At 65.6% G+C, this 108026-nt stretch carries 123 protein-coding genes and 3 tRNA genes (2 of these 126 running past the window's edge); 66 read left to right on the top strand and 60 right to left on the bottom strand.

The window, feature by feature from the left end; genetic code table 11:
- The 3 genes from D3D02_RS10845 to D3D02_RS10835 form a co-directional block, all read left to right on the top strand.
- A protein-coding gene (locus tag D3D02_RS10845) for a glutathione S-transferase N-terminal domain-containing protein (protein ID WP_121569996.1) crosses the window boundary here: on the top strand, nucleotides 1–117 show its end. It extends 153 nt beyond the left edge of the window; 117 of the gene's 270 nt are visible here — the last part of the coding sequence; its start codon lies off the left edge, out of view; its stop codon occupies nucleotides 115–117.
- Entirely contained in the window at nucleotides 117–626 is a 510-nt protein-coding gene (locus D3D02_RS10840) for a redoxin domain-containing protein (protein ID WP_121569995.1), read from the top strand. The genes D3D02_RS10845 and D3D02_RS10840 overlap by 1 nt, the downstream gene beginning before the upstream one ends.
- Before the next feature lie 83 nt (nucleotides 627–709).
- Complete coding sequence (locus tag D3D02_RS10835) at nucleotides 710–1363, top strand: L-threonylcarbamoyladenylate synthase (RefSeq protein WP_121569994.1); 654 nt, start codon at nucleotides 710–712, stop codon at nucleotides 1361–1363.
- Nucleotides 1364–1389: 26 nt separating this feature from the next.
- Here D3D02_RS10835 and D3D02_RS10830 read toward each other — a convergent pair whose 3' ends face one another.
- On the bottom strand, nucleotides 1390–2088 hold the full coding sequence (locus D3D02_RS10830) for a hypothetical protein (protein WP_121569993.1): 699 nt from the start codon (nucleotides 2086–2088) through the stop codon (nucleotides 1390–1392).
- Nucleotides 2089–2177: 89 nt separating this feature from the next.
- Nucleotides 2178–2660: a peptidylprolyl isomerase gene (locus D3D02_RS10825; protein ID WP_121569992.1), complete on the bottom strand. Its 483-nt coding sequence runs from the start codon at nucleotides 2658–2660 to the stop codon at nucleotides 2178–2180.
- Nucleotides 2661–2751: 91 nt separating this feature from the next.
- Between D3D02_RS10825 and D3D02_RS10820 the strand changes: the two genes are divergently transcribed.
- Nucleotides 2752–3156 (top strand): DoxX family protein, encoded by a 405-nt coding sequence (locus D3D02_RS10820; RefSeq protein WP_121569991.1) that lies wholly within the window; start codon nucleotides 2752–2754, stop codon nucleotides 3154–3156.
- 60 nt (nucleotides 3157–3216) lie between these two features.
- The gene (locus D3D02_RS10815) at nucleotides 3217–5622 is read left to right on the top strand and encodes a hypothetical protein (protein ID WP_121569990.1); all 2406 of its coding nucleotides are present in this window, start codon (nucleotides 3217–3219) and stop codon (nucleotides 5620–5622) included.
- A 100-nt stretch (nucleotides 5623–5722) separates the two neighbouring features.
- Here D3D02_RS10815 and D3D02_RS10810 read toward each other — a convergent pair whose 3' ends face one another.
- Both D3D02_RS10810 and D3D02_RS10805 read right to left on the bottom strand, forming a co-directional pair.
- Nucleotides 5723–6946, bottom strand: a complete 1224-nt coding sequence (locus D3D02_RS10810) for a response regulator (RefSeq protein ID WP_121569989.1) — start codon at nucleotides 6944–6946, stop codon at nucleotides 5723–5725.
- Nucleotides 6947–7112: 166 nt separating this feature from the next.
- On the bottom strand, nucleotides 7113–7409 hold the full coding sequence (locus tag D3D02_RS10805) for a hypothetical protein (protein ID WP_147435603.1): 297 nt from the start codon (nucleotides 7407–7409) through the stop codon (nucleotides 7113–7115).
- A gap of 59 nt (nucleotides 7410–7468) precedes the next feature.
- Here D3D02_RS10805 and D3D02_RS10800 point away from each other — a divergent pair, with 59 nt between their 5' ends.
- Nucleotides 7469–9274, top strand: a complete 1806-nt coding sequence (locus D3D02_RS10800) for a formate/nitrite transporter family protein (protein WP_199723062.1) — start codon at nucleotides 7469–7471, stop codon at nucleotides 9272–9274.
- Between the two features lie 142 nt (nucleotides 9275–9416).
- Here the strand turns inward: D3D02_RS10800 and D3D02_RS10795 are convergent.
- From D3D02_RS10795 to D3D02_RS10785, 3 genes are all read right to left on the bottom strand, one after another.
- Nucleotides 9417–9489: transfer RNA gene (locus tag D3D02_RS10795), tRNA-Pro, on the bottom strand.
- Between the two features lie 56 nt (nucleotides 9490–9545).
- The gene (locus tag D3D02_RS10790; RefSeq protein ID WP_121569986.1) at nucleotides 9546–11396 is read right to left on the bottom strand and encodes an SLC13 family permease; all 1851 of its coding nucleotides are present in this window, start codon (nucleotides 11394–11396) and stop codon (nucleotides 9546–9548) included.
- A gap of 134 nt (nucleotides 11397–11530) precedes the next feature.
- Entirely contained in the window at nucleotides 11531–13588 is a 2058-nt protein-coding gene (locus D3D02_RS10785) for a DEAD/DEAH box helicase (protein WP_121569985.1), read from the bottom strand.
- 111 nt (nucleotides 13589–13699) lie between these two features.
- Here D3D02_RS10785 and D3D02_RS10780 point away from each other — a divergent pair, with 111 nt between their 5' ends.
- The gene (locus D3D02_RS10780; RefSeq protein ID WP_121569984.1) at nucleotides 13700–14875 is read left to right on the top strand and encodes a CBS domain-containing protein; all 1176 of its coding nucleotides are present in this window, start codon (nucleotides 13700–13702) and stop codon (nucleotides 14873–14875) included.
- Between the two features lie 36 nt (nucleotides 14876–14911).
- Here the strand turns inward: D3D02_RS10780 and D3D02_RS10775 are convergent, their stop codons facing one another.
- Nucleotides 14912–15667 carry a molybdopterin-binding protein gene (locus tag D3D02_RS10775; RefSeq protein WP_121569983.1) on the bottom strand — a complete coding sequence of 252 codons (756 nt, stop codon included), beginning with the start codon at nucleotides 15665–15667 and terminating at the stop codon, nucleotides 14912–14914.
- A gap of 223 nt (nucleotides 15668–15890) precedes the next feature.
- On the opposite strand from D3D02_RS10775, the gene D3D02_RS10770 reads away from it, so the two are divergent.
- Complete coding sequence (locus tag D3D02_RS10770) at nucleotides 15891–16079, top strand: hypothetical protein (protein ID WP_121569982.1); 189 nt, start codon at nucleotides 15891–15893, stop codon at nucleotides 16077–16079.
- Nucleotides 16080–16189: 110 nt separating this feature from the next.
- Here D3D02_RS10770 and D3D02_RS10765 read toward each other — a convergent pair whose 3' ends face one another.
- The 3 genes from D3D02_RS10765 to D3D02_RS10755 are packed head-to-tail and all read right to left on the bottom strand — an operon-like array spanning nucleotide 16190 to nucleotide 17505.
- Nucleotides 16190–16627 (bottom strand): type IV pilin, encoded by a 438-nt coding sequence (locus tag D3D02_RS10765; protein WP_121569981.1) that lies wholly within the window; start codon nucleotides 16625–16627, stop codon nucleotides 16190–16192.
- A 4-nt stretch (nucleotides 16628–16631) separates the two neighbouring features.
- Nucleotides 16632–17069, bottom strand: a complete 438-nt coding sequence (locus tag D3D02_RS10760) for a type IV pilin (protein ID WP_121569980.1) — start codon at nucleotides 17067–17069, stop codon at nucleotides 16632–16634.
- A gap of 4 nt (nucleotides 17070–17073) precedes the next feature.
- Complete coding sequence (locus tag D3D02_RS10755) at nucleotides 17074–17505, bottom strand: type IV pilin (RefSeq protein ID WP_121569979.1); 432 nt, start codon at nucleotides 17503–17505, stop codon at nucleotides 17074–17076.
- Nucleotides 17506–17937: 432 nt separating this feature from the next.
- Here D3D02_RS10755 and D3D02_RS10750 point away from each other — a divergent pair, with 432 nt between their 5' ends.
- Nucleotides 17938–21126, top strand: coding sequence for a BGTF surface domain-containing protein (locus D3D02_RS10750; protein ID WP_121569978.1), 3189 nt, complete (start codon nucleotides 17938–17940; stop codon nucleotides 21124–21126).
- A gap of 56 nt (nucleotides 21127–21182) precedes the next feature.
- Here D3D02_RS10750 and D3D02_RS10745 read toward each other — a convergent pair whose 3' ends face one another.
- From D3D02_RS10745 to D3D02_RS10730, 4 genes are all read right to left on the bottom strand, one after another.
- Nucleotides 21183–21497 (bottom strand): MTH1187 family thiamine-binding protein, encoded by a 315-nt coding sequence (locus D3D02_RS10745; protein ID WP_121569977.1) that lies wholly within the window; start codon nucleotides 21495–21497, stop codon nucleotides 21183–21185.
- Between the two features lie 78 nt (nucleotides 21498–21575).
- Nucleotides 21576–21995 carry a CBS domain-containing protein gene (locus D3D02_RS10740; protein WP_121569976.1) on the bottom strand — a complete coding sequence of 140 codons (420 nt, stop codon included), beginning with the start codon at nucleotides 21993–21995 and terminating at the stop codon, nucleotides 21576–21578.
- A gap of 131 nt (nucleotides 21996–22126) precedes the next feature.
- Nucleotides 22127–22306: a hypothetical protein gene (locus D3D02_RS10735; protein WP_121569975.1), complete on the bottom strand. Its 180-nt coding sequence runs from the start codon at nucleotides 22304–22306 to the stop codon at nucleotides 22127–22129.
- A 142-nt stretch (nucleotides 22307–22448) separates the two neighbouring features.
- Nucleotides 22449–22519, bottom strand: a tRNA-Gly gene (locus D3D02_RS10730).
- A gap of 231 nt (nucleotides 22520–22750) precedes the next feature.
- Here D3D02_RS10730 and D3D02_RS10725 point away from each other — a divergent pair.
- From D3D02_RS10725 to D3D02_RS10580, 30 genes are all read left to right on the top strand, one after another.
- On the top strand, nucleotides 22751–23584 hold the full coding sequence (locus D3D02_RS10725) for a putative RNA uridine N3 methyltransferase (RefSeq protein WP_121569974.1): 834 nt from the start codon (nucleotides 22751–22753) through the stop codon (nucleotides 23582–23584).
- A gap of 4 nt (nucleotides 23585–23588) precedes the next feature.
- Entirely contained in the window at nucleotides 23589–24605 is a 1017-nt protein-coding gene (locus D3D02_RS10720) for a 50S ribosomal protein L3 (protein WP_121569973.1), read from the top strand.
- Nucleotides 24606–24608: 3 nt separating this feature from the next.
- On the top strand, nucleotides 24609–25355 hold the full coding sequence (gene rpl4p / locus D3D02_RS10715; protein ID WP_121569972.1) for a 50S ribosomal protein L4: 747 nt from the start codon (nucleotides 24609–24611) through the stop codon (nucleotides 25353–25355).
- Nucleotides 25352–25606, top strand: a complete 255-nt coding sequence (locus D3D02_RS10710; RefSeq protein WP_121569971.1) for a 50S ribosomal protein L23 — start codon at nucleotides 25352–25354, stop codon at nucleotides 25604–25606. Before rpl4p ends, D3D02_RS10710 begins: the two co-directional genes overlap by 4 nt.
- Nucleotides 25607–25608: 2 nt before the next feature.
- Nucleotides 25609–26340 carry a 50S ribosomal protein L2 gene (locus D3D02_RS10705; RefSeq protein ID WP_121569970.1) on the top strand — a complete coding sequence of 244 codons (732 nt, stop codon included), beginning with the start codon at nucleotides 25609–25611 and terminating at the stop codon, nucleotides 26338–26340.
- Between the two features lie 2 nt (nucleotides 26341–26342).
- Nucleotides 26343–26765, top strand: coding sequence for a 30S ribosomal protein S19 (locus D3D02_RS10700; RefSeq protein WP_121569969.1), 423 nt, complete (start codon nucleotides 26343–26345; stop codon nucleotides 26763–26765).
- A 2-nt stretch (nucleotides 26766–26767) separates the two neighbouring features.
- Nucleotides 26768–27238, top strand: a complete 471-nt coding sequence (locus D3D02_RS10695; protein WP_121569968.1) for a 50S ribosomal protein L22 — start codon at nucleotides 26768–26770, stop codon at nucleotides 27236–27238.
- Nucleotides 27238–28173 (top strand): 30S ribosomal protein S3, encoded by a 936-nt coding sequence (locus D3D02_RS10690; RefSeq protein WP_121569967.1) that lies wholly within the window; start codon nucleotides 27238–27240, stop codon nucleotides 28171–28173. Before D3D02_RS10695 ends, D3D02_RS10690 begins: the two co-directional genes overlap by 1 nt.
- Nucleotides 28174–28176: 3 nt before the next feature.
- Entirely contained in the window at nucleotides 28177–28383 is a 207-nt protein-coding gene (rpmC, locus tag D3D02_RS10685; protein ID WP_121569966.1) for a 50S ribosomal protein L29, read from the top strand.
- A 3-nt stretch (nucleotides 28384–28386) separates the two neighbouring features.
- On the top strand, nucleotides 28387–28890 hold the full coding sequence (locus D3D02_RS10680) for a ribonuclease P protein subunit (protein WP_121569965.1): 504 nt from the start codon (nucleotides 28387–28389) through the stop codon (nucleotides 28888–28890).
- Entirely contained in the window at nucleotides 28881–29207 is a 327-nt protein-coding gene (locus D3D02_RS10675; protein ID WP_121569964.1) for a 30S ribosomal protein S17, read from the top strand. Before D3D02_RS10680 ends, D3D02_RS10675 begins: the two co-directional genes overlap by 10 nt.
- Nucleotides 29207–29605 carry a 50S ribosomal protein L14 gene (locus D3D02_RS10670; protein ID WP_121569963.1) on the top strand — a complete coding sequence of 133 codons (399 nt, stop codon included), beginning with the start codon at nucleotides 29207–29209 and terminating at the stop codon, nucleotides 29603–29605. Before D3D02_RS10675 ends, D3D02_RS10670 begins: the two co-directional genes overlap by 1 nt.
- A gap of 12 nt (nucleotides 29606–29617) precedes the next feature.
- Nucleotides 29618–29983 carry a 50S ribosomal protein L24 gene (gene rplX / locus D3D02_RS10665; protein WP_121569962.1) on the top strand — a complete coding sequence of 122 codons (366 nt, stop codon included), beginning with the start codon at nucleotides 29618–29620 and terminating at the stop codon, nucleotides 29981–29983.
- Nucleotides 29980–30705 carry a 30S ribosomal protein S4e gene (locus tag D3D02_RS10660; RefSeq protein WP_121569961.1) on the top strand — a complete coding sequence of 242 codons (726 nt, stop codon included), beginning with the start codon at nucleotides 29980–29982 and terminating at the stop codon, nucleotides 30703–30705. The genes rplX and D3D02_RS10660 overlap by 4 nt, the downstream gene beginning before the upstream one ends.
- Complete coding sequence (locus D3D02_RS10655; protein WP_121569960.1) at nucleotides 30702–31223, top strand: 50S ribosomal protein L5; 522 nt, start codon at nucleotides 30702–30704, stop codon at nucleotides 31221–31223. The genes D3D02_RS10660 and D3D02_RS10655 overlap by 4 nt, the downstream gene beginning before the upstream one ends.
- Entirely contained in the window at nucleotides 31220–31396 is a 177-nt protein-coding gene (locus tag D3D02_RS10650; RefSeq protein WP_049985035.1) for a 30S ribosomal protein S14, read from the top strand. The genes D3D02_RS10655 and D3D02_RS10650 overlap by 4 nt, the downstream gene beginning before the upstream one ends.
- Nucleotides 31397–31398: 2 nt before the next feature.
- Complete coding sequence (locus tag D3D02_RS10645; protein WP_121569959.1) at nucleotides 31399–31791, top strand: 30S ribosomal protein S8; 393 nt, start codon at nucleotides 31399–31401, stop codon at nucleotides 31789–31791.
- Nucleotides 31792–31795: 4 nt separating this feature from the next.
- On the top strand, nucleotides 31796–32332 hold the full coding sequence (locus D3D02_RS10640) for a 50S ribosomal protein L6 (protein WP_121569958.1): 537 nt from the start codon (nucleotides 31796–31798) through the stop codon (nucleotides 32330–32332).
- Between the two features lie 3 nt (nucleotides 32333–32335).
- The gene (locus tag D3D02_RS10635; protein WP_121569957.1) at nucleotides 32336–33040 is read left to right on the top strand and encodes a 50S ribosomal protein L32e; all 705 of its coding nucleotides are present in this window, start codon (nucleotides 32336–32338) and stop codon (nucleotides 33038–33040) included.
- Nucleotides 33040–33495, top strand: coding sequence for a 50S ribosomal protein L19e (locus D3D02_RS10630; RefSeq protein WP_121569956.1), 456 nt, complete (start codon nucleotides 33040–33042; stop codon nucleotides 33493–33495). Before D3D02_RS10635 ends, D3D02_RS10630 begins: the two co-directional genes overlap by 1 nt.
- Nucleotides 33495–34049 carry a 50S ribosomal protein L18 gene (locus tag D3D02_RS10625; RefSeq protein ID WP_121569955.1) on the top strand — a complete coding sequence of 185 codons (555 nt, stop codon included), beginning with the start codon at nucleotides 33495–33497 and terminating at the stop codon, nucleotides 34047–34049. Before D3D02_RS10630 ends, D3D02_RS10625 begins: the two co-directional genes overlap by 1 nt.
- Nucleotides 34046–34699: a 30S ribosomal protein S5 gene (locus tag D3D02_RS10620; RefSeq protein WP_121569954.1), complete on the top strand. Its 654-nt coding sequence runs from the start codon at nucleotides 34046–34048 to the stop codon at nucleotides 34697–34699. The genes D3D02_RS10625 and D3D02_RS10620 overlap by 4 nt, the downstream gene beginning before the upstream one ends.
- Entirely contained in the window at nucleotides 34699–35163 is a 465-nt protein-coding gene (locus tag D3D02_RS10615) for a 50S ribosomal protein L30 (RefSeq protein ID WP_121569953.1), read from the top strand. The genes D3D02_RS10620 and D3D02_RS10615 overlap by 1 nt, the downstream gene beginning before the upstream one ends.
- Nucleotides 35160–35660 (top strand): uL15m family ribosomal protein, encoded by a 501-nt coding sequence (locus D3D02_RS10610; RefSeq protein WP_121569952.1) that lies wholly within the window; start codon nucleotides 35160–35162, stop codon nucleotides 35658–35660. The genes D3D02_RS10615 and D3D02_RS10610 overlap by 4 nt, the downstream gene beginning before the upstream one ends.
- Nucleotides 35661–35663: 3 nt before the next feature.
- Nucleotides 35664–37133, top strand: coding sequence for a preprotein translocase subunit SecY (gene secY / locus D3D02_RS10605; RefSeq protein ID WP_121569951.1), 1470 nt, complete (start codon nucleotides 35664–35666; stop codon nucleotides 37131–37133).
- 168 nt (nucleotides 37134–37301) lie between these two features.
- A complete protein-coding gene (locus D3D02_RS10600) occupies nucleotides 37302–38483 on the top strand; it encodes a hypothetical protein (RefSeq protein ID WP_121569950.1) in 1182 nt (393 codons plus the stop codon).
- The gene (locus D3D02_RS10595) at nucleotides 38480–39145 is read left to right on the top strand and encodes an ABC transporter ATP-binding protein (RefSeq protein WP_121569949.1); all 666 of its coding nucleotides are present in this window, start codon (nucleotides 38480–38482) and stop codon (nucleotides 39143–39145) included. The genes D3D02_RS10600 and D3D02_RS10595 overlap by 4 nt, the downstream gene beginning before the upstream one ends.
- Nucleotides 39142–40287 carry an ABC transporter permease gene (locus D3D02_RS10590; protein WP_199723061.1) on the top strand — a complete coding sequence of 382 codons (1146 nt, stop codon included), beginning with the start codon at nucleotides 39142–39144 and terminating at the stop codon, nucleotides 40285–40287. Before D3D02_RS10595 ends, D3D02_RS10590 begins: the two co-directional genes overlap by 4 nt.
- Before the next feature lie 69 nt (nucleotides 40288–40356).
- A complete protein-coding gene (locus D3D02_RS10585; RefSeq protein ID WP_121569948.1) occupies nucleotides 40357–41610 on the top strand; it encodes a tRNA (N(6)-L-threonylcarbamoyladenosine(37)-C(2))-methylthiotransferase in 1254 nt (417 codons plus the stop codon).
- 169 nt (nucleotides 41611–41779) lie between these two features.
- Nucleotides 41780–42361: a S26 family signal peptidase gene (locus tag D3D02_RS10580; RefSeq protein WP_121569947.1), complete on the top strand. Its 582-nt coding sequence runs from the start codon at nucleotides 41780–41782 to the stop codon at nucleotides 42359–42361.
- A gap of 99 nt (nucleotides 42362–42460) precedes the next feature.
- Here D3D02_RS10580 and D3D02_RS10575 read toward each other — a convergent pair whose 3' ends face one another.
- The 3 genes from D3D02_RS10575 to map are packed head-to-tail and all read right to left on the bottom strand — an operon-like array spanning nucleotide 42461 to nucleotide 44979.
- The gene (locus D3D02_RS10575; protein ID WP_121569946.1) at nucleotides 42461–43441 is read right to left on the bottom strand and encodes a cation diffusion facilitator family transporter; all 981 of its coding nucleotides are present in this window, start codon (nucleotides 43439–43441) and stop codon (nucleotides 42461–42463) included.
- Between the two features lie 24 nt (nucleotides 43442–43465).
- Nucleotides 43466–44083: an HIT domain-containing protein gene (locus D3D02_RS10570; RefSeq protein WP_121569945.1), complete on the bottom strand. Its 618-nt coding sequence runs from the start codon at nucleotides 44081–44083 to the stop codon at nucleotides 43466–43468.
- Between the two features lie 5 nt (nucleotides 44084–44088).
- A complete protein-coding gene (gene map, locus D3D02_RS10565) occupies nucleotides 44089–44979 on the bottom strand; it encodes a type II methionyl aminopeptidase (RefSeq protein WP_121569944.1) in 891 nt (296 codons plus the stop codon).
- Nucleotides 44980–45141: 162 nt separating this feature from the next.
- Between map and D3D02_RS10560 the strand changes: the two genes are divergently transcribed.
- Nucleotides 45142–45837: a metallophosphoesterase family protein gene (locus D3D02_RS10560; protein ID WP_121569943.1), complete on the top strand. Its 696-nt coding sequence runs from the start codon at nucleotides 45142–45144 to the stop codon at nucleotides 45835–45837.
- Between the two features lie 31 nt (nucleotides 45838–45868).
- Here the strand turns inward: D3D02_RS10560 and D3D02_RS10555 are convergent, their stop codons facing one another.
- The gene (locus D3D02_RS10555; protein ID WP_121569942.1) at nucleotides 45869–46525 is read right to left on the bottom strand and encodes an alpha/beta hydrolase; all 657 of its coding nucleotides are present in this window, start codon (nucleotides 46523–46525) and stop codon (nucleotides 45869–45871) included.
- Nucleotides 46522–47574 (bottom strand): ring-cleaving dioxygenase, encoded by a 1053-nt coding sequence (locus D3D02_RS10550; protein ID WP_121569941.1) that lies wholly within the window; start codon nucleotides 47572–47574, stop codon nucleotides 46522–46524. The genes D3D02_RS10555 and D3D02_RS10550 overlap by 4 nt, the downstream gene beginning before the upstream one ends.
- Nucleotides 47575–47694: 120 nt before the next feature.
- Between D3D02_RS10550 and D3D02_RS10545 the strand changes: the two genes are divergently transcribed.
- The gene (locus tag D3D02_RS10545; protein WP_199723060.1) at nucleotides 47695–48084 is read left to right on the top strand and encodes a helix-turn-helix domain-containing protein; all 390 of its coding nucleotides are present in this window, start codon (nucleotides 47695–47697) and stop codon (nucleotides 48082–48084) included.
- A 60-nt stretch (nucleotides 48085–48144) separates the two neighbouring features.
- Here D3D02_RS10545 and D3D02_RS10540 read toward each other — a convergent pair whose 3' ends face one another.
- Nucleotides 48145–48825: a DsbA family protein gene (locus D3D02_RS10540; protein WP_121569939.1), complete on the bottom strand. Its 681-nt coding sequence runs from the start codon at nucleotides 48823–48825 to the stop codon at nucleotides 48145–48147.
- 208 nt (nucleotides 48826–49033) lie between these two features.
- Between D3D02_RS10540 and D3D02_RS10535 the strand changes: the two genes are divergently transcribed.
- The 4 genes from D3D02_RS10535 (at nucleotide 49034) to D3D02_RS10520 (ending at nucleotide 52325) form a co-directional block, all read left to right on the top strand.
- The gene (locus D3D02_RS10535) at nucleotides 49034–49897 is read left to right on the top strand and encodes a hypothetical protein (protein WP_121569938.1); all 864 of its coding nucleotides are present in this window, start codon (nucleotides 49034–49036) and stop codon (nucleotides 49895–49897) included.
- A gap of 168 nt (nucleotides 49898–50065) precedes the next feature.
- Nucleotides 50066–51328, top strand: a complete 1263-nt coding sequence (gene icd, locus D3D02_RS10530) for an isocitrate dehydrogenase (NADP(+)) (RefSeq protein WP_121570010.1) — start codon at nucleotides 50066–50068, stop codon at nucleotides 51326–51328.
- A gap of 97 nt (nucleotides 51329–51425) precedes the next feature.
- Complete coding sequence (locus D3D02_RS10525) at nucleotides 51426–51962, top strand: DUF5817 domain-containing protein (RefSeq protein ID WP_121569937.1); 537 nt, start codon at nucleotides 51426–51428, stop codon at nucleotides 51960–51962.
- 3 nt (nucleotides 51963–51965) lie between these two features.
- Nucleotides 51966–52325 (top strand): hypothetical protein, encoded by a 360-nt coding sequence (locus tag D3D02_RS10520; protein ID WP_121569936.1) that lies wholly within the window; start codon nucleotides 51966–51968, stop codon nucleotides 52323–52325.
- A 16-nt stretch (nucleotides 52326–52341) separates the two neighbouring features.
- On the opposite strand, the gene hmgA is transcribed toward D3D02_RS10520, so the two are convergent.
- The gene (gene hmgA, locus D3D02_RS10515; protein ID WP_121569935.1) at nucleotides 52342–53553 is read right to left on the bottom strand and encodes a hydroxymethylglutaryl-CoA reductase (NADPH); all 1212 of its coding nucleotides are present in this window, start codon (nucleotides 53551–53553) and stop codon (nucleotides 52342–52344) included.
- 175 nt (nucleotides 53554–53728) lie between these two features.
- Here hmgA and pyrF point away from each other — a divergent pair, with 175 nt between their 5' ends.
- Nucleotides 53729–54541 carry an orotidine-5'-phosphate decarboxylase gene (gene pyrF / locus D3D02_RS10510; RefSeq protein WP_121569934.1) on the top strand — a complete coding sequence of 271 codons (813 nt, stop codon included), beginning with the start codon at nucleotides 53729–53731 and terminating at the stop codon, nucleotides 54539–54541.
- A gap of 54 nt (nucleotides 54542–54595) precedes the next feature.
- Here the strand turns inward: pyrF and D3D02_RS10505 are convergent, their stop codons facing one another.
- A complete protein-coding gene (locus D3D02_RS10505) occupies nucleotides 54596–54790 on the bottom strand; it encodes a zinc finger HIT domain-containing protein (protein WP_121569933.1) in 195 nt (64 codons plus the stop codon).
- A gap of 84 nt (nucleotides 54791–54874) precedes the next feature.
- On the opposite strand from D3D02_RS10505, the gene D3D02_RS10500 reads away from it, so the two are divergent.
- The 3 genes from D3D02_RS10500 to D3D02_RS10490 all read left to right on the top strand — a co-directional run bounded on the left by D3D02_RS10500 (nucleotide 54875) and on the right by D3D02_RS10490 (nucleotide 55812).
- Complete coding sequence (locus D3D02_RS10500; RefSeq protein WP_121569932.1) at nucleotides 54875–55123, top strand: glutaredoxin; 249 nt, start codon at nucleotides 54875–54877, stop codon at nucleotides 55121–55123.
- A complete protein-coding gene (locus D3D02_RS10495; protein ID WP_121569931.1) occupies nucleotides 55120–55653 on the top strand; it encodes a cob(I)yrinic acid a,c-diamide adenosyltransferase in 534 nt (177 codons plus the stop codon). The genes D3D02_RS10500 and D3D02_RS10495 overlap by 4 nt, the downstream gene beginning before the upstream one ends.
- 84 nt (nucleotides 55654–55737) lie before the next feature.
- Nucleotides 55738–55812 (top strand) — tRNA-Val (locus D3D02_RS10490).
- 348 nt (nucleotides 55813–56160) lie between these two features.
- Here the strand turns inward: D3D02_RS10490 and D3D02_RS10485 are convergent.
- Both D3D02_RS10485 and D3D02_RS10480 read right to left on the bottom strand, forming a co-directional pair.
- Nucleotides 56161–58836, bottom strand: a complete 2676-nt coding sequence (locus D3D02_RS10485) for a hypothetical protein (RefSeq protein ID WP_121569930.1) — start codon at nucleotides 58834–58836, stop codon at nucleotides 56161–56163.
- Nucleotides 58837–59030: 194 nt separating this feature from the next.
- Complete coding sequence (locus D3D02_RS10480; protein ID WP_121569929.1) at nucleotides 59031–60581, bottom strand: ATP-binding protein; 1551 nt, start codon at nucleotides 60579–60581, stop codon at nucleotides 59031–59033.
- Nucleotides 60582–60703: 122 nt separating this feature from the next.
- On the opposite strand from D3D02_RS10480, the gene D3D02_RS10475 reads away from it, so the two are divergent.
- Complete coding sequence (locus tag D3D02_RS10475; RefSeq protein ID WP_121569928.1) at nucleotides 60704–61546, top strand: ion transporter; 843 nt, start codon at nucleotides 60704–60706, stop codon at nucleotides 61544–61546.
- Between the two features lie 46 nt (nucleotides 61547–61592).
- Here D3D02_RS10475 and D3D02_RS10470 read toward each other — a convergent pair whose 3' ends face one another.
- Both D3D02_RS10470 and D3D02_RS10465 read right to left on the bottom strand, forming a co-directional pair.
- Nucleotides 61593–62222, bottom strand: coding sequence for a class I SAM-dependent methyltransferase (locus D3D02_RS10470; RefSeq protein ID WP_121569927.1), 630 nt, complete (start codon nucleotides 62220–62222; stop codon nucleotides 61593–61595).
- A 126-nt stretch (nucleotides 62223–62348) separates the two neighbouring features.
- Complete coding sequence (locus tag D3D02_RS10465) at nucleotides 62349–63494, bottom strand: cobalamin-independent methionine synthase II family protein (protein WP_121569926.1); 1146 nt, start codon at nucleotides 63492–63494, stop codon at nucleotides 62349–62351.
- Between the two features lie 159 nt (nucleotides 63495–63653).
- Between D3D02_RS10465 and D3D02_RS10460 the strand changes: the two genes are divergently transcribed.
- Nucleotides 63654–64085 (top strand): universal stress protein, encoded by a 432-nt coding sequence (locus D3D02_RS10460; protein WP_121569925.1) that lies wholly within the window; start codon nucleotides 63654–63656, stop codon nucleotides 64083–64085.
- On the opposite strand, the gene D3D02_RS10455 is transcribed toward D3D02_RS10460, so the two are convergent.
- The 7 genes from D3D02_RS10455 to D3D02_RS10425 form a co-directional block, all read right to left on the bottom strand.
- Nucleotides 64086–65297, bottom strand: coding sequence for an inorganic phosphate transporter (locus tag D3D02_RS10455; RefSeq protein ID WP_121570009.1), 1212 nt, complete (start codon nucleotides 65295–65297; stop codon nucleotides 64086–64088).
- A gap of 376 nt (nucleotides 65298–65673) precedes the next feature.
- A complete protein-coding gene (locus D3D02_RS10450; protein WP_121569924.1) occupies nucleotides 65674–66282 on the bottom strand; it encodes a translation initiation factor IF-2 subunit beta in 609 nt (202 codons plus the stop codon).
- Between the two features lie 101 nt (nucleotides 66283–66383).
- Nucleotides 66384–66686 (bottom strand): hypothetical protein, encoded by a 303-nt coding sequence (locus D3D02_RS10445; RefSeq protein WP_121569923.1) that lies wholly within the window; start codon nucleotides 66684–66686, stop codon nucleotides 66384–66386.
- 302 nt (nucleotides 66687–66988) lie between these two features.
- Nucleotides 66989–68092 (bottom strand): deoxyhypusine synthase, encoded by a 1104-nt coding sequence (locus D3D02_RS10440; protein ID WP_121569922.1) that lies wholly within the window; start codon nucleotides 68090–68092, stop codon nucleotides 66989–66991.
- 74 nt (nucleotides 68093–68166) lie between these two features.
- Complete coding sequence (locus D3D02_RS10435) at nucleotides 68167–68862, bottom strand: bacteriorhodopsin (protein ID WP_158599353.1); 696 nt, start codon at nucleotides 68860–68862, stop codon at nucleotides 68167–68169.
- A 1-nt stretch (nucleotide 68863) separates the two neighbouring features.
- A complete protein-coding gene (locus tag D3D02_RS10430; protein ID WP_121569920.1) occupies nucleotides 68864–71179 on the bottom strand; it encodes a methyl-accepting chemotaxis protein in 2316 nt (771 codons plus the stop codon).
- Nucleotides 71180–71255: 76 nt separating this feature from the next.
- A complete protein-coding gene (locus D3D02_RS10425; protein ID WP_121569919.1) occupies nucleotides 71256–72020 on the bottom strand; it encodes a Nif3-like dinuclear metal center hexameric protein in 765 nt (254 codons plus the stop codon).
- Nucleotides 72021–72107: 87 nt separating this feature from the next.
- Between D3D02_RS10425 and D3D02_RS10420 the strand changes: the two genes are divergently transcribed.
- A complete protein-coding gene (locus D3D02_RS10420; protein WP_121569918.1) occupies nucleotides 72108–72554 on the top strand; it encodes a pyridoxamine 5'-phosphate oxidase family protein in 447 nt (148 codons plus the stop codon).
- Between the two features lie 63 nt (nucleotides 72555–72617).
- On the opposite strand, the gene D3D02_RS10415 is transcribed toward D3D02_RS10420, so the two are convergent.
- The 5 genes from D3D02_RS10415 to D3D02_RS10395 all read right to left on the bottom strand — a co-directional run bounded on the left by D3D02_RS10415 (nucleotide 72618) and on the right by D3D02_RS10395 (nucleotide 76602).
- Nucleotides 72618–73448, bottom strand: a complete 831-nt coding sequence (locus D3D02_RS10415; protein WP_121569917.1) for an agmatinase family protein — start codon at nucleotides 73446–73448, stop codon at nucleotides 72618–72620.
- A gap of 6 nt (nucleotides 73449–73454) precedes the next feature.
- Nucleotides 73455–73829 (bottom strand): translation initiation factor IF-5A, encoded by a 375-nt coding sequence (locus D3D02_RS10410; protein WP_121569916.1) that lies wholly within the window; start codon nucleotides 73827–73829, stop codon nucleotides 73455–73457.
- Between the two features lie 90 nt (nucleotides 73830–73919).
- Nucleotides 73920–74360 (bottom strand): DUF5518 domain-containing protein, encoded by a 441-nt coding sequence (locus D3D02_RS10405; RefSeq protein ID WP_158599352.1) that lies wholly within the window; start codon nucleotides 74358–74360, stop codon nucleotides 73920–73922.
- A 189-nt stretch (nucleotides 74361–74549) separates the two neighbouring features.
- Nucleotides 74550–76226 (bottom strand): AarF/ABC1/UbiB kinase family protein, encoded by a 1677-nt coding sequence (locus D3D02_RS10400; protein ID WP_121569915.1) that lies wholly within the window; start codon nucleotides 76224–76226, stop codon nucleotides 74550–74552.
- Nucleotides 76227–76233: 7 nt separating this feature from the next.
- Nucleotides 76234–76602 (bottom strand): Hsp20/alpha crystallin family protein, encoded by a 369-nt coding sequence (locus D3D02_RS10395; RefSeq protein WP_121569914.1) that lies wholly within the window; start codon nucleotides 76600–76602, stop codon nucleotides 76234–76236.
- 213 nt (nucleotides 76603–76815) lie between these two features.
- Between D3D02_RS10395 and glp the strand changes: the two genes are divergently transcribed.
- A complete protein-coding gene (glp, locus tag D3D02_RS10390) occupies nucleotides 76816–78126 on the top strand; it encodes a gephyrin-like molybdotransferase Glp (RefSeq protein ID WP_121569913.1) in 1311 nt (436 codons plus the stop codon).
- Nucleotides 78123–80036 (top strand): molybdopterin biosynthesis protein, encoded by a 1914-nt coding sequence (locus D3D02_RS10385; protein ID WP_233560635.1) that lies wholly within the window; start codon nucleotides 78123–78125, stop codon nucleotides 80034–80036. Before glp ends, D3D02_RS10385 begins: the two co-directional genes overlap by 4 nt.
- 40 nt (nucleotides 80037–80076) lie before the next feature.
- Here the strand turns inward: D3D02_RS10385 and D3D02_RS10380 are convergent, their stop codons facing one another.
- The 7 genes from D3D02_RS10380 to D3D02_RS10350 form a co-directional block, all read right to left on the bottom strand.
- Entirely contained in the window at nucleotides 80077–80784 is a 708-nt protein-coding gene (locus tag D3D02_RS10380; protein ID WP_121569911.1) for an HAD family hydrolase, read from the bottom strand.
- A 120-nt stretch (nucleotides 80785–80904) separates the two neighbouring features.
- A complete protein-coding gene (lwrS, locus tag D3D02_RS10375) occupies nucleotides 80905–81276 on the bottom strand; it encodes an LWR-salt protein (RefSeq protein WP_121569910.1) in 372 nt (123 codons plus the stop codon).
- Between the two features lies 1 nt (nucleotide 81277).
- Nucleotides 81278–81553: a 4a-hydroxytetrahydrobiopterin dehydratase gene (locus tag D3D02_RS10370; protein WP_121569909.1), complete on the bottom strand. Its 276-nt coding sequence runs from the start codon at nucleotides 81551–81553 to the stop codon at nucleotides 81278–81280.
- A 117-nt stretch (nucleotides 81554–81670) separates the two neighbouring features.
- Nucleotides 81671–83071 carry a glutamyl-tRNA reductase gene (gene hemA / locus D3D02_RS10365; RefSeq protein WP_121569908.1) on the bottom strand — a complete coding sequence of 467 codons (1401 nt, stop codon included), beginning with the start codon at nucleotides 83069–83071 and terminating at the stop codon, nucleotides 81671–81673.
- Nucleotides 83056–83838 (bottom strand): bifunctional precorrin-2 dehydrogenase/sirohydrochlorin ferrochelatase, encoded by a 783-nt coding sequence (locus tag D3D02_RS10360; protein ID WP_121569907.1) that lies wholly within the window; start codon nucleotides 83836–83838, stop codon nucleotides 83056–83058. The genes hemA and D3D02_RS10360 overlap by 16 nt, the downstream gene beginning before the upstream one ends.
- A 32-nt stretch (nucleotides 83839–83870) precedes the next feature.
- On the bottom strand, nucleotides 83871–84941 hold the full coding sequence (locus D3D02_RS10355) for an Lrp/AsnC family transcriptional regulator (protein ID WP_121569906.1): 1071 nt from the start codon (nucleotides 84939–84941) through the stop codon (nucleotides 83871–83873).
- Between the two features lie 69 nt (nucleotides 84942–85010).
- Nucleotides 85011–85409 (bottom strand): DUF5778 family protein, encoded by a 399-nt coding sequence (locus D3D02_RS10350; protein ID WP_121569905.1) that lies wholly within the window; start codon nucleotides 85407–85409, stop codon nucleotides 85011–85013.
- Nucleotides 85410–85524: 115 nt separating this feature from the next.
- On the opposite strand from D3D02_RS10350, the gene D3D02_RS10345 reads away from it, so the two are divergent.
- Complete coding sequence (locus D3D02_RS10345; RefSeq protein ID WP_121569904.1) at nucleotides 85525–86439, top strand: MBL fold metallo-hydrolase; 915 nt, start codon at nucleotides 85525–85527, stop codon at nucleotides 86437–86439.
- A 243-nt stretch (nucleotides 86440–86682) separates the two neighbouring features.
- On the opposite strand, the gene D3D02_RS10340 is transcribed toward D3D02_RS10345, so the two are convergent.
- Nucleotides 86683–88620, bottom strand: coding sequence for an aldehyde ferredoxin oxidoreductase family protein (locus tag D3D02_RS10340; protein ID WP_121569903.1), 1938 nt, complete (start codon nucleotides 88618–88620; stop codon nucleotides 86683–86685).
- Nucleotides 88621–88789: 169 nt separating this feature from the next.
- On the opposite strand from D3D02_RS10340, the gene D3D02_RS10335 reads away from it, so the two are divergent.
- Nucleotides 88790–89887 (top strand): archaeosine biosynthesis radical SAM protein RaSEA, encoded by a 1098-nt coding sequence (locus tag D3D02_RS10335; protein WP_121569902.1) that lies wholly within the window; start codon nucleotides 88790–88792, stop codon nucleotides 89885–89887.
- A gap of 82 nt (nucleotides 89888–89969) precedes the next feature.
- On the opposite strand, the gene D3D02_RS10330 is transcribed toward D3D02_RS10335, so the two are convergent.
- From D3D02_RS10330 to purS, 3 genes are all read right to left on the bottom strand, one after another.
- On the bottom strand, nucleotides 89970–90479 hold the full coding sequence (locus D3D02_RS10330; RefSeq protein ID WP_115821717.1) for a TspO/MBR family protein: 510 nt from the start codon (nucleotides 90477–90479) through the stop codon (nucleotides 89970–89972).
- A gap of 135 nt (nucleotides 90480–90614) precedes the next feature.
- Complete coding sequence (gene purQ / locus D3D02_RS10325) at nucleotides 90615–91292, bottom strand: phosphoribosylformylglycinamidine synthase I (RefSeq protein ID WP_121569901.1); 678 nt, start codon at nucleotides 91290–91292, stop codon at nucleotides 90615–90617.
- Nucleotides 91293–91347: 55 nt separating this feature from the next.
- A complete protein-coding gene (gene purS / locus D3D02_RS10320) occupies nucleotides 91348–91599 on the bottom strand; it encodes a phosphoribosylformylglycinamidine synthase subunit PurS (protein WP_121569900.1) in 252 nt (83 codons plus the stop codon).
- A gap of 188 nt (nucleotides 91600–91787) precedes the next feature.
- Here purS and D3D02_RS10315 point away from each other — a divergent pair, with 188 nt between their 5' ends.
- Nucleotides 91788–92777 (top strand): formyltetrahydrofolate deformylase, encoded by a 990-nt coding sequence (locus D3D02_RS10315; RefSeq protein WP_121569899.1) that lies wholly within the window; start codon nucleotides 91788–91790, stop codon nucleotides 92775–92777.
- Between the two features lie 117 nt (nucleotides 92778–92894).
- Nucleotides 92895–93038: a hypothetical protein gene (locus D3D02_RS20635; RefSeq protein ID WP_158599351.1), complete on the top strand. Its 144-nt coding sequence runs from the start codon at nucleotides 92895–92897 to the stop codon at nucleotides 93036–93038.
- 7 nt (nucleotides 93039–93045) lie between these two features.
- Here D3D02_RS20635 and D3D02_RS10310 read toward each other — a convergent pair whose 3' ends face one another.
- Nucleotides 93046–94083, bottom strand: a complete 1038-nt coding sequence (locus tag D3D02_RS10310) for a phosphoribosylaminoimidazolesuccinocarboxamide synthase (RefSeq protein ID WP_121569898.1) — start codon at nucleotides 94081–94083, stop codon at nucleotides 93046–93048.
- Nucleotides 94084–94233: 150 nt separating this feature from the next.
- Here D3D02_RS10310 and cofH point away from each other — a divergent pair, with 150 nt between their 5' ends.
- The 3 genes from cofH to D3D02_RS10295 all read left to right on the top strand — a co-directional run bounded on the left by cofH (nucleotide 94234) and on the right by D3D02_RS10295 (nucleotide 97555).
- Nucleotides 94234–95643: a 7,8-didemethyl-8-hydroxy-5-deazariboflavin synthase subunit CofH gene (cofH, locus tag D3D02_RS10305; protein ID WP_121569897.1), complete on the top strand. Its 1410-nt coding sequence runs from the start codon at nucleotides 94234–94236 to the stop codon at nucleotides 95641–95643.
- 147 nt (nucleotides 95644–95790) lie between these two features.
- The gene (locus D3D02_RS10300; protein WP_121569896.1) at nucleotides 95791–96948 is read left to right on the top strand and encodes a tubulin/FtsZ family protein; all 1158 of its coding nucleotides are present in this window, start codon (nucleotides 95791–95793) and stop codon (nucleotides 96946–96948) included.
- Nucleotides 96949–97006: 58 nt separating this feature from the next.
- Nucleotides 97007–97555 (top strand): metal-dependent hydrolase, encoded by a 549-nt coding sequence (locus D3D02_RS10295; protein ID WP_121569895.1) that lies wholly within the window; start codon nucleotides 97007–97009, stop codon nucleotides 97553–97555.
- Between the two features lie 25 nt (nucleotides 97556–97580).
- Here D3D02_RS10295 and cofG read toward each other — a convergent pair whose 3' ends face one another.
- From cofG to D3D02_RS10270, 5 genes are all read right to left on the bottom strand, one after another.
- Entirely contained in the window at nucleotides 97581–98759 is a 1179-nt protein-coding gene (gene cofG, locus D3D02_RS10290; protein WP_121570008.1) for a 7,8-didemethyl-8-hydroxy-5-deazariboflavin synthase subunit CofG, read from the bottom strand.
- Nucleotides 98760–98823: 64 nt separating this feature from the next.
- Nucleotides 98824–99534 carry a 2-phospho-L-lactate guanylyltransferase gene (cofC, locus tag D3D02_RS10285; protein ID WP_121569894.1) on the bottom strand — a complete coding sequence of 237 codons (711 nt, stop codon included), beginning with the start codon at nucleotides 99532–99534 and terminating at the stop codon, nucleotides 98824–98826.
- A 17-nt stretch (nucleotides 99535–99551) separates the two neighbouring features.
- Nucleotides 99552–100337 carry a hypothetical protein gene (locus tag D3D02_RS10280; RefSeq protein WP_121569893.1) on the bottom strand — a complete coding sequence of 262 codons (786 nt, stop codon included), beginning with the start codon at nucleotides 100335–100337 and terminating at the stop codon, nucleotides 99552–99554.
- Nucleotides 100306–101487 carry a tubulin/FtsZ family protein gene (locus tag D3D02_RS10275; protein WP_121569892.1) on the bottom strand — a complete coding sequence of 394 codons (1182 nt, stop codon included), beginning with the start codon at nucleotides 101485–101487 and terminating at the stop codon, nucleotides 100306–100308. The genes D3D02_RS10280 and D3D02_RS10275 overlap by 32 nt, the downstream gene beginning before the upstream one ends.
- A gap of 219 nt (nucleotides 101488–101706) precedes the next feature.
- Nucleotides 101707–102633 carry a complex I NDUFA9 subunit family protein gene (locus D3D02_RS10270; RefSeq protein ID WP_121569891.1) on the bottom strand — a complete coding sequence of 309 codons (927 nt, stop codon included), beginning with the start codon at nucleotides 102631–102633 and terminating at the stop codon, nucleotides 101707–101709.
- 122 nt (nucleotides 102634–102755) lie between these two features.
- Here D3D02_RS10270 and tmk point away from each other — a divergent pair, with 122 nt between their 5' ends.
- Nucleotides 102756–103355, top strand: a complete 600-nt coding sequence (gene tmk, locus D3D02_RS10265; protein WP_121569890.1) for a dTMP kinase — start codon at nucleotides 102756–102758, stop codon at nucleotides 103353–103355.
- A gap of 38 nt (nucleotides 103356–103393) precedes the next feature.
- Here the strand turns inward: tmk and D3D02_RS10260 are convergent, their stop codons facing one another.
- Both D3D02_RS10260 and D3D02_RS10255 read right to left on the bottom strand, forming a co-directional pair.
- Nucleotides 103394–103714 carry a hypothetical protein gene (locus D3D02_RS10260; protein ID WP_121569889.1) on the bottom strand — a complete coding sequence of 107 codons (321 nt, stop codon included), beginning with the start codon at nucleotides 103712–103714 and terminating at the stop codon, nucleotides 103394–103396.
- Nucleotides 103715–103867: 153 nt separating this feature from the next.
- Nucleotides 103868–104101 carry an Lrp/AsnC family transcriptional regulator gene (locus D3D02_RS10255; RefSeq protein WP_121569888.1) on the bottom strand — a complete coding sequence of 78 codons (234 nt, stop codon included), beginning with the start codon at nucleotides 104099–104101 and terminating at the stop codon, nucleotides 103868–103870.
- 156 nt (nucleotides 104102–104257) lie between these two features.
- On the opposite strand from D3D02_RS10255, the gene D3D02_RS10250 reads away from it, so the two are divergent.
- Both D3D02_RS10250 and D3D02_RS10245 read left to right on the top strand, forming a co-directional pair.
- Nucleotides 104258–104941 carry a TrkA family potassium uptake protein gene (locus D3D02_RS10250; RefSeq protein WP_121569887.1) on the top strand — a complete coding sequence of 228 codons (684 nt, stop codon included), beginning with the start codon at nucleotides 104258–104260 and terminating at the stop codon, nucleotides 104939–104941.
- Nucleotides 104941–105171, top strand: coding sequence for an Lrp/AsnC ligand binding domain-containing protein (locus D3D02_RS10245; protein ID WP_121569886.1), 231 nt, complete (start codon nucleotides 104941–104943; stop codon nucleotides 105169–105171). The genes D3D02_RS10250 and D3D02_RS10245 overlap by 1 nt, the downstream gene beginning before the upstream one ends.
- 23 nt (nucleotides 105172–105194) lie before the next feature.
- Here the strand turns inward: D3D02_RS10245 and D3D02_RS10240 are convergent, their stop codons facing one another.
- Nucleotides 105195–105707 (bottom strand): DUF5813 family protein, encoded by a 513-nt coding sequence (locus D3D02_RS10240; protein ID WP_121569885.1) that lies wholly within the window; start codon nucleotides 105705–105707, stop codon nucleotides 105195–105197.
- A gap of 327 nt (nucleotides 105708–106034) precedes the next feature.
- On the opposite strand from D3D02_RS10240, the gene D3D02_RS10235 reads away from it, so the two are divergent.
- Nucleotides 106035–106412 (top strand): 30S ribosomal protein S8e, encoded by a 378-nt coding sequence (locus D3D02_RS10235; RefSeq protein ID WP_121569884.1) that lies wholly within the window; start codon nucleotides 106035–106037, stop codon nucleotides 106410–106412.
- Nucleotides 106413–106437: 25 nt separating this feature from the next.
- Here D3D02_RS10235 and D3D02_RS10230 read toward each other — a convergent pair whose 3' ends face one another.
- On the bottom strand, nucleotides 106438–107439 hold the full coding sequence (locus D3D02_RS10230; RefSeq protein WP_121569883.1) for a phosphate uptake regulator PhoU: 1002 nt from the start codon (nucleotides 107437–107439) through the stop codon (nucleotides 106438–106440).
- Between the two features lie 365 nt (nucleotides 107440–107804).
- Between D3D02_RS10230 and D3D02_RS10225 the strand changes: the two genes are divergently transcribed.
- Nucleotides 107805–108026, top strand: the 5' end (the start) of a protein-coding gene (locus tag D3D02_RS10225; RefSeq protein WP_121569882.1) for a PstS family phosphate ABC transporter substrate-binding protein. The gene runs 831 nt beyond the window's last position; only the first 222 of its 1053 coding nucleotides appear in the window; the start codon lies at nucleotides 107805–107807; its stop codon lies off the right edge, out of view.

The raw sequence follows: 108026 nt of genomic DNA, 5'->3' as shown, positions 1-108026 counted from the left end.
TCGGGCAAGCGGAGCGTCCCGGCGATCGTCGACGAGAACACCGGCGCGGCGATGTCCGAATCGGCCAACATCGTGGAGTATCTGACGAAGACCTACGGTGACGGAGGTGTCGCCTGATGGTCGACTTCGAGGTCGTCTCGCTCCCCGAGACGGACCACCCGACTGTCGGTGAGATCGCCCCGGACTTCACGCGCCCCCTCGTGAACGAAGAGTACTGGGAGGACGCGTCGCTGTCGTCGGTCGTCGCCGACGGACCGACGCTGCTCGTCTTCCACCCGATGGACGGTGCATTCCCGACGACGTACATCTGGAAAGAGATCGACGAGCGCGGATTCGCGGCCGACGTGCAGGTCGTCGGCGTCTCGATCTCCTCGCCGTACGAGCACAAGGAACTCCTGAAAGAGCGCGCCGCGGACGCGCGACTCTTCTCGGATCCCACGGCCGAGGTCGCCGCCGCCTACGACGTCGAGCACGACCTCGACGGGATGGCCGGCGTCACGGAGCACCGACCGGCGGTCTTCCTGCTCGACGAAGAACGGACGATCCTGTACGCGTGGGTCGCCGGGGAGTGGCCCGAGTTCCCCGCGTACGACGAGATCGCGGCGGCGATCGACGACCACGTCTGAGCTGTTTTCGGTCTCGCGGAATGACCCCTCCGGCCCGCCGCATCCGCCACGCTCTTGCTGGCTCGCCACGACGGGTTCACTAGATGACGGGGTTCGACGAGACGTTCACGGACCAACTCGACACCGCTCTCGACGAGGCGGCCGAGGCGATCGAGAACGGCGAGACGGTCGTCTACCCGACCGAGACGGTCTACGGCCTCGGGGCGGACGCGACCGACCCCGAAGCGGTCGAACGCGTCTTCGAGACGAAAGGCCGCGACCGGGCGAAGCCACTCTCGATGGGCGCGCCGACGATCTCGGTCGCACAACGATACACCAAGCCCAGCGAGCGCGCGCTCGAATTTATGCGGGCGTTCCTCCCTGGGCCGGTCACCGTCGTCGTCGAGCGCGACCCGTCGCTCCCGGAGCTGCTCACTGCCGGCCGCGACCGGGTCGGAGTCCGGATCCCGGATCACGAGGTCGCGCTCGCGCTGTTCGAGCGGGTCGCACCGACACCCGTGACGGCGACGAGCGCGAACGTCAGCGGCGCTCCGAGCGTGACGGAAATCTCGGAGCTGGACCCGGATCTCCGGGCGTCGGTCGGGGCGATCATCGACGCCGGCCCCACGCCCGGTACCGAGAGCACGGTCGTCGATCCCCAACGAAACGTGATCCACCGACGCGGCGCGATGGCCGACGCTATCGTGGCCTGGCTCACCGACGAGACCGGGTCCGAACCGGCCGTCGAAGACGGCTAACGCGACGCCGACCGACCCAACCCGGCTCAGCCGAGTCCGAGCATCGTCTTCAGCGACCGCGTCTTCGTCCCACACGCCGTCCGGTAGTCGCAGGCGTCGCACTTCGCTTCGTCGCGGATGCGACTCGGTACCCCCTGCATCGACCGGACCGTCCACAGCGTCCGCCGGTAGGCGCTCTTGTTCCGCGTCGTCAGCCGGACCGTTCGGACGACGCCGTGCGACGGATACTCGACGAGCGCACGCGGAATCTCCCGCCCGCGCTCCCACGCCAGCGCTTTCGCGACGGCGACGGCGCGGACGCGCTGGGGCTCCCAGACGCCCCGCGGCGGCGGATCGCCCGGTGACACGACCGTCGGCGTCGGTGGCGGAGCGTCCTGGTCGTCTCCTGCGGATTCGAGAACCTTGTGTGCGACGCCGTGGCAGTCACGGCCGTAGAGAACGACGTTTCGGAGCGCGGGGTCGACGAGCCGACCGTAGTCGTCTCGCTCGGCGAGCGCCGCCAGGTTCGATCGGTAGGTCGCCGGGGAGACCGCGAGCGACCGCTCCCGAAGCCGTCTGTCCGCCGCTGTCCGGAGGGCATCGTACTCGAACGCGAGTTCGCGCACGGCGTCGACCTCCGGCGGCGGCGCGTGGTCGTCGTCGCGGCGGGCGTAGTAGAGCTGGCGCGGGCAGTAGGCCGCGCGGGCGAGGTGCGAAATCGGGATCGTCTCGGGCGGGGAAGACACGCGGGCAGTTGGTCTCCTTCTCGTATTTGAACGCTCGGCCAATCCCCGTCTCTGAGCGGAGCTGGCCTGTTTCGCGAGAGCGGTGGTGACTACCCGTCCCGCTGGTGATCGACGATCTCGACCTCGAACACGAGCGTTTTCCCCGCGAGTTCGTGGTTGAAATCGACTTCGACCGCGTCCTCGTGGACGGTGACGACGTCCCCGTGCAGTCCGTTCTGCGCGTGGACGTGGAGGCCGACCGCAGGCGACTCGCCGACCATCCCCTCGAACGTTTCGGGGTCGTACTCGCGGACGCGGTCGGATCGGACCTCACCGTACGCCGCGTCCGGTGGCACGTGGATCGTCTCTTCGTCGCCGGCGCGCATTCCGCGGACGGCCTCGTCGAGCCCCTCGATCACGTCGCCCCCGCCGACGGTGAACGCGAGTGGCTCGTAGTCGCTCGGGTCGCGATCTTCCGCGTCTGCGAGGCCGTGCTCGACCGCGACGGCGTACTTCGAGGTCCCGAAGACGGTCCCGTCCTCCAACCGGCCAACGTACTCCACAGCGATCCGATCGCCCGCCTCGATCTTCATACACGGGTATGACGAACCGATCGGCAATACGCTGTCGGCTCCCCCCGATACCGACAGAACGCTTATCAGCGCCCGCGAACGATCCGCGGGTATGGTTGAGGACACCGAAAGCGCCGATTCCGACGGCAGCCCTGCCGCCCCTTCCAGGCTCGGCCGGCTACTGTTCGGGTTCGGCCTCGCGCTCCAGGCGTCGGAGGACTTCCGCGATATGGAAGACACGATCGAATACGCGGAATCCGCGGGCGTACCGCTCCCCCGACTCGCCGCGCCGTTCGCCTCGGGGATGATGGTCGTCGCCGGTCTCGGCGTCGCGTTCTGGCGGCTCCCCAAAGTCGCGACCGGCGCGGCCGTCACCTTCCTCGCGGTCGTGACCACGACGATGCACGACTTCTGGAACGCCGACGAAGACTCCCGAAGCGGCGAACGGCTCGCCTTCTTCGGCAACCTGGCGATGTTCGGCGCGGCGCTGGTGTTCCTGCGCGAGGCGTACAAATAACGACACTGCGACGGCGCTGTGTCGCCCGCTTTTGCGACGAATCCACGACTCACTCAAACTGTGACCTCTACCGACACGACTGACCTCAGCCGTCGGACGCTCCTCGCCGCCCTCGGCGGCGTCGGCACGAGCGCGCTCGCCGGGTGTTCGTTCACCGACCGCGAGCCCGACGGCGAAACGACCGCGACGGATCCCGACGCCGCTCGACGACTCGCAGAGCGGTTCGCACCGACGCTGTACTTCGACCGCGCGGAACCGTGGCTGCCGACGGACCCACGCCCGTACGCGAGCGAGCAGGACGGCGAGTCGATCGTCGACGGCTTCGACGCGCTCGACGGCTATCACGAGCAGTATGCGGCGTCCGGCGAGCCACCGAACCCGACGGTGTTCTACAACGCCGTCGAGTACGAGGACTCCCCGCTGGCCGTCGTCCAGTTCTGGATGTACTCGGCGTTCGATCAGTTCTCGACGAACTTCCACTGGCACGATTGGGAGGTCCTGCACGTCTTCGTCGACACCGACACCGGCCGACCGCAACTGTACGTCGCGAGTTCGCATTCCCGCAAAGTCCCGAACAACGAGTTTCTAGACCCCGAACCAGAGATGGTGCCACGGCTCCTCTCGGAACTCGGCTCACACTCCAGTGCGCTGTCTGTCAACGACGAACCCGACGGGTTCCAGCGGCTTCCGGGGGCGGACCTCCTCGCCGACATCACCAACTCCGCGATCACGAGCATCGAGGCGCTCTCGGAGTTGCCCCTGGCGTACGGGCTGCCGCGCGACGAAGGAGCGCGACTTCCCTACGTCGTCCCCGAGTACGAGGGTGCGCCCGTGTACGAGCACGAGCGGCTACCGAACGTCGACAGGGACGCGCTCGTGCCGGACGAACTGACGGTCCGGTCCTTCGATGCCCTCGCGTCACCGCCGACGGACCTCCCCGAGCGGTCGACCGGCGTCGTCTTCCGCTACAGCGGACGCGAGGGCGCAGCGGGGAACGCCTCGACGACCACGAGTTCCGAAGGCGCGAACCCGGATCTGGAGTCAGCGACTGACGAGACGTACGATCTCGTCCCGACGAGCGAGATCGAACACCTCACCGATTTCACCGGTCCGCAACTGAGCTTCGAGTTCGCGGTCCCACAGGCCGCCGAGGACGCCATCGCGGGCCACATCTCGACGACCGGCGCGCCGTGGGGACAACCCCGATACGAGAACCCCGCGGCGGACATCACCGACTCCAATCACCGGGCGGCGCTGGCAGAGCGCTACGACGCCATCGGGGCTGCGGCGCCGATCAACACCGTCGTCGCCCGCGTCACAGAAGCCGTCACGACGGACGACGCCCCCGATCAGGAGGGGCTGACGACCGCGGACGCGACCGTCGAAGCCGTCGCGCTCCTGGAAAGCGATCCGGTGGCCGTACCGACGTTCGAGGGCGTCGCGGTCGTCCGCGACATCCCGGCGGGCGACCACCGCTTCACCGTCAACGCCCCGGGTCAGGCGCCGCACAGCGAGCGACTGTCTGTCGGCGACAGCGAGTCAGACGCGACAGCGACGAGTGGCGGATCGGAAACCGCGTCGGAGGCGACGGCGACGGACACGAGCATATCAGAGGAGTCGCCGACGACGGTTGACGAGCAGACCGCTCCGGTCTCGTCGACGACAGCCGAGTCGACGACAGCCGAGTCGACGACAGCCGAGTCGACGACAGCCGAGTCGACGACAGCCGAGTCGACCACCCCTAGTGAGACCGCATCGTCGTCCACCTCCGGCGCGCCCACGTCGTCGGCAGACCAACGCGTCGCGACCGCTGGCGTCGACGGAGAGATCCCACTCGTCGCCCGCGAGGACGCCCGAAAGCTCGAAGTCGACGCCTCGGGGACCGACGCCGACCTGACGGGTCTGGCGGTCGAAGACGACTTCGCCGGCCGGCTCTACGACGCCCCGCTGGACGGTTCCGACGCGGTCTACGTCCACCGCGGCGGTGCGTACACGACCGAAGTCCGAGACGCCGATGGGGCTCTCGGGGCCTTCAGAGTGAACCCAGATCCCGACGCGTCCGGTGTCCTTCGAATCGACCGGCCGGAGACGGGGAAAGCGTCGCTCGCCGCGTTCCTCGCGTCGATCGCCGCCGAGACGCGCGACGAACTCGCGGCGCTGCTCGACGGCGAACTGAGCACCTCGATCGACGGTGGAGGCGTCCAGAACGCCCTCGGCGGACTGCTCCGTGCGTTCGATGCGATCGTCGAGGCGGCCTCGCGTGCAGCGGAGCGCGCCCGTGCCGGCGAGCGCGGCAACGCCGATCGGCAACTTCAGGCGGTCGAAACCGGACTGGAGCGGGTCCTCGAACGGATTGAAGCCGCGGGCGATACCGTTCCGGAACCGCTCACGAACGCCGCGCGAAAGCGAATTGCGCAGGCGAACCGGCGGGTCACGCAGGCGCAGCAGTCCGAGAAGCTATCGTAGCAGTTGCGTCTTCACGCGTCTGAGCGCGCGACAGCGTGCGGTCTGGTGCGCAAACAGTTGCAACTGCCACGAGATAGTGCTCCCGTTTCGAGTTTTCGAGTCAGTTGATTGGCTGCTGCTGCTCGCGGGAGGCGTCTGCCTTTCGATCGGTGATGTCGACCAGTGCACCGGGAAATCGGCGTGCCTTCCCGTTTCCGTCACACTTGACGCGGCCACTCGCGAGCACCCACCGACGTTCCCCGTCGGGGTCGTGAACGCGGAATTCCTCCTGGAACTCGCCGCAGGCATCCAAGGCTGTCTCGGCCGCACGCTCGATCCGCTCTCGGTCAACGTCGGCGACCGCGGAGACGTAGGCTTCGAGTGGGAGGCCGTCGTCTGCGGCATCTGGCGGGACGCCGAACAGCCGCGCGAATCGAGCGTCGACGACGAGTTCGTCGGCATCGACGTCCCACTCCCAGGTGCCGACGGCTCCGGTGTCGATTGCGGCCTCCAGTTGCGTTTTCGCCTTCTTGATCTCCTGTTCGCGGGTCTTGCGCTCGGTGATGTCTTGGACGATGCCGAGCGCTTCGAGTGGCTCGCCGTCGTCGTACTCGACCTCGGCCCGCTGGCGGACCCAGCGCGTCTCTCCGCAGTCCGTCACGATTCGGTGTTCGATGTCGTACGCTGCACCGTCGAGTGCGGCACGCCACTTCTCGTCGACGAAGCCTCGGTCCTGGGGATGGACGTAGGTGAGAAACTCCCGGTGGTCGAGCGGTCGCTCGGCCGACCGGTCGGTCTCGGAGTGCTCGCCATCGATTCCGAAGATCCCGTATATCTCCTCGGACCACCAGATCTCGTCGTCGCGGATGTCTTTGTGCCAACTCCCGAGATCCGCCATCTCTTGGGCCTGCCGCAGGTGCGATTCGTGTTCTGCGGCCTTGCGCTGCGCACGCGTGCGCTCGACGTGGCTTCGGATGCGCTTTGCGAGCAACTGGTACTGTTCGGTCCCCCTCCGCTTCTGGAGATAGTCGCTCACGCCGGCGGAGATGGCCTCGCTCGCCACCTCCTCGCTCCCCTTCCCAGTAAAGAGGATGAACGGCAGTCTCGGATGGTCCTCACGGACGCGTTCGAGGAGCTCGATCCCGTTCTGTCGCGGCATATCGTAATCGGAGACGACGCAGTCGAACGTGGCCTCGTCGAGCCGTGCGAGACCCTCGCTCGCGCTCGTCGCCGTGTCGACCTCGAACTGATCGTCCGCTCGCTCCAGGAACGTCGCTGTCAGCTCCGTGAGCGATGGCTCATCGTCGATGTGGAGAACGCGAATCGGACTCGATGAGACGCCCATTACGGATCTGTATCACGAGCATCGTTATAACCCTCCCCGTGGCAGTATCAATTTTGAGACCGCAGATTCGCCCCGGCAGCAGCGATAGCGTCCGACAGCAGACTGGCCGCCTCCGCTACTATACACCTCTCGCCGCCGGCCCTGCAGTCCCGATCGTAGTACCTACTCAATCCGAGGACTCGTCGTCTACAGGACGTTCCTCGGTTTCTGTCTCCGTTAGCGGAGCGGGGAGTTGCTCGCCGACGACGTATTTCGTTATCTGATAGACGGCAACAACGAAGAGCACCAGCAGCGCGAGGTCGAGCAAGTACAACTCGATGAACTCGAGCGCAGAGATGTCCGTCAGCGTGATCTCTCCCAGTAAAAACAGGGCTTCGAGGGTTGCCACCAGTATCAGTGCCGGGGTGAATATGACCAACAGGGCGATGAGGGCGATACTTAGGCGACGCTGCATCCGACTCATAGTCTTGTATCGTCCGGAATTATTAAAAGACCTCGGACGGAAGCGGAGCCAGTAGCATCGTGACATCCGAAAGAGACCCCGATACGCCTTCCGAGAGCGAAACCGTCCGCGAAGCGGTCGAACAGTCCCGGAGCGGCGCCCCGGCCGTCGGGTCGGTCGTTCGAGACCGATTCACTTCCGACGAAATCTTCCAGCGGATCGTCGCAGCGGCGGATGAAGAGATCACGTCCGGGAGCCGTGAACTGTTCTTCAGCGCGCTCGCGGCCGGCTTCGCCATCTCGATTACGTTCCTGTTGTACGCGTCGCTGACGGCCTCGACTGACGGTCACGAGGTTCTGAGCGCGATGCTCTACCCGCTCGGGTTCATCTACATCATCATCGGTGGCTACCAGCTCTACACCGAGAACACGCTCCCGCCGGTGGCGCTGACGCTGGAACGGCTCGCGAGCGTTCCGGCCCTGCTTCGCAACTGGGTCGTGGTCCTCACCGGCAACTTCGCCGGCGGTGCCGTTGGCGCGGCCACGCTGGCGTACGGCGGCGTCCTCTCCCCGGAGGGCGCCACGGCAGCGCTGAACCTCGCGCAGAAGGGGATCGAGACGGAAGCCGGAACGCTGTTCGTCAAGGCGGCGTTCGCCGGCCTGATCGTGGCCGGGGTCGTCTGGGTGGAGTACGCCTCGCGGGACACCATCTCCCGGATCGCGGTGGTCTATCTGGCGTTTCTCGCCATTCCGATGGGGAACCTCTTCCACGTCGTCGTCTCCTTCACCGAGATGCTCTATCTGGTCTTTCAGAACGACCTCGCGCTGTGGCTCGGGCTCACCGATTTCGTCCTCCCGGTTCTCGTCGGCAACACCGTCGGCGGCGTCGTGCTCGTGACGGTCGTCAACTACTTTCAGACGACCGAGTCACGCCTCGAATCGGCCCGGTTCGAGGGAGCCGCCCGACAGCTCTCGACCCGCGAGTGGCTCTTCGGTGGCTTCGTCGGCCGGTCGTACGTTCCCCTCATCGACACGACCAGCGAAGCCGACGAGCCGGTCGACTACCGGATCGTCGTGCCGATCGCGAATCCGCGAACGGAGTCGCCGCTGCTCGAACTCGCCTGTCAGATCGCCAGTACGCACGACAACGCCACCGTTCACACGGTCCACGTCGTTCAGGTTCCCTCCCGTTCGTACGGTCCGGCACAGCGACAACGGATCGTCGCCGAGTCCGACGCCCTCTTCGAGGACATCCGCGAGCACGTCAACTCCTACGACGTCGGCTACGAGTGCTCGACAGTCGTCTCCCACCGCTCGTTCGAGGAGATCTTCGACATCGCCCGGCGGAAGGACGCCGACCTCACGCTCCTGAACTGGGGCGACGACAGGATCTGGAGCGCCGTTCGAACCGAACGGCCGCTGACCGAACTGACGCACCGACTCCCGTCTGATTTCCTCGTGTTGCGGGACCGGGACCTGGACGAATCGGAGATCCTGCTGCCAGTCACGGACAACGCGCACGCCGACCTGAGCGCGGAGGTCGCGGCCGGCCTTCGAACGGCCGCCGGATCCTCAGTCACGCTTTTGCACGTCGTCGACAGCCCTGAGGAACGCGAGCGCGGAGAGCAGTTCCTGGCGGACTGGGCGACAGAGCGAGGCCTGGGCGACGCCAAATTCGTCGTCGACGACTCCGGCGACGTCGAGCGCGCGATCGAACGCGAAGCGCGAGACCACACGCTGCTCGTTGTGGGCGCGACCGAACGTGGTCTGCTGACGCGACTCGTCACGGGCACGCTGCACTTCAAAATCGTCGAGGACGTCGAGTGCTCCGTCTTGCTCGCAGAGCGATCGAGCGGCCGTAGCTTCCTCCGGCGACTGTTCGGGTGAGCTCGGTCTCTATGCTCGGCGCTCGCTATCGATCGGACCGGGTGGCTTCGAACTGAATCGAGTCCTCACACGCTCGGCCTTGACGAATTCGGACCGGTAACTGTCCGGTTCTGATTTCTCACGTGCGTTCGTCGCACAGAAATGGGACCGCCCGGATTCGAACCGGGGTCACGGGCACCCAAGGCCCGAAGTATACCAGGCTAACCCACGGTCCCGCGTCTGTACGTGGCGGCGTCACCGAGTAAAGGATTTCGTTCGGCGTCGACGGGAATCAGAGTCCCCAGATCGCGGCGATTCCGACGGTCGTCACCGCCGCGAACACCAACTGAAGCGGGCCGCCGACCCGGAGGTAGTCGCTGAAACGGTAGCCGCCAGGACCGTAGACGAACAGGTTCGTCTGGTAGCCGACAGGCGTCATAAACGCCGTCGACGCCGCGAACGTCACTGCCAGGATGAACGAGAAGGCGTTCGCGCCGAGCGTCTGGGCGGCCTCGACTGCGACTGGGATCATCAACACGACGCTCGCGTTGTTCGAGATGACGTTCGTCAGGATCGCGGTGATGAGATAAAACACCGCCAGCACTCCGACGAGCGGCAACAGATCGCCCACGGCGACGACGAGTCCGGCTAGCAGCGCCGCGCCACCGGACGATTCCAGTGCGATGCCCAGCGGAATGACGCCTGCGAGCAGGAAGACGACGTCCCACTGAACCGCGTCGTAGAGTTCGCCCGGACGGAGACATCGCGTCGCGACCATCGCGAGCGACCCCGCGAGCGCGGAGACGACGATCGGGAGGATGTCGAGCCCGGCGAGGCCGACGACGGCGACGACGATGCCCACGGCGATCGGCGTCTTCTCCCCGCGGAAGTCGTGCTGTTCGATCTCCTGGGCGACGATGAAGTCCCGGTTCGCATCGAGGCGCTCGATGCTGTCGGCCGTCGCCTGCACGAGGAGCGTGTCGCCGACGCGGAGCGTGACGTTGTCCATCCGCCGGCGGAAGAGTTCCTGCCCGCGCCGCAGCGCGAGCACCGTCGCGTTGTACCGCTGCCGAAAGCTCGCAGACGCGAGCGACTCGCCGACGAGTGACGACCCCGGACCGATGACGACCTCGACGAGGTTCTGCCGGGCTTCGCCGGCTTCGAGCTCCGATTCGTCGACGGCCGTCGGCACGACGTCCAGCCCTTCGACGTCGAGTAGTTCGACGAGCGTGCCGCGGTCGGTCCGAATCGCGAACACGTCGCCCGGTTGGATCTGCTTCGGCCCGAGCGGTTCGAGGAAGACCTCGCCGCCGCGGATCAACTGAATCAGGTCGATGTCGAAGTCTGTCTCCTCCAGCGCGCGCCGGACCTGCTGGCCGACGAGCGGCGAGTCCTCGCGGACGACGACCTCCGTCAGGTACTCGCCCATCTCGAACTCCTCGGTCAGATCCTGTCGGGGCTTGATTCGCTCGGGGGTCAGCCACCGCCCGACCGTCAGCAGGTACGCCGTTCCCACGATGGAGACGACGATACCGAGTTGCGTGAACTCGAACATCGTGAACGTCCGGCCGATGAGCCGTCCCGAGAGTTCGGAGGCGAGGATGTTCGTCGACGTCCCGATCAGCGTGAGCATCCCGCCGAACATCGACGCGTACGAGAGCGGCAAGAGCAGTTTCGACGGCGACGTCCCGCCGCGTTCGGCGAGGTCTGTCACCATCGGCAGCAAGATGGCGACCGCCGCGGTGTTGTTGATGAATCCGGAAATGGGCGCGACGACGCCGATCGTCGCCCCGAGCTGTCGGTCCATACTGTCCTCCGTGAAGGAGGCGATCCGCGCGCCCAGCCGCTGGACCACGCCGGTTCGCTGGACACCGTCGCTGAGGATGAACATCGCAAGCACCGTCAGCGTCGCCTCGCTCGAAAAGCCCGAGAGTGCGTCCGCGGGGTAGTCCGCAAAGAGCACGATCGGGTCGCCCAAGAGCCCGATCGTTGCCAGCGCCGCTGACGCCGGCTGGATCAACAGCAGCGCCACCATCACCCCGATCGCAGTGACGTCGACCGGAACTGGCTCGGTGACGAACAGCGCGAGCGCGACGAGGACGACGAGGAAAACAGCGAGGACGCCTGGCGGTATCGGTGCCACATTGTTCGGTCGACTCGCCAGTGCAAAATACTGTGGGATTTCTCTCACGTCCGGCGGTGGAGCCTATTTCAGTCACCCGATTCGGGCTCCGCCACCCGAGTGTGAGACGCCGAGTCGACAACCGCCGGCGACGTTCAGAACTCGTCTTGGAGTTCCATCTCGGCGACGAGGCCGTACGGCTCCGTACCCGAGCGGATGCAATCGAGGATGCGGAACGCGTCTTTCGGCGAGAGGAAGTGCCGACAGACCGCCCGTCCCAGCGGCGTCGGGTCGAAGCCGTCGATGAACTCCCACTGGAGCAGTTTCCCGATCGCGTGTTTGGTCGGGACGTCACCGACCATTCGGTCGTTCAGCCGTTTGGCACGCTTTCCGGCGACGACGACGTTCGCGAGCGTCTCCTCGGCGGCCGCGGTCTCGTCGTAGTGCGTCAGGACGTCCTCCATCTCGCCTTTCAGGAGTTTGAACGCGACCTCGTCTTCGGTCATCTCCATCGTGTTGTGGTAGGTGCAGTCCGGTTCGACGAGGAGATACACCGTCCCCTGATCGTGGTAGTCCGGGCGTCCAGCGCGCCCGAGCATCTGCTCGAACTCCTGGACGGAGAGCCACTCGATGCCCATCGCCAGCGAGTCGAAGATGACCTGTGAGGCGGGGAAGTCGACGCCGGCGGCGAGCGCGGCGGTCGTGACCACCGCGGCGAGGTCCTGATCGCCGAACTGCCGCTCGACGCGCTTCCGCCGGCCGTAATCGAGGCCGGCGTGATACGGCGCGGAGGCGTACTCCAGTTTCCGCGAGATTTCGTGACACCGCCGCCGCGAGTTCGTGAAGACGATGGTCTGCCCGCGGTAGCCCTTCGAGGACTTTGAGTCGAACTCGCGTCTCACGAGTTTGTTGATGATGTCCGGCTTCTCTCTGCCGTCGGCGAACGTCACGTGCCGTTCGATCGGCACCGGCCGCTCCTCGAACTCGATGAGCGTCGCGCGGAGGCGCTCGGCCAGCGATTCGGGGTTGCCGACCGTCGCGGAGAGATAGACGTACTGCGCGCCACCGTAGCTCTCGCGGGCCGCCTCGCGGTCTTCACAGTAGTACTTCAAGCGGCTGATGAGGCCGTCGAGGCGGTGGCCGCGCTCTTCTTCTTTGAGCGTGTGGACCTCGTCGATGACGACGGTGCCGATGTCGCCGAGGTCTTTCCCCGTCCGCAACGCGTGGTCGATGCCCTCGTAGGTCCCCACGACGACGTCCGCGTTCGGATTAAAGCGGTTGCCGTCGTCGTTGATCCGGGACGCGCCGACGCGGATCGTCACCTCGAGGAGGTCGCCGTAGCGCTCCTCGAAGTCCTCGTGCTTCTGGTTCGCCAGGGCGACGAGCGGGACCAAAAAGAGCAGTTTGCCCTCGCCCTTCAGCGCCCGGTCGAGCCCCGCGAGTTCACCGACGAGCGTCTTCCCGGTCGCGGTCGCGCTCACGACGAGTTGGTCACGGCCCTCGAACAGCCCGTTGTCGACCGACAGCGACTGCACTGGAAGCAGCGTGTCGAATCGGTCTTCGACCCGCCGCTGGAGTTCGGGGTGGAGATCGAGCGTCGACGTCTCGACGAGGTCGACTTCGTCGGTCGTCGCGCTGACGGTATCGAACTTCGTGAGGTCGGGATCGAGCCCCCCGGTGAGGAGGTTCGAGATCCGATCGAGGTCCTGCGTTTCCAAGAGGAGGTCTTCGAGCCGGTCCTGCGCCGCCCCGGTGAGCCGCCCCGACGCCGAGAAGTCGAGCTCGCGCTCCAGTTCCCGCTTTGCACAGTCGGGGCAGATGTGCTCGCGGTCGGTCTTGATCGCCGTGTCCTCCGTGATCGGCGAGTACCGGCCATCGGAAGCGCAGTAGCGACACGTCCGAACGACGAGCGCTTCGAGTTGGTAGCCGTCGAGCATCTCGCGAAGTTCGTCGCGACGCTGCTTCGAGGTCTGTTCCGAAATACGGATTCGCGACGCACGGCGCGCAAGCTCGATGAACTGGCTCGGATCGCGGGGCTCTTCCGTCGATCCGCGCTTGATGCGGAACTTCGCGGGACGGGGGCCTGCGTCCGTCTCCTTTAGTTCGAGGACTCCGCGAAAGACACGCTCCCCGTCCCGTTCGACGACCACGAGGAAGTCGTCGCCGGTCTCGTGGAGAAAGAGCGTGTCGACGCGGCCGACCTGTTGAGACACGCCCGACGGTACGTGGACGAGGTATTTCAGCGGTTCGTCTGCCGGTCGGATCTGTCAGCGAATCGCGTCGCCGCGGCTGGACTTAAGTCCCGTGCCCGACAACGTCTCGCTATGCGCGGAATCCGTATTGGTAGCGCGTTCGGTATCCCGATCAAACTCGACCTCACGTTCCTCATCGTTCTCCCCCTGTTCGCGTGGCTCATCGGGAACGACGTCGGGCAACTCGTGGGCGTCCTGAACGACCTGTTCGGCTCGGCCATCGACGTCGGCCCGCTGACGGCCGGGTCGATGCAGTGGGTACTGGGCGCGGCCGCGGCGGTCGGCCTCTTCTTCTGCGTCTTACTCCACGAGTTCGGCCACTCGCTCGTCGCGATGCGCTACGGCTACGAGATCGACTCGATCACGCTGTGGCTCTTCGGCGGCGTCGCGAGCTTCGCCGAGATGCCCGAAGACTGGAAGCAAGAGCTCTCGATCGCCGTCGCCGGACCGATCGTCAGCATCGCCCTTGGCGTGCTGTCGTATGCGGCTTTCACCGTCCTCCCGTCCGCACTCGACCCCGTGAAGTTCGTTGTCGGCTACCTCGCGCTGACGAACATCGTACTCGCAGTGTTCAATATGCTTCCCGGGTTCCCGATGGACGGCGGCCGCGTCCTTCGTGCCCTCCTCGCGCGAACGCGACCGCACGCCCGCGCAACACAAATCGCCGCAGAGGTCGGGAAAGTGTTCGCCTTCCTCCTCGGACTCTTCGGACTGTTCGCGAACCTGTTCTTGGTCGCTTTGGCCTTCTTCATCTACATCGGGGCGTCCTCGGAAGCCCAACAGACCGTGATGAAGGCCGCCTTCCAGGACGTGACCGTCAGAGACGTGATGACGCCCCGTCAGGATCTCGACGTTGTGAGCGAGCACACGAGCGTCGCCGAACTCCTCGAGCGGATGTTCACCGAACGCCACACGGGCTATCCGGTGATGGACGGCGACCGCCTCGTCGGGATGGTGACGCTCAGCGACGCCCGCTCGATCAAGGAAGTCGAACGCGACGCCTACCGCGTCGGCGACGTGATGGCGAACGATCTGGCGACGATCTCACCCGACGCGGACGCGATGGCGGCTATCGAACAGATGCAGAAGAACGACGTCGGCCGCCTCCCCGTCGTCGACGACGAGGGCGAGGTCGTCGGCCTCATCTCCCGGTCGGATCTCGTGACGGCGTTCAACATCATCCAATCCCGCGGGTCGCTCGCGTCGCTCTCACCGCGAGACACCACGAACCTCCCGAACCCACGCTAACTCTGCGCCGCACGCGACGCGTCCACTGCACCACGCTCACTCGTTGGCTTCAGTACCGTCTCCGTCGGCCACGCTGAGTTCGACGCGCGAATGCGCTCTGAGCCACGCGACGGCTGTCGAGAGCACTGCTTCGTCGTCGCCGGTGAGCTTGATTCGGGTCTCGCCCGCTTCCCGGTTCGGGTAGCTCCCGACGCGGATCCCGAAGCGCTCCGCGACGTCGCCCAGAATCGACGCGAGGGCACCTTCGGGCTCGGGAGAGTACAGCGTCTGTGTCGCCACGTCGCCGCCGAACTCCCCGGCGACGTTCGCGAAGACGGCTTCCATCTCCTCGGGGATCCCGGGCAGGACGTACACGTTCTCGGCGACACACCCCGGTGCGAGCCCCTCGGGGTTCGGAATCGGCGTCGCATCCGACGGCATCGAGGCGTACCACTCCGGCCGGAGCTCGAACTCCAGATCGGGATTCTCCTCGTAGATCCGATCGATCGTCTCCTGTACGTCTGCGTCGGCGACGGGATTGACCACGAGTTCCCGATCCAACCCGGCGGCGACGGCGGGCATCGTCACGTCGTCGGGCGTCCCGCCGAGGCCGCCGGTGACGATCACGGCGTCGAACTCGGCAGCCCACTCGCGGATCGTTCCGGCGACGACGCCCTCGTCGTCGGGGACGACGATGATCCGCGCGACGTCGGCGCCACGGGCAGCGAGCTCCTTCGCCAGCCACGTGGCGTTCGTGTTCTCGATGTCGCCCGCGAGCAGTTCGTTTCCCACGGTGACGATCGCTACGTCCATACGCCCTCCGTCGGGCGGCGGCTGCTTATATTGTCGGCCACAACTGTGTCAAGAGATTCCTCTCCCTAGGGTGACGAACTGCGTTTCAGACGCGTCCGGTGGTATAACGCGCCGGGGCGCAACCCCGTGCTCGATATCGTCCATCGGTGAGGCGCCGCTTTGGTCCGGCGGTGACGACGTCCAGAAGCGGAAAGTCCATATTCCACGGGCCGTAGTGCCACCTATGGGATTGTTCGATAGCACACGCGTGCTTGCCGGTGTCGCTCTCATAGTCGTCGGATCGCTGCTGCTGCTCCCGGGGGCCCTCCCGGACGCGTCGCAACTGTTCACCTACGCGCTCATCCCGGCCGCCGCGCTCGTCACGTACGGAACGTGGCTCGTCGGCACCTCCGAAGGGGCGCCCGCGGTCTGAAACGCGCGAAATCGACTTCTGCGGCTCGTAATGTGGCTGCGTGATGCTCCCTCTCGCTAGTCAGCTACAGGCAAATAAAATGAGAACCGAACGGGTCGCCGTTGGGCCGATCAGGACTCGTCGGGTGCGGTGGACTGACTCAGCGTCGCGGAAGTCTCACCATTCGTTGACTGCCAGACGACGCGGATCGTCTCACCGTTCCAGTCGGCGGTGTTATTGAATGTCGCGCTCGTCCCCGCAGAAACCGTACTACTCACGTGATCTGTCCAAGCTACACTGGCCGAACCATTTTGAAATCCAGTCGCATTCAGCCGTGCGGCGTCAATCGAATCACCCGTTTCGTGAGTGATCGTCACGTTCCCGTTATCGGTCGTGTCATAGTCGAAGCCGAAACTCGCCTGGGGTGCCGTCTGCTGGACGCCCTGGCCGAGGTTCAGCACGAACGAGCCGATGACGGCCGCGAGGATGACCGTGATCGCAACCATCAGGATGACGCCGATGACCGGCGACACGGCGGAATCGTCGGTGAAGAGTTGTTTGAGTTTCATTGATTTATGATTCGTTTGGTGCGGTCGATTGGCTCAGCGTGGCGGACGTTTCACCGTTCTCGGACGTCCAGACGACACGAAGCGTCTCGCCGGCCCAGTCTGTAGTTTTATTGTACTGAGCTGTATCGCCTGCGGATATTTCTCCGCCTACGTCCTCGAACGTCGTCGAATTAACGAAGTCCAACGATGCCGTCGACGTCACGTTCAGTCTACTTGCGGTTATCGAGTCGCCCGTTTCGTGGGTAATCGTCGTATTGTTCGTCGCTTCGTCGTACTCGAAGTTGAAACTCGCCTGCGGCGCGCTCTGCTGGATGCTTCCACCGAGGTTGAGGACGAACGAGCCGATGACGGCCGCGAGAATCACCGTGATCGCGACCATCAGGATGACGCCGATGACCGGCGACACGGCGGAATCGTCGGTGAAGAGTTGCTTAAGATTCATCGAGTTATGCGCCTCCCGGTGCGGTGGATTGGCTCAGCGTCGCGGAGGTCTCGCCGTTCTGGGAGGTCCAGACGACGCGGATCGTCTCGCCGTTGAATCCACTCGCTGTGGTATTCTTAACGATAGAATCTCCCGCGCTGATGCTGTTAGAGTACTTGTTTTCCCACGTTTCTCCGTTTCCTGACCAGCTTGCACCGGTCGTGTTCAGCTGAGAACCAGAGATGGAGTCCCCGCTCTGGTGTGTGACAGTAACGTTTCCACCGTTGTAGTCGAAACTGAAGCTCGCCTGGGGTGCCGTCTGCTGGACGCCCTGGCCGAGGTTCAGCACGAACGAGCCGATGACGGCCGCGAGGATGACCGTGACCGCAACCATCAGGATGACGCCGATGACCGGCGACACGGCGGAATCGTCGGTGAAGAGTTGTTTGAGTTTCATTGGTAGTGTTGGTACCGTCCCACGACGGCGGTGTGTCGTTCGGTTTTCGGCTGCCTGTTGCCCGGCTGCAGGCTCGTCGTGAGAGGCGTATTTCCCCGTACAAACTACCCTAAATTAAATCTAGTGTTCCAGTTATCAAAATAGATAACGAAATCGGGGTTTCGCACCCTTCACGCGGCCGTGAAGGCCGAAAGACGGTCGCCGCGAACGACCGCTGCACACAAAACATATGTTTCCGTACCGTGACGTTATCAGTGGACTGTCGTTTGCGACGGAATTCGGCGCTGTGCAGTGTTTCATCGTCGAAGCGTCGGCATCCTCCCCGAGTCCCAGGTTCCCGGCCCTGCCAGTCCCGAACCGCAAACGGCACTGCTCCCCGCTCGGCGGTTGCCGCCGCCGTGTAACCGCCCACGATACCGTCTACCCCCCACTATGACACGAACCACGTTCCGAGTCGGTGCGGTTCCGATCGCGGTGCTCGTGGTACTGTCGGTCCTCGCCGGCAGTGTCACGTTCGCCGGGTCGGTCGCCGCCGTCGACGGAGTTTCAGCCGAAACGCAGTTCGACCCGCTCACGGTCGACGAAGAGACCGAGACGCAACATACGTTCAACTACTCGTTTACCGGCGTCAACACGTCTGACAACGTCACGCTCTCGCTCTCTGTTCCGGGCGAGTTCTCGATAGAGAGTGCAGATGTCGAGATGAAAAACGCGACCGGGACCGTCCTCAACACGACGACGACAGTCGGCAATACGCTGGAAGCAACAGCCAACTCGTCGACGTCGACGGTGTATCTCGCCGGGAACGTGACGGTGACGTCACCTGCCGTCGATACCGACACCGACTACCAGGTCAAGATCAACGCGACGGACGTCGACGGGACCGTTTCGGAGAGTGAGACGCTCACTGTCGAAAACGTCGCTACGCTCGCCATCGATGTCGAAGACGAGTTCGACCCGACGACAGTAACGCAGGAGACCGAAAATAGGCACACGTTCAATTACTCGGTTACCGGCATCGACACCGGCGAAGACACGACGTTTTCGCTCGCGATCCCCAGCGAGTTCACGATCGAATCGTCGGACGTAGTCGTCAAAGACGCCACCGGATCCGAGGTGGGCTCGCTGAGCGCCTCCGGCAACACGCTCTCGTACACTGACAATCTCTCCACCACGACGGCGTACCTCGCGGGCAGCGTGAATCTGACGAGCCCCGCCGTCCCCGAAGGACAGGAGACGGCGAGCTATTCCCCGGCGATCGAGGTTGACGACACCGCCGACCGCTCGGCGACCAGAGACGAAGAGATAACTGTCCAGTACGCCGGCGGCGTCCCCGGCTCTCCGGAGTACCTGAGCGCGATTCAGTACGTCCAGCCCGACGGCACGCCCGCTATCGAGGTGGCATTCTCCGAGGACGTACAGAACTTCGAGTCGAACTACGCCCTCCTCGTCGACGACGAAGAGGAAGTGACGGGAGAGATCGTCGCAGACGTCACCGAGGCGCAGGGCCGCGTGATCATCGAACTCGACGAAACCGACAGCCGAGAGCTGACGCTCCGGCTCGAAGACGGGATCACCGACCCCGACGGCAACGCGCTCGACAACCCAGACGACTACACGGTGACGTTCGCTCCGACGACCGTGACCGCCGGCGAGAGTATCAGCGCCTACAAGGGATCGACCGTCGCCGTCGCCGCCTCGTCGACGAACACGGACGTCACGATGGAAGGGACCGACGACGACACGGACACCTACTTCTTCGAGGGCGCGACCGGGACCAACAGCCGGGTCTTTCTCTTCGCGACAGACGACCGAACCCTCGGTGACTACGAGGCGACTATCGAGGGAGAAGGTGTCGCGAACATCACGGTTCGTGACCTCGATCTCGCGATTTCGATCGACGATCAGAACGTGACGAACCTCGAGCCGATCGAGGGCACGGTCTCGGCCCGAGCGAGCAACCGGGAGGTCCGACTCGAACTGCTCGACGACGACGAGGTCGTCGAGAACACCGAACGGTACGCCGACCTCTCCGGGCAGGGCGAGTACGACTTCAGCTACGATCTCGAAGCGCTCGAGATCGAAACGGGCGAGTACACTGTTCGCGCGACGGACACGACGTCGGGAATCTCCGTCGAGTCGTCGACGATCAACGTCACCGAAGCGGGCGACACCGAGGCGACGTTCCCCGATCGCACGCCCACAGACAACCGCGGTGACGTCGTCGCGATCCCGGTCGAACTGTCGAACACGCGCGAGGCGACAGTGACGATCGGTGAGGAGGACGTCGGCTTCCGCGCGAACGTGACCGTCCGCGACGGCGACGACGACGACCGCGACAACCGCGTCACTATCTACTTCGACAGCTACGCGGCGTCGACCTACGGGACCGGCTCTTTCGACGGTGAAAACGAGATCTTCAGCGTCAGCGAGGACGACGAGGTCGTCGAGGGCGACGTCAGCATCGGCGTCTCGAACCTCCTCGACGCCGAGAGTTACCCGGTGTCGGCCGCGACCGCAGGTCGCGAGACCGACGTCGCGACGCTCGTTCTCGAACCCCGCGAGACGATCGCGATCCGGACCTGGACCGCCCCGGAGGACCGATACGGCGACCTCGATACCGCCGAAGACCTCCGCGACGCGAACGGTGACTGGGTGACCCGCGACACCGACATCGCGACTGGCGACACCGTCGTCTACGAACTCCGCGCCTCCGGTCTCGAAGGCGCACTCGACGCCTTCGAGGAGGATACCGTCACCGCCGAGTTCTTCGACTTCGCGAGCGGGACGGGCGATTCGCCGCCCGCCGTGTTCACCGTCGAGCAACAGGACCCCGGTCCGAACCGCGATCCGCTCGTCCTCCAGTTGAACAGCTCCAACTCGCGTGTCGTCGCGGACTCGGACAACGACACCTACTACGTGATCTCCCGGACGGGTGACGACGGCCCCACGGGTGTCCGTGACACCGACGAGGACGGTGCGATCGACGACGACGAGGACGAGACCGGCTCTCTGGGCACTGACGAACGGCTCCGCGCTTCGTTCACCGTCTTCGGCGACGACGAGAACGACCTCGACCTGACGGAATCGGGTGACGACGAGACCGTCGAGACGACGTACTCGACGACCGAAGCCGAGTTCTCGATGAACGAGCCGTTCAACGTCACCGAGACGAGCGGCCAGGAGATCTTCGGCGAGGCGACCGTCGCCCCCGGCACGGAAATCAACATCCGGGTTCGCAGCGGCGACGACGTCCGGCCCGCGTTCCTGAAAACCACGACGGCGACGGTCGACGCCGACGGACAGTTCCTCGCGACGTTCTCGTTCAACGACACGACCCCCGGCGACGTCTACACGATCGAAGTCAACGGCGGCCCGGCGCCCGAACTTACTGTCGACGGCACCGTCCAGCCGGTCATCCCGACGGCGACGACGCAGACGCCCGCCGAGACGACGACCACGACGACAACCACGACAACCACGACGACGACTGAACCGCCGACCACGACGGTGACGGAGATTCCGACAGTCCAGACGCCGACGACGACGCCCGGATTCGGTGTCCTCGCGGCTCTCGTCGCGCTCGCTGGGGCCGCGCTGCTCGCACTCCGTCGAGAATAACGTCCGTCTCTCAGCCCGCCGGTTCTTCACCGCCTTTTCGTCTCCTTCTCGCTCCGCTACTCGCTATCGCTGCGCGCCGGCCGACCGAGCTGGTCCTCGACGACATCTACTTTCTCGCGTGCGCGCTCATCGCTCGTTCGCTTGTCGTCGATCTTTAACACCGTACTCACGCGGTCCGCGTCGACGGCCCGGTGGGCGGCCTCCGCGGCGGCAAAGAGCGTGCCGACGTCGTCGGCTTCGATCACGGTCCCCATCGGGTTCGTCTCGTACTCGACGTCGAAGTCCTCCAAGGCGTCGACGGCTTTCGCGACCTCTGCGGCCATACTGTCTTCGATCACGGGCGCGACGCTCAATAGCGCGACAACGGTCATACGCGTCGATTTCGCACCGAGCTGCAAAACGTTTTCTCGCAGAATGGGGGACGCGGCGGGCCGGTTCAGCACCCGAGTTCAGTACTCCGGGCGCTGGGCGCGGATGACTTCTGCGACCCGCTGTTCCTCGTCGGCGAGCAGTTCGGTCAGGTCGTCGGCCGTGATGATCCCGACGAGCGCGTCGCCCTCACAGATCGGCACTCGCCGGATGCTGTTATCGCGCATCATCGTCGCCGCCTCGTAGAACCCCGCCTTCCGGTCGAGCGTGTGGGGGTCTTCGGTCATCACGTCCGCCGCCGTCTGCTCGGTCGGATCGGCTCCGTTCCCGAGCACGCGGACGGTCAGATCTCGATCGGTCACGATACCCACCGGAGCGTCACCGTTCGTGATGACGACGCTGCCGACGTTCTCGTCGTCCATCGTGGCCGCGAGTTCGGTGACGGGTGTGTCCGGATCAGCTGTTACGACGTCGCTTCGAGCAAGGTCGTCGATTGGCATACTCTCTCACCCACTATCGGTTGCCGCCCCGGCGAGTAATTGCTACCTGTTCTTGTTATCGACTGGGAAGTGTCCCCGTGCTTATTGTAGTATGTTAACAATAGGTGACAGCGAACTCGCCAATCGCCGACTCAGTCGCTCCCTGCCCACGCGAAGAGTCGCTCGAAGACGACGAGATAGACGAGAAATGCGGCCGCAAAGACCGCCCACGCAACGACGTTGAACTGTCCCGTGAACGCGAGAACGACGAAGATGTACGCAAGTGAGGCGGCGACGAAACTGGCGGCGTAGCGCGTCCGTCGGGAATCCATAGTGACTCATTGGCGAACAGACACAATAAACGCACTTGGCCTGTAGCGCGAATAATCGTACCTCGTCTCTGGAGTCGATACTCCGATTACTCGAACCCCGAGGTGAAGAACCGCTCCGCTCGTCGGTTAGTATCGAGAGAAGTGCGCTGGCTGGGATTTGAACCCAGGTTGTGACCATGGCAAGGTCACGTGATACCACTACACTACCAGCGCGTGTCGTGGTCTGCGTCTGCATTCCAGAAAATGCGAGATTAATAAATAAGACTTGCGAATCGGAGAGCAAATCGGCCGATGGCGTGGGGGAAAATACCACGGGGGGATTCCCCACGAAACCGCCGTAGGGCGGAGTGAGACGGCCTCTCACCCCCGAACGCTTTCGCTAGTCTTTTAGGCTCCCCTACGGTACGAGGGATACAGTCTAGACGTGACGCTGAAGGGACCGGTATGACGCTGACCGTACTCGTGCCGTCCTCTCTCGTCCGAGAGGCCGAAGACAAACGCGAGGCAACTCGCAAACTCGGCTACGTCGCCCGCGCGGCGACGGTGTTTCGGGCGGATCGGCTCGCCGTCTTCCCAGACAGGGAAGGCGAGCGGCGCTGGGGAGGTGAGTTCGTCGAAACGGTGCTGCGATACGCTGCCACGCCGCCGCACCTCCGAAAGGAGGTCTGGGGGCGACGCGACGAACTCGAGTACGTCGGCGTTCTACCGCCCCTCCGTGTCCCGTCTATGACCGGCTCCGAATCAGACGGTTCGGGGTCGTTAACACAGGGAATCGTGACCGAGGTCGGACCTGACGGCCGCGTTCGGGTCAATTGCGGACTGCAACACCCGGTCTCTCTCCACACGCCTCCGTCGATGGAGGTCGAGGAGGGGACGCGCGTCGCCATCAGGATCTCTTCGCGAGAACCGGTCCGTGCGCGGATCGTCGACGAGCCCGTTCCGGGCTTCGACGTGTCCCGTACGGACCTCGAGGAAGCGCTCGGCCGCGCCGACGCGGGCGTCACAATTGCGACGTCCCGCTTCGGCCAACCGTTGACCACGTCGTGGCTGCCGGACCTCTCCGCTCGTATCGAGCGGGAGGGGGCGACAGTCGCGTTCGGGTCACCCGGCCGTGGGCTTCCGGCCATCCTCGACGTCGACGTCGAGGATGCGGTCGAACCCGTTGACGGTCCGGGGTTCGATCTCTGGCTGAATACGATTCCGCGACAGGGCAGCGAGGTGGTGCGAACTGAAGAAGCGATGTTCGCGTCGCTCGCGTCCCTGACACTCACGGAGTGATCATATGCCACAACCAAGCAGACCACGAAAAGGTTCGATGGGCTTCAGCCCGCGCAAGCGTGCGGCCAAGGAAGTCCCACGCATCCGGTCGTGGCCCGACGACGACGGGTCCCCGGGTATCCAGGGCTTCGCCGGCTACAAGGCCGGGATGACCCAGGTGATGATGGTCAACGACGAGGCCAACTCCCCCCGCGAAGGGATGGAGGAGGCCGTTCCGGTGACCGTCGTCGAGACGCCGCCAATGCGCGCCGTCGCCCTTCGAGCCTACGAAGACACGCCGTACGGTGCAAAGCCCCTGACTGAGGTGTGGGGCAACGAGTTCGACGAGAACCTCGACCGCGTCCTCGACCTTCCGAACGAGGACTCCTTCGAGGACGACGCCGAGGACCTTCGCGCGGCCGTCGAGGCCGGCGAGGTCGACGACGTCCGACTCATCACCCACACCGTCCCAGGCGAGATGCAGAACGTCCCCAAGAAGAAGCCCGACGTGATGGAGACCCGAGTCGGCGGTGGCTCGGTCGACGAGCGCATCGACTTCGCGCTCGAACTCGTCGGCGACGGCGGCGAGCACGAACTCTCCGACGTCTTCCGCGCTGGCGAGTACCTCGACGTCGCCGGCGTCACGAAAGGCAAGGGGACGCAGGGTCCCGTCAAGCGGTGGGGCGTCCAGAAGCGGAAGGGCAAACACGCCCGCCAGGGATGGCGGCGCCGGATCGGTAACCTCGGTCCGTGGAACCCCTCCCGCGTGCGCTCGACCGTTCCCCAGCAGGGGCAGACGGGCTACCACCAGCGAACCGAACTGAACAAGCGCCTCATCGACATCGGTGAGGGCAGCGAACCGACCGTAGACGGCGGCTTCGTCGGCTACGGCGAGGTCGACGGACCGTACGCGCTCGTCAAAGGCTCGCTTCCGGGCCCCGACAAGCGTCTCCTTCGGTTCCGTCCGGCCGTCCGACCGAACGACCAACCGCGCCTCGATCCCGAGGTGCGCTACGTGTCGACCGAATCGAATCAGGGCTAAACAATGCAGGCAACAATTCGCGACCTGAACGGCGACGACGCCGGCACGCTCGACCTCCCCGAGGTCTTCGAGACGCCGTATCGTCCGGACCTCATCGAGCGCGCCGTCGTCGCCGCGCAGGCGAACCGAAAACAGGCGTACGGTGCCGACCCCTACGCGGGGCTGCGAACTCCGGCCGAGTCGTTCGGCAGCGGTCGCGGGATGTCTCACGACCCCCGCGAAAACGGACGCGCCCGCCGCGTGCCCCACGCGGTCAAGGGTCGCAAGGCGCACCCGCCGAAAGCTGAGAAAGACCAGGGCAAGGACATCAACGACAAAGAGCGGAAACTCGCCGTCCGATCGGCGATCGCCGCCACGACGGACGAAGCGGTCGTCCGCGAACGCGGCCACCAGTTCGGCGACGATGTCGAACTCCCGCTCGTCGTTTCCGACGACTTCGAGGACCTCGTGAAGACCCGCGAAGTCGTCGATCTGCTCGAGACTCTCGGCGTCCACGCCGACATCGAGCGCTCCGACGAGAACAAGAAGGTGAAGGCCGGACGCGGGAAGACCCGTGGCCGGAAGTACACCCGCCCGAAGTCGATCCTCTTCGTCACGAGCGAAGAGCCCTCGAAGGCGGCGCGGAACCTCGCCGGCGCCGACGTGGTCACCGCGGCCAACGTCAGCGCGGAGGACCTCGCCCCCGGGACGCAGGCCGGTCGGCTCACGGTCTTCACCGAGAGCGCCGTCGAGGAGGTGGCGGACCGATGAGTTCGCTCATCGAGCATCCGCTCGTCACCGAGAAGGCGATGGACGAGATGGACTTCGACAACAAGCTCCAGTTCATCGTCGATCTCGACGCCACGAAGGCGGAGATCGAAGACGAGATCGAATCGCGCTACGAGGTGGCCGTCGTGAACGTGAACACGCAGGTCACACCGCGCGGCAAGAAGAAGGCGACCGTCCGACTCGGCGAAGACGACGACGCACAGGAAGTCGCCTCGCGAATCGGGGTGTTCTGAAAATGGGACGTCGAATTCAGGGCCAACGTCGCGGTCGCGGTACGTCCACGTTCCGGGCGCCGTCGCACCGTTACAAGGCCGAACTCTCGCACAAGAAGGCCGAATCGGACGACACCGTCTCCGGGACGGTCGTCGACATCGAACACGACCCCGCACGCAGCGCGCCGGTCGTCGCCGTCGAATTCGAAGACGGCGACCAGCGACTCATCCTCGCACCCGAGGGCGTCGCCGTCGGCGACACGATCCAGGTCGGGGTCAGCGCAGAGATCAAGCCCGGCAACACGCTCCCGCTCGCGGAGATTCCCGAGGGGGTTCCGGTGTGTAACGTCGAGCGCCAGCCCGGCGACGGCGGGAAGTTCGCCCGCGCGTCCGGGACGAGCGCCCAGCTGCTCACCCACGACCGCCACGTCGCGGTCGTGAAGCTCCCCTCCGGGGAGGTCAAGCGGCTGAACCCGCAGTGTCGCGCCACCATCGGCGTCGTCGCTGGCGGGGGCCGCACCGAGAAGCCGTTCGTGAAGGCCGGCAAGAAGCACCACAAGATGAAAGCGCGCGGCATCAAGTGGCCGCGCGTTCGCGGGGTCGCGATGAACGCCGTCGACCACCCGTTCGGTGGCGGTGGCCGCCAGCACCCCGGTCAGCCGAAGTCCGTCTCGCGGGACGCCCCGCCGGGACGGAAGGTCGGTGACATCGCCTCGAAGCGCACCGGTCGCGGTGGCAAGGGAGGCAACGAATAACAATGAGTTCGGAATACCGTACCGGCCGCGAGGGTGAGTTCACCTACCGCGGCCACACGCTCGACGAGCTGCAGGAGATGTCGCTCGACGAGGTCGCGGAACTGCTGCCCGCACGACAGCGGCGAACCATCAACCGAGGACTCACGGTCCAACAGGAGAAGCTGCTGGAGGCGGCCAGCGAGGCCGACCCCCAGGAGACCGCCAACGACCCGATCCGGACCCACCTCCGGGACATGCCCATTCTGCCTTCGTTCGTCGAGAAGACGTTCGAGGTCTACACCGGGCAGTCCTTCGAGCGCGTCCGCGTCGAGCCCGAGATGATCGGGCACTATCTGGGCGAGTTCCAGCTGACCCGGACGTCGGTCGAACACGGTCAGGCCGGAATCGGCGCGACCCGGTCCTCGAAGTTCGTGCCGCTCAAATAACCATGGGTATCAACTACAGCGTCGAGGCCGACCCGGAGACCACCGCCAAGGGGATGCTCCGCGATCGGCCCATCAGCCTGAAGCACAGCAAGGCCATCTCGCGTGAGATCAAGGGGATGCCCGTCGAGGGCGCGGAGGAGTACCTCCAGGACGTCATCGACGAGAAGCGTTCCGTTCCGTTCAAACAGCACAACACCGGCGTCGGACACCGTTCCGACATCGACGGCTGGGACGCGGGGCGCTACCCCGAGAAGGCCTCGAAGGCGTTCCTCGAACTCCTGCAGAACGTGGCGTCGAACGCCGACGAGCAGGGATTCGACGGACGTTCGATGACGATCAAACACGTCGCCGCCCACAAGGTCGGCGAACGGCAGGGTCGCAAGCCCCGTGCGTTCGGGAGCGCCGACCCGTGGAACACGCCGATCTGTGACGTCGAACTCATCGTCGAAGAACCCGAGGAGGTCGAAGCCTAATGGCTGACGAACACCAGTTCATCGAAGACGGACTGCAGCGCTCGCAGATCGACGAGTTCTTCGCCGAAGAACTCGGCCGCGCCGGCTACGGCGGGATGGACGTCGCGAAGACCCCGATGGGGACCCAGATCGTCCTGAAGGCCGAAAAGCCCGGTATGGTCATCGGCAAGGGCGGGAAGAACATCCGCAAGGTCACCCGCGAACTCGAAGAGCGGTTCAACCTCGACGACCCCCAGATCGACGTCCAGGAGGTCGACGAGCCTGACCTGAACGCTCGCATCGTCGCGGACCGCCTCGCGAACGCGCTCGAACGCGGCTGGTACTTCCGGAAGGCGGGCCACACCACGATCGACCGCATTATGGAGTCCGGCGCACTGGGCGCCGAGATCGTCCTCAGCGGGAAGGTCACCGGTGCACGCTCGCGCGTCGAGAAGTTCAACCGTGGCTACATCAAGCACAACGGCGAACCGGCCCAGGAGATCGTCGACGAGGGCCAGGGCGTCGCCGTGATGAAGCTCGGTACCATCGGCGTGACCGTCAAGATCATCCCGCCGGGAGCAGAGCTCCCCGACGACTTCGAGATCCACGAGGACGTCGACGTCGAGCCCGTCGAGCAGGTCGCAGAGAGCGAGGGCGTCGAAGCCCTCCTCGAAGAGGAACCCGAAGAGATCCCCGACGTCGGCGAGGCCGACGAGGAGGTCGAGGTTCCCGACGAGGCTCCCGAGGACGTCATCGACGAGGAAGTCGTCGAAGAAGTCATCGAGGAAGAAGCCGAGTCCGAGTCTGAGGATGTCGACGAAGACGTCGAGGCCCCCGACGAGTCGGACGTCGAAGAGGAACTCGACGAACTCGACGAGGAGGTCGAAGCGGAAGCCGAAGAGCTCCTCGACGAGATGGAAGACGCCGAGGAAGACGAAGACGAGGAGGAGGAATAACCGATGGCGATCCTCTACCCCGAAGAGATCCGTGATATGACGGCCGCAGAGCGCGACGCCGAGCTCGAAGAGCTCGAGACCGAGCTGCTCAACACGCGCGCAGTCCAGGCTGCCGGTGGCGCACCGGAGAACCCGGGCCGCGTCAGCGAGCTGAAGCGGACGATCGCGCGGATCAAGACGATCCAGCAGGAAGAAGGCGACCTCGAATAACAGATGGCACTGACACCCGAGACGCTGACGCGACACGAGCTCAACGGCCTCCGCGTGGCCGTCGTCGACGCGCCCAACCCCGACCTCGTCGGGATCGAGGGCCGTATCGTCGTCGAGACGATGCAGACGCTGCACGTCGACGTCAGCGACAGCGACGCCGCGACCGACGACGCCGACGCGACTCGCGACGGTCGCACTCGGGTGAAACAGGTGCCGAAGCAGGGCTCCACGCTGGAGTTCGCGCTTCCCTCCCCGGAAGGAACATCCGGACGCACAGATGAAGCCGCCGACGCCGAGAAGGCGTCGGGGACCACGTCCAAACTTCGGTCGGATACTGCCGGCGCATTCGCCGGTCAGTCTGATCGGCCGGCTGCGGAGCCCGCAGCGGCTTCTCGGCGAGACGCCGAGAATTGCGAGGGCGTGGCCTACGTTACGGTGGATGGCACACGTCTGCTCTCACGACCCGCCTTGCGGACCGAGAAGGCAGGTGACTCACTATGGCGATAGGACTGAACGTAGAAGAACCGGAGGAGCCGTGCTCCGACGAGAACTGTCCGTTCCACGGAACGCTTTCCGTGCGCGGTCAGACGCTCGAAGGCACGGTCGCCTCCACCGACATGGAGAAAACCGTCATCGTGGAGCGCGAATACGACGTTCGCGTTCCCAAGTACGACCGCTTTATGAAGCGGCGTAGTCGCATTCCCGCTCACGCACCCCCGTGCGTGGACATCGAGGAGGGCGACACGGTGCGTATCGCAGAGACCCGACCGCTGTCGAAGACCAAATCGCACGTCGTCGTCGACGTGCTCGGAGGTGAGGAGTGATGGAGGCGCTGAAAGCCGACGTCACGAAGGGCCTCGAACGAGGCTCCCTCATCACGTGCGCCGACAACACCGGCGCGCGAGAGCTGAAGGTCATCAGCGTGAAGGGCTACTCAGGAACCAAGAACCGACACCCCAAGGCGGGCATCGGCGACCAGGTCACCGTTTCGGTGACGAAAGGGACGCCGGAGATGCGCCGCCAGGTGCTCGAAGCCGTGATCGTCCGCCAGCGGAAACCGATCCGCCGGCCGGACGGCACGCGCGTGAAGTTCGAGGACAACGCCGCCGTCATCATCGACGAGATGGAAGAGCCTCGCGGGACCGAGATCAAGGGTCCCATCGCGCGTGAAGTGGCCGAGCGCTTCGGGAGCATCGCTTCGACGGCGACGATGATCGTCTGAACACTGAACAGTATGACAAAACAACCACGCAAACAGCGAACTCGGAAGCAGAACGCGCCCCTGCACGAGCGGCAGAACCAGGTCCGCGCGACGCTGTCTGACGACCTCCGCGAGGAGTACGGACAGCGCAACGTTCGCGTCAACGCGGGCGACACCGTCGAGGTCCTCCGCGGCGACTACGCCGGCACGGAAGCCGAAGTCGTCGAGGTCGACCTCACGGACGCGGTCGTACACGTCGAAGACGTGACGGTCGAGAAGGCCGACGGCGAGGAAGTGCCTCGTCCCCTCGACGCCTCGAACCTCCGCGTGACCGAACTGGACCTCGAAGACGACCGCCGTGAGGCGCGGCTGCAGGCCGACACGGAGGACGAACAATGACTCGACATCAGAAGCGACTCTCGGCACCGAACGCCTGGCCCGTCGAACGGAAGACCCAGACGTTCACCGTCAAAGCCGGCGCGGGTCCGCACGGAGAGGCGGGGGTTCCCCTGCTCATCCTCCTGCGCGACGTGCTCGGTTACGTCGACTCGAAGAAAGAGGCGCGCTACGCGCTGAACGAGGGCGCGGTCCTCGTCAACGGCGACGCCGTCTCCGACGAACAGCGCCCGGTGGGGATGTTCGACATCCTCGCGTTCACCGAGCGCGAAGAGTACTACCGCGTCTTCCCCGAGGAGGGTGGACGCCTGGCGCTGACCCCGATCGACGCCGACGCCGCAGACAGCCGGCTCGGCAAGATCGTCCGCAAGCAGGACGTCAGCGGCGGCGCGACGCAGCTCACGCTCCACGACGGCGCGAACGTCCGCCTCGAGGAGGGTGCAGACGAGTACAGCACGAAAGACTCCCTCGTCGTCGACAACGAGACGAAGGAGATCGTCGCGCACTTCCCCTACGAGGAGGGCGCACTCGTCACTGCCGTCGACGGCAGCCACTCGGGTGAGATCGGCGAGATCGACGAGATCACCGTCACCGCCGGCAGCGGCGACAACACCGTCATCGTCGAGACCGACGACGGCGCCTTCGAGACGATCGAAGACTACGTCGTCGTCATCGACGAGAATTTCGTCGCCGACGAGGACGAAGACGGAGGTGACGACGAATGAGCGAGTCGTTCCACGAGATGCGCGAGCCACAGATCGAGAAGGTCGTCGTCCACATGGGCGTCGGCGAAGGTGGCCGCGAACTCGCGAACGCAGAGGAGATCCTCGAAGAGATCGCCGGACAGGAAGCCGTCCGCACGACGGCGACGCGCGCCGCGACGCAGTTCGGTGCGCGCACCGGCGACCCGGTCGGCGCGAAGGTCACCCTTCGCAACGAGCGGGCCAACGAGTTCCTGGAGACGGCGCTGCCGATCGCCGACCTGTCGGACAAGCAGTTCGACGACACGGGGAACTTCAGCTTCGGTGTCGAAGAGCACACCGAGTTCCCCTCCCAGGAGTACGACCCCCAGATCGGGATCTACGGACTGGACGTGACGGTCAACCTCGTCCGTCCCGGCTACCGTGTCAAAAAGCGCGACAAGGTGTCGCGCTCGATCCCCAAGGCGCACCGACTGACGCCTGAAGACGCGATCGCCTTCCTCGAAGACGCATTCGACGTCGACGTGGAGGTCACAGAATGAGCGAATCAGAGACAGAACAGACGGGCGAGCACGCGAGCCGTCGCACGGGTCAGAGCCACGAGTGCCGACGTTGCGGACGCAACCAGGGACTCGTCGGTAAGTACGAGATCTACCTGTGCCGTCAGTGCTTCCGCGAGGTCGCCCGCGAGATGGGATTCAAGAAGTACCGATAATTATGGCAGGAAACGATCCACTCGCCAACGCGCTCGCCGGCGTGAACAACGCCGAGAGCGTCGGGCACCTGTCGCACGAGATACAGCCCGCCTCGAACGTCATCGGCTCCGTCCTCGAGGTCTTCTACGACCGCGGGTACATCGACGGCTTCGAGTTCGTCGACGACGGCAAGGCTGGACAGTTCGAGGTCGAACTGAGCGGCGCGATCAACGAATGTGGTGCCGTCAAGCCCCGCTACTCCGCGGGTGCAGACGAGTTCGAGAAGTGGGAGAAGCGATACCTCCCCGCCCGAGACTACGGGACGCTCATCGTCACGACGAGCCACGGCGTCATGAGCCACTACGAGGCCCGCGACCAGGGCATCGGTGGTCAGGTAATCGCCTACGTGTACTGAGACAATGACCAGAGTAGAAATCGAAATTCCGGACGAGGTCTCCGCCGAGGTGTCGAACCTCGATCTGACAGTCGAGGGGCCGAACGGCAGCGTCACCCGGACGCTGTGGTTCCCCTCCGTTAGCGTCAGCGTCGAGGACGACCAGGTCGTCATCGAATCCGACGAGACCGACGCCAAGACGAACGCGACTGTCGGGACCTTCGAGAGCCACGTGTCGAATATGATCCACGGGGTCACCGAAGGCTGGGAGTACAAGATGGAAGTCTACTACGCCCACTTCCCGATGCAGGTCGACGTCGACGGCGACGAGGTCGTCATCGAGAACTTCCTCGGAGAGAAGTCCTCGCGACGGACACCGATCCGCGGAGACACGGACGTACAGGTCGACGGCGAAGAGGTCACCCTGATGGGACCCTCGAAAGAGGACGTCGGGCAGACCGCCGCCGACATCGAACAGCTCACTCGCGTGACGGACAAGGACACGCGCGTCTTCCAGGACGGCGTCTACATCACGCAGAAGCCGCAGACGGGAGGTGCCTAACATATGTCCGACGACGACATCGAGACACTCGAAGACATCAGCGGCGTCGGCCCCTCGAAGGCCGACGCGCTCCGTGAGGCAGGCTACGAGTCGGTCGACGACGTGAAGGCCGCAAGCCAATCGGAACTCGCAGAGGTCGACGGCATCGGGAACGCGCTCGCGGCCCGTATCAAGGCCGACGTGGGCGGACTCGAAGTCACCGAGGAGACCGAGGCAGAAGTCGAAGAGGAGACCGAAGAGGAAGCCGAGCCCGAGGAGGAGGTCGAGACCGAACTCCGTCCCCGTGGCCACGCTGACAAGACGCCGACCCTCGACGACGATACCGCGCGAGCGCTGGGCCAGAAGCACCGCGAGGGCAAGCCCGCGTTCCGTCGGCAGCAGTACCACAAGAAGAAACGGACGCCCGAATCGTGGCGGAAGCCCCGCGGCAACCTCTCGAAGCAGCGCCGCGGCATCAAGGGCAAGGGCGATATGGTCGAGGCGGGCTACCGCACGCCGAAGGCCGCCCGCGGTCTGCACCCCTCGGGATTCGAGGAAGTGCGCGTCCACAACGTCGACGACCTCGAAGGCGTCGACGGGGACACCCAGGCCGTCCGAATCGCCTCGAAAGTCGGCGCGCGCAAGCGCGAACGCATCGAGGAAGTGGCTGAGGACCGCGAGATCCGCGTCCTCAACCCGACCTACGTCGAAGTGGAGGTCGAAGAGTAATGACGGATCTGAAAGCACAGAAGCGTATGGCCGCCGACGTCCTCGACGTCGGAAAGGACCGCGTGTGGTTCGATCCAGACGAACAGTCCGAGATTGCGGAGGCCATCACTCGCGACGACATCCGTGACCTGGTCGATCAGGGGACCATTCGCGCCAAGGACGCGAAGGGCAACTCCAAGGGTCGCGCTCGCGAGCGCGCATCGAAGCGCGCCTACGGTCACCGCAAGGGTCCCGGCTCCCGCAAAGGGAAAGCCGGCGGTCGGAAGAACTCGAAAGACGAATGGGTCAGCCGCATCCGCGCACAGCGTCGTCGCCTGAAGGAACTGCGCGACGACGGCCCGCTCAATCCGACGCAGTACCGCGAAGTGTACAACAAGGCGTCGGGTGGCGAGTTCGAAGACGTGGCGCGGCTCGAAGCACACATCCGGAACAACTACGACGTGGAGATAGAATAATGGCAACAGGACCACGCTACAAGGTGCCGATGCGGCGTCGCCGCGAGGTCCGGACGGACTACCACCAGAGGTTGCGCCTGCTGAAATCGGGCAAGCCCCGCCTCGTTGCTCGCGTGAGCAACAAGCACGTCAGGGCGCAGCTGATCACCCCCGGTCCGGACGGAGACGAAACGCACGCGGCCGCGTCCTCGGAGGACCTCGGCGAGTACGGCTGGGAGGCTCCCACTGGGAACCTGCCGAGCGCGTACCTCACCGGGTTCCTCGCTGGGACGCGAGCCATCGAAGCCGGCCTCGAAGAGGCCGTACTCGACATCGGACTGAACACTGCGACGCCCGGTAACAAGGTGTTCGCGGTGCAGGAAGGAGCAATAGACGCTGGCCTCGAGATCCCGCACAACGACGCGGTTCTCGCAGACTGGTCGCGTAACCGCGGCGAGCACATCGCCGAGTACGCCGAGCAGCTCGACGAGGACCTCTACTCCGGGGACTTCGACGCCACGAAACTCCCTGAGCACTTCGACGAAGTGCTCGAGCGACTACAGGAGGACGCATGAGCCAACGCAACGACAACGGCTGGACGCCGCGCACGCGGCTCGGCCGAATGGTACAGGAAGGCGACGTCACCTCGATGGAGCAGGCCCTCAACACGGGCCTGCCCCTGAAAGAGCCGGAACTCGTCGATCAGCTCCTGCCGGGGCTCGACGACGAGGTTCTCGACATCAATATGGTCCAGCGGATGACCGACTCCGGGCGCCGGGTCAAATTCCGCTGCGTCGTCGCGATCGGTAACCGCGACGGCTACCTCGGCTACGCCGAGGCGCGAGACGACCAGGTCGGATCGGCCATCCAGAAGGCGATCGACGTCGCGAAGCTCAACATCATCTCGGTGGACCGCGGTTCGGGGTCCTGGGAGGACTCCGCCGGTGGCCTCAACTCCCTGACGCGGAAGGCAGAAGGGAAAGCAGGCTCGGTGACCGTCGAAGTGATGCCCGCGCCGCAGGGCCTCGGCCTCGCGGCTGCAGAGACTGTCCGCAACATCCTCGAACTGGCGGGCGTCCAGGACGCCTGGACCCGCTCGAACGGGAACACGCGGACCACGGTCAACCTCGCGAAAGCGACGTACAACGCGCTGAAGAACGCCTCGCAGTCGCGGACGCCCCGACGCGCCGCGGCCAAGCAGCGTGAACAAGAGGTGAACGAGTGATGCAGGCAGTCGTTCAGATCCGCGGCGATGTTAATATGAGCACGGGCGTTCACGACACGCTCAAGATGCTCAACATCCATCACGTGAACCACTGCGCGCTCGTCCCGGAGACGGAGACGTACCGCGGAATGATCACGAAGGTCAACGACTACGTCGCACACGGCGAGCCGAGCGCGGACGCCGTCGAGACGGTGCTCCGCACCCGAGCCGAGCCCGAGGAGGGCGAGGCTGACGTCGACGAGGAGTGGCTCTCAGAGCACACCGACTACGACGACTTCGGCGCGCTCGCAGAGGCGCTGGTCGACGAGGAGACGACGCTGCGCGAGCAGGGTCTCTCGCCGGTCCTTCGACTGCACCCGCCGCGCGGCGGACACCGCGGGCAGAAGCACCCGACCATCGAAGGCGGTCAGCTCGGAAAGCACCAGACCGAGGAGATCGACGAACTCCTGGAGGCAATGCGATGACGTCGAAGAAACGACGCCAGCGCGGGTCGCGCACGCACGGCGGCGGCACCCACAAGAACCGGCGCGGTGCCGGCCACCGTGGCGGCCGCGGTCGCGCCGGTCGCGACAAGCACGAGTTCCACAACTACGAGCCGATCGGCAAACACGGGTTCAAGCGACCCGAGGACTCCCAGCGAACGATCGCTGAGGTCAACGTCCAAGAGATCGACGAGGACGCGGCCCTGCTGGCCGCCGACGGTCTCGCAGAGAAGGACGGCGACGCGTACCACGTCGACGCTCGCGACGTCGCAGACGATGCCGAAGACGCCGACGTCGTGAAGGTGCTCGGTGGCGGGCAGGTCCGACAGGAACTGCACCTCGTCGCCGACGCGTTCTCTGACGGTGCGGTCGAACTCGTCGAGGACGCCGGCGGCAGCGTCGAACTCACCGAACGCGGCGAGGAACTCGCCGCCGAGGACGAAGCAGAAGAATCTAACACAGACGACGCCGAGGAGTAATCCATGGGTTGGAAGGAGGCCGCCGAACCGGTGCTGACGCGGATGCCGTCAGTCGCGCGTCCGGAGGGACACGTCCCGTTCCGCCGGAAGCTTGGCTGGACTGCCGGGATCCTCGTGCTGTATTTCTTCCTGACGAACGTGACGCTGTTCGGACTGCAGACCAGCGGCGCGGGCGGGGACTTCTACGGACAGTTCCGTAGTATCCTCGCCGGCTCGCAGGGGTCGATCCTGCAGCTGGGTATCGGTCCGATCGTCACGGCGAGCATCGTTCTCCAGTTGCTCGGCGGAGCCGATCTGCTGGGGCTGGACACCAACGACCCCCGAGATCAGATACTCTATCAGGGTCTCCAGAAGCTTCTGGTGGTCGTGATGATCTGTCTGACCGGGCTCCCGATGGTGTTCGCCGGCAACTTCCTGCCGGCGAGCGAACCGCTCGCGCAGTCGCTCGGTATCGGCACCGTCGGCGTGAAGGGTATCATCTTCGCGCAGATGTTCGTCGGCGGCGTCCTCATCCTGTTCATGGACGAGATCGTGAGCAAGTGGGGCGTCGGCTCCGGTGTCGGCCTGTTCATTATCGCTGGCGTCAGCCAGCAACTCGTCGCGGGTCTGTTCAGTTGGCAGAGCCTCGGCGGGCAAAGCGGGTTCTTCCCGACGTGGATCGGGATCCTCACCGGTGCAGCCGAGATCGGCTCGCCGCTGACGCCGGGTGGTCTCTCCGACATCTTCCTCGGACAGGGACAGATCCTCGCGCTCATCACGACGCTGCTCATCTTCGGCATCGTCGTCTACGCGGAGAGCGTCCGGGTCGAGATCCCGCTCTCGCACGCCAACGTCAAGGGCGCGCGCGGGCGCTTCCCGGTGAAGCTCATCTACGCGAGCGTTCTGCCGATGATCCTCGTTCGCGCGCTGCAGGCGAACCTCCAGTTCCTCGGGCAGATCCTGAACAACTGGTGGACGGGGATGCCCGCGTGGCTCGGTCAGTACACGCAGGGACAGGTCACCGGTGGCCTGTTCTGGTATCTCGCGCCGATCCAGTCCCGTCAGGACTGGATGTGGTTCCTCGGATTCACCTCCCAGGAGCCCCTCGCGATCGTCGCCCGCGTGCTCATCGACCTGATCTTCATGATCGTCGGTGGCGCGATCTTCGCCATCTTCTGGGTCGAGACGACCGGGATGGGTCCCGAAGCGACCGCCCGTCAGATCCAGAACTCCGGGATGCAGATCCCCGGCTTCCGGCGGAACCCGCAGGTCATCGAGAAGGTTATGGAGCGCTACATCCCGCAGGTGACCGTCATCGGCGGTGCGCTCGTCGGCCTGCTGGCCGTGCTCGCGAATATGCTGGGCACGATCGGCGGCGTCTCCGGAACGGGGCTGCTGCTTACGGTCTCCATCACGTACAAACTGTACGAGGAGATCGCCGAGGAGCAGTTGATGGAGATGCACCCGATGATGCGCGAGATGTTCAACAACTAGCTGCGACATAGCTCCGTTCTCCTTCTTTCTCTCACGGCCGAGTGGCGTCGCTCCCGGTGCCTTGTTCGTCGGACGAACAGGGAAAGACTTGCAAGCACCGCGCTCCCAGAGCGACGTGTTCGTGTCGATCGACCTACAGCCACGGGTCACGACGCCACGATACGCACTATGAATTGGTCCACATCCCTCCGCGTGCTCGTCGTACTGTCCCTCCTGCTCGGTAGCTCGGGCGCTGTCGCAACGACCGCCTCGGCCGCCGGTCCGGCCGTCCAGATGTCTGTTGTCACTATTAGTCCCGAGGACCCGAACACGGGCGAAACAGTAACTATCGAGACGACGATCTCGAACCTCGAAAACAGTCCGTCGACAGTCAACGTGCGGGACGTCTTCGTTCGCGTGCCCGGAACCACCAGAGAGTACGCGCGAGTCGAAGAACTCGGGTCGATCGCCCCCGGCGGCTCGGTCACGGTACCCGTGCGGACGAGCTTTGAGAGCCCCGGCCAAAAACGGCTGACGCTCAAGGTGGTCGTTCAGGACGACGCGGGCGAGTACTATTCGTACACGTACCCGGTGTACGTCGAAGTGTCCGACCCGACGGTTAGAGCGAGCCTGTCGGCCGGCACGCCCGAAAGCGGGTCTGGAACTGAGCTCACGCTCACGAACTTCGGAAACACGAACCTCACCGACGTCGAGATCGCGGCCACCGCCGATGGGGAGCCGATCGAACGCAACTTCCTGTTCGACGTCGGCCCCGGATCGAGCCAATCGACCGTCTTCGACACCGACGACCTCGAAACAGATACGGTTACGTTCACCGCAACCTACTCCGCCGGCGGAGGTTCCCACACGACGTCGCTCGACGTCGACCTCGACGACCAGACCCCAGTGACGGGCGAAATCCGCCTCACCGGCGTGGAGGTCACCCGGTCCGGCACGGGCATTACTATTCAGGGCGACGCCGCGAACCTCGGGACCACCGACACGCAGTCGGTCCTCGTGCGCGTCCCCGACGCTGACGGTGTGAGCCCTGCGCCCCCGTCGGGTGAGTACTTCATCGGCGCGATCGAGGGCAGCGAGTTCGCTCGGTTCGAGCTAACGGCGCACGCTGAGTCGGACGTGTCGTCGGTCCCCGTCGAAATCTCGTACATCGTCGACAACGAGCGCGTGACGACGACACAGCAGGTGAGTCTCGACGCGGCGGTCGTGTCCGCGCCCGACGGCGAAGCCGACAGCGGCGGACAGCAGTCGCCGGGTGGCTCTGGTGCTGGTGGCCTCCCGCTGATCGCGATCGGCGGCGGCATCGTCGTGCTCGCACTCGTCGCGTTCGGCGTCTACCGCTGGCGACAATGAGCGTCATCGAACTCGAAGGCGTCGTCAAGCGCTACCAGAGTGGCGAGGAGGTGATCGAGGCGCTGAAAGGCGTCGACTTCCACGCCGACCGCGGCGAGATGGTGACGGTGATCGGTCCCTCGGGGTCGGGTAAGAGCACGATGCTGAATATGATCGGCCTGCTCGATACGCCGACAGAGGGAACGGTTCGGCTCGACGGCCGTGACGTCACTAACTTCACGGAAGACGAACTCACCGAGGAGCGACGCTCGACGATCGGGTTCGTGTTTCAGGCGTTCCACCTGCTGCCGATGCTGACCGCGACGGAGAACGTCGAACTGCCGTCGATGTGGGACACGAAACGCGACCGGCACGACCGGGCGGTGGATCTCCTGCAGCGCGTCGGGTTGGGAGACCGGCTTAGCCACACGCCGAGTCAACTCTCGGGCGGCCAGCAACAACGCGTCGCGATCGCCCGCGCCCTGATCAACGAACCCGAGATTCTGCTGGCCGACGAGCCGACCGGGAATCTGGATCAGGACACCGGGCGGACGATCCTCGAGGAACTGACGCGGCTCAAAGAGGAGGAGAACATCGCTATCGTCGCCGTGACGCACGACGAGCAGTTCGTCGAGTACACCGACCGCGTCGTTCGCCTCGTCGACGGGGAGGTGCAGTCGTGAGCATCACCAGCGCGCTGTGGCGGTTCCCGAGCGTCCAGATGGCGTGGCGGAATCTCGGCCGGAACCGGATCCGGACGGCGCTGGCGACGCTCGGAATCGTCATCGGCGTCGTCGCCATCGCGTCCCTCGGAATCGCCGGTGTCGCCCTCCAACAGCAGGCGACCGCGAATCTCGGCACGCTCGCCGACGAAGTGACCGTCACCGCCGGCGAGGACAGCACGACCGAGGGCGTGACCGAAGAGCAAGTCGAGGAGATCCGAAGCCTCGCCGGCGACGCTGCGGTCGTCCCGAAGAAGTCGAACCGGACGACGCTCACCTCGCGTGACGGTGGGGAAGCCCGCGTCAGCGTGACTGCCCTGACGGAGGCGAGCGCGCTCTATGACGTCTCGACGGGCGATAACCCCGATCGGCTCCAGTCGGGGGCGTTGCTCACCAATAGCACCGCGACCCAACTCGGCTTCGAACTCGGGGACCCGGTAGAGTACGACGGACGGCTCTACCGGATTCGGGGGCTGATCGAATCGCAGAGCGGCTTCGGTGGCGGCGGCAACGAACTCGTGTTGCCCCTGTCGGCGCTCGCCGATCAACAGTACTACGACTCGGTGACGATCGTGGCCGCGAACGGTCGGGAGGCCCAGCGAATCGCCGACGCCATCGAAGCGCGGTTCAACGAGGGCGACGAGGAGGTACTGAGCGTCACCAGTTTCGCGAGCGTACAAGAGAACATCGACGCGTTCCTGAACACGCTCAACCTCGCGCTGATCGGGATCGGCTCGATCTCGCTGGTCGTCGCGAGCGTCGCCATCCTCAACGTGATGCTGATGAGCACGATCGAGCGCCGCGGCGAGATCGGCGTGCTCAGAGCCGTCGGAATCCGCCGCGGCGAAGTGCTCCGGATGATCCTCGCTGAAGCCGCGTTCCTGGGGGTGATCGGGGGCGTCGTCGGCGCCGCTGTCTCGTTCGCGGTGGGGCTCGTAGTGTTTCAGGTCCTGGCCGGTGATCCGACGCTCGTCTTCGGCTGGGAGAGCATCCGCTATCTGTTGATCGGGTTCGGATTCGCCGTCTTCGCGAGCGTGCTGAGCGGGCTGTACCCCGCGTGGAAGGCCGCGAACGATCCGCCGGTCGAGGCGCTTCGCGGCTGATCTCGCCCAGCGGACTGTCCCCGAACCGTCGCGCTTTTGACCGCTCGTCGGGTATCTCGCACCGATCGGATGGCCCGATATCACATCGAGACGTACGGCTGTACCTCCAACCGCGGCGAGAGCCGGCAGATCGAGAGCGCGCTCCGCGACGCCGGCCACTACCCCGTCGACGGTCCGGAGGCGGCCGACGTCGCCATTATGAACACCTGCACGGTGGTCGAGAAGACGGAGCGCAATATGCTCCGTCGGGCCAAAGAACTGGAGTCTGAAACGGCGGATCTCATCATCACCGGCTGTATGGCGCTGGCACAGGGCGAGGAGTTCCGCGAGGAGGACGTCGACGCCCAGATCCTCCACTGGGACGACGTCCCCGCCGCGGTCACGAACGGCGAGTGCCCGACGCCCGGCCCGGGGACCGAACCCGTGCTGGACGGCGTCGTCGGCATCCTCCCGATCGCTCGCGGCTGCCTCTCGAACTGCTCGTACTGCATCACGAAGTTCGCGACCGGCCGCGTCGATTCGCCGCCGGTCGAGGAGAACGTCGAGAAGGCCCGCGCACTCGTCCACGCCGGTGCGAAGGAGTTGCGGATCACCGGCCAGGACACCGGCGTCTACGGCTGGGATACGGGCGACCGAAAACTCCCGGAACTGCTCGACCGGATCTGCACCGAGATCGACGGCGACTTCCGGGTTCGGCTGGGGATGGCCAACCCCGGTGGCGTCCACGGCATCCGCGAGGAACTGGCCGAGGTCTTCGCGCGCCACGACGAACTGTACAACTTCATTCACCTCCCCGTTCAGTCGGGTTCCGACACCGTTCTCGAAGCGATGCGGCGACAACACCGCGTCGAGAAGTTCACCGAAATCGTCGAGACGTTCGACGAGACGCTGGACTACTGGACGCTCTCGACGGACTTCATCGTCGGGTTCCCGACCGAGACCGACGAGGACCACGCACAGAGCATGGCGCTGTTCCGGGAAGTCCGGCCCGAAAAGGTGAACATCACGCGCTTCTCGAAGCGCCCCGGCACCGACGCCGCCGAGATGAAGGGCCTCGGCGGGACGGTGAAAAAAGAGCGTTCGAAGGAGATGTCCGAACTGAAGATGGACGTCGTCGCCGAGGCCTACGAGTCGATGGTCGGCGAGACTCACCGGGTGATGGCCGTCCGCGAGGGGACGGGCGACTCGCTGAAGTGCCGCGACGAAGCCTATCGGCAGATCATCGTCCAGAACGCCTCCGAGCACGGGATCGAACCCGGCGACGTGCTCGACGTCGAGGTGACGAGCCACCAGACGGTGTACGCGTTCGGCGACCCGGTGTGATAATGATTACCCTCGTCTCTTACCGCCGACCATCGCCACTGGGAGTGGCGCTCGGCGGTAAACAGTGAGAGTAATCACTATGAGTCGTCGCGTTCGACGAGCGCCTCCGACGCTGCCGCGTCGGCGCTGACCGCGGTCTTTTTTCCGCCTCGTCACGCACGGACTGTTGATGGATCGGTCCGCCGCCTTCCTCCACCTCCGCGACGCCGCCACGACGGTCGCGGTGGTCCTCGCCCTCGGCGTCGTGCTCTTCGGCGTCGCGGGCGTGTGGCCGCCGATGGTGGCCATCGAGAGCCCGAGTATGGTGCCGCACGTCGAAACCGGCGACCTCGTCGTCGTCTCCGACACCGGCCGGTTCGCCGGGGCATCCGCGGACGCGCGCGGCGTCGTTACCGCTGCGACCGCCGGGAACTACTCGCGCCTCGGGGACTCCGGCGACGTCATCGTCTTCGATCCGCCCTCCCGGGCGGGATCGCCGATCATCCACCGCGCGCAGTTCAGGGTCGACGCTGGTGAGAACTGGTACGACGAGGCCGACCCGGCGTATCTTCGCGGCGCGGACGACTGCGCGGAACTGGCCGCCTGTCCCGCACCGCACGCGGGCTACATCACGAAGGGCGACAACAACCGCGCGTACGATCAGGCCGCGGGCATCGCGCCGGTAGTCAAGCCCGCCTGGGTCAGAGCGAAAGCGCAGTTCCACATCCCCGAACTCGGGTGGGTCCGGCTCACGATCGCTGGAAAGGCGTGAGCACCGCGGGACGAGTCGAGAGTCGGGGGATGCGAGTGCTCGCGTCCGCTCCGTCCGCGTGTCTCGTCGCTCTATGCGCCGTGTCGCGCCTGTTCGCTATCAGCGCGCTTGCTCTCTCCGTTCGGCGCGGTCGCCGTCGTTACCGTCGTCGCCGTCCTCTGCCACGGTTTCGAGGAGCTGATCGGCCTCTGCGTCTTCCTTCCACTCGCCGAGTTCTTTCGGATCGACGTGGACGAATACGTCGTCGACCTCGGGCATCGCGCGGATCGAGTCGACGACGGCCGACTCGATGTCGTGGGCCTCGAACAGCGTCATATCCCCTTCTACTTCGATGTGGATGCTCACGTCGACTTCGGGGCCGACGTAGTGGGCGACGACGTCGTGGGCGCCGCGGACTTCTGGGTGTTCGAGCGCGCGTTCGATGATTTCCCAGCGGAGTTCTTCGGGAGGTGCCGCGCCGACGAGGTAGTTCACGTTGTCGCGGACGATCTCATAGCCCGTGTAGAAGATGCCGAGCGAGACGACGCCCGCGGCGATCGGATCGAGGATCGGCGCGCCGAAGGACGCCCCGAGCACGCCGACGAGCGCCGCGCCCGCGGTCAGAATGTCGTTTCGATTGTCGAGCGCGGCCGCGACGAGTGCAGGCGAGTGGCGGCGTTCACCGATTCGGAGACAGTACCGGTAGAGTCCGTATTTCGTGATGGCAGTCCCGACGAGGACCGCGACCGCCGTCGTTCCGGCCTCGACGCCGTACGTCCCGTTCAGCACCGCCGTCGTGGCGTTCCAGAGCACGGCCGCGCCCGCCGCGAACACGCCCAGCGCGACGAACAGCGAGACGAACGGTTCGATTCGCTCGTGGCCGTGCGGGTGCTCGAAGTCGGGCGGCTGCGTCGTCAGGTACAGGCCGGCGAGAATGACGAGACTGTAGACGCTGTCGGCGACGCTGTTGACCGCTTCGGAGCCGACCGCGAGGCTCCCGGTGAGCCACCAGACGCCCCCTTTCGCCAGCGCGAGGCCGAGATTGACCGCGAGTACGATCGCCCCGACGCGGCGGACGACCCGTTTCCGGTCGTCGCTCATCGTTCGTGCCTACCGCTCGGAGGGCTAAGTCGCTTCGGTCGCCAGATCGAAGTCGAGCCTGACGGCCCGCGTCGGCTCGTCGCTGTCACCTGACTCGCCCGCGCCTGCGGCCGTCCCGTCCGCCGCGTCAGCGTCGGCTGTCGCCGCCGGCAGCGACGCGAACGCCTCGTGCAGGCGGTCGTAGGTGTCTTCGAGCGCCTCGACGATCACCTTCGTGTCGCCGACGACGGGCATGAAGTTCGTGTCGCCGCTCCACCGGGGGACGAGGTGCGTGTGGACGTGATCGCCGATCGACCCGCCGGCGGCCTTTCCGCCGAGGTTCTCGCCGGCGTTCACGCCGTCGGGGTTGAACGCGGCGTCGAGGGCGTCGATCGCGGCCACTTTCAGCCGTGCGTGATCGAGCAGTTCCGCGTCGCGCAGGTCGCTCCACTCGCCCGTGTGGCGGTACGGGATGATCATCAGGTGCCCCGGGTTGTACGGGTAGTTGTTCAGGATCACGAAGGCGTGTTCGCTGCGGGCGACGATCCGGCTCTCCCGGTCGTCGTGACGCTCGGGCAGGACGCAGAACGGGCAGCCGTCGATGTCCTCGTTGCCGTTGCGCTCGACCCACTCGATCCGCCACGGTGCGAACACCTGGTCCATCTCGCTCACGCCGTCAGGTTCTCGTACCCGTCCTCGGTGACGACGACGGTGTGTTCGGCCTGGCTGACGAGTTCGCCGTCGTCCTCCTTCAGCACGGGATAGCCGTGGAGGACGCCCTGCTGTTCGAGCCGCGTGATGGCCATCTCGGCGCGCGGCTCGTCTAGCCAGCGTGCGGCGAACGGGAGGGTCCGGTACTCCTCTTTCACCTGTTCGAGGACCTTCCGCGCCGAGCGGTTCCGCACCGAGCGGTCGCGTTCGAGGCTGTAGATCTCCTCTTTCGAGCCCTCGGTGACCTTGCCGCGCCCGGTCGTCGCGAACGGTTCGATGGCGACGACGTCGCCGACTTCGAGTTCCACACCGCGGTCAGTGCCCCGGTTCGGGATCGTCGGGCCCGTGTGAGCGTCCCACTGGGCGACGCCGTGACCCGAGAGGTTCAGGACGGGCGTGTAGCCGTAGCCGCGAATCACGTCCTCGATCTCGCCGCCGATCACGCCGGTCTCGACGCCGGGTGCGACGGCGTCGAGTGCGGCGTCGAGCGCCTCCTCGGCGGCCTCGACGAGTTCGGGGTTCCCGGAGAGATCGACGGTCACCGCCGCGTCGGCGATGTAGCCGTCGACGTGGACGCCGCAGTCCAGACAGACCATTCCGTCGTCGAATTCGGTCTCGTCGTCGCGGCCGGGCGTAGCGTGTGAGGCCTCCTCGTCGATGCTGATGTTCACCGGGAAGGCGCACCCGTCTGCGAGTTCCTCGATACGCGCCTCGGCGAACTCGGCGACTTCGAGGTGGGTGACGCCCGGTTCGACCTTTTCTGCGGCCTCGTCGAGGACCTGCCGGAGGACCGATCCGGCCTCCCTGTACTTCGCTAGCGTCTCCTCGTCGAGAGGTCCGTCGCTCATACCCGAACAGTTGGTCGAACGTCTCAAAGAGGTTCCGGACCCGCCGATCCGACCGGCGAAAGGCGTCCCACAGTAGCGCCAAGACCCACGCGTGACTATATAGCTCACACCGAGAATACTAGCAACCGTTTACAGGCCTCCCGACAGTTCACGGCACGAACGATGACCGAGCCACAGTTCGCCGCGGCCGTCGAGCACGAACACCTGGACGTCAGCGAGTGGGACGACGTCTACGTCGTCGGCGACGTCCACGGCTGCCGAGCGGACCTGGAACGACTGCTCAGAAAACTCGAAGTGACCGACGACGACCTCGTCGCGTTCGTCGGCGACCTCGTCCGGAAAGGCCCCGACAGCAAGGGCGTACTCGACCTCGTCCGCGAGTCGGCGAATATGGTGACCGTCCGCGGCAACAACGAGGAGAAACTCCTCCGCGGCTCGAAGTCGGTCGCGTCGCTCACCGACGATGACCTCGACTGGATCGCCGACCGGCCGGTCGCCCTCTCGTGGGAGGACACGCTCGTCGTCCACGGCGGCGTCGACCCCCGGAAGTCGCTCGCCGACCACGACGTCGACGACCTCCAGAACTTCCGCTCGCTGTCGTCGGGCTACGAGCGGCCGTTCTGGTGGGAGGTCTACGAGGGCCCCGACCGCGTCTTCTTCGGGCACACGCCGCTCGCCGCGCCCGTCGTCCGCGAGCACGCCGTCGGCCTCGACACCGGCTGTGTCTACGGCAACGAACTCACCGCCTACGACTGGCGGAACGACGAGTTCGTCACGGTCTGCCCCGAGGAGACGGTCCAGTCCCGAAAGGAGTCGAAGTGGGTCCGACCGCAGCAGACCACGATCGCCGCCGACTGATCGACGGTCGATCGCCGTCCTCTACGCTATCTCACCCGACGACGTCCGCGACGAGTCCGTCGAGGTACTCGATCTCCTCCTCGAAGATCCCGTGGCCACGACCCTCGTAGCGGTCGAACCGGACGTCGGCGCCCAGACGCTCGAACACCTCGACGGTCTCCTCCGCGCGCGACATCGGAATGTGGGGATCGTCGTCGCTGACGCCGAGGAAGAACGGCATTCCGTCGACGTCGCCCTCGTGGTCGAAGTCGATCCCCTCCTGGCCGATCAGTCCGCCGGAGAGCAGTACGAGCCCGCCGTACCGTCGGGGCGTGCGCGCCACGAACTCCGAGACGAGACACGCGCCCTGTGAGAATCCGACCAGAATCACCTTTTCAGCCGGGAGCCCGCCCGACCGGGCTTCTTCGACGGCGCGTTCGAGGTGCGACAGCGCCGAGTCGAGGTGGGGCTGATTCCGCTCGATCGGCGCGACGAACCGGTTCGGATACCAGGTGCCGCGCTGGGCCTGCGGCGCGGCGTAGTGAACGCCGTCGTGGTGGAACTCCTGGGCGAACTGGAGCATCCCGTCGGCTCGCGCGCCCCGACCGTGGACGAGGACGACGGCGGCGTCGGCTTCCGTAGGCGATGCACCGGCGGTCTGAATCGGTTGCCCCGCGTGCGGGTCCTCGGAATCGGCGGGCCGGCTCATCGGCGCTCACCACCGTCGGCCGCTGTGGCTTCGCCCTCCTCGTCAGTCGTCGGTGCCCCGCTCCCACCGTCGCTCACCGTTTCACTCCCCTCGTCGGCCGCCGCCGTTTCATCGGCGTCCCCGAGCGACGGCAGCGCCGCTTCGATCCGCTCGCGCTCGTCTTCCAGCCACGACGGGAGTTTGAGTTCCGAGCCGAGTTCCGCGACCGACTCGTCGGCCGTGAACCCCGGGCCGTCGGTCGCGATCTCGAAGAGGATGCCACCGGGTTCGCGGAAGTAGATCGACCGAAAGTACTGCCGGTCCTTCTGCGGCGTCACGAACTGGCCAGCATCGGAGAGGCGCTCGCGCCAGGCCATCTGTTCGTCCTCGTCGGCCGCGCGGAACGCGACGTGGTGGACGGTGCCGACGCCGGGGCGGCCCCGTGGGGGTCCGCGGTGAAGCACGTCGACGACGGTCGCGCGATCCCCAGCAGCGGCGTAGCGGACCCGCTCTGCACCGTCGTCTGGGTCGGCCTCAGAGTCGACGCGGTCGAACCCGAGCACGTCGAGGACGTTCGCCGTCGCGTCCGGCTCCTCGGAGTGCAGCGTCACGCCGAAGAAGCCGCGAATCGCGCGGTCGGCCGGAACGGGACCGTCCGCCCACGGTTCGATCGGTGACTCGGCCTCGACGAGTTCGAGGGGTTGCCCGTGCGGGTCCTCGACGGGGAGCACGCCCGCGCCGAAGCGCGTCTGCCGGTCGTGGACAGTCGCGTCGCTGGCGTCGAGCCGATCGGCCCAGTAGTCGAGGCTCCCCTCGGGTACGGCGAACGCCGTCGCGACCGCCTGCCCGCGGCCGGGACGGCCCTGCCGCGCGCCCTCGAAGGGGAAGAACGTCAGCGCCGTGCCCGGGCTGCCCGTCTCGTCGCCGTAGTAGAGGTGATACGTCGCGGTGTCGTCGAAGTTGACCGTTCGCTTGACGAGGCGGAGTCCGAGAACCTCGGTGTAGAAGTCGAGGTTCTGCTGCGGATCGCCGGCGACGGCCGTGACGTGGTGAATGCCTGTGGTTTTCATAGTGAATGGTGCAGCGTACTGCCGAACGGATGTCGCTCTCGGCAGGTATCGCTCTGTTACCTACTATAGAGGCGAAACCATTTGTACCTTCGCGGACGAAAGTGTCACCAGGTGACGCCTGTGTCCCCAGAGCCCGACGAGAAATACGACGAGGAGGCCTGCTCGGTGATCGACTCGCTCGAACAGATCGGTTCGCAGTGGCGACTCATCGTCCTGCACGATCTTCAGGACGGCGAGAAGCGCTTCAACGAACTCAAGCGCTCGACGGACGCCAGTTCGCGGACGCTCTCGCGCGTCCTCGACGACCTCCAGGAACTGGGATTCGTGAATCGACGGCTCGAAGAGGACGCGCCGGTCGCGACGTACTACTCGCTGACGCCGAAGGGGCGCTCGCTGTGTCCGGTCTTCGACGAGATCGAGTCGTGGGCCGACGAGTGGCTGCACGCGACGCCGACCGGCGAGGACCCCGCTGCCGTCGCCCCCGACGGTGGCGCTGCCGCGGACGAGTAGGGGACGGAGTCACGGCAGCAACGCTTCTGTTCTCGCTTCTCTCGATTCTTCACCACCTGCTTACGCGCCCTCGACGAGCCGTCGGAGTTGCTCGGGCGGGACGGCACCGCGGGCGGCGTAATCGTCGTACACGAACGCCGGAACGCCCGTAATCCCGGCTTGTTGCGCGTCGCGGAAGCGTTCGCGAAGCCGGTCCCGCCGCTCCTCGTCGGCAAGCGCGTCGCGGACGAATTGGGCTTCGACACCGACCTCGTCTGCGAGGTCGAGCAGCACGTCCTCCTCGCCGATGTCGCGCCCCTCGTGCCAGAGCGCGGCGAAGACCGCCTCGTCGAACGCGAGCCACGTCTCGTAGTCGTACGTCTCCCGGACGGCGACCGAGACCAACTGTGCGGGCAGCGAGTCCACGTCGGTCGCGATGTCGAGTTCCATCTCCTCGGCCCCGTACTGATCGCGGAGCCTCCGCACGTTCTCTTTCGCCTGCTCGTAGTACTCGTCGTCTTTGCCGTCGTCGGCGTCGTAGTCGATCGTGCCGTCGGGCCGCCGCTTGCTCGACCGGAGGTCGAACGGCTGCCAGTCGATCCGAAGCCGCTCCTCGCGCTCGGTCTGATACTGTGAGAGGGACTGCCGACCGAGATAACAGAACGGGCAGACGTAATCGGAGTAAATCGTGATCTCCGCGGGCGCGTCCGTCTCGGAATCTGCGTCGCTGTTGGCACTGTCGTCGGTATCGGAATCGGCCATCTCGTTCGCGTCGTGGAGGCGCGCGCACAAGAAGCGTCTGATAGCGGGATCGGCGACGCGACACGGCTCCGCGGGGTTCGTGGTGGATTGTACGTGCTCGTGAGGGATGTACGTGCTCGTGAGAGGTGTCCCGCACGTTCGCACGCCGTGAGAAAGGTGTCGTGAAACAGTACAAATACGGTGCCCGAGATGAAATCCCCGGTCGGTGATGAGAGACCAGGACTTTCTGGCATCCGACTGGGATTACTGTCTGGTGTTGGATGCGTGCCGCTACGACGTCTTCTCTGCGGTCTACGAGGAGTATCTCGACGGGACGGTCGAAAAGCGCTGGAGCGTGGGCTCGTCGACGCCCGAGTGGGCCTACCGGACGTTCACCGACCACCACGACATCGCGTACTTCTCCGGGAATCCGTTCATCAACGACCTCGGCATCCCGCTGAACGAACTCAAGTGGGGGGCCAGTTGCGACTACGAGTGGACCGCCAACGAACACATCAGCGACATCGTCGACGTCTGGAAGCACGGGTGGGACGAGAGCCTCGGGACGGTCCCGCCAGAGAGTCTCGAAGCGTCGCTCGAAGAACGACGCGACCTCGTCGCCCGCAACGAGCGCACCGTCCTCCACTATATGCAGCCGCACGCGCCGTATCTCTCCCGCGGCGCGGGGCAGAAACTCAAGCAGATCCAGAAGGGAATCCGTCGACAGGAGGAGGCGGTCGAAAACGGTGACGACGCCGAGAGCGGGCCTATCGAGTCGCTCGGCCAGACGATCCGCCCGCGGATCGAGAGCGTTCTCGAAGGCAGCGAACTCGCACAGAAAGCCGGCCTCTGGCTCGAACTCGATCCCACCGAACTCGTCCAGAACGGGACGCGGGAGGCCGCCCTCGAACTCTACGAGGAGAATCTCCGCATCGCGCTCGAAGTCATCGCAGACCTGGTTCCGAAACTCGACGGGACTGTCGTCGTCACCGCCGACCACGGCGAGGCCTTCGGCGAGGAAGGCGTCTGGGAACACCACATCGAGACGCACATCCCGCCGCTGATGGAAGTCCCCTGGCTCGTCGTCGAGTAACGAAGACAGACGCGGAAGTGCGCACGAGAACTGAAGCGGAACCGGTGGACTGACGCTGACGATGGGGAATATCCCGTTTTTGCGTGTATGATTGCTGCTGGCAAGTTCTGCTTCTGGAAAGCGATAACGGCAGTAATTTACGACAGGTGCGGAAAGTAGCTGATGTTTATGAGCTACGACCAGATCGAAGCCCCCGAGACGGGCGAGAAGATCACGCTTGCCGACGAGGAGACCGGCGAGCTGAACGTCCCCGACACCCCGATCATTCCGATCATCCACGGCGACGGGATCGGAACCGACGTTGGTCCCGCCGCCCAGAAGGTACTCGACGCCGCCGCAGAGGCGACCGGTCGCTCTGTAGAGTGGATGCGCGTCTACGCCGGCGAGTCCGCCCGCGAGAAGTACGGTGAGAACCTCCCCGACGACACCGTGAACGCGATTCGCGAGCACCGCGTCGCGATCAAAGGCCCGCTCACGACGCCTGTCGGCGCCGGCTTCCGCTCGCTGAACGTCGCGCTCCGCAAAAAGCTCGACCTCTACGCGAACGTCCGCCCGACCTACCACATCGACGGCGTCCCCTCGCCCGTCAAAGACCCCGCGGCGATGGATATGGTCACGTTCCGTGAGAACACAGAAGACGTCTACGCCGGCATCGAGTGGGAAGCGGGCACCGACGAGGTAGAACAGGTAAAGGCGTTCGTCGAAGACGAGATGGGCGAAGACGACGTGATCCACGACGGCCCCGTCGGGATCGGCGTCAAACCCATCACGGAGTTCGGGACGAAGCGACTCGTCCGCGAGGCCATCGACTACGCACTCGAGAACGACCGCGACACCGTCACGCTCGTCCACAAGGGGAACATTATGAAGTTCACCGAGGGCGCGTTCCGTGACTGGGGCTACGAGGTCGCCGAAGAGGAGTACGACGACGGCGTCATCACCGAGGACGAACTCTGGGAGGAGTACGACGGCGAGGCACCCGCGGACACGCTGGTCGTCAACGACCGCATCGCGGACAACATGCTCCAGCAGCTCCTGACCCGGACCAGCGAGTACGACGTCATCGCGACGATGAACCTCAACGGCGACTATATGTCCGACGCGGCCGGCGCACAGATCGGCGGCCTGGGCATCGCGCCGGGCGCGAACTTCGGTGAGGGCCTCTGTCTGGCAGAGCCGGTCCACGGCTCCGCACCCAAGTACGCCGGCGAAGACAAGGTGAACCCGACGGCGATGATCCTCTCGGGTCGCCTGATGTTCGAGTACATCGGCTGGAAGGACGCCGGCGAACTCATCCGCGACGCCGTCGAGAAGACGATCTCCGAGGGCGACGTCACCTACGACCTCCACCGGCAGATCGAGGGCGGCACGAAGCTCGCGACCTCCGAGTTCGCCGAGAAGGTCGTCGAGAACATCGAAGAGCTGGCGTAAGCGCCGCTCGACGCACCGTTTCGGACGCTATTCTGTATTTTTCACCCCGACGCCGCCGAGCCGAAGGTTCAAATCCGATCACGAGGAACTCCGGAGTATGTACGCCGTCGTCGGCTGCACCGACTGCGAGCACCTCTGGCTCCTGAAGGACGCACGAGCCGCCGAGACGGCCACGTGTCCGCGGTGCGGGCGGACTCATCAGACGAAGAAGCTCCGCCGGTTCGTCGAGGAGGACGACCGCGAGGCGGCCCGACAGGCGCGGGCGGCCCTGCTCGCGAAGCAGGGCGGCAACAGCGAGGCGTTCGCCGAGACCGCACACGTCGCCGAGATGGAGCGCGAGATCGACGACAGCGGCGTCGACGACGCCGAGTACCTCGAAGGGTCCGGTCTCGACGCCGACGAAGTCGAAGCCGCCGGCGAGCGCGCCTCACAGGGGACACACGCCGGCTCGTCCGGGAGTCAGATCGGCGTCGTCCGCGACGCGCTCCGCGAATGCGACGCCCCGACCGCGGACGACGTCGCGGCGTACGCGGACGAACGGGGCGTCCCGAGCGAGAAGGCCCGCGAACTACTGAGCAAACTGACCCGACGCGGCGAGGCCTCCGAGTCGCGGGGGACGTACCGCCTCCTCTGAACGATGGGTGGAACACGCTCGGGTCTCGTCGGTACGATCGCTCGCGCGGTCGTCGTGGGCTGCTTCGTCGCCGGCGGTGTCTTCGCGCTCGTCAGCCGCCAACTCGTGTTCGCCGGCGTCGCCTTCCTCGCCGGGCACACGATTCTGGCGGCCGCGGCGGTGATCCAGGGACAGCGTCGTCGGGGCGTCGGGCTGTCGCTCTCGGGCGTCGGCTGGCTCCTCCTCTCGATCGGACTCGGCGCCGGCAGCGGGACAGCGGCCGGTGCGGAGACCGCGCTCCCGGAGACGCCGCTCGTCGCCGTTGGATTCGGACTCGTGGCCGTCGGGATGCTGCTCCTCCTCGGGCCGTTCGGCAGCGACTGACCGAGAGCGGACGTCGTTACCGGCCCAGTTCGGCGTGGGCACTGGAGAGATGCCGCGATGCGAGCGCCGAGAGCAGCGAGAGTTCGCCGGCGAGCGCGCCGACTGCGATGTACTCCGCGAGCGCGTCGGCGTTCGAGCCCGCCGGGTCGCCGCCGCCGCGGACGCCCAGCACGTCGAGTGCTTCGGCTTGGGTCGGGAGCTTCGTCCCGCCGCCCACCGTGCCGACTTCCAGCGACGCCAGCGACACCGAGAGATAGAGGTCGCCGTCGCGTTCCTCGGCAGTCGTGATGGCGTTCGCCCCCTCGACGACCTGGGCTTCGTCCTGGCCAGTCGCGAGGAACATCGCGGCGACGACGTTCGCGACGTGGGCGTTGAAGCCGAGACTGCCGGCCTTCGCCGAGCCGACGAGGTTCTTTCGCGTGTTCAGCTCCGCGATAGCCCCGGGCGTCGTGTGGAGGCGGTCTTCGACGACGTCGCGCGGGATCGTCACGTCGGCCGTGACGCTCCGGCCGCGCCCTTCGACGGCGTTGATCGCGGCGGGCTTCTTGTCGGTGCAGAGATTCCCCGACAGGGCGACGAGGTCCGCGCCGGTCTCGGATTCGACGACCTCGCAGGCGGCCTCGGTGGCGATCGTGGCCATATTCATCCCCATCGCGTCTTTCGTGTCGTAGCGGAAGCGGAGATAGACGGAGTTGCCGACGACGTACGGTGTCACGTCCAGGAGTTCGCCGTGGTTCGTCGTCGACTCGGCCGCCTCGACGAGCGCGTCGGTGTGGTCGCGGACCCACGAGACGAGCGCTTCGGCCTCGACGACGTCAGCGACGCGGAAGACGGGTGCGCGCGTCATCCCTGACTTGAGGACGCGCGCGTTCGCGCCGCCCGCCTGCGAGAGCACCGAACAGCCGCGGTTGACGCTCGCCAGCAGCGCGCCCTCGGTCGTCGCCAGCGGGAGGTACGTCTCGCCGCCGGCCGCGCCGCCGTCGACCGACACGGGGCCGGCGACGCCGATCGGGACCTGCACGGTCCCGAGCATATTCTCGATGTTCGACTCCGCGCGCTCGGCCGGGAAGCCGTAGTTCCCGACGGCGTCGAGCGAGGCGTCGGTGTCCGATTCGACGACGAGTCGACGTGCCTCGGTGGCGGTGTCGGCGTCGGCGTACTCGTCCAGTTCGTGGAGTCGAAGCTCCCCCTCGCGGACCCGCGCGGCGAGGTCAGCGGCGTCAGTCATACGCGCTCATTCCGCGGGGGCTCCCTAACGGTTTCCGATTCACCGATCCCGGAGAAGGGGTCGGGTTCACCCGTGACTCCATCCTACGGATTCGCCGTATCGCTCGCCCGCCTCCGCTGACGACAGGCCGCACCCGAAGGGAAACCTACTCGTCCCCCGCAAGACAGCATCAGATATGACCGCGCCGTTCTTCGAGCGACTCGCAGACCGCATCGAGCGGGTCGACAGCGTCGTTTCCGTCGGTCTCGACGCCGACCGCTCGCGACTCCCCGACCATCTCCTCGAGAAGGACCTCCCACAGTGGGCGTTCAACCGTCGCATCATCGACGAGACGCACGAGTACGCCGCCTGTTACAAGCCGAACGCGGCGTTCTACGAGAGCGCGGACGGCTGGCGCGCGCTCCGCGAGACGATCGCCTACGCGAAGGGCAAGGACGTCCCGGTTCTCCTAGACGCAAAGCGCGCCGACATCGGCAACACGACGCGCCAGTACGCGCAGTTGCTCGACGAGGTCGACGCGATCACGGTCAATCCGTATATGGGCCGGGACTCGCTGCAGCCGTTCCTCGACCGCGAGGATAAAGGCGTGTTCGTCCTCTGTCGCACCTCGAACCCTGGCGGGGCCGACCTCCAGGACCTCGAACTCGCCTCCGGAGAGGCGGTCTACGAGCGGGTCGCCGCGCTCGCGGACCTGTGGAACGAACACGGGAACGTCGGCCTCGTCGTCGGCGCGACCGCGCCCGAGGAACTGGAGTCGATCCGCGAACAGGTCCCCGACCTCCCCTTCCTCGTGCCCGGTATCGGCGCACAGGGCGGCGACGCCGAGGCGGCCGTCGAACACGGCTTAGCCGACGGCGTCGGCCTCGTGAACTCCTCGCGCGGCATCATCTTCGCCGGTGAGGATCAGGGCGAGGCGTTCGCGAAGGCGGCGGGAGACGCCGCTCGTCGCCTCCAGCGACGGCTGAACCAGTACCGCGGCAGCGACTGACGGTGCCGCGCTGAATCGGCGACTGGTGCTGCTGCGCGGTACGGCTGTGGGACGCTACCGGAACCCCGGAACGTCGCCGGAGGCGTCGCCCTCGGCGAACACGTCCTCTCGGCCTTCCGGATCCGCGCAGTGAACGCACACGCCGCGATCCTGGTCGAAGTGCACTGCACAGACGGCCGCGCCGCACCGGTGGCAGGTGTACTCCGCCTCCCGCTGTTCGCACACCTGACAGACACCCGTCACGCTCATACGTGCGCGTACGCGGCGCACCCACTTCACTCGGGGGTGTGGTCACGAGCAAATCTCTTTGGTCCAGCGCTCGCAAGGGATCGTATGAGCATCACGCTGTACGCGCTCGACGGCTGTCCCTTCTGTGAGGCAGTCCACGACGCGCTGCAGGAACACGACGTCGCGTACGAGACCGAGTGGGTCGACGCGCTGCACTCACAGCGCAACGAGGTCAAGCGCGTGAGCGGACAGCGCGTCGTGCCCGTCCTCGTCGACGACGAGCGCGGCGTCACGATGAACGAGAGCCAGAACATCAAAACCTACATCGAGCGGACGCTCGCCTCGAACCAATGAAGATCTACACCGGCCGCGGCGACGACGGGATGACCGACTTGCGGGATATGTCGCGCGTCGCGAAGACGAGTCCGCGAATCGAGGCTTACGGCACCGTCGACGAGGCCAACGCGCTCATCGGGACCGCCCGCCCGACTGGCTACGACGACGTCGACGAGACGCTCGAACGAATCCAGAACCATCTCCACATCGTGCAGGCGGACTTCGCGAACCCGAACCCCGACGAGGACGACCCCGTCGTGACCGAGGCGCACGTCGACGAACTGGAGGACGCGATCGACGAGGCCGACGCGGAGCTCGACCCACTGGAGTCGTTCATCCTCCCGGGCGGGAGCGACGCCGGCGCGACGCTCCACCACGCGCGCGCCGTCGCGCGCCGGGCGGAACGGCGCTCGGTCGCGCTCGCCGCCGACGACCCCGTCAACAGCGAGGCGATCCGGTATCTCAATCGGCTCTCGGACGCGCTGTTCGTCCTCGGACGCCTCGTCAACGCCCGCGACGGCGTTCCAGAGGAGTCGCCCACGTACTGACGGGTCGACGCGGCCGCGGCCGGTTCGCTGGCGACGCCGCGAAGAAGAACGCTTAAGTCCAGCCACGCGGAAGAATCGAGGCGCGGGTCGGTGGTCTAGTCCGGTTATGACGGCTCCTTCACACGGAGCAGGCCGGCGGTTCGAATCCGCCCCGACCCATACGCTTTCCTGACGGTGACGAAGGAGTCGGAGCAGGCCGGCGTTCCCACCGAACGACGCGAGGTGGGAAGCAGCGGATGACCGAAGGGAGTCCGCCAGCGTTCGAATCCGCCCCGACCCACTGTCTGATTCCTCACAACGACGAACGGTAGCGAGGAGTCCGTTCGTCGAAGCTGAAGGAGACGAGGTGAGACAGCGCTCCCACCGCGTGGAGCGACCACACTTGGCTCCGGTTCGTGGTTTGCATCGACACGACAGTTCCTCGGTAGCTACATCGAAAAAAAAGTCCCGCGGCAGATTCCGCCGACCGCGGGTGCGCACGTCACGGTACTGGTCTTTGCGTGGGCGTTAGCCCTGGGTGGACGTGGCGTTCTGCGTCACGCTCTGACTCTGGTCTTGGTCGCTGTCCTCGCCGGACTGCGTCTGGCTCTGCGACTGGTCGATCAACTGACTCGCCGACTGGTCGTTCTCGTCGCCGCCCTGCTCCTGCGTCAGGTTCTGGTCCGTCGACTGGTCCTGATCCTGGTTGCTGGATTCGGCGTCCTGCTCTTGCTCTTGATCCTGCTCACTGTCCTGCTCTCCGGTCTGCTCGTTCTCCTCTCCGGTCTGGGTCAGATCCTGCGTCTGGCCTGCATCCTGCGACTGGCCCTGTATGTTGCCTTCGCCTTCCTGGTCCGCCTGAGCGTTCTGGTCGGTCGTCTGACTTCCCGTCTGCTCGGAGTCGTCGGCGTCCTGATCCTGCTCTAGGTTCTGCTCGGTGTCTTGCTCGCCGCTCTGTTCGTTGTTTTCGCTCTGGCCGCCCTTCTGGTGGAGGTTCTCCCGCTGGCTGGTGTCCTGACTCGCAGTCTGCTCGGATTCCTCACCGATCTGCTCGTTGGACAGTTCCTGCAGGGAGTCCTGGCTCACCGTCTGTTCGTTGTCCTCTTGCTGGCCGCCAGTCTGTTTCACGTCGGACCGCTGGTCCGCGGACTGACTCTCAGTCTGGTCGTTGTCCTCGCCAAACTGATCTTGACCCTGCTCTTGTTCGGCGTCCTGGGTCGTGTCTTGCTCGTTGTCTTCTTGACTACTGCCGGACTGGTGGGACGTCGAATCCTGCTCGACGTCCTGGGTCTGGTCCTGCTCGTTTTCCTCGCCAAATTGATTCTGGAACTGTTCTTGCTGTTGTCCAACGTCTTGCGCCGAGTCTTGTTTGTTGTCCTCTTGTTGACCGCCGGATTGTTGTGACTCTGCGCCCTGTTCGACGTCCTGAATCTGGTTTTGACTGTTATCCTCGCCAGTCTGGCCCTCAGACTGTTCCTGCGAGGACGTCTGACTCACGTCTTGGTCGTTGTCCTCCTGCTGACCGCCCGTCTGTCGCGTGTCGGAGTTCTGGTCGGCTGTTTGACTCTCGATCTGTTCGTTTTCCTCGCCGAACTGGTACTGGCCCTGCTGCTGTTTAGTGTCCTGAGCCGTGTCCTGATCGTTATCTTCCTGCTGACCGCCAGCCTGCCGAGATCTCTCTTCTTGACTGACACCTTGGGCCTGTTCTTGGACACTTTCCCCACCGTCCTGGAATTCGTACTGATCTTGTACGGACGTCTGACTCACGTCTTGGTTATTGTCCTCTTGGTGGCCGCCTGTCTGTTGCGTGTCCGAGGTCTGATCGACCGACTGAGTCTCTATCTGCTCGTTGTCCCCGCCATACTGGATTTGGTGCTGCTGTTCCTGTATGGACTCTTGGCTCACAGACTGGTCGTTATTGTCCATATGCCGTCCAGTCTGCTGTGCATTGAGGTCGTTTACGCTGATCTGTTCCTGTGACTGCTCGTTGTTCTCACCGTACTGTTCTTGACTTTCTCGCTGATCGGTGTCCTGGGTCGTGTCCTGGTCGAGGCCCGAACTATCCCGACCGCCGGATTTCGCCCACGAGTCTTGGGTATTGTCTTGGAGTTGTTCTTGGTCGTTTTCTTCGCCGAACTGGTCCTGGTCTTGCGACTGCGTGGTGTCCTGCGTGGAGTCCTGATCATTGTTCCCACTGTTCCGGCCGGCCTGCTTCACCCAGTTGCGCTGATCGCTGACTTGGCCTTGTCCCTGATTGGATTCTTCGGCGTCCTGATACTGGATCTGTTCCTGCAGAGAATCCTGATAGACGTCTTGGTCGTTGTTTTCACCCCGCTGGTAGACGTTTTCTAGGACCTGTTTGTGAAGCTGGTTCTGAGCTTGGGCGTGCTCTTCGCCTGTTTGCAATTGGTTTTGTTGTTGCGTAATTGCCTGTGAGCTGCTCTGGCTGCTGTCTGTCGCGTTCTGGAACCCATTATCGTTCTGTTGAGTGGCGTCCTGGACCTGGTCTTGGACGTTTTCCTCACCGATCTGCGCCTGCTCTTGCGACTGGGAACGCGACTGCTCTTGGGCCTGGTTGTTATCGTCGCCCACCTGGCGCTGCTGGTTCGTCTGCTCGCCCATCTGGCTCTGTTCTTGGTAGCTTTCTATCGCGGACTGGATTTGTGACTCGAACTGATCGGCCAGTTGATCCTGCAACTGATCGTTCTCGGTCCCGTCCTGACTCTGAGTCTGGTCCTGGAGGCTTTCCTGATACTCGCTTTGGATGTTGTCCTCGCCGGTCTGTTCTTGACTCTGCTCCTGACCGGTGCTCTGATTCTGCTCTTGGACGTTCTCCGCACCATCCTGGGACTGGATCTGTTCCTCTGTGCCGTCCTGAGCTTGGTACTGATCAGAGTCCTCGGCGTCCTGTGACTGGAACTGGTACTGCGAGCCCGCTTGGTTCTGATCTTGATCGTTTTCCATACCGCACTGGGTCTGGCTTTCGATCAGGGCGAAAAGCTGCTCTTGCAGCTGTGTGTTCCCCGGCCCCGCCTGTGTCTGATCTTGAGCCTGGTCGATCGTCTGTGTGTCGTCTGACGTACTGTCCTCCACCATACATCCGCCGTGGTTGTTTGCGACGGCGGTCCCGCTCGCTCCGATCACGACTGACGTGGCGACGATCACCACGAACAGCGCGTGAAGTATCCTGTGGCTGTCTGGCATTGGTGCTACCCACCGGATGGCACCACCCCACCGAGGATTGTTATAAAGCCTAAAGTGGGGCGGCTGGCCCCGTTTGTGCTGTCGGTTGGTTGTCTTTTCGAGCGAGAAAGCTCACCTTACAGAGTATGTCGGTGGCGACGACGCGAGGTGAAGCTCAGTGCATACGACGCCGTCTGCCGGCCAGTACCCAACAATTACCGCGTCGTGTGGATCTCGAAGCGCGCGCCGCCGCCTTCGCCGTCGGCAACGTCGATGTCCCACCCGTGGGCCTCGGCGATCTCTTTGACGATCGCGAGCCCGTACCCTGTTCCGTCGCTCTCGGTGCTGTAGCCGAACTCGAAGACGTCACTCCGGTCCGCTTTGGGGATCCCGGGTCCGTCGTCTTCGATCGCGAAGCCGTCGTCGAGTTCGCCGACCGTGATCGTCACCGCCGAGCCGCCGTGCTCTACGGCGTTCCGGAAGAGATTCTCGAAGAGTTGCTTGAGGCGGCTCGGTTCGGCCCGGATCGAGCGCTCGGTCTCGACGCGGAGTGTCGCGTCCGCGGTTGCGACGTTCCGCCAGCACTGCTCGGCGATCGCGCCGGGATCGACCCACTCGGGAGACGTCACTGCCTGGCCTTCACGAGCCAGCGCCAGCACGTCGTCGATCAGCGATTTCATCCGCTCGATCGCTCCGGCCACGTGGTCGAGCTGGTCGCTCTCACACTCCGTTTGTGCGAGTTCCAGCCGCCCCGATGCGACGTTCAGCGGATTTCGGAGGTCGTGTGCGACCACGCTCGCGAAGCCTTCGAGCCGTTCGTTCTGCCGTTCGAGTTCGCTCGTCACCTGCGCGTGCTCCAGTTCGTAACTGGCCCACTTGCTCATCAGCCTGATCAGCGTCCGTTCGGCGTCGGTAAAGGGCTCACCGCGCGGGTCCGTCGACGCGAAGCAGAGCGTCCCGTAGAGTTCCCCGTCGACCAGTACTTTTCCCCCGATGTAACTCCCGAGCTCGAATACGTCGTACGCCGGGTCGCTTTCCCAGCCCTCCCCTGCGGCATCGGCGACCGCGAGGAGGTCGTCCGTTTCGATGGTCTTCCGACAGTACGCCTTCGAAAGCGGACACGTCTGCCCCTCCTGCAGTCGCTCGTGGTCCCCGTACGAGTGGACGATTCGCTGCATCCCGTTAGCGCTCGATTCTCGCTCGTCGTACTCGATCCGCGAGAGGAACCCGTAGGCGAGGTCGAACCGATCACAACCGGATTCTAACAACCGCGCGATTTTCTCGTCGAACCGCAGTTCGGTGTCGGTCGTCACCGCGTAGAGATCGTGCAACAGGCCGACGGTTGTATCGCGCTTTCGCTCGCGACGGTCCTGCGCTCGATACGCCGCGACGTCCCGTTCGATCCGGTCGCCGAGCACCTCGTACTGTCTCTCGGTCCCCGTCTTGGGGAGGTACTCGGTCACGCCCGCAGCGACCGCCTCGCTCGCGACCGTCTCGGAGCCGTTCGACGTGAACAGGACGAACGGGAGGTCCGGATCTGTCTCCCGAACCGCGTCGAGAAACTCGATGCCGTCGCATCCGGGCAGGTCGTACTCGCTGACGATGCAGTCGACGTCGGTGTGGTCACCGACGAGCAGGTCCAGACCCGTTGCCGGGGCGGCAGTCCGTACGGTGATCCGGTCGCGTTCGCACTCGAAATACTCCGAGACGTCCGTTCCGTCTCCGGGATCCGCAGCGACGTGCAGCGTCCGGATCGAACTCTCCATACTCCGTACAGTCAGATGGGGAATAAAAAGCTGTGTGCCGAATTTTTTCTGTAAGGAAGTATATATTTTTACCCGGGTCGGGGACGGCCGCCCATTATTATGGGGTACCGACTATACACCCTATGGACAGCGACGCGTCGGTGCCGGGTGAGGGGCGCCCCCGGCAGTTGGTACGGTTCTATCTCCTGGATCACGAAACTGCGCCGGGAAAGGCCATCGACATCGCGCTGCTGGGGCTGAATCTGGTGTTCGTCGCCATCTTCATCGTCGAGACGTACCCGATCTCTGCAGGATACCGTCCACTGCTGTGGAATCTCGAAATCGGGATCGCGCTGGTGTTCGGGGTCGAGTACGTCCTCCGACTCTACGGCGCGCGCGACCGCGTCGCGGAGTTCTTCAACGGCTATACGATGGTTGACCTGATCGCCATTCTGCCGACGCTCTCGGTCGTGCTCCTGCCGGTGTCGCTCGGGGCGTTGAACATCGGCTTCCTGCGCGTGCTTCGGGTGATTCGCGTGCTCCGGTTCTACCGGTTCACGCAGGACGCGGAGTTCTTCTTCGGGACGGTCTCGGACAACACGCTGCGCGCGATAAAACTTCTTCTGACGATTCTCGTCCTGCTTTTCGCCTCCGCAGGTCTGTTCTACAGCGCCGAGAGCGGCGCGAATCCGAACGTCGAGACGTTCGGCGACGCCTTCTACTACACCGTCGTCACCCTCTCGACGGTCGGCTTCGGCGACATCGTCCCGGTGACACAGCCGGGACGCTGGGTGACGGTCGGATCGATCCTGGCTGCCATCATCGTCATCCCGCGGCAGGCCAGCAAGATTCTCAAAGAGTGGACTTCGAGAGAGAAGGTCAACGTCACGTGTCCGAACTGCGGGCTGGAGTATCACGACCCCGACGCCTCACACTGCAAGGCGTGCGGACACGTCATCTACCAGGAAGCGGACTCGCGGGAGTGACGTCCGGCCGTCGTCTCCTGACTGCGCCGACGGCCTGCGACGTCGCCTACCGCGTCGCCTTGATACCGACGAACGAGCCGTTGCCGTACCCCTCCTCGACCGGTTCGGGACCGTCGATCTCCTCGATCCACTGGTAGATCGTCTGCACGAACTCGAAGTCGGTGAACCCCGCTGCGTCCAGCGCGTCGATGACTTCCGCAGTCGAGACGAACGTGGCGTCGCGGTAGAATGGATTCTGTTCTTTCGTCTCCTGATAGATCTCGCCGACCGGACTGTTCTTGTCGATGAAGCCGATCACGAGCGAGCCATCGGCGTCGAGAACGCGCTCGGCTTCCGACAGCGTCTGCGGGATGTCGTCGACAAAGCAGATCGTCGTCACGAGCAGCGCGGTGTCGAACGCATCAGTCTTGAACGGGAGTGCCTCGGCGACGCCGCGAACCACGCTGATACCGCGGTCGCGGGCATACTCGAGCATCTCGCCGGCGGGATCGATCCCGACGTCAATTCCCAACGGAGCGGCGAATCGCGCGCTTCCGACGCCGATTTCGAGGCCGTAGCCGTCGGTGGGAACGAGCCGTCCCAGCGCCTCCAGTTCGGAGCGATAGACGTCCGGGTGCTCGTCGAACCATCCCTCGTACCGCTCGGTGTGCGTCTCGAACGGTTCCGATGTGGGCATACGAGACGGTACGGAGCGTGCCGATATAAGAGCGGATGGACGGAGCGACGAGGCGTGATGGGTCCGTCGAGGTCGACCTGCGGACGAGTCGCCCGCGACGGTCTTAGCAGAGCCGGTCGGACGGTCTTAGAACAGTCGGTCGGTGGCGACCGCAGCGCCCTCGACGAGGGCTTCGAGCTTCTTCCAGGCAATGTCGGGGTGGACCATCGCGAGACCGGCTTGGGTGTCGAAGCCGCAGTCCGGCGCGGCGACGATCCGCGTGGGGTCGTCGACGGCGGTAGCGACCCGCTCGATCCGGTCGGCGACGACTTCGGGGTGTTCGACGACGTTCGTCTTCACGTCGATCACGCCCGGGATGAGCGTCCAGTCGTCGGGCAGGGGGTGCTCGCGGAATACCCGATACTCGTGCTGGTGGCGGGGGTTGGCCTCCTCGATGGAGAGCCCGCCGATGTCGAGGTCGTAGAGGATCGGGATGAGCTCTTCGAGCGGCTTGTCGCGGTGGTGGGGCCCCTCGTAGCTCCCCCAGCAGGTGTGGACGCGGAGCTGTTCGTCCGGGATGTCTTTCGTGGCTTCGTTCAGCGCCTCGACGTGCATCCGAACGATCGGTTTGAGCTTCTCCACTGGTCGGTCGCCGAAGCCGCGGTGGCCCGTCGTCAGCAGGTCGGGGGCGTCGAGTTGGAGGGTCGCGCCCGTCTCGGCGATGAGCTCGTACTCTTTTTTCAGGGCGTCGCCGACCACAGAGAGGAACTCCTCGTGGGAGTCGTAGTAGTCGTTGACGAGGGTGGCGGCCGCGACGCCCGGTGAGGCCGCCGTCAGGAACGTTCCCTCGAAGTCGTACTCGCCGGCGTCGAGCAGTTCGAAGAACGTATCGATCTCCTCGTGTGCGGCCTCCTCGCCGATGTATTCGACGGGGCCAGTGACCGACGGCTGCTTGGTGAGGTCGATCCCCTCGGCGTGGAACGCGTCCTCGGCGTACTCGGGGAAGTCCGCGAGGTCGTCCCACAGCGGGGCGTCGCGGGTGTCGCCGATGCCCGAGAGCCGGTTCGCGACGTACCAGTTGAACGAGACCCGAGGTTGCTCGCCGTTGTTGACGATGTCGAGGCCGACGTCGGCCTGCCGCTGGATGACCGTCTCGGTCGCATCGACGACGGTCTGGTGCCACTCCTCCTCGTCGACGGCGTCACCATCCTGGCGCTTCTTCAGGAGTTCGAGGAGCTTCGGCGTTCGAGGCAGGCTTCCGATGTGGGTCGTCAGGATGCGGTCGACGGTCATTCGTTGTCGAAACACACTATCCCGGACGTAATATGATTTATGCTATTATAATCTCAAAAAGTATGCTCAAAAGTTATATCTAGCCACGAACGGCCACCAGATGTGTGCTGCCCGCAGGCGGATGTCAAACGACTTGACGGTCGGTCACAGAGTAGCCGTATGGCTCCATCGCACGTGCTGGTTCCGCTGGACGGCTCGCCACTGGCCGACGACGCACTCGTCCACGCACTCGAGACGTTCGACTGTACCGTGACCGTACTCAACGTTGTCACGCCGCTGGACAGTTCGATGAGCGAGAGTGGCATCGTGGACGCTGGAGACGAACGGGAAGAAAGCGCCCGCGAGCGCGCCCAAACTCTCATCGACCGCGCGAAGCGACGAGCCGAACAGGCCGGCTACGATGTCGACACGGCCATCGAGACGGGCAAGCCCGCCGACACGATCCTCCAGTTCGCTGAAAACCACGCGGTCGACCACATCGTGATGGGTGGTCACGGCGGTGATCGACACAAACTCACCCGCCGGCTCCTCGGTACTGTCGCGACTGATGTCGTCGGGGGCGCACCTGTGACAGTCACCGTCGTCCGATGACTACACTCCGAGAACGGTGGCGAATGCCCGATAGAGCCCGAACCCGATAGCTGTCGACGAGGCCAGCGTGATGAACCAAAACACCACTGTGACGCCGATTTTCCGGCGGGAGACGCCTGCCTTCCCACCCGCGAGGCCAGCACCGATGACGCCGCTGATGATGATGTTGTTGAACGAAATCGGGATGCCCAGCGTGATCGCCACCTGCGCGATGATGAACCCGGGTACCAGCGCCGCAATCGAGCGGCGCGTGCCCAACTGGGCGTACTCACGGGACGTTGCCTGCAGGAGTCGCGGTGCGCCCATCCACGCACCGCCGAGAATGCCGACCGCGCCGAGCGCGAGCAGCGCGATTCCGGGGACGCCCAGCTCTACCGAGTAGAGGTTCTCGAGCGGGCCAGTGGCGAGCCCGACCTGACTGCCACCACTGGAGAAGGCGACGACGCTTCCGAGAAGCACGAGAAACGTCTTGATACCGCGATCCACCGAGTCCTGTGTCCGCCGCCGGATGAACCGAAAGCTCACTGCTGCGACCAAGAGCGTCACGAGGAGCCCCCCGGCCGTCTGCAGCACTGCGGAGTCGACGAGTAGTCGCACTATCCCGGCGATCGTGCCCTGCTGGTCACCGGCGGGTGCGGGGATGACACTGAGCGGAATGTTCGCCACGATCGCTCCGACGACGGCTGCCAGGAGCGGGACCCCGAGCGTCTCTGGGATGTCGTCGCGCCGGAGAACCTTCGCGGTCAGGTAGGCCAATCCGCCGGAGATCGGCGGAACGAGCACCCAAAAGAGGGCGATGCGCTGATAGGTGCTGTAGACGGGATCCCCACCCAGCGAGAGCCCGACGCCGATCATCGCGCCCGTCGTCGCGAACGCGGCCGGGACCGGGTATCCCGAATACACGCCGAACGCCATGAAGCCAGTCGCCGTCAACAGGCCAGCTATCGCGCCGAGAGAGGTAATCTGTGCGTTAGCTACCAGTCCCGAGCCGACCGTCGCAGAGATGCTTCCCCCCTGCGTCAGCGCCCCCAGTGCGGCGAGGATTCCGATGAGGAACGCGGCTTTCATCGTCGAGATGGCTTGCGCACCAATCGCGGGCGCAAACGGTGGCGAGTTGCTGTTCGCGCCGAGGGTCCACGCCGTCACCAGGCTGGTGACCGTTGCGAGTGCGACGAGAATCCAAAACACCAGTCCGGCGACTGCGGTCGCCATCTCAGTGCCACCCTGCACGTTCGCACCGACGCTCGTCGCCAGCGTGACGGGGCACGGTGGCACATCCTCGGGCGTTGTCCATACCTACACTCCGTATTGGCTGCAGTATAAACGTTCAGCGCTCTTGGCACGACAACCCCATCGGAACTACCGCCGAGAGACGTTACCTTCTCACAGGATCAAACAGACGTGATTCGCTTACGCCCGTCCGCGCCACGTGGCAACTATACAGATCGAAAGCTGGCCTCGGTACTCATAGGGCTCGTCGTCGCCGAGCGCCACCCCGGCTCGGAGCGGTGCCGTCGTCATCGGCCGGTCGGCTATAGCGAGAGGAGTTCAAAGAGCGTTGCGAGGCCGCGACGAAACGTACCGTCTCTCAGACCACACGCGCGAACGCGAGGGTTCCGCTGGTCCGCTCGACGAGTGCGCGGACGGTCTGGCCCTCGCGCGCGCCGGAAACGAAGATCGTGAACTTGCCTTTCTCGGCGACGCCGTCGCCCTTGCGGCCGGTACCGGTGATCTCCAGCTCGTAGGTCGTGCCCTCCTCGACGGCCGGGCCGGACTGCGATTGCGTCTTCGCGGCACCCTTTTGGACGGGGCGGAACGCACCACAGGCCTCACAGCGGAGCATATCGACGCCGTCCTCGGTGACGAGTCGGGTGTCCGGCAGGCCACACTCCGTACAGGTGACGTACTCGGCGACGTACTCGTCGATGGCGGCCTCGAAGTCCGCGACGCTGAACGAACCGTTGTACCGCGCGCGGTCGTCGTCGAGCTGGCCGTTGGTACCGAGTTCGCGCTGGACGTTCCGGTGGACGTGCTCGACGTCGCGGCCGAGCGCGTCGGCGATCTCGCCGAGGTTCGTCAGGCGTGTGAACGCGCCGTCTGTCTCGCCTTCGGGGTCCGGTACTCGAAGTCGGGACTGCTCTTGGTTTCGCTCCGGGAGTTCATCGAGCGCCCGGTCGAGAGAATCAGCGTAGTCCATACGCCTCCAAATGGACGGGGCCGTATAGCCGTTCCGTGTGTCGGATTCGCGAACGAGGGCGATTCTCGGTCGGGTGACCGTGTGGGTTCCGCTGTCTGTCGCTACGCCTCGCCGGGAGCGATGACGACTTGGTTCTCCTCGTCGACGAGGTTCGCCAGGCGTGCCGTCGCGCCTGCGTCGAACTGCCGCTGGCAGCGCTCGACCCACGCGCCGTCTGTCGCGCGGAACGCCGTTGTGCTGTCGGTTTTCGCAGTCGCCGCGTCGCGCTCGCCGGGTCGCGGCCGCCCTGCTGTCGGACGGTTTTCGGTGGCCGCTCCGGCCGCGCTCGTGCTCTCGGTCGTCGCGGATCGGTCGGTCTGTCGGTCTGTGCGCTTCGTGCGTGTGGGTTGGGCGTGTGTGCTCACTGTTTCGGGTCGGATTCGGCGGTCGATCGTACGGCGATACGCGGGTCGAGAGAAAGTCAGTCACGTACGCGTACGACGGGCATACGAACACCGTTGGCCCTGATCATAATAAACGTTAATGTATGATCGAATGCTGCGGCGATCACGCCGATGGACTGAGCGGGGATTCGATCCGGGCAGGTCATCTCCGACTGTGTTCGTTCACTCGTCCTGCGGTGACACCTCGTCCCGTCTGCGGCACCCTCGGGGGCCCTTCACCGCCCGCGGTACCGGGAACGTCCCGACCCCTCTGTCCGACCGTATCAGAAGTCGCGCTCGGCCGCCCGCTCGCGGGCCGCAGCGACGACGAGCGGGAGCGTGATCGTCGCGTCGCCGACGACAGTCGCGTTCCGTGCCGACTTCTCCAGTTTCCCCCACGAGCGCGCCTCGTCGAGGGTCGCACCCGAGAGCCCGCCGGTGTGGTCGGGGTCCATCGTCAACTGGACCGCGTAGTCGTAGGCGTCCGGAATCGTCAGCATCGTCTGGAGGACGTAGTTCTTCGGGACGCCGCCGCCGACGACCATCGCGCCGGCCCGTTCGGCCTCGAACGCCAGATCCGAGAGGTGCGTCATATCGCCGAGCGCGTCCAGCCCGAAATCGGAGGTCTGCGAGTAGATCCACGCCTGGATTCCTAACACGGAGTCCTGGATGGCCGGGCAGTAGACCGGCACGTCGTTCTCGTAGGCTGCGGCGGCGATGCCGGCGTCCTCGTCGACGTCGCGTTCAGCGTTCTGCTCGGCGTTCGCGCGCCCGAGTTCGGCGGTGAACTCCTGGATCGACACCTGCCGTTCGACCGCCGGGAAGACGTTGTCGCGGAGGTGCGACTCGAACAGCGCGAAGTGCTCTTGCGGCAGGTAGACGTTGTAGATCCGGTCGACGCCCTCGTCGCGGAGGTGTTCGTCGTGCTCGCGTGGGGTCTCGCCCGTCGGCTCGGCGTCGGCCGCGGCCGGGTGCGGGTCGTGCGGTTCCGCCCGCCCGTGGTGATGCTTGCCGCCGATCGCCTCGATGGCGTCGTGCGTGAGGTTCGCACCGGTCGTCACCAGCGCGTCGATGTGGCCGTCGCGGATCAGATCGACGACGATCTGGCGCATCCCGGCGGGAACCATCGCGCCGGCGAGCCCGAAGAAGTTCGTCACCTCCTCGCGGCCGAGCATCTCCGCGTAGACGTCGACCGCGCGGTCGACAGTCGCCGCGCCGATGCCGGCCTTCCCGTACTCGGTGGCGAGGTCGCCGACGGTCATCCCGCCGCGGACCTGCGCGTGTCCGATCGGCGCTTCGTGGAACTCCTCGCGGTGTGGTGTGTGGGCGTCTTCGCCGTCGGATCCCGCCTCCGACTCGTCTGTGCCGTGCTCGTGCTCGTCGCTCATACCGAGTCGTGTGCGATCCGATCGGTTATGCTTCGCGATCCGGCCGAGCGCGGTAACAAAGCGTTCGCGCCGCGTCAGTCCGCGTTCACGCTCATGTCGGTCGCCGAGCCCGTGAGCGCCGACATCCCGCGGACCGCGACGGCGACGAAGCCGACCTTCGAGACGAGGTCGAGATACGTCAACACGAGCACCTGCGTGTCGGGGAGCAGCAGTCCGACGCCCGTCGGCGCGAGGAGCCACACGACGGGATAGAGCGTCCAGACGACGACCGTGAGGTTCCGCAGCGTCGTGAACGACGCGGCCTGTCGGGGCGTATCGAACGACGCCCGCCGCGGGAGCGTCCACACGAGGAGCGCGACCAAGACGAGGTACGCCACCGAGCCGACGCCGAAGAACGCGTAGCCGACGACCCCTCCGAGTGCGGTCGCAGCGACGCCCGCGAGGACGACGACCGCGTCGACGACGACCAGCGTCCCGAGGACGCGGCTGCCCGGCTGCGAGAGCAAGCCGAGATACAGCACCATCAGCGGCGTCGTCAGGAGCCAGTCGCCGTAGCGGACGACCTCGATGGCCGTTCCGCCCACCTCGACGATCCCGTAGCCGAGCGCCATTGCCAGATAGGCGAGCGCCGCGATGCCGGTCACGCCGAACAGGACCGCCGAGAGGTGTCGGTTCTCGTCGTTGGTCAGCAACTGGTACGCCGTCGGGATCGTTCCCGCGGTCATCCCCGCGAGACCGAGCCACAGCCACACCGCCGTGTCGATCTCCATCTCAGTCACCCCCTCCGCTGGTCCAGGACTCCGGGTCGTCGGAGCCATCGGTCCGCAGGGTCGTTCCAGTGGCAGCGTTGGACCTCGCTGTACCCGCGCCGCGTCCGGCGCCACCTCCGAACTGTCCCGCCTCGTGTTCGTTCGCGACGGTAAAGTCTTCGAGTGCGGTCCGGAGTTCGCGTGCCTGTTCTGTGAGTCGGTTGGCGGCGTCGTTAACGCTCTGCATCGTACTCGTCTGTTGTTGGGCTGCTGCTGCTGCGGCGGTCGCCTCCTCGGCGGTCTGATCGCCGATCGCCGCCACGTCGTCGACGCGGTCGACGACGGCGGTCGCGGAGGACGCTTGCTGGGCCGTCGCATCGCGGATCTCCTGGATCGAGTCGTCGGTCTCCTCGACGGCCGACGCGACGTTGTCGAGCGCGTCGATCGCGGACTCGACGGTGCCGACGCCGCTCTCGATCCGCTCTTGGGTCTCCATCATCGCCGTCGTGGTCTCGTCGGCGCGGGCCTGGATCTGTTCGATGTGCTCTTCGATTTCGGCGGCCGACGTCGCCGTCTCCTCTGCGAGCTGCTTCACCTCGTCGGCGACGACAGCGAATCCGTCGCCTGCTTCGCCCGTTCGCGCGGCCTCGATCGAGGCGTTCAGCGCGAGCAGGTTCGTCTCCGCGGCGATGTCAGTGATCACTTCGACGACCTCCCCGACGGCATCGAGTTCCTCGGCCAGCGCGGTCACTTCTGCGGCGGTCTCTGCGGTGGTCTGCTCGACCGCGTCCATCTCGTCGATGGCGCGTTCGGCGTGGGCCTGTCCCTCTTCGCCGACGTCCGCGGCGCGCTCTGAGGCCTGTGCGACCTCGTCGACGGTCGCGGCGATCTCCTCTGCGGAGGACGACAACGCGTCCATCTCCGTCGAGACCTCGTGTAGCGCCTCCGTCTGTCGCTCGGCCCCGTCGGAGATCTCCGTCGTCGCCGTCGTCACCTGCGCAGACGCCTCACGAACCTCGTCGGCGCCGTCGTCGACGCGCTCTGCGGCGGTGACGACGTGCTCGGAGAAGGCTTTGACTTCCGCCATCGTCTCCGAGACCGCATCGAGCATCTCGTTGAACGAGACGGCGATGTCCGCAAGCGCCTCGTTTTCGGTGTCGGGGTCGAGTCGCCGCGTCAGATCGCCGTCCGCGACGGCGTCCATCACGTTACCGTACTCCGCGGCGGTCGTCTCCAGCGCCTCGTTCTTCCGTTCGATCGCCTCGTTTTTCTGCTCGGTTGCGCGGATCTGTGAGCGCAACTCTCCGCGCATCTCGTCGAAGGCGCGATAGAGCGTGCCGAACTCGTCGGTCCGGCTCGTCGAGAGGTCGATGTCTAGATCGCCCTCTGCCATCGCGTTCGCGCGTCGAGCGAGATATCGCGCCGACACGATCGTGTTCGATCCGACGACGACGCCGACGAAAGCCAAACTCACCAGCGTGAGCAGGATGAGGCCCAGAATCGACGACGTGACCTGCGAGCCCAGCGCGTAGGCTTCGGCCCGCTCGGTGCGGACGAGGACCGTCCAGTCTACCGCTTCCATTCCCGAGCCGGCGACGAGCTGCTCGTCACCCTGAATGAAGCCGCCGTCTGTGAGCTCCGAGACGTCGCGACTGTAGGAACTCAGGAGTTGCTTGCTGTCGGGGTGGGCGACGATCCGGCCCTGGCTGTCGACGACGACAGTCGATCCCTGGCCCGCGGCGTCGGCGAACGCCCGCGTGTGCGCTTCGAGGTTGATCATATAGACGAGCGCCTTGCCGTTCGTCCCCTCTATCGGAGAGATGACCGAGACGACCGGGAAGTCGACGACCGGCACGGTGAACGGCGACGTGACGGCCACGTCGTTCGTACCGCTGAACTCCGGCGGGTCCGTCGCGAACGCCGCCCCCTGTTCGGCGGTGTCGACGCCTTCCATCTTGGCCATCGAGCTCGCGAGTATCGTTTTCGACTCTCTGTCGTAGTAGTGCACCGCGACGACGCCCTCGGGGACGGCCTCGCGATCGACCGTCTCGGTCAAATGCGCCGATATCTCGCCGCGGTCACCAGACTTGAGAACCTGGTTCGTCGAGTGCAACCGCGTCTGTCGTTCGATGCCGCTGATCCACGTATCGAGTTCCGCAGCCCGAGCCGCCGCTGACGTGCTCAACTCGCCTTTGACCTCCTCTTGGAGTGTCGCCGAGGTCTCCTCTTGGACGACGACGCCGAACCCGACGACGAGTGCGACGACAGCGAGTAACGCGACGCCGAGCTTTGCCCCATAGCTCGACCGGATGGATTCGAAGAGTCCTGACCGTTGCATCTACACTTTTTAACGACACATCGGATAAAAAGCCGACCCGCCGATTATCTCGGGTGATAACGATTGGCCGTAACGGTTACAAGCCGGTCGGATGCGAAAGCACCGTCGTCTCGACACCCCACTCGGAGACGAGATCGGCGAGGCGTTCGACGCCGAAGGTCTCGGTCGCGTAGTGACCGCCGAGGAAGACGTGGATGCCCGCTTCGCGCGCCTCGTGGTACACCTGCTGTTTCCCTTCGCCGGTGACGAGCGCGTCGACGCCCGCGTCGGCCGCCTCGCCGAGCCAGTCAGCGCCCGAGCCGGTGACGATCGCTACCTCGCTGATCTCGTCGGGACCGAAGTCGAGCACCTGTGGCTCCTGGCCGCCCGTATCGAGCCCCGAGAGCTGATCGCGCAGTTCCGCGACGGTGTAAGACTCTGCGGCACGGCCCTGCTGGCCGATCGTTACCGGACCCAGGGTTCCGAACGGCTCCTGCTCGTCGAGGTCGAGGTAGTCGGCGAGCCCTGCGGCGTTCCCCAGCGTGTCGTGACCGTCGAGCGGGAGATGCGAGACGTACAGCGCGATGTCGTTCTCGACGAGCGCGCTGATGGTGTCGTACTCGCGGTCGGTGACGCGGTCGAGACCGCCCCAGATCAGGCCGTGGTGCGTCACGAGCACGTCCGCGCCCGCGTCGGCGGCGTCTTCGATCGTCGCTGCGGCGGCGTCGACCGCGAACGCGGCGTGCTCTACGGTCCCCTCGTCGGGGCCGATCTGCAGGCCATTCGCGCTGGCGTCGACGTCGGCGTAGGCGTCCGTGTCGAGTTGATCGTCCAGGTCGTCGGCGAGCGTCGCAAGCTGCATACGAGAGCCATCACACGCCGTCGGATAGAGCCTATCGTTCCACACCGGGGCTTATTAGGGATCCTGTCGAATCGAAGACACAGAACAATGCCCCTCGAAGAGTACGGCGTCGCGATGGACGACGATGCGCTAACGGAGTTTCTGGAGGCCCAGGGGCTCGGGACGCTGGCGCTGGGAAGCGAGCGCGGCGGGTACGCGTTTCCGGTCTCGTACGGTTACGACCGCTCGCGTGACCGCTGCATCTTCCAGTTCGCGTTCGGCGCGGACAGCACCAAGGCCTCGTTCATCGAGGCCGACAACCCCGTCTCGCTGTCGGTGTACGAGTGGGAATCGATCACCGAGTGGCGCAGCGCGGTCGTCCGCGGCACGCTGCATCAGATCCCCGATTCCCAGACGGCCACCGCTGCGGGGATCTTCGCTGCGCACGCGAAGATCGCATCGCTCGACGTGTTCCAACAGCCGCTCGAAGAACTCGACTTGGAGTGGTACGAACTCCGGATCGACGACAGGCAGGGTAGACAGAGCGCCCCATAGCGGCTCGCGAGCACCGGATCTCGTTCGGTGACGACACGAAGTGGTCAACTGCGGCAGCAGACGCTATCGCGACGCCGCGTGCGAGTACACGAACTCCCGACTCAGTTTCGCCGCCAGCGACGCCGCTTGGCCGTCGTCGCGATCGTTGACCTCGACGACGTCGAAGCCCGCGGCGTGCGGAGCCACAGCGCGGACGACCTCGCGCATCTCCCGCGGACCGAGTCCGAACGGCTCCGGCGTGCCGGTGCCCGGTGCAAATCCGGGGTCGGCGGCGTCGACGTCGACGCTCAGGTACGCCGTGCGGCCGTCGAGGTGCGATTCGAGGTCGAACGCGGGGACGTCTTCGGGTGGGACGACGGTCACGTCCTCGCTGTCGGCCCGGTCCCACTCCTCGGGCGAGCCGGTTCTGGCACCGAGCACGATCGCCTCGTCGACGCCGGTGTCGAGTGCGCCGTGATCGTCCAGAATCCGCCGGGTGACGGTCGCGTGGCTGTACTCGTTGCCGTCGTACGCCTCGCGGAGGTCGAGATGTGCGTCCAGACAGACGAACACGTCCGGCGAGACGGCGTCGACGCCGGCCGCCGTGACGGTGTGTTCACCGCCGAGGAGAAGCGGGACGGCGTCCTCGGAGACGACGTCGCGGAGTTCGCCCGTCAGCCACGCTAGGTACTCTGCAGCGTCGTCCCACGCGCGGACGTCGCCCTGATCGTGAACGGCACAGTCGGAAAAGCGCAGGTCGGTTCGCCGGTCGTAGTCGTCGAACGGCCGGGCGAACCGCCGGATTCTCTCGGGACCGAAGCGAGTCCCGGGTCGGAACGAAGTCGAGATATCCAGCGGGGCGCCCACGACGACGTACGCGGCATTGCCACGCGATGCGGTCGCCCCTGGGAACATCTCCGATCAGACGATCTTCCGCTGGCCCTCGTACTCGAGGTACTCGATCTCGTCGTCGGGCGAGAGGTTCTCGTCTTCGGGGATGCGCATCGTGAACGTCTCGTAGGTGTCGAGGTCCATGATCTGCGCGTCGTTGTCGGTCACGGAGACGACCTGGCCCTGCTTGCGCTCGATGATCGGGACCCAGACCTTCGCGTCGACCGGCTGGCTCAGCGAGCGTTTCTTGTCGTCGAAGACGCCACGGCCCTCGATTCGAGCCTTCGCGCTGCCGTGCTTGCCGGGCTTTGCGGTGCTGTAAGCGTTGATCTTACAGGGGGAGTCTTCCATCATCACGTAGCTGCCTTCCTGCAGTTCGCGGACCTGCTTTTGCTCTTTCGGCATACGTCGGGATTGTCGTGTGCTCGGTATAAACGGTTTGGAAACGCCCCGAGACTTCGGCTACGCGACGAAATCGCACACGGGCGAGCGCGGTCAAATCTCGTCGGGGTCCCCATCGGACGGTCGCTGCTGGGACCGATCGTCGCGGCTCCGGGTGCGGTCGTCTTGTCGCCGTGCGACGCTTCCCAGCGCGCCGGTCGCGACGTTCGGAAGGCTCGCCGTCAGCAGGATCATCGTCGTCGCCTCACCGGCCGTGTTCAGAAACGGGAGGAGGAACTCCATCGGGAACGGAAGCGGCACGTCGGAGACAACAGAGAGCACGACCAGCCCAGGGATGAGAACGATTCCCCAGGCCATCGCCGTCAAGAGCCCGTGCCACGCCCCGTCCGCGGAGTCGCCGCCGGCAAGATAGCCAGCGAGCGCGCTCCCCGCCAGGCCGCCGACGAGCGTCACACGTCCGGTGGCCCCGAACACGAGGGCCTCGCTACAGGCCGCGAGCGCAAACCCAGCTGCGACGGACCGCCACCGCGTCATATCTCTCGGTTTGGCGCTACTCCGAATAAAGGTACGTGTCAAATCATCAACTGTGATAACGGCGAGAGAGAGCGGACACCACCCGGGTCGGCCCGCCGTCCCGCTGCGATCTCATAGGTATCGTAACTGTTCGAAGATTCTCGCCGTATCGTCCGGCGAGGAGTCTATGGAGACTTCCGAGAATCCCTCTCAGTCCTCGCGGCGCTCGCGCATACTCTGCCGGGTGAACTGTGGCTTCGCGCGGATGCCGCGCTTGCTCCGGAACGACCGGTAGAGGGCAAACAGCGGCGGCAGCGTCAGCACGGCAGCGACCGCGGCCGGAACGACGCTGGTCGCATCGAAGGTGTAGAGAATCGCCGTCGAGAGGGCACCGACAGCGACGAACAGGCCGTAGACGATGCGGCGCGCCAGCCGGTCGAGAACGTCGTTCTCGTCCTCGAGCCGGACGTTGACAGTGAGGTTGTCGTTGTCGATCCGATCGAGCGTCCGGTTCATCTTCGGCGGCACCTCGAAGAGCGCTCGCGTCGTCTGCTGGACCTGCCGGCCGCCCTGCTCGATCAGTTGACGCGCCGTCTCCTCGTAGTAGCCCTCGTCTTCGAGGTAGTCGGTCGCGACCGAGATGAAGTCGAAATCGGGGTCGAGCGTGACACAGACGCCCTCGACGACGGTCGCGACCCGGAGGATCAACGCGAGGTCCCGCGGCAACCGCAGCGGGAACTCGTAGATCGTCGATTCGACCTGTTCGATGATCTGCTGGACTCGGTACTGCTCGATGTCCTCACCCCGTGCGTCCGCAATCGCGAGTTCCATCACGTCGCCCATTACCTGGCGGTTGGCGTCCGGCGAGAGCGTCCCCATCTCGATGAGGGTGTCGAGGATGGCGTCGATGTCCTGGTTCGCCACGGCGACGTAGAAATCGACGATCTTGTTCTGGATGAAGGAGTCGACCGTTCCCGACATCCCGAAGTCGTAGAAGATGATCTTGCCCTCGTCGGTCACCGCGAGGTTCCCCGGGTGGGGGTCGGCGTGGAAGACGCCGTCCGCGACGATCATCTGCAGGTAGACGCGCTGGAGCGTCGTCGCCAGTTCCGTGCGGTCGATGCCCTTCGCATCGAGCGTCTCGATGTCGTTGATCTTCGTCCCCGGCAGGTACTCCATCGTGAGCACGCGCGGCCCCGAGCGCGCGGCGATCGGCCGCGGGATCAGGATCTCGGGGCTGTCCGCGAAGTTCCCGCGGATCTCTTCGAGGATCCGCTTTTCCCTGCTGTAGTCCATTTCCTGGCGGATCGTCTTCGCGAACTCGTCGGAGAGGTTCTCCAGCGAGAACGCCCGCCCCTGCCCGATGAACCGCCGGATGAGCGGCAGCGACCAGCGGATGACGCGCAGGTCGGCCTCGACGAGTTCTTCGATCCCCGGGCGTCGAATCTTCACCGCGACTGGCTCGCCCTGGTACGTCGCGGTGTACACCTGTCCCAGACTCGCGCCGCTGATCGGGTCGCGGTCGAAGTCCTCGAAGACGTCGTCGACGGGCCCGAGTTCGGCTTCGATGACTTTCTTCGACTCCTCCCACGGGGCCGGCGGCACGTCGTCCTGCAAACTGGAGAGGACGTCGATGTACTCCGCCGGGAGGATGTCGGGCCGCGTCGAGAGCAGTTGCCCGAGTTTGATGAACGTCGGGCCGAGCGTCAAAAGCGAATCGAGCAGGATCTCTGCGCGCTCGACGCGCGTCTTGGCGTCGACGCTCCGCCGACCGCCGAAGAGGACGTACTTCCGACGGTCACGCGTGTACGCGACGATCAGGGGGAAGAACTGTCGAACGACGACGAGAAACCGCCAGTACGCACGGAGATTCACTAGCTTGACCACCCGACGGTTACGCGTCGTCTCCGGCCGACGTGATCGGGATGGTCTGCTCCGGCGTGGCCGACCGCTTCGGCACGCGCACGGTGAACACGCCGCGGTCGACTTCCGCGGACGCTCCCGCGCCGGTCGCGTCCGGCGGGAGGGGGAGTTCGACGTCGACGAACAGCGCTCGCTCCTCGCTCACGTAGTGGAACTCCGCAGGCACGTCCTTCTCGCGTCGCGCTTCGACGACGAGTCGTCCGCGGTCGACTCGGAGTTCGGCAGTCTCGGCAGTCACTCCAGGGAGGTCGAGCACGATCTGATAGGCGTCGTCGGACTCCAGTAGATCGGCGAACACCGACTCCGGCAGTTCCTGAAGCGCGTCCCGCAGGGCTGACATAGACGAGAGTTAGACCGGCGGGTCGAAAAAGGCCGCGGTTGTGCTAGCGAATATCGGCCACAAAAGCTATACAGCGTCCGGGGCGCCCGGCGACGGCCGTTTCCGGTCGGCTGTCGCAGTGGCCGATCGGCGGTCCCGCTCGCCCCACCAACGGTGCGTCGGCATTGCTCTTGTGGCGCGGTTCTTTTTGTACTGGCGCCCGCAACCTCCGGTATGGATTCTGCGGACACCGACGAGACGCCTCCCGACCGCCGATCGGCCGGGTTCAAGGACCGAACGCGAGTGGCCGACGCCCGTCGTCGACTCCTCGACGCGGCGACGCCGCACGAGCGGACTGAGCGGCTCTCGCTCGTTCCAGCGGACGGCCGCGCGCTCGCCGAACCGGTCTCATCGCCGCGGGCCGTTCCGAACTACGACCGCGCGGCGATGGACGGCTGGGCGGTCCGCGCCCGCGACACCTTCGGCGCGTCGGACCGCTCTCCGGGCATCCTCCGCGTCGCCGACGCCGAACCGCACTCCGTCCCGGAGACGCCCGTCGACCCCGAGACTGCTGTTCGGGTCCACACCGGGAGCAAACTCCCCGCGGGTGCCGACGCCGTCGTGATGATCGAGCACGCAGAGCACGTCGGCGACGACCTGGAAGTGTTCGACGCCGTCACCGACGGCGAGAACGTCGCGCCGGTCGGCGAGGACGTCGCGGACGGCCAAGAGTTGTTCGAGCCCGGACACCGCCTGCGCCCCTCCGATCTCGGCCTGTTGAAATCGGTCGGCGTCGACCGCGTCACCGCCTACGAACGCCCGACCGTCGGCGTGATCCCGACGGGCGAGGAGTTAGTTCAAGACGACCCCGAGCCGGGCGAAGTGATCGAGACCAACGGCCTGACTGTCTCGCGCCTCGTCGACCGCTGGGGCGGCGTGCCGACGTACCGCAACGTCGTCACCGACGACGAGTCGGCCCTTCGCGCGGCGATCCAGCGGGACCTGACGAAAGATATCGTCGTCACGACGGGCGGTTCCTCGGTCGGCGCGCGCGACCTCCTGCCCGAAGTCGTCGACGACCTCGGCGAGGTGCTCGTCCACGGCGTCGCGCTCAAGCCGGGGCACCCGGTCGCGCTCGGCATTGTCGAGGACACGCCGATCGTGATGCTGCCGGGTTACCCCGTCGCCGCCATCGTCAACGCGGTCCAGTTCCTCCGTCCCGTGCTGAAGTACGTCGGTCACCTCCCGGACGATCCGCCGCCGACCACAGAGGCCGAACTCGCCAGAAAGATCCCGAGCGAACCCGGCGTCCGGACGTTCGCCCGCGTCACAGTCGACGACGATGGACGCGGGAACGACGGCGACGACCTCGGCGGCGACGACGACGCGTCGAGCCTCTCGACCGCGACGCCGACGCGCGCCTCCGGCTCGGGCGTCCTCTCGTCTGTGGCGCTGGCCGACGGCTGGGTCGTCGTTCCCGAGGGTCGCGAGGGGTTCGACGTCGGTGAGACCGTGACGGTCGAACACTGGGAGTGGTCTGCGTGAGCGACCGCAAGCAGTTCCGCGACCTCGCTGACCCGGAGGTCGCCCGCGAGGCCATCGCGTCGCTGGATCTCGCGCCCGACTCCGAGACGGTCCCGCTGGCGGAGGCGCGCGGTCGCGTCCTCGCCGAACGGATCGACGCGGACCTCGACGTCCCCGGGTTCGACCGCGCGAGCGTCGACGGCTACGCGGTCCGCGGTCGCGACACCTTCGGGGCCGACGAGGCCGACCCGATCGAGTTCGACCTCGTCGGGACGGTCCACGCGGGCACCGAACCCGAGGTCGACGTCGGTGCGGGCGAGGCGGCCGAGATCTCGACCGGCGCGGTGATGCCTGCCGGCGCGGACGCGGTCGTGATGGTCGAGCGGACCGAGGAACTGACCGACGCCGATGCGGAGACACCGAGCGCGGTCGCCGTCCGCAACGCGGTCGCGCCCGGCGACAACGTGATGCTCGCCGGCACCGACGTCGCGGCCGGCGCGCGGGCGCTCGGCCCCGGGACGCGACTCACGCCCCGCGAGATCGGCCTGCTCTCGGCGCTCGGTCTCGACGAGGTCCCTGTCCGTGGGACGCCGACGATCGGCATCGTCTCCACCGGCGACGAACTCGTCCGACCGGGCGAGGACCTCCACAGCGAGCGCGGCGAGATCTACGACGTGAACAGCTACACGATCGCCGCGGGCGTCGAGGAGGCTGGCGGAGAAGCGAAACTGTACCCCCACGCCGGTGACGACTACGCGGAGATGGAGCGGCTGCTCCTCGAGGCGGCCGACGAGTGCGACCTCGTCCTCTCCTCGGGGTCGACCTCGGCCTCGGCGGTCGACGTGATCTACCGGGTCGTCGAAGAGCGCGGCGAACTCCTCTTACACGGCGTCGCGGTCAAACCCGGCAAGCCGATGCTCATCGGCGAACTCGGCGACAGCGCCTACGTCGGGCTGCCGGGCTATCCCGTCTCCGCGCTCACCATCTTCCGGACGTTCGTCGCGCCCGCGATCCGCGAGGCCGCAGCGCTCCCCGAACCGCAGACCGCGACCGTGCGCGGCCGGATGGCCCGCCGCGAGCGCTACGCCGAGGGGCGACTCCGCCTGATGCCCGCCGGCCTCGTGACCGACGCGGACGGCGAGACGCTCGTCTACCCGGTCGACAAGGGCTCCGGCGCGACGACCTCTCTCGTCGAAGCCGACGGCGTCGTCGCGGTCGATCCCGACACCGAGTATCTCGGCGAAGGGGAGGAAGTCGAGGTCCAACTGTTCTCGCCGGACGTGCGCGCGCCGACGCTCTTGGCCGTCGGCGAGGACGACCCCGCGCTCTCGCGCCTGCTCGACCGCCTCGACAATCCGCGATTCCTCCCGGTCGGGAGCCGCGAGGGACTGCGTCGACTCTCCAATACGATCCCGGACGTCGCCGTCGTCGCCGGCCCGGTCGACCGCGACGTCGAGACCGTCGACCTCGGCGGCTGGACCCGGGAGTGGGGACTCGTCGTGCCGGCGGGGAACCCGGAACGCGTCGACGGCCTCGCCGACCTCGTGGATCGCGACCTCGCGTTCGTCAACCGAGGCCGCGACGCCGGGATCCGTTCGAGCCTCGACGCTGCGATCGAGGACCTGGCTACCGAACGCGACGCCTCTCGACGTGACCTCACCGACGCGATTCGCGGCTACGGCGTCGGAACGAAAGGCTTCGAGAGTCCCGCACGCGCGGTCGCCCGCGGAAACGCCGATGCTGGACTCGGCCTCCGCGCGACGGCCGACGCTCTCGGACTCGACTTCGTCCCGCTCGGTACGGAGCCAGTTCGCGTGCGTGCGAACCCGGACCGCGTCGAGAAAACGGGCGTCGAAGAACTGGCCGCCGAACTAGAGGCCGCCTCGGACCTCTTCGCGTCGCTCTCCGGGTACGATCACGACACCTCCTGAACACTGTCGGCTGCTGCGCTCCTCACCCGGGTCGGCCGCGCTACTCGACCGTGCCGCCGTCGGCGGCGACGTTGCTACCGAGGATCTCACGGGACAGTTCGTCGAACGAGGAGACGCGGTAATCCGCGAGCACGCAGCGGCCGCGTCGGTGTGGCGAGTGCCGCTCGACGTGGATCCCTTCGAGGCCGGCGTTCCAGGCCGCCTCGACGTCGCTTGCACCGTCTCCCGCGAGGACGCCGCGCCCCGGCTGTGAGGCGTCCAGCCCCAACCGCTCGATCGCGTGTTGGACTGGGGCCGGGTCGGGCTTCCACCCGATTTCGGGCGTGCAGGAGACGAACGCGTCGAACCAGTCCCCGACGTCGAGGTGGTCGATCACGGGTTCGGCGAGGAACTCCTGGCAGTGCGTCACCACCCCGACCGGGACGTCGGCGGCTACGAGTTCAGAGACTAACGCCGCGGCGTCGTCGTGGAGGTACGTCGCCTCCGCGCGGGCCTGCGGGTCTTCGACGGCGTGAAACGCCGGCCAGAACTCCTCGGGGTCGATCCCCCACGCCCGGAGCTGGGGGTCTCGCGCTCCGCCGAGGCCGTGCCAGACGATCTCGGCCTCCCGGTCGGTGAACTCCCGGCCGAGACGCTCGCCAACGCGGTCGAACACCTCGCGGGTGTAGGACCACTCGGCGTCGACGATCGTGCCGTCGAGGTCGAACAGCCAGAAGTCGTAGTCGGCGTCGGGGTCGGAGGGGACCATTGGACCGGCTATAGGACGCCCCCGCGTAAGTGTATTTCGTCGGGTCGAATTCGAATCGGTCGATTCGAGCCGTGATCGGTGACGGATCCTCGCTCGTCGACCCTCAGGAATCGACGATTCTCAGGAGTCGACGACTCGAATGCTGGAGCCGAGGTGTCGATGGAGCACGTCGCGGGGCGGATCGCCGTTGAAGGGCTCGGGGTTCGACGCGATTTCCGCTTCGAGCGCCTCGCGGTACTCCTGGTCGAGTTTGAGTTCGCTGAAGCTCACGCGGTCGGCCGGGACCGAAAGCCACGACTCCGCGAGGTCGCGAGCGTGTCTCTCGTCGCCGATTTCGCCGCGCCAGAGCACGTCCCGGAAGAACAGCCACTCGCCGTCACCGGGCGGATCGGCGGCGACTTCGACGACCGTTTCGACGGTCTCCGGCGTGACGCTGACGCCCGGGGCCGTCTCGAAGCGGGCCTCGACGCGGAAGACGTACGCGGCGTGCACGTCAGTACTCGGCGTCGAAGAGGTTCGCCAGCCGGATGTCCTTCTCGGTGATGCCACCCTCTTCGTGGCTCGTCAGTCTGACTTCGACTTCCTCGTAGCCGACCCGGATCTCCGGGTGGTGGAACTCCTCTTCGGCGACTTCGCCGACGTGCGTGACGAAGGCGATGCCGGCCAGGTAGTCGTCGAACTCGTAGGTCCGGACGATCTCGTCGCCGTCGCGTTCCCACTGGTCGGGGAGTTGCGTTTGGATCTCGTCGTCGGAGAGTAGTTCAGCCATACGCTACGTGTCACTCGCTGGGCGCATAATGGTTCGCCCCGTTACCCCGAAACTACGGGATGTCTCCGGTTCGGCGGGGTCTCCGCAGCGTCCGGGCGGCGAGTCGCAGAAACAGGATCAGTCGTCGGAGACGCTTTCGAGGACGTACGGCGGGACGTCTTCCTCGCCCGCGTCGTTAGGGTTTCCCTCGGCGTCCGTCGACGTCCGCTCAGCGTCGGCTGTTTCCTCTGCGACCTCGCGTCGGTCGGCCGAGGCTCGTGTCCGCGATCGCGAGACCGTGCCGAACTCCGGATCGAAGAGCGCCATCGCCGTCTGGATCGTCGACCAGTCGTCTTCGACGGCGGCCTCGCGGAGACTCTTCGTCGGCGCCGAGAGCAACTGCCCGACGAGTGCGTCCGCCATCGACTCGACGGTTTCGCGCTGCTCCTCGGTGAGGTCGCCCTGGGATTCGAGCCGGGTGATCGCGGTCTCGACCTCGCGGGATTTGACCTGTTCGGCCGCCTCGTACATCGTGCTGATCGCTTCGTCGGCCTGACGGCGTTTGTAGGCGTCGAGAAGCCGATCGAACTCATCGTCGATCATCGCCTCGACCTCACGGGCGGCTGCCTTCCGGGCGGCTTTCGTCTCCTCGGTCACCGATTCCAGCGCGTCGATGTCGTGGACGATCACCTGCTCGATCGTCGACGCCTCGGGATCGACGTCTCGCGGTTGCGCGAGATCGATCACGAGCGTCTCGCCCGCGTCGTCGATGTCGGTCGGATCCAGGAGGTAGTCCGGATGGTTCGTCGCCGTCACGACGATGGTCGCATCGCCGAGTACGCCACCGATCTCCTCGAGGGAGATCGCCCGGGCGGCCGTCTCGACGGTCGACGCCAGATGTTCGGCGTGCGGGACCGTCCGGTTCGCGATCACGAGTTCTGCGACGCCCGCGTCCGCGAGCGCCTCCGCGGTCAGTTTGCCCATCTCGCCGGCCCCGATCACGAGCGCCGTCGCGCCGTCGAGATCGATTTCCGTCTCGGCCAGCCGTGCGGCGGCCGACCCGATCGAGATCGCGCCCTCGTTGATTCCGGTCTCGGTGCGAGCGCGCTCGCCGACGTGGACCGCCTTCGTCAGCCCCGTCTCGAACGCCGGGCCGAGCGCACCGGCGCCGCGAGCGATCTCTATCGCGCGCTTGAACTGGCCGATGATCTGGTCCTCGCCGAGTACGAGCGATTCGAGTCCCGCGGCGACTCGCATCAGGTGCCGCAGGCTCTCTTCGTGGCCCATCTCGACGACGACGTCGTCGTCGACGTCCTCGTGTAGCGGTTCGAGCGCACGCCGCCCGGCATCGACGCTGTCGGCGACGACGTACGCCTCTGCGCGGTTGCACGTCTGGATCGCGAACGCCTCGCTGACACCCTCGGAGTCCAGAAGCGTCTCGACGACGCTGCGTACGTCCTCGCCTGTGGCCGCCTCGATTTGGTCGACGCTGGCGCGGTCGTGCGACACACGAGTCCCGCAGATCACTCCCGTGTCCATCGGTCACCCCCCGTCGTGTTCCGTATCACGCGTGTCGCCTCTTGGCGGGGATTAGATTCCCCCGTACGTAAAGCCTTCCAAACCAGCGGCTCTCGAACAACCGCTCGAATCGCATCACGACGCGTCGATGGATCGAGAGCAGACGCCTTCAGTTCCGCGCGCAGGTCCGCTGTGAGCGCCGCCATCGACTCTGCGCCATCGATCTCCGCTTCGATCTGCTCGCGGAGATACTTCGCGAGCGCCGGACTCCGCCCGCCGGTCGAGATTGCGACCCGGACATCGCCGTCCTCGACGGTCGCCGGCACGACGACGTCGGTCGCACTTCGGGTGGTTCCGTCGTCTCCGTCGGCATCGTCGTCGCTGTCAGCCGTGCAGTCGCTGTCGGCCTCGTCACTACTGTCGGATGTGTCACCGTCGACCGCACTGTCACCGTCGACCGCACTGTCACCGCCGACGCTCCGGTCGGCGTGATTGACGAGCAGGCCTCGCTCCCGCCCGGCGGCGGCGACCGCATCGTTCACGTCGTCGTCGTCGGTCGCGGCGACGACGAGCGCCGGTTCCGTTCGATCCAGCCACGTCTCGACGCCGTCGGGATCGGGGCGTGCCCGCACGAGGTCCGCGTCGCCGAAATCGTACTCGCCGAAGTCAGGGCTCACGACGACGACCGTCGCCTCGGTGGCGAAGCGGCGGGCCTTCCGCGCGCCGATGCGGCCGCCACCGAACACGAGCACCGTCTCGTCGGTGAAATCGTGGTACAGCGGAATCATCTGTCTGTGGCTCCCTCGCGTTGCACGGCGAATCACTCCGTGTTCGCCGTGGCTCGCTCGTCGAGTCGGATGCCCGTCTTCTTCAGGATTCGCGTCGAGAACAGCGAGTCCCAGTCGTCTTCGTCGACGTCCCAGTACTCGGCCATCCGATCGCGCACCTGTTCGATGCGGCGGTCGCTCTCGGCCTCCGAGCGGCCGTGCGTCATCGCGAAGAAGTTGTACGGCCAGACGCCCTCGTGACGGGGACGGTGATAGCAGTGCGTGACGAACGGCAGCGACGCCACCGCGGGGCCGACCTCCGCGACCAGTTCGTCGGGGACGTCCCAGACGGTCATCCCGTTCTCGGTGTAGCCGAGCGCGTAGTGGTTCGGGACGACGCCGACGCGCCGGACTTTGCCCTCCTGTTCGAAGCGCTTGATCGTCTCGACGACCCACGCCGTCTCGGCGCCGATCGCGTCGGCGACGTCGGCGTACGGCGTCGCCGTCACCGGCAGGCCGCCCTGGATCTCGACGACGAGGTCGCGCTCCTCGGGCGTGAGCGTCTGTTGGTCCGTCGGCGTCACGTCGGGACCCAGATCGGAGAGGTCAACGTCGCCGTCGGGGATCGGCCCGTCGAGCAGGAACTTCGCTTCGACGCGGAACTCCTGCTGTTTCGGGAGGTTGTACGTCTCCTGGCCGGTCTCGTTTTCGATCTCGTCGAGCACCTCGCGGACGCGGTCCTCGTCGGCGACGCTGACGACGAACCACATATTGAGATGGGGGTGTTCGCGCTCGTAGTTGTGTGCGACTTCCCGATGCGCGTTGACGGTCTCTGCGACCTCGTCGAAGCGCTCCTCGGGCGCGTGCATCGCGACGAGCGTCGCCGTGCCGCCGATCTCCTCGGCGTTCACGAGCGCGCCGAACCGACTCAGCACGCCCGACTCGTCGAGATCTTGGATGCGTTCGAGTAGCTCTGCCGCGGTCACGTCGATTCCGCGCTCGCGCAGCGCGGCCGCGGCCGGCTCGAACGGCCGTTCGACGACCGGAAAGCCGCCCTGAAAGGCGTTGACCGCGGCGCGATCGAGTTCCGAAAGCCCCGCGACGTCCGCGTCTGCCTCGCTCATACCCGACGCTCGGAGTTCCGGGAGGATAAGCGTCTCGAAGGGGTCGAAAACGAGGGGATTCGCCGGTCGCTACGGGACGGTCGTCACGCGTTCGACGTGATCCAGGGCCGCTAGATCGTTGGCAAGCGTCTCCTGCTCGGGGCCGGCTTCGTAGTAGAACACGAGATCGAACGCGCCCTCGCGGAGTAACTGCTGGCACTCCCAGACGAACTCCTCGCCGTCGAGGGTCAGCCCCTGGAACTGATTCGAGGCGAACTCGTCGGTGTCGTTGCCGGCGTAGATGTACGTCTCGCCCTTCTCGGCGTGCTCTGAGATCACGTCGTTGATGTCGACGGTGAGTTCGTGCATCTCCAGATCCTCCTGCCCAGCGAGGTCGGTGTGGACGATCGCACCGACGAGTTCGATGTCGCCGGGTTCGAGCAGTCTGAGGGTGCGCTGGTAGAGATCCTCGTCGAGTGTCTCGCTCATACCCGAGCGTCGGCCGCGTGAGATAAACGGGTGGCGGTTTGCGTCGACCCCGACGACCGATCGACGGCCTCGCCCGGACGGAACGCTTTTTTCGCCGCGCGTCGCCGGTTCCGCTATGGCTATCGGCGACCTCGCCCCGGTCGAGGGAACGGACGACGTCTACTACGTCGACGTCGGGACGCACGGCATTCCGCGCTACGGCTCGGTGTACATCATCGACGCCGCGGAACCGACGTTCGTCGACACGGGCCTCGGCCGCAACCACGAGTACCTCCTCGACGCGCTCGACGAACTCGACATCGCGCGCGAGGACGTGCGGCACATCCTCCCGACGCACGCGCACCTGGATCACGCCGGCGGCGCGGGCTACCTCGCCGAGGCGTGTCCGAACGCGACGGTCCGCACCCACGAGATCGGCGCGCCGCACCTCGTCGACCCCGAGCGCCTCGTCGCGGGCACGAAAGACGCCGTCGGCGACCTCTGGGAGTACTACGCCGAGCCCGTGCCCGTCCCCGAATCGCAGATCGACCCGCTCGTCGACGGCGACGAGATCGACCTCGGCGACCGCACGCTCTCGGTGATCCACACACCCGGCCACGCCCCCCACCAGACGATCTTCTTCGATTCGAAGGACGGCCTGCTCTTCACCGGCGACGCCGCCGGGATCTACGTCCCCGAACGCGACGTCGTCCGACAGACCTCGCCGCCGCCGCAGTTCGACCTGGAACAGTGCCTGGCGGACGTCCGCAAGATCGAGGAACTCGACCCCGAGACGCTCTGTTTCGGGCACTTCGGCGCGCGGGAGTACGACGTCGCCCTGATGGAACAGTACAAGCGCGCGCTCGTCGAGTGGGTCGAAGCGGTCCGGCAGAAGCGCGCCGAACTCGACGACGACGAGGCCGTAATCGATTTCTTCGCCAACCACTCGGAGTTGGTCGAAGTCTGGGGCGAGCAGAAGGCGAGCGCCGAGGAGCGTCTGAACGCGAGCGGCGTGCTCGTGGCGCTCGATAGGGTCGAGCGCGACGACTAGTCGGTCACCGACAGCGTCCGGTTCGCCGCTGTGCGGCAGCGTCGCTCTTGATCCTCGAATCTCCCGTGAAAACGCGGGTTCGCGTGGTTCGACCCCGCCCGCTCGCGTCGGGTTTCCCCGAGCGACGCCGCGTGGGCGCTCGACTGCGCTGCGACGGCGGCCGCAGTTCGGCGTCAGGACCGCACGAAAATCAACTTTGCCGTGTTGACCCTGTGAAACGGTCCGAGACCGCTTGCCGCTTGATCAGTCGTCGGCGGGTGCCTGGCTGTCGCCGCTGGAGACGCCCGTGCCCGGGCCGACGTCGATGCCGAGTTCGTCGAGGCGTTCGTCGGTGACGACGCCGTCGACCCACTTGCGGCGCTCGTAGTACTCGTCTTTCATCTTTTCGAGCTCACAGAGCTGCCCCTCGGAGCCGCCCTGTCCGGGGACGGCTTCCTCGCCCTCGATGAACCGGCCCGGCAGCGAGTCGTCGTCGCCGTCGAAGCCGGCGAGGTTGTTGTAGTACCGTTCGAGGGTGTAGATGCGGTCGCCGGTCTCCATCAGCTCGTCTTCGGTGACGTCGAGTCCGGTCATTCCGTTGTACTGCGCCACGTACTCGTCGATACCCTCCGCGAAGGCGTTGAACTTGCAGATGTCGAAGGAGTCCGAGATGGCGTGGAGGTCCTGGAAGAGCGCACAGAGTTCGCCCTTGCCCTCCCACTCGGTCGGATCGACCTTCTCCGGGAAGCCCAGGATCTCTGCGGACGGCGTGTACCCGCGCAGGTGACACGCGCCCCGGTTCGAGGTCGCGTAGCCGATGCCCATCCCCTTCATCGCGCGGGGGTCGTAGGCGGGGATCGTCTGCCCCTTGACGGCCAGCGAGTTGTCGTGGGCGTCGCGCTCCTCCGCAATGCGGCGTGCGCCCTTCGCGAGGAGTTTGCCGAGTTCCGTGTCTTGGTGGGCGATCTCCTCGAGCAGGTCGATCATCCGCTCGGTGTCGCCCCATTCCAGCCCCTCGTCGAGGTCGTCGAGTTTGCCCTGCTCGGTCATCTCCATCGCCATCGCCATCATATTCCCTGCCTCGATGGTGTCGATGCCGAGTTGGTTGCACTTGTTGATCATCACGGCGATGCTGTCGCGGTCGTCGTTCATCGAGTTCGGGCCGAGCGCGAACGCCGACTCGTACTCGTAGGACTCGCCGCGGACGTTCATCTCCTCGCCTTTGTGCGTGTAGTTGACCTCCACTTCCTTCTTACAGGCGACGGGGCAGGAGTGACACGTCGGCTCGTCGACGAGGATGTTCTCGCGGACGTTCTCACCGGAGACCTTTTCGGCTTCGATGTTGGGTTCGTCCGGCTCCGCTTCCGCCTCCGAGTGCGTCGAGGTGTACTTCCCGTTTCGGGTCGGCAGCCCGTCCATCTCCTCGGTGAGATTCATCAGGACGTTCGTCCCGTACAGCGAGAGTCCACCCTCGTTGGGGGCGGTGATGTCGGACTCGCGGATGAGCTGCATCGCCTGCTGGTAGCCCTCGGTGAACGTCTCCGGCTCTGCGGGCTTTGGCATCTTCGTGCCGGATTTGATGACGACGGCTTTCAGGTTCTTCGAGCCCATCACACAGCCGGTGCCGCCGCGCCCGGAGGCGCGGTCGTCTTCGTTGATGATGCAGGCGTACTTGGTGCCGTTCTCGCCGCCAGGGCCGATGGCCATCGCCGAGAGGTTCCGGCCGAACGTGCCGTCGTGCTCCGCTTCGATCTTGTCCATCGCGTCGTGGACGCCCAGTCCCCACAGCTCCGAGGCGTCACGCAGTTCGACCTCGCCGTCTTCGACGTAGGCGTAGACGGGCTCGTCGGCCTGGCCCTCGAAGAGCAGGCCGTCGAAGCCGGACCACTTGAGTCGAGCGCCCGACCAGCCGCCCTGATGAGAGTCCGTTACTGTCCCCGTCAGCGGCGACTTCGTACAGACGGCGATGCGGCCGCTCATCGGCGCTTGCGTCCCCGTCAGCGGGCCGTTCATAAACGCGAGCAGGTTCTCCGGTCCCTCGGGGTCGACGTCGACGCCCTGATCGAATACGTACTTCACGCCGAGGCCGCGCCCGCCGATGTACTTGCGCGCGTCCTCGTCGTCGATTCCCTCGTACTGCACGTCGCCGCTCGTGAGGTCGACGCGAGCGACGTGGTCGTTGAATCCTCCCAGATCAGTCATTGTTAATGTCCATTGTTTCATAGGGGCGGAAATCTGTTAGTCGTTGCCACCACGGGGTAACCGGAAGGAGTTACGTGATCGTTGGCGGAGCACTCGTCGGGATCCCCACGTCCACCGATCCGGCGCACAGACGACGGAGATTTACCGACTCGTCGGTTACAGACGCGCAATGAGTCAGCCGAGCCCCGAGGTCTACGAGCACGGGAAGGGGATGGACGCCCACAATCAGGTGATGCGAGAGATCCGGTCGGAGAAGGAGAAACACTACGACCCTCACGAGCCGACGCGCGTCTGGCTCGACGAGGACAACACGCCCGATGGGGTCGTCAACTCGCTCACGATCATCCTCAACACCGGCGGCTGCCGGTGGGCCCGCGCCGGCGGCTGTACGATGTGCGGCTACGTCGCCGAGTCCGTCGAGGGCGGCAGCGTCTCCCACGAGGCGCTGATGGATCAGATCGACGTCTGTCTCGAACACGAAGCGGAAAATGCGGACGAACCCGCAGACCTCATCAAGATCTACACCTCCGGGTCGTTCCTCGACGAGCGCGAGGTCGGCGCCGAGAGCCGCCAGGCGATCGCCGAGACGTTTTCCGACCGCGAGCGGATCGTCGTCGAGTCGCTGCCGGACTTCGTCGACAAGGAGAAGATCGCCGAGTTCACCGACGTGGGCCTCTCGACCGACGTCGCGATCGGACTGGAGACTGCGACCGACCGCGTCCGTCACGACTGCGTGAACAAGTACTTCGACTTCGCGGACTTCGAGGCCGCCTGCGCGGAGGCCCGCGACGCCGACATCGACGCCGACGGCGTCAGCGCCGGCGTGAAAGCCTACCTGCTGATGAAGCCGCCGTTCCTCTCGGAGTCGGAGGCGATCGACGATATGATCTCGTCGGTCGAGCGATGCGCCGCCGTCGACGGCTGTCACACCGTCTCGATGAATCCCACGAACGTCCAGCGGTACACGATGGTCGACGAACTGTTCTTCCGCGGCGGCTACCGCCCGCCGTGGCTCTGGTCGGTCGCCGAGGTCCTCGAAGCGACCGCGGACGTCGACGCCATCGTCGTCTCCGACCCCGTCGGCCACGGCTCCGACCGCGGCCCGCACAACTGCGGCGAGTGCGACGACCGGGTCCAGAAAGCGATCAAGGACTTCGACAAGCGGCAGGACCCCGCGGTGTTCTCGCAGGTCTCCTGTGAGTGCGAGGCCACCTGGGAGTACGTCGTCGACGAGGAGACGAGCTACGGGATGCCACTGGCGCGGTAGGTGTCGCTGGTACGATAGACACCGCTGTCGTGATAGACGTCGCTGTCGCGATATCGACGCAGCCGTCGGAATCTGTGTCTGATCAGTTCAGGACCCAAAAGCGGTAGTTGAGGTACGCGGCGAAGCTCACCCAGAGGAGGTAGGGACCGAGCAGCAGCGCCGCACGTCGGTCGACGCGTGCGAACGCCCACATCGTCGCGACGATCAGCACCCAGAGCGCGGCGATGACCGCGAGACCGAGACCGATCGCCTGCAGTCCGAAGAACGCGGCCGACCAACCCAGATTGAAGACGAAGTGGACGGCGAACACGACGACGGCGAGGCGGACCGCACCGGGCGCGTCGGTCGCCCGCCGCCAGACGAGCCACAGTCCCGTGCCCATCAGCGCGAACAACGTGGTCCAGACGGGCCCGAACACCCAACTTGGCGGCGCGACTGCGGGTCGGACGAGCGAGTCGTACCACGTGCCGAGGCCCTGTGCGGTGAAAACCGCGCCCGACGCGCCGACGAGTTCGACGAGCAGAATCGACAGCACGAGCGCGAGGAGGGGGCGCTCCGTGGGCAATCGGCGGACGTTCGTCCCGAATGACATCACAGTGAATATTATATCGCAGCGATATAATATCTCCACCGACCGGCCGGCTTCGACTCGGCGACCGGTCGCCTTCTGCTCGCCGACGGGTCGGTCTCCTCCCAAGCGGCTGTCCGAAACTACGGGTCGCGTCGGTCAGGCGAACGCGGACAGCACGCCCTGGCCGTCGATGCTCCGACCGAGGTCGGGCAGCGTCGCGCGCTCGGGGTGGGGCATCAGCACCGCGACGTTCTCGTGGTCGCCGGTGATGCCGGCGACGTTCCCGCGCGAGCCGTTGGGGTTCGCGTCGGCGGTGACGTTGCCGTCGGCGTCGCAGTACCGGAACAGGATGCGGTCCTCGGCGACGAGGTCGTCGTAGCGATCGTCGGCGATCTCGAAGCGGCCTTCGCCGTGCGCGATCGGGATTTCGACGACGTCGCCCTCGTCGTAGGCGGCGGTCCACGGCGTGTCGGCGTTCTCGACGCGCAGGTAGACCGACTCACACTGGAAGCGTGCGCTCGCGTTCGTGGTGAACGCACCCGGGGTCAGTTTTGCCTCACAGCCGATCTGTGCGCCGTTGCAGACGCCGAGCACCGGGACGCCGTCTTCGGCGGCGTCGCGAACGTCGTTCATAATCGGCGAGTGCGCGGCCATCGCGCCCGCGCGGAGGTAGTCGCCGTAGGAGAAGCCACCCGGGAGCACGACGCCGTCGATATCCGACGGGAGGCCGTCTTCGTGCCAGACGCGCTCGGCGTCGACGCCGACGTGTGCGAGCGCCTGGACCGCGTCGCGGTCGCAGTTCGAGCCGCCGAACTGGACGACAGCGACCGTCACAGAGACCGACCTCCGTGGCGGGCAAAGACGGTCGGTGTCGAGGAAAGGAGGCTCATCAGGCTTCCGTCACCTCGACGTCGTAGTCGTGGATCGTCGGGTTCGCGAGCAGTCGCTCGGCCATCTCGTCGGCGCGGTCGGCCGCGGAGTCGGCCGACTCGGCGTCGAGATCGAGCTCGAACTGGTCCGCAGAGCGGAGCGCCTCCAGTTCGAATCCGAGACGTTCGAGCGCGCGCTTTGTCGTCTCGGCTTCGGGGTCCAACACGCCCCGCTTGAGGCGGACCGTCACCGTCGCGGTGTACGTCGTCATCGAATCGTAGTGCGCGGTCGTGTGTAAAAGACGTTTTGGACTGGTTCGGGTATACACGAACGTGATATCGGTGGGAGGGACGTCTCAGTGTTTGGAGGATTTACTCGGAATGGAAAGAAACGCTTTTAGCCGTCGCTGGATTCGCATCGACCGATGAGACCGCGCGCCGCGGCAGCGAGGTGGAAGCGATGACGAACGATCTGACCGAAATCACCGTCGTCGGCGGAGACAAGACGGGACTCGTCGCGAACGTCACGACGCTGCTGTTCGAGCGCGGAATCAACGTCGAAGACATCGACCAGGCCGTCCGCGACGGCGTCTTCCGGATGACGCTGCACGCGGACACCTCCGAGATGGTCTGCACCGAGTCGACGCTCCGAGATGCTCTCTCGGACCTCGGCGCGGACCTCGGCGTCGACATCCAGGTCCGGTTCCCGACGGACCGCGAGACGCGCCGGATCGCCGCGCTGGTGACCAAAGAGAGTCACTGCCTCGAAGCGCTCCTGCAGGCCCGCGCCGACGGCGGGCTCGACGCCGAGATCGCGGTCGTGATCGGGAACCACGACGATCTCGAACCCCTGGCGGACGCCTACGACGTGCCGTTCGTCGACGTCGGCGACGAGACCGGCGTCCCCGACGAAGACCACTTGCTGGAGGTGCTCGACGACTACGACGTCGACCTCGTGGCGCTCGCGCGCTTCATCCGCATTCTCAGCCCCGAGGTCGTCTTCCGCTACGAGGACCGCATCATCAACGTCCACCCCTCCCTGCTGCCGGCGTTCCCCGGCGCGAAGGCCTACCGGCAGGCGAAAGAAGAGGGCGTCCGGATCGCGGGTGTCACGGCCCACTACGTCACTACAGACCTCGACCAGGGGCCGATCATCTCCCAGCGCGTGTTCGACGTCCCCGACGACGCGTCCGTCGAGGAACTCCGCGAGCGCGGCCAACCGCTCGAAGCGGCGGCGTTCCTCGAAGCCATCCGACTGCATCTGGACGACGCCGTCTCCTCGCACCGTGGGCGGACGAGTCTCCGCGAGAGCGCCGACGCCGAGGACTACCAGCTCGGTCTCTCGGGAGACGCCGAGGCAGCCCACCCCGACGGCCCCGTCGACGACCTCGATTCGGCGCTTCGGAACGCGCCCGAGTCGCCGTCGGTTCCGGACCCGGCCGACGACTGATACGGTCGGGCACGCCGATTCTTTTAGTGACTCCACTCACGTGCTATGCTCGACGTCCGTGAGTCCACCTGCAAAAATGAACGGACGACTGCCACGTTCACGCCCGCCCTGCCTGCTATGAGGCCGTCTCCGTTCCGTGCGAAGGAGGTCGAGTATCTGTGCTACGTCCTCCTCGTCCTCCTCGGTGGCGCGTTACTCCTCTGGTTCGCGCTCGATTACGTCCAGTTGATCGAGACGGTGGCGGAGAACGCGCCGTGGTGAAACCGTCTCAGAGGTCGCGGACGCGGGCGACCGCGTCGTCGATGTCGGGCGCCTCGAACCACGCGGACCCGGTGTAGGCGTTTGTCCCGGCCGCATAGAGGTCCGCGACGGCTTCGAGAACGTCCGCCGGGAGCGACTCGGGCGAGCGGTCGCACAGGCCGCGCCAGTCGGCGACGCCCTCCTCGCGCGCCTGCGACTTCGCCTCGGAGACGGCGTCGACCCACTCGGGGTCGGTCCGCTTGTAGTACTGCCGGACGACCTCCTTCGAGACCTCCTGGCCGTCGTAGGAGAAGCGGTTCTCGTCGAAGGTACCGACGACGTCGGCGACTTTGATGGTGCCGTCGTGATACAGACACTCGATTTTGCCGTCCTCGTGGACGAACCCGCGTTCGGCGGCGCGTTCGTTCAGGACTTCGTTCACCGCGAGCGCGAGGTCTTCGAGGTCGTCGAGGGCGGCGACGCCGGCGATCCGGTCGGCCTCCGGCCGCGAGAGGTAGCGATCCTGTTCTTCGTACTTCGTCGAGAACTCGACGACTGGCTCCGGCAGGTCGACCGCCTCGTCGGGCCACGACGCGAGGTCGAGGCCGTATTCGGCGGGCGTTCCCCGAGACCGGAGGCTCGATCCCGCGGGAACGGTGTTGCGGAAGACGATCTCTAGGGGGATCAGGTAGTTCTCGCCGGCGGCATCGTGGTAGGCGTCGTAGTCGTACTCGTCGTCGCCGAGATAGGGGAGGTCCGGCACCTGCGTGAGTTCGATCGCCATCTCGGTCGGCGGTTCCTCGCACGCTTCGAGGGCGACGGGGTCGTCGCCGGCCGACGCGTCCGCGGGATAGACGCCCGTGTAGTGCGTCGGGACGTCGTGATCGGCCAGGCGCTCGAAGTTGTGTGCGCCCATCGTACACAGCGACGCGCCCTTGTTCGGGACGTGATCGGGCATCTCCCCCCAGTCGAAGACGGAGTACTGGTCGGTGAACACGAACCGTCCGCGCCCGAGGTCGGACGCCGTCGGTTCCGCGTCGACGCGGAACTCCTTGACGCTCGTCATACGCCGAAGTGGCGTCGGCATCGCACAAGAAGGCTTCCACTCCCGTGTGTACTTTCCCCGAATCGTGGTAGGATCTATACACGTCTGTGATATACCACGCCAGTTCCGCTACCACCTCACTTTTTGTCTCGTATTGCGTTGTGAACCGGTATGCGCGAGCCAGCCGCACCGACGGACGAGGGGTCCGACTCCGCTTCCGATTTCGAGTTCGACGTCGTCCCCGACACGGACCAGTCGTTCGAGAACGCGCTGGCGAAGGCCCGCGCGGGCGACCGCCTGACCGTCGACGACGGGATCGAACTGATCACGACCGGTACCGACGCGCCCGGAATCGACCCGATACGGAAAGAGCAGGTCCTCGAGGCCGCCGACCGGCGACGAGCCGAGGTCGTCGGCGACGAGGTCACGTTCGTGGCGAACCTCAACAACAACGTCACGACCGCGTGTAACACCGGCTGTCTGTTCTGCAACTTCAAGAACACCGCCCACCAGTTCGAGGCGGACTACGACGGCGAGCACGCGGGCTTCACCAAACCGCCCGCGGAGTCGCGCGCCGTCGTCGAGGACGCGCTCGATATGGGCATCTACGAGGTGACGTCGGTCTCGGGACTCCACCCGGCGTTCGCACTGAACGAGGAGCACCGCGAGATCCTGGCGACCTACGACGCCCCGGCGAAGGAGGTCGACTACAAGCCGCCGACGGTCTACGAGACCGATCCCGGAACGTACGTCGAGCAGATGCGGGCGATGTCTGTCGGCGGCGTCCACCTCCACTCGATGACGCCCGAGGAGGCCCAGCACGCCCGCCGCGGCACCGACTGGTCCTACGAGGAGGTCTACCGCGAACTGAAAGCAGCGGGCCTCGCCTCCGCGCCCGGCACCGCCGCGGAGATCCTCGTCGAGGAGGTCCGCGATGTCATCTGCCCGGGGAAGATCGGTACCGAAGAGTGGGTCGCCGCGATGGAGGGCGCGGTCGCGGCCGGACTCGACGTCACCTCGACGATGATGTACGGGCACGTCGAGAACGCGGCCCACCGCATCGAACATCTGAAAGTGATCCGCGATCTGCAGGACCGCACCGGCGGCATCACCGAGTTCGTCCCGCTCTCGTTCGTCCACGAGAACACGCCGCTGTACGAGAACGGCGTCGTCGACGGCGGCGCGAGCGACGCCGAAGACGAACTGGTGGTCGCGGTCGCCCGACTGTTCCTCGACAACGTCGAGAACATCCAGTCCTCCTGGGTGAAGTTCGGGAACGCGAAGGCGCTGAAACTGCTCAACTGCGGCGCGAACGACTTTATGGGGACGATCCTCTCGGAGGAGATCACCACCCGCGCCGGCGGGTCCTTCGGCGAGTTCCGCTCGTTCGACGACTACGTCGAGATGATCTCGGCGATCGGTCGTACGCCCGTCGAGCGTTCGACGGACTATCGGACGGTGCGCCGGATCGACATCGACGATCGACCCCACGGGCCACGTCTCGGGCCGCGGGCCGACGGCACGCCGATGCTCGACGGTCAGTCGCCGGCGGGTAGCGATCCCGCCCCCGCCGACGACTGAGAGAGAGTATCACAAGTCCCGATAGAATTCTCGCCGGACGGTACGGCGAGACCCCCCGAACAGTTACGATACTCCCTACGAGCGGCGATTTCACCGGACCCCGCCGGGCGGAGCCTTATTGTCGCTGGCTCCCAACCGTTCGCTGAGATGAAGATCGCACTGATCGGCGTCGGCCAGGCCGGCGGCAAGGTCGCTGACGCGATCTTGGAGTACGAGGCGGCGAGCCGGGCCGATTTCGTCACCGACGCCGTCGCCATCAACTCGGCGACGGCCGATCTGCTCGGCCTCAGTCAAATCCCGGTCGACAACCGCGTCCTCATCGGTCAATCGCGCGTGAAAGGCCACGGCTGCGGGGCCGACAACGAACTCGGCGTGACTGTCGCCCAGGAGGACATCGACGAGATCCGCGGGGCCGTCAACGACCTGCCGATCCACGAGGTCGACGCGTTCTTCGTCGTCGCCGGCTTGGGCGGGGGAACCGGATCGGGCGCCGCGCCGGTCATCGCGCGCGAACTCTCGCGGCTCTACACGGAGCCGACGTACGGACTCGGGGTCCTGCCCGGAAGTGACGAGGGCGGGATCTACACGCTGAACGCCGCGCGGTCGTTCCAGACGTTCGTGCGGGAAGTCGACAATCTGCTCGTCTTCGACAACGACACCTGGCGACGGTCGGGAGAGAGCCTCCACGGCGGCTACGCAGCCATCAATCAAGAGATCGCCCGCCGCCTCGGCGTCCTCCTCACCGCGGGTGAGGTGTCGAACGCGCCGGTCCCGGAGTCGGTCGTCGACGCCTCCGAGGTCATCAACACGCTGGCCGGCGGCGGCGTGACGACCATCGGATACGCCAACTCGGAACTCGAACGGGCGTCTCGGGGGCTGTTCGGCCGGCGCGAGGCCGCCCCCGACGCGACGGACGTCGTCAACCGGATCACGACGACGGTGCGCCGAGCGACGCTCGGAAACCTCACGCTCCCGGCGAACGTCCAGAGCACCGAGCGCGCGCTCGTGGTCGTCAGCGGACCGCCGAAGTACCTCAACCGAAAGGGCATCGAGGAGGCGCGGCGGTGGCTGGAGGAGGAGACCGGCACGATGGAGGTCCGCGGCGGCGACTACCCGATCCCGGACTCGAACTACGTCGCGGCGCTCGTCGTCTTCGCGGGGGTCACCGACGTCCCGCGGATCAAAGAACTCCAGCAGATCGGTCGCGAGACGCAGCAGAACCTCGAAGCGCGGGCCGCAGAGCGGCCGGAGGCGCTCCGGGATCTCGTCTGGGGTGATGAGGGCGGTCTCGATCCGCTGTTCTGACTGCTTTCGCTGGCGACGCTGGACAGACTCAAGTTCGCTCCGATCCTCCCACCAGTCGATGATGGTCACCACGCACGTGGCGGCCGGGCTCCTCCTCGCCGCGCCCGTGGCCTACGTCGCCCCCGAGTTAGCCGTCCCGGCCGCTGTGGGAGCGGTTCTCGGCGGTATCCTCCCGGACGTGGATCTGTTCGTCGGCGTCCACCGCAAGACGCTGCACTTCCCGGTGTATTACTCCGCCGCCGGCGCTCTCGCTGGTGCCCTTGCAATGGCCGCTCCGTCGGCACTCACGGTCGCCGTCGCGCTGTTCTTCCTCGCGGCGGGTATGCACTCGCTGTCGGATTGGTTCGGCGCGGGCGAGGAACTCCGCCCGTGGGAGCGCACCTCCGACCGCGCCGTCTACCTCCATCCGCGGCGCCGGTGGCTCCGCCCTCGCTACGTCGTCCGCTACGACGGTGCGCCCGAGGATCTCCTCTTGACAGTCGTTCTTGCGGTTCCCGCCGCGGCGACGTTCGACGGCTGGCTCCGGGGGCTGGTCGTCGGCGGCGTCCTTCTCGCGGCGGCGTACACGCTCTTCAGAAAACGGGTTCCGGACTGGCTCGGGGTGTGAAGTCTCCGCACTCGCTCGCGGGCGTTCAGTCGGCCGATCCGCCCGACGGAAGCGGCGAGTCCACCGACAGCGGACCATTTCGCCGTGCGACGCTCCGGTAGCGCTCGCCGTGGACGTCGCCCGCGGTGATCGCCGAGGCGATCGGCTCCGAGAGCCACTGGCCCGCTGCCGGCCGGCCGTCGAAGTCGTCTCTGCGGAGCGACTCCGGGAGGTAGCGGTCGTACACTGGCAGGCGTTCGTACAGCGGGACGCCGGCTTCCGCTGCGATTTCCTCCAGTTCCCGCAGCGCGGGCCAGGCGTAGTCGGGGTTGATGTAGTCTTCCGTGACGGGTGAGACGCCCCCGAGGTCGTCGACGCCGCAGTCGACGAGGTCGCGCGTCGGCGAGAGGTTCGGGGGCACCTGGACTGACACCTCCGCGGGGAGCGCGGCGCGCGCCATCGCGACCACCCGCCGCATCGTGTCGACGGACGGCTGCTCGAAATCCGAGCGCTCGTTCGGGACGACGTTCTGGACGATCACCTCCTGGACGTGATCGTAGCGCTCGTGGAGCCCTCGGATCGCGAGGAGGCTCTCGGCGCGGTCACGCCACGACTCGCCGATGCCGACGAGGAGGCCGGTCGTGAAGGGGACACCGACCTCCCCCGCCGCGCGGATCGTGTTCAGCCGCTGGCCCGGCGTCTTTCGCCGCGTGCCCGAGTGTGCGCGCACGTCCGCGGTCGTCTCTAACATCACTCCCATACTCGCGTTGACCGGCGAGAGGCGCTCGAAGTCGGCTTCGGTCAGATCGCCCGGATTCGAGTGCGGGAGGAGGCCCTCTTCGAGCGCCATCTCACAGCAGTCTCGGAGATACCCGAGGACGTCGTCGTAGCCCCACTCGGCGAGTTGGTCGTGGATCGCTGTGTAGCGTTCGTCCGGTTCGTCACCGAAGGTGAAAAGCGCCTCCGTACAGCCGGCGTCGGCGCCGACGCGCAGTCGCTCGCGGACTTCGTCCGGCGAGAGGAGCGTCGCTTCGCCCGGAACGTCGTAGTAGGTGCAGTACGTGCAGGTGTAGCGACAGGCGGTCGTCAACGGCAGGAAGACGTTCCGCGAGAAGGTGAGTTCCGGCGCGGCCGCGACGTCCGCCGGCGTCACCGACAGCAGTCGGTCGACCGCCGACTCCTCGATCGTCACGTCGACGCCGTACTCCTCGGCCGCGGGGAACATCGTGGTCACGTTTCGCGGTCGGACGTACAAAAACAGTCGCACTCCGGCACGCCGTCGGTGAGGATCACGATCGGTCGACGCCGACTCGCCCGTCGCTGGTGTCGATCTCGAAGCCAGCGTCTTGCAGCCACTCCCGAGCGCGTCCGCGGCCGTGCAACAGCACTTCCGCGAGGTCTGCCGGCTCGTCGACGTCGGTCGCCAGCCGCATCGAGTCGACGGTCTCGACCGCGAGCCCTGCCTCCTCGGCGATGCGGCGGTGGTCCCGATAGGACGCGCCGTGGTAGTCGACCGAGAACGCGGGGTCGCGAACGACGAGCGCGTTCGTCCCGCCGCCGCGCCCCGGTGCGATCGCGACGTCGCCACCGACGGCGAACAGTCGACGGAGCGCCGCCGGCGTCGCGAGTGCGAGATCGGCCATCACGATCGCCACCGCGCTCGTCTCCCCGCCGATCCGATCGAGCGCTCCGTTCACCGCCGCCGTGAGTGGTCTGTCGTCGATGGTCGCCGAAAGAGAATCTACGGGGCCTGCGTGGAATTCTGTTTCGGGCCGATTATCCGTCTCGTCGACCGTCGACGACTCGTCGTCACCATCGTCCACGGTGCGCTCATCGAGGGGCGCCGAGAGGAGCAACTCGGGCTCGTGGCCGGTCTCCCGGACGGCGTCGACGACGTCGTGGAGCATCGCGAGCGAGAACTCGTGGCGCTCGGACCGCGAGAGCGGGGGCGCGAGGCGACTCTTCGGGTTCTGATTCGTGTACGGAACGAGGACGTGCATCGCAGAAACGGAGAGACTCAGCCGAGTTTGTCGTGACCCTGCTGCTGGGAGCGCCAGTACAGGAAGCCGCCGACGAGGAGGCCGATCACGACGAGTCCACCGACGCCGTACAGCGCGTACTGCAGCAGTTGATTGGACTGCTGGGTCTGTTGGGCCTGTTCTTGAGCCTGCTCGGCGAGATCGATCGCGAGCGAGAACTCCTCGCCGTTGTAGGCGTCGATCGCGTTTCCGAGCGACCGTTCGGCCTCTTGGGAGTTCACCTGCTCGACGGCCGCGGACGCCTCGTCGATCGCGTTCCGCGCATCACGGCTCTCTCCGGTGTAGTACGTCGCGTTCCAGCTGTCGATCTCGTTCGTGGAACCGCCCTGACGCGTCTGTTCGAGCCCGATCACGGTGAACGTCTGTGCGGGCTCGTAGGAGTACGACGCGACTTCGGGTACCGTACCGGTCACTTCGACTTCGACCTCGTTCGTCCCGTCGGACGTCGAGATCTCGGCGCCCGAGAAGGACTGCCCGTCGAAGGACTCCTGATCGACTTTCGCGCCGGTCTGGTCGTAGTAGTAGACCGTCCACGTCACGTCGGTCAGGTCCGTCTGCCCGGCGAGCGTCCACGATTCGAGCGAGGGGTTCTGATACAGTTCTGTCAGCGTAGCTGTCGCAGTGACCTGTGTCCCGACCTCAGCGTCGCTGGTGACGTCCGAGTCGCCGACGGAGACGGCTGCTCCGGGGACCGTGGCGACCGAGAGGACGAAGAGACAGGCTAACGCGAGCTTAGAAAAGCGACTCCAGCTCGTCTTCGTCATCGTTTATGAGATTCTCCAGATTGTCTTCGCTCTCCTCTCGGATGTCGTCGATGTTGTCCTGTGCCTCGATGGCGACCTGCTGGAGCTCCTTGATGCGGGGCACGTTCGTCACGCCCGAGAGGAGGATGACGGACGCGACCTTTCCGGAGTCCCTGATGGGGTAGTCGCCGCCGCGAACTTCCATACTACCGGTCTGCTCTTCGATCCACTTGCGACCGCGCTCTATTCCCTTCCGATTGAGGTGCCGCGGGGGACCGGCCATCACGAGCAGCGCGCGTTCGGTGCCTTCGATCTCACAGGGGAGCGTCAGACGGCCGAGCGCGGCTTTTCGCACGAGCGAGGTGATTCGATTCGTCGTGTGTGCGGTGTCGAGTTCCGTCTCCTCGTTGCCGCCGGTGATTCGGGAGAGCAGCCCGCTGCTCGAAGACTCGTTTTCGACCGTCTCGGAGGCGTAGCCGACCGTCGAGACGCCGCCGCCGGCCAGCGTGTTGATGATCTCGGAGGAGTCGACGACGCTCTCGGCGACTTCGCTGCCCTGGCCGACCTCGCCGGCCCCGAAGAGGACGCCGAAGCGGGTGACGATCTCCTCGTTGATCTCGTCGTAGCCGCCCTGGACGGACTCGCCGGTCTTCCGCCAGGCGTCGTTGTCGAAGACGAGCAGGTTGTCGACTTCCCGCACGAACGTCTGGAACGACCGCGCGGCGTTCAGCGTGTAGATCCCGCCCTCGTCGCTTCCGGGTAGGATCCCCAATCCGTAGACGGGTTCAGTGTAGATTCGCTGGAGATGTTTCGCGAGAACGGGCGAGCCGCCGCTGCCGGTACCGCCGCCGAGACCGGCGACGACCAGGAACGCGTCGACCTCGTGGACCGGGATGCTGTCGATCGCCCCTTGGACTTCGTCGATGTCTTCCTCGGCGACTTCCGCGCCGAGTTCGTTGTCGGCGCCGACGCCGTGGCCTTTCACGCGCGATTGACCGATGAGGACCCGCTGGTCCTTCGGGATGTGTTCTAATCCCATCAGGTCGGCCTTCGCCGTGTTGACCGCGACTGCCGCGCGGACGATATTCGAGTTGTGGCGCTTATCGTACTCGACGAATTTGTCGACGATCTTTCCCCCGGCCTGCCCGAAACCGATCATTGCGAGCTTCATTTATCGGGTCCCCTCGCCATTGGGTGTATCCCAGTGCAAACGCGGACATAAACCTTGTGATGGTGTGAAACGGGCAGAACGAGAGACGTACCACCGAAACCGCAGTACTGCGAGCGGGTGTTAATGAGTCATTAGACCTCTGTACCCGTGAGGTCAGGACCTATTTCTCAGGATTTAAATTCAGCGCCGTGAGTCAACAGCGGCGACAACGCGTCGGTCTCACCCGGAACTCGCCGCAGTGGCAGCGGTCCCGGCGTCGCCCGCGCGCCCGTTCAGGTACGCCTCCAACGTGGTGAGTTCCCCGGTCCCGACACCGAAGGCGTCGACGTCGTTGTCGTCGGTGACGTTGTCGAACTGCAGCGAGCGGAACTGGTCTTTGCCCATCGGGAAGCCGGGGATGGCGCCGCCGATCGTGAGCCCCACCTTCGCGAGCCCCATCGGAACCGGCACGACCGTCGTCGACCGGCCGTCGGACTTGTGGATCATCCGCGCGATCTCCGCGAGCGTGAGTTTGTCCGGGCCGCCGATCTCGTAGGTCTTTCCGACGTGCTCGTCGGACCCGATGGCGTCGGCCAGCATCGGCACGAGGTCGCCCACCCAGATGGGCTGGAACCGCGTCTTGCCGCCGCCCGGGAGCGCGCTGAGGTACGGCGGCGCGAGCAGTTTCGTGAACGAGATGAACTCGCCACCCTCGCCGAAGACGACCGAGGGACGGAAGATCGTGTAGTCGAGGACGGACTCGGTGACGATCTCTTCGGCCTCGCCCTTCGATCGGATGTACGCCGTCGGGCCGTCGGGATCGGCACCGAGCGCACTCATCTGTACGAGCCGAACGTCGTGTTTCTCGGCCGCGCGGACGACGTGTTCGGTGCCCTGCCTGTGGATCCGGTCGTGCATCTTGTCGCCGCCGCTCGGCTTGAACAGCGGCGAGAGCGCGACGAGGTTGTAGACTGCGTCTTTCCCCTCGAAGGCGCCCTTGATGGAACCGTAGTCGGTGACGTTTCCCATCACTTTGTTGACGCCCTTCGGAAGGTCCTGGCCGCTGGGGCTTCGCGAGAGTGCGGTTACTTCGTGCCCCCGGCCCTTCAGCTCCCGGCAGAGGGTGCTTCCGATGAATCCGCTCCCGCCGACGACGAGTACTTTCATACCCGTGATATCTCTCCGTGTCGACGTAAAGCTAACTGCCGTTTCCGTCGACGCACGGGTGCCTCGACGGCGCGTCGCAGCGACTCGGTGGGATTTTACTCCCCGATCCGCCATCTCGAACTATGCTCCTCACGCTGGAGGGACTGGACGGGAGCGGGAAGACCACCGCCTGGCAGGCCCTCAGAGACGACTACCCCGACGCGGTGTTCACCCGCGAACCGACCGATTCCTGGTACGGCGACGCCGTCACCCGCTCGATGCACGACGACGACGCCGACCCGCTGGCCGAGCTGTTCCTGTTTACCGCCGATCACGCGGACCATCTCTCTCGGGTCGTGCGCCCGGCGCTCACGGACGGGACGCTCGTCGTCTCCGATCGTTACACCGACTCGCGGTTCGCGTATCAAGCGGCGTCGCTCGCGGAATCGTATCTCGCCGGCGGTCGGGACCCGTTGACGTACATCCGGGAGATTCACGACGTCTTCACCCATCCGCCGGACGCGACGATCTATCTCGACGTCGACCCCGAGACGGCCGCCGAGCGGGCGGGCGCGACGAACAAGTTCGAACACGCGGAGTACCTCGAACGAGTCAGTCAGAACTACGAGCGACTCATCGAAAGTGACCCCGAGCGGTTCGTCCGCGTCGACGCGACCCAGCCGCTCTCGGCCGTGATCGACGCCGTCGAAGAACACGTCGAGCGGCTGGTCGCAGACCGATAGCTGTCCGAGGCCAAGCGCGCCGTGGTTGCGTTATCGGCTCACTGTCGGTCCGGGAGGTCGTACTCCTCCGGTGCCGGAATGTAGAGCGTGTCGATGGTGAATCCGAGTGCGAGCGGGAGCGCGATGGCCGCGCCGAGAAGCGCCGTCGCACCGAGGTTCAGACCGGCGCCGATCGGGAGGATCCCGAAGAAGACGAGCGTCGTCACGAGCAGCGCGATCGGGATGAGCGCGAACGAGTAGACGACGTATCCCCACTGGGTGTTCAATCGGAGGCGGAAGAAACGGGTCAGCACGGCTGCCAGCAGCGTGTGCACCACGAGCACCGCCCCGAACAGCACGAGTCCGACGGCCGAGACCATACCCGGAGTAGGGGCGCCGAGGACTTTACGCGTTCGGCTCCGTGGCGTTCGCCCCGCCCGAGCGACTGCGCCTCACTACCGACGCGTCGTTTGCGGCGATTCCGGCGTTTGCGACGTTTTCCCGTCCGCGGCAGTCTTCCCCGCCTGCGGCGGCTACTCGTCCATCGAGATGTACGTCTTGGTGTCGGTGACGCCCTCGAACCCCTGAATTTCGGTCGAGGACGCGCTCAGGACTTCGTACACCTCGGGGGCGTCCACCTCGGCGATGATGTCGTACGCGCCCGCGACGATGTGCGCCTCGGTCACGTTCGCCAGTTCCCGGATGGAGTCGATGAGTCGTTCTGACTCCCCGGCGCCGGTCTTCACCATAATGAACGCGTGAACCATACCATCACGGTACGTGATACCATCTCATAGCATTTGTGCCGCGAGTGGCGTCCCACGCTGACTCGATCGGACGGGGCGAAACGAGGTCGGACCGGCGAATCGTACAGGGACGTTCCGGAGAAACATTATTCACGCCCGCCGGCGTACCCCATTCGTATGCGGTTCGTTATCATTGGTGCAGGTCGCGTGGGACTCCGGACCGCCCGGGTTCTCAGAGACGAAGGGCACCAGATCACGCTCGTCGAACAGAACCGCGATCGGGTCGAGCGCGCCCGCGAAGACGGCTTCGAGGTCGTCGAAGGCGACGGCTCCCGCGAGGAAGTCCTCATCGAGGCCGGCATCGAAGACGCCGACGGCCTCGGGGCGCTCACGGCCGACCTCAACGTGAACTTCGCGGCGTGCTCGATCGCGAAGTACCACCACACGTGGACGGTGCTCCGCGTCGACGAGGACTACCGCGAAGAGGTCTATCACAAGTACGCCGACGAGGTCGACGAGGTGGTCTATCCCGAACGCCTCGGCGCGCTGGGCGCGAAGAACGCACTACTCGGTGGCTCGGTGCGCGCGATCGCTGACATCGCGCAGAACCTCCAGGTGGTCCTGATGACCGTCACCGAGGAGTCGCCGATGCGTGGGTACACGATCGAGGAGGTCGCACTCCCGGCGAACGCCCGGATCTTGGCGTTCGGCAAGGCCGACAAGCCGATGGGGCTCCCGCTGTCTGACGACTCGCTGGAAGTCGGTGATCGGCTTGCCGTCCTCGCTGACTTCGACGTGCTCGAAGAGGCCAGACAGCTCATCGTCGGAGAGAAACTCGCGCCCGAGGGGGGTGCAGTCTGATGGTCACCGCCTACGTGATGGTCAAAGCCTCGACGGGCGACGTCGATCGGCTAAAATCGGCGATGTCGTCGGTCGACGACGCGGTCGAGAGCGTTAGCGTCGTCGCCGGCGACATCGACTACATCGTGAAAGTCCGCGTAGAGAGCCCCGGCGACGTCAAAGACATCGCGACGTCGATCCACGAGATGGCCGGTATCGAACACACCCAGACGTACATCGCGATGGACTGACCGCTCGAACCGTCGTCTCGGAACTACAGCGGTGTCCCGCCCTTCGTCCCGCCGCCCGTGCTTGCCGCCCGTTGGATGAGATGCGTCACTGGCTCCGTGTAGTCGTAGCCGGGGATGATCCCCTCGACGTAGGTTCCTTCGACGTACTCGACGGCGGCGACCGCGTCGGCCGCAGCGCGGTTGGCGTCGAGGTCGGTGAGTTCGACGTTCAGGACCGCGTGTTCGCCGTCCCGTTCGACCGTGACGTCGGGGTCGTCGGTGCCGCGGAACGCCCCGTCGACGTCTTCGAGCCGAAGCGCGAGCGTGTCGAACCAGCCGTCTTCGACGACCGGAGCGACGTGGTCTTCGGTGACGGCATCGAGCATCGGCACGCGAACGGTGATGGCGAAGACGGCTGCGCCGCCGTCGCTATCGATCACGACCTCGCCGTCGAAGGCGGTCGTCGTTACTGCGTAGCGTCCGTCGTCGAGTCGTTCGAAGGAATCGTGTTGCTCCGCGGCGCGCCGGGCGCGCGCGACGGCGTCGCTCTCACTCATTGTCTTATGAAGGACCTGTAGCGACAAAAACGTCTCGCGCCGGGTGCTATATTTGTCAACGTGAGTGAAACGGTTTCCGGGTGCGGCACGCTTAAGTGGCTTCCACCCTTCCCGCCAAGTGACGCTTCGTCTGGAGGGCCGAAGCGTCAGCGGGGACCAATTCAGGGCGGCAGCGGCCGTCCGGGCTGTTCCCGGACGGCTGCTACCTTTTCCGCGACGTCGACTCCCGAGAGACGTCGCTGTCGGTCGCTCGGCGCTGTCTCCACGGTGTCTGGGTCGCGTCACCGATTCGAGCGATTGAAGTACTCACCCGGTCAGTTATCCCGTATGCAGGACCAAGGACGTTCGAAGCGGAAGCGGACCGGCGGTCGACGCCGACGCTCGCACAAGAAGACGCGCCACCAACTCGGCCGTCAGCCAACCGAAACGACCGTCGGCGAGCCACGATTCCAGGTCGTCGACGCACGCGGCCAGAACAAGAAGGTCCGCGCCCTCTCGGCGAACGTTGCGCAGGTCGCGATCGACGGCGAAGTCGAGGAAGCGACCATCGAAAACGTGGTCGAGAATCCCGCGAACGTCAACTACGTTCGACGGAACATCATCACGAAGGGCGCGATCATCGAGACGAGCGAGGGCACGGCCCGCGTGACGTCTCGTCCGGGGCAGACCGGTCAGGTCAACGCCGTTCTCGTCGACGAAGAGTAACTCTTCTCGGAACTACGCGTCGATCCTAGGGGGTCGGCGCGGCTTTCTGCAGCGCTGTTTCGGCGATGTTGCCGCCGTAGTCGGCGCTCCGCGACACGGAGTCGACGATCAGCCCGAGCAGTTGCGCGCGTGCGGGATCAAGGTCACGCAGGAGTTCGTCGATCTTGCGAGCGCGCTCGTCGATGGCCTGGACCGACTCGCGGGCGTCGTTGGCCAGCCGGGTCGCCTCGTCGCTGTCGTCTGTGAGCAGCGCGTCCATTCCGTCGTCGACGATCTCGCGAGACTCCTCGTGGAGTTCGTAGAGCGCGTCGATGACCTCGTCGGGAACTGGCTTCTCGAACTCTAAGGTGAGGTGTGCGATCTTCGTCGCGTGGTCGGCGATGCGTTCGAGCTGTCGCGCCGCGGACTGGTAGTCGAAACAGACCTCACGGGGGAGTCCGAGTTCCTCGGCGGCCTTCGGCGTCCGGAGCGTCGCCCGGAAGATCCGGGAGACGACCATCCACAGGCGGTCGACGTCGTCGTCGCGCTGGATGACGTCGCGGGCCATATCCGTATCGAGTTCCGCGAGCGCGTCGATAGCGTCCGCGAGCATCGACAGCGAGATGAGCCGCATCCGCCTGACGGCGGTGTGGATCGACAGTTCGGCGGAGTCCAGCAGGTCGCGGATGACGACCTTATCGCGCGTCTCTTCGAGGACTTCGAGGCCGACGAGACTCTGGGTCGCCTCCCGGATCGTCCGTCGCTGATCGGTCGTGATCCGCGAACTCTCGAGCGAGATGATGTCGAAGCCACTGACGTACATCGTCATCACCGCGCGCGTGAGTTCGTCGCCTTCGAGGTCGGTTACGTCGAGCGCGCCCTCGGTTCGTTCCTCACCGTTCGTCGGTGCCAAGAATAGCGAATCACCCTCGGGGTAAAATTCGACGACGCTTCCGGCCGAGACGTCGTTTTCAGTCGCCCACTCTTTCGGGATTGAAACGGTGAACGTCGACCCCCCGGTGACCTGCACCTTCCGCGTTTCGACCATATCTGGCCGTTGTGAACCCCATAGTATAAACTTGACCATTACTATATATAGAATCGACGAGAACACCGGATTGTGTGATCTCCTCTCACGACTAGATTTCCCACGACTACACTTGTCGATCAAAACTATATTCGCTGCATAATCTGCCATAAATTGGTTAATGACGCAGTATAGTTTTAAAAATATATTTTATTGAGGTTAGATGGCGGGATATTAACAATATTTTGGCGCCACTTTGCCCGAACAGTCGCTCTCAAAGTCCCGAAAACAGCAGTTTCAGACTCGACCATAGAGTACATACTGGTATTTTTTCTATATAGCTGTATTAGTAGTCGTTTTATCCTGCCTACGGATACGGAGTGATAATGACGCGCCAATCCAAGCGCAGTAGTGTTTCACGTCGCAAGTTCCTTCTCGCGTCCGGCGGGCTCGGCGTCGCCGGCCTCGCTGGCTGCACACAGCAGAACACGGGCGGCGACTCCACTGCGGAACCGACGTCGGGTGGCGACGAGTCCGGCTCGGATGGAACCGACAGCGGGTCACAGTCGCTCGCGGGCGACATCGCGATCGCCGGTTCCTCGACGGTC

The organism is Halobellus sp. Atlit-38R, from assembly GCF_003665925.1.
Taxonomy (GTDB): domain Archaea; phylum Halobacteriota; class Halobacteria; order Halobacteriales; family Haloferacaceae; genus Haloquadratum; species Haloquadratum inordinatus.
The sequence above is the reverse complement of the archived record's forward strand: the minus strand, read 5'-3'. Positions and strand labels throughout refer to the sequence as shown.

Bases quoted from the DNA above. Each gene is read 5' to 3' on its own strand.
- D3D02_RS10360 (WP_121569907.1), bottom strand. From the start codon at position 83,838: ATGATTCCGCTGTACCACGATTTCACCGACGAGACGGTGCTCGTGTTC.
- D3D02_RS10780 (WP_121569984.1), top strand. From the start codon at position 13,700: ATGCGCGGAATCCGTATTGGTAGCGCGTTCGGTATCCCGATCAAACTC.
- D3D02_RS10810 (WP_121569989.1), bottom strand. From the start codon at position 6,946: ATGGGCGTCTCATCGAGTCCGATTCGCGTTCTCCACATCGACGATGAG.
- D3D02_RS10275 (WP_121569892.1), bottom strand. From the start codon at position 101,487: ATGAAGCTCGCAATGATCGGTTTCGGGCAGGCCGGGGGAAAGATCGTC.
- D3D02_RS10595 (WP_121569949.1), top strand. From the start codon at position 38,480: ATGAGCGTCATCGAACTCGAAGGCGTCGTCAAGCGCTACCAGAGTGGC.
- D3D02_RS10425 (WP_121569919.1), bottom strand. From the start codon at position 72,020: ATGCAGCTTGCGACGCTCGCCGACGACCTGGACGATCAACTCGACACG.
- D3D02_RS10535 (WP_121569938.1), top strand. From the start codon at position 49,034: ATGAGAGACCAGGACTTTCTGGCATCCGACTGGGATTACTGTCTGGTG.
- D3D02_RS10805 (WP_147435603.1), bottom strand. From the start codon at position 7,409: ATGAGTCGGATGCAGCGTCGCCTAAGTATCGCCCTCATCGCCCTGTTG.
- D3D02_RS20635 (WP_158599351.1), top strand. From the start codon at position 92,895: ATGAGGCCGTCTCCGTTCCGTGCGAAGGAGGTCGAGTATCTGTGCTAC.
- D3D02_RS10690 (WP_121569967.1), top strand. From the start codon at position 27,238: ATGGCTGACGAACACCAGTTCATCGAAGACGGACTGCAGCGCTCGCAG.
- D3D02_RS10430 (WP_121569920.1), bottom strand. From the start codon at position 71,179: ATGCAACGGTCAGGACTCTTCGAATCCATCCGGTCGAGCTATGGGGCA.
- tmk (WP_121569890.1), top strand. From the start codon at position 102,756: ATGCTCCTCACGCTGGAGGGACTGGACGGGAGCGGGAAGACCACCGCC.
- map (WP_121569944.1), bottom strand. From the start codon at position 44,979: ATGAGCGACGGACCTCTCGACGAGGAGACGCTAGCGAAGTACAGGGAG.
- D3D02_RS10735 (WP_121569975.1), bottom strand. From the start codon at position 22,306: ATGGATTCCCGACGGACGCGCTACGCCGCCAGTTTCGTCGCCGCCTCA.
- hmgA (WP_121569935.1), bottom strand. From the start codon at position 53,553: ATGACTGACGCCGCTGACCTCGCCGCGCGGGTCCGCGAGGGGGAGCTT.
- D3D02_RS10345 (WP_121569904.1), top strand. From the start codon at position 85,525: ATGGCTATCGGCGACCTCGCCCCGGTCGAGGGAACGGACGACGTCTAC.
- D3D02_RS10675 (WP_121569964.1), top strand. From the start codon at position 28,881: ATGGCGATAGGACTGAACGTAGAAGAACCGGAGGAGCCGTGCTCCGAC.
- D3D02_RS10680 (WP_121569965.1), top strand. From the start codon at position 28,387: ATGGCACTGACACCCGAGACGCTGACGCGACACGAGCTCAACGGCCTC.
- D3D02_RS10650 (WP_049985035.1), top strand. From the start codon at position 31,220: ATGAGCGAATCAGAGACAGAACAGACGGGCGAGCACGCGAGCCGTCGC.
- glp (WP_121569913.1), top strand. From the start codon at position 76,816: ATGGATTCTGCGGACACCGACGAGACGCCTCCCGACCGCCGATCGGCC.
- D3D02_RS10260 (WP_121569889.1), bottom strand. From the start codon at position 103,714: ATGGTCTCGGCCGTCGGACTCGTGCTGTTCGGGGCGGTGCTCGTGGTG.
- D3D02_RS10395 (WP_121569914.1), bottom strand. From the start codon at position 76,602: ATGTCAGCCCTGCGGGACGCGCTTCAGGAACTGCCGGAGTCGGTGTTC.
- D3D02_RS10705 (WP_121569970.1), top strand. From the start codon at position 25,609: ATGGGACGTCGAATTCAGGGCCAACGTCGCGGTCGCGGTACGTCCACG.
- D3D02_RS10585 (WP_121569948.1), top strand. From the start codon at position 40,357: ATGGCCCGATATCACATCGAGACGTACGGCTGTACCTCCAACCGCGGC.
- D3D02_RS10480 (WP_121569929.1), bottom strand. From the start codon at position 60,581: ATGGAGAGTTCGATCCGGACGCTGCACGTCGCTGCGGATCCCGGAGAC.
- D3D02_RS10335 (WP_121569902.1), top strand. From the start codon at position 88,790: ATGAGTCAGCCGAGCCCCGAGGTCTACGAGCACGGGAAGGGGATGGAC.
- purS (WP_121569900.1), bottom strand. From the start codon at position 91,599: ATGACGACGTACACCGCGACGGTGACGGTCCGCCTCAAGCGGGGCGTG.
- D3D02_RS10765 (WP_121569981.1), bottom strand. From the start codon at position 16,627: ATGAAACTCAAACAACTCTTCACCGACGATTCCGCCGTGTCGCCGGTC.
- icd (WP_121570010.1), top strand. From the start codon at position 50,066: ATGAGCTACGACCAGATCGAAGCCCCCGAGACGGGCGAGAAGATCACG.
- D3D02_RS10465 (WP_121569926.1), bottom strand. From the start codon at position 63,494: ATGACCGTCGACCGCATCCTGACGACCCACATCGGAAGCCTGCCTCGA.
- D3D02_RS10435 (WP_158599353.1), bottom strand. From the start codon at position 68,862: ATGGAGATCGACACGGCGGTGTGGCTGTGGCTCGGTCTCGCGGGGATG.
- D3D02_RS10610 (WP_121569952.1), top strand. From the start codon at position 35,160: ATGACGTCGAAGAAACGACGCCAGCGCGGGTCGCGCACGCACGGCGGC.
- D3D02_RS10405 (WP_158599352.1), bottom strand. From the start codon at position 74,360: ATGACGCGGTGGCGGTCCGTCGCAGCTGGGTTTGCGCTCGCGGCCTGT.
- D3D02_RS10840 (WP_121569995.1), top strand. From the start codon at position 117: ATGGTCGACTTCGAGGTCGTCTCGCTCCCCGAGACGGACCACCCGACT.
- D3D02_RS10525 (WP_121569937.1), top strand. From the start codon at position 51,426: ATGTACGCCGTCGTCGGCTGCACCGACTGCGAGCACCTCTGGCTCCTG.
- D3D02_RS10775 (WP_121569983.1), bottom strand. From the start codon at position 15,667: ATGGACGTAGCGATCGTCACCGTGGGAAACGAACTGCTCGCGGGCGAC.
- secY (WP_121569951.1), top strand. From the start codon at position 35,664: ATGGGTTGGAAGGAGGCCGCCGAACCGGTGCTGACGCGGATGCCGTCA.
- D3D02_RS10645 (WP_121569959.1), top strand. From the start codon at position 31,399: ATGGCAGGAAACGATCCACTCGCCAACGCGCTCGCCGGCGTGAACAAC.
- D3D02_RS10620 (WP_121569954.1), top strand. From the start codon at position 34,046: ATGAGCCAACGCAACGACAACGGCTGGACGCCGCGCACGCGGCTCGGC.
- D3D02_RS10820 (WP_121569991.1), top strand. From the start codon at position 2,752: ATGGTTGAGGACACCGAAAGCGCCGATTCCGACGGCAGCCCTGCCGCC.
- D3D02_RS10555 (WP_121569942.1), bottom strand. From the start codon at position 46,525: ATGAGCCGGCCCGCCGATTCCGAGGACCCGCACGCGGGGCAACCGATT.
- D3D02_RS10295 (WP_121569895.1), top strand. From the start codon at position 97,007: ATGATGGTCACCACGCACGTGGCGGCCGGGCTCCTCCTCGCCGCGCCC.
- D3D02_RS10340 (WP_121569903.1), bottom strand. From the start codon at position 88,620: ATGACTGATCTGGGAGGATTCAACGACCACGTCGCTCGCGTCGACCTC.
- D3D02_RS10500 (WP_121569932.1), top strand. From the start codon at position 54,875: ATGAGCATCACGCTGTACGCGCTCGACGGCTGTCCCTTCTGTGAGGCA.
- D3D02_RS10700 (WP_121569969.1), top strand. From the start codon at position 26,343: ATGAGTTCGGAATACCGTACCGGCCGCGAGGGTGAGTTCACCTACCGC.
- D3D02_RS10440 (WP_121569922.1), bottom strand. From the start codon at position 68,092: ATGAGCGACGAGCACGAGCACGGCACAGACGAGTCGGAGGCGGGATCC.
- D3D02_RS10560 (WP_121569943.1), top strand. From the start codon at position 45,142: ATGACCGAGCCACAGTTCGCCGCGGCCGTCGAGCACGAACACCTGGAC.
- D3D02_RS10495 (WP_121569931.1), top strand. From the start codon at position 55,120: ATGAAGATCTACACCGGCCGCGGCGACGACGGGATGACCGACTTGCGG.
- D3D02_RS10635 (WP_121569957.1), top strand. From the start codon at position 32,336: ATGTCCGACGACGACATCGAGACACTCGAAGACATCAGCGGCGTCGGC.
- rpl4p (WP_121569972.1), top strand. From the start codon at position 24,609: ATGCAGGCAACAATTCGCGACCTGAACGGCGACGACGCCGGCACGCTC.
- D3D02_RS10475 (WP_121569928.1), top strand. From the start codon at position 60,704: ATGGACAGCGACGCGTCGGTGCCGGGTGAGGGGCGCCCCCGGCAGTTG.
- D3D02_RS10240 (WP_121569885.1), bottom strand. From the start codon at position 105,707: ATGAGTGAGAGCGACGCCGTCGCGCGCGCCCGGCGCGCCGCGGAGCAA.
- D3D02_RS10770 (WP_121569982.1), top strand. From the start codon at position 15,891: ATGGGATTGTTCGATAGCACACGCGTGCTTGCCGGTGTCGCTCTCATA.
- D3D02_RS10695 (WP_121569968.1), top strand. From the start codon at position 26,768: ATGGGTATCAACTACAGCGTCGAGGCCGACCCGGAGACCACCGCCAAG.
- D3D02_RS10315 (WP_121569899.1), top strand. From the start codon at position 91,788: ATGACGAACGATCTGACCGAAATCACCGTCGTCGGCGGAGACAAGACG.
- D3D02_RS10450 (WP_121569924.1), bottom strand. From the start codon at position 66,282: ATGGACTACGCTGATTCTCTCGACCGGGCGCTCGATGAACTCCCGGAG.
- D3D02_RS10485 (WP_121569930.1), bottom strand. From the start codon at position 58,836: ATGCCAGACAGCCACAGGATACTTCACGCGCTGTTCGTGGTGATCGTC.
- rplX (WP_121569962.1), top strand. From the start codon at position 29,618: ATGACAAAACAACCACGCAAACAGCGAACTCGGAAGCAGAACGCGCCC.
- D3D02_RS10640 (WP_121569958.1), top strand. From the start codon at position 31,796: ATGACCAGAGTAGAAATCGAAATTCCGGACGAGGTCTCCGCCGAGGTG.
- D3D02_RS10660 (WP_121569961.1), top strand. From the start codon at position 29,980: ATGACTCGACATCAGAAGCGACTCTCGGCACCGAACGCCTGGCCCGTC.
- D3D02_RS10670 (WP_121569963.1), top strand. From the start codon at position 29,207: ATGGAGGCGCTGAAAGCCGACGTCACGAAGGGCCTCGAACGAGGCTCC.
- D3D02_RS10835 (WP_121569994.1), top strand. From the start codon at position 710: ATGACGGGGTTCGACGAGACGTTCACGGACCAACTCGACACCGCTCTC.
- D3D02_RS10825 (WP_121569992.1), bottom strand. From the start codon at position 2,660: ATGAAGATCGAGGCGGGCGATCGGATCGCTGTGGAGTACGTTGGCCGG.
- D3D02_RS10615 (WP_121569953.1), top strand. From the start codon at position 34,699: ATGCAGGCAGTCGTTCAGATCCGCGGCGATGTTAATATGAGCACGGGC.
- cofH (WP_121569897.1), top strand. From the start codon at position 94,234: ATGCGCGAGCCAGCCGCACCGACGGACGAGGGGTCCGACTCCGCTTCC.
- D3D02_RS10570 (WP_121569945.1), bottom strand. From the start codon at position 44,083: ATGGACCAGGTGTTCGCACCGTGGCGGATCGAGTGGGTCGAGCGCAAC.
- D3D02_RS10235 (WP_121569884.1), top strand. From the start codon at position 106,035: ATGCAGGACCAAGGACGTTCGAAGCGGAAGCGGACCGGCGGTCGACGC.
- D3D02_RS10625 (WP_121569955.1), top strand. From the start codon at position 33,495: ATGGCAACAGGACCACGCTACAAGGTGCCGATGCGGCGTCGCCGCGAG.
- D3D02_RS10270 (WP_121569891.1), bottom strand. From the start codon at position 102,633: ATGAAAGTACTCGTCGTCGGCGGGAGCGGATTCATCGGAAGCACCCTC.
- hemA (WP_121569908.1), bottom strand. From the start codon at position 83,071: ATGGACACGGGAGTGATCTGCGGGACTCGTGTGTCGCACGACCGCGCC.
- D3D02_RS10725 (WP_121569974.1), top strand. From the start codon at position 22,751: ATGACGCTGACCGTACTCGTGCCGTCCTCTCTCGTCCGAGAGGCCGAA.
- D3D02_RS10580 (WP_121569947.1), top strand. From the start codon at position 41,780: ATGGATCGGTCCGCCGCCTTCCTCCACCTCCGCGACGCCGCCACGACG.
- D3D02_RS10420 (WP_121569918.1), top strand. From the start codon at position 72,108: ATGCCCCTCGAAGAGTACGGCGTCGCGATGGACGACGATGCGCTAACG.
- cofG (WP_121570008.1), bottom strand. From the start codon at position 98,759: ATGTTCCCCGCGGCCGAGGAGTACGGCGTCGACGTGACGATCGAGGAG.
- D3D02_RS10330 (WP_115821717.1), bottom strand. From the start codon at position 90,479: ATGTCATTCGGGACGAACGTCCGCCGATTGCCCACGGAGCGCCCCCTC.
- D3D02_RS10300 (WP_121569896.1), top strand. From the start codon at position 95,791: ATGAAGATCGCACTGATCGGCGTCGGCCAGGCCGGCGGCAAGGTCGCT.
- D3D02_RS10250 (WP_121569887.1), top strand. From the start codon at position 104,258: ATGCGGTTCGTTATCATTGGTGCAGGTCGCGTGGGACTCCGGACCGCC.
- D3D02_RS10520 (WP_121569936.1), top strand. From the start codon at position 51,966: ATGGGTGGAACACGCTCGGGTCTCGTCGGTACGATCGCTCGCGCGGTC.
- D3D02_RS10655 (WP_121569960.1), top strand. From the start codon at position 30,702: ATGAGCGAGTCGTTCCACGAGATGCGCGAGCCACAGATCGAGAAGGTC.
- D3D02_RS10230 (WP_121569883.1), bottom strand. From the start codon at position 107,439: ATGGTCGAAACGCGGAAGGTGCAGGTCACCGGGGGGTCGACGTTCACC.
- D3D02_RS10755 (WP_121569979.1), bottom strand. From the start codon at position 17,505: ATGAAACTCAAACAACTCTTCACCGACGATTCCGCCGTGTCGCCGGTC.
- D3D02_RS10355 (WP_121569906.1), bottom strand. From the start codon at position 84,941: ATGAGCGAGGCAGACGCGGACGTCGCGGGGCTTTCGGAACTCGATCGC.
- D3D02_RS10280 (WP_121569893.1), bottom strand. From the start codon at position 100,337: ATGACGAAGACGAGCTGGAGTCGCTTTTCTAAGCTCGCGTTAGCCTGT.
- D3D02_RS10760 (WP_121569980.1), bottom strand. From the start codon at position 17,069: ATGAATCTTAAGCAACTCTTCACCGACGATTCCGCCGTGTCGCCGGTC.
- D3D02_RS10470 (WP_121569927.1), bottom strand. From the start codon at position 62,222: ATGCCCACATCGGAACCGTTCGAGACGCACACCGAGCGGTACGAGGGA.
- pyrF (WP_121569934.1), top strand. From the start codon at position 53,729: ATGACCGCGCCGTTCTTCGAGCGACTCGCAGACCGCATCGAGCGGGTC.
- D3D02_RS10350 (WP_121569905.1), bottom strand. From the start codon at position 85,409: ATGAGCGAGACACTCGACGAGGATCTCTACCAGCGCACCCTCAGACTG.
- D3D02_RS10415 (WP_121569917.1), bottom strand. From the start codon at position 73,448: ATGTTCCCAGGGGCGACCGCATCGCGTGGCAATGCCGCGTACGTCGTC.
- D3D02_RS10410 (WP_121569916.1), bottom strand. From the start codon at position 73,829: ATGCCGAAAGAGCAAAAGCAGGTCCGCGAACTGCAGGAAGGCAGCTAC.
- D3D02_RS10255 (WP_121569888.1), bottom strand. From the start codon at position 104,101: ATGGTTCACGCGTTCATTATGGTGAAGACCGGCGCCGGGGAGTCAGAA.
- D3D02_RS10710 (WP_121569971.1), top strand. From the start codon at position 25,352: ATGAGTTCGCTCATCGAGCATCCGCTCGTCACCGAGAAGGCGATGGAC.
- cofC (WP_121569894.1), bottom strand. From the start codon at position 99,534: ATGCACGTCCTCGTTCCGTACACGAATCAGAACCCGAAGAGTCGCCTC.
- D3D02_RS10455 (WP_121570009.1), bottom strand. From the start codon at position 65,297: ATGGCGACCGCAGTCGCCGGACTGGTGTTTTGGATTCTCGTCGCACTC.
- D3D02_RS10245 (WP_121569886.1), top strand. From the start codon at position 104,941: ATGGTCACCGCCTACGTGATGGTCAAAGCCTCGACGGGCGACGTCGAT.
- rpmC (WP_121569966.1), top strand. From the start codon at position 28,177: ATGGCGATCCTCTACCCCGAAGAGATCCGTGATATGACGGCCGCAGAG.
- D3D02_RS10550 (WP_121569941.1), bottom strand. From the start codon at position 47,574: ATGAAAACCACAGGCATTCACCACGTCACGGCCGTCGCCGGCGATCCG.
- D3D02_RS10460 (WP_121569925.1), top strand. From the start codon at position 63,654: ATGGCTCCATCGCACGTGCTGGTTCCGCTGGACGGCTCGCCACTGGCC.
- D3D02_RS10750 (WP_121569978.1), top strand. From the start codon at position 17,938: ATGACACGAACCACGTTCCGAGTCGGTGCGGTTCCGATCGCGGTGCTC.
- D3D02_RS10370 (WP_121569909.1), bottom strand. From the start codon at position 81,553: ATGGCTGAACTACTCTCCGACGACGAGATCCAAACGCAACTCCCCGAC.
- D3D02_RS10380 (WP_121569911.1), bottom strand. From the start codon at position 80,784: ATGGTCCCCTCCGACCCCGACGCCGACTACGACTTCTGGCTGTTCGAC.
- D3D02_RS10630 (WP_121569956.1), top strand. From the start codon at position 33,040: ATGACGGATCTGAAAGCACAGAAGCGTATGGCCGCCGACGTCCTCGAC.
- D3D02_RS10575 (WP_121569946.1), bottom strand. From the start codon at position 43,441: ATGAGCGACGACCGGAAACGGGTCGTCCGCCGCGTCGGGGCGATCGTA.
- D3D02_RS10505 (WP_121569933.1), bottom strand. From the start codon at position 54,790: ATGAGCGTGACGGGTGTCTGTCAGGTGTGCGAACAGCGGGAGGCGGAG.
- D3D02_RS10540 (WP_121569939.1), bottom strand. From the start codon at position 48,825: ATGGCCGATTCCGATACCGACGACAGTGCCAACAGCGACGCAGATTCC.
- D3D02_RS10720 (WP_121569973.1), top strand. From the start codon at position 23,589: ATGCCACAACCAAGCAGACCACGAAAAGGTTCGATGGGCTTCAGCCCG.
- D3D02_RS10600 (WP_121569950.1), top strand. From the start codon at position 37,302: ATGAATTGGTCCACATCCCTCCGCGTGCTCGTCGTACTGTCCCTCCTG.
- D3D02_RS10740 (WP_121569976.1), bottom strand. From the start codon at position 21,995: ATGCCAATCGACGACCTTGCTCGAAGCGACGTCGTAACAGCTGATCCG.
- D3D02_RS10310 (WP_121569898.1), bottom strand. From the start codon at position 94,083: ATGACGAGCGTCAAGGAGTTCCGCGTCGACGCGGAACCGACGGCGTCC.
- D3D02_RS10745 (WP_121569977.1), bottom strand. From the start codon at position 21,497: ATGACCGTTGTCGCGCTATTGAGCGTCGCGCCCGTGATCGAAGACAGT.